Here is a 115,343-nt window from a genome sequence, read left to right as displayed (position 1 = left end):
AGAATGTTGTTGAATTCGTGCGCTATGCCTCCTGCAAGTGTCCCAACGGCTTCAAGCCGTTCCGCATGTTTCAAACGACGCTCAAGAATGTCTCGCTGGGTTTGCTTGCACCGAATGACCACATAATGGCTGACACAGCCAGCGGCAAGTTCCATAAGTTGAACTTCACTTGACGCTGGCTGCACGGGGTCTCGATCGAACCTAAGGCCGAAAACAGCAACTAGTCGATCGGACACCTTGAACGCAACCAACGCCCACCGGCCAGGGGCGTCTTCATTAAAGCAACTTGCCTTTCGGGCAGGATAGTCTCGAAAGATCGATCCGTGCTCGTCGGCCTGGACCAGAGAAACAATTTTCCGGATCCGCCGCTCGTTCCAGCTCGGCGGAGGCGCGCTTGCGGAAAACGTCTCGGCAATTTCGTTTTCAGTAACGTTCACTAACCCTAGCACACACTGGTTAGCTTCAAAAAAATTCTCAATAGTTCCCAGTGCGGCTTCCGCTGAGGATTTCAGTGACTGCTTTGTTTCTGTAGAATCTTCGAAGCAAACCCCAATTTTCTTGATAACTTCTTCAAAATCCAGGCGTCTCGCCAACCTGTCGGTTCGTCGACGCAATTTGTGAACCAGAATTACTATCCCAAAGCAGAAGAATACTGAAACAGCACCGAGAAATGTTCGTACCCGTTGCTCAACCACTCTGGCCAAGCTGTCAGCTTCCAGGTATGCCCGCTGCAACTTCTTCGTATTCTCGAACGTTCCAGAGGCCTGAACCAGCTTTACAGTTTCATTCAACCTCGGCAGTACGCCTAGGATAACCCTTCCATTACGGACGACCTCCTGAATAGCGACCTTATCCGCGTTCGTCGACATCTGAAGCTGGTCTAGACTTTGAGTGATCTGTAGTGCGAGCTCGGTGTTTGGTCGAAACGAAAACTGCAGCATTAAATAGCCCAGCTCAGGCACCTTCGCTGCGTTCAAATCTCGGCTATCCGAGGTTCTCAGAAGCGAGCTTATTGACTGATTAAAGGTCGCCAATGAATCCTCGAACACCACATTTTGCGCCCCGAACGATGCAACCGCCGCGTCGGTCGTGTTTATCGAGGACTTCAGTCGCGCAAGCAGTTCGGAGAGTTCCCCTACATCTTCAAGACGCGCCTTCTTAAAAAGCTGCTGTAGATTTGCGATGCTCGAGCGCACTCGCCCCAGAGGAACGATAAGAGGACGGTAATTCCGAAGAAGGCCGGCGTGAGCACGCAACACGTTCCGCTGGAGCAGCGCACAATCGACGTCGATTGACTGCAACTCAGTTAGAATCGCTTCACTGCTTTTTTCATTTTTCCAGGGTCCAATGGCCAGAACCGCAAAAGATATAGCCGCAACTACCAATGCTAAAACGTACCAGGAATTGATAGCGAGCAGAACCTTCCGGGAAGGTAACAAACGATCCCAAGTCATTTAGTTACCTCTCTTTGCAACAGCCGACCCGATTATGCGGATGTCGAGGGATTAGCGTCACCCGATGATCTCACCCCGGAATTACTTATCATTCTTACATCCGTGATACGAATTGCCGCACGGAAGAAAATTCCAGCCAAACAAGCAGAAACCAAGCTGTCCATGCGAGACTATAGGCGGCGGCGCTTAGATGCTGTCTTCCTCACCTCCACGACGATCGGCGCCACGAGGCCCCGGTTTCAATTCTCCCCCCTGATGCAAACTCTCATTTCCGCAATTCGACGCACCCCTCCATGACCATGTAACGTCGGCCACGCCCCTTCGATAGAGAGAGCGGGAGCATGTCTGAGTATTGTTGCAAGTCCCTCCTGCAACTCTAAACGAGCCAGCGCTTCGCCAAGACATCGATGTGCACCCGCACCAAAAACCATATGCCAGCGCATCTGCTTGCGGTGGATATCAAAAAGTTCAGGGTGTAGGTAGTGTTTCTCGTCTCGTAGCGCAGACATCGTGCAAAGCGCGAGAAGACTACCTTTTGGTAGCAGGAACCCATTAAGGTCAATATCTGCGAGTGCGATCCTTGGGTAAGATCCGACTGGTGGCTCGAAACGCAATCCCTCCTCGACGGCAGCGGGCACAAGAGTCTCATCCTTCAATAGGGCTTCCCATGCCTGTCGGTGTCGCAAAAGCAAGCCGATCAATGCAGTAATGCCGGTTTTGGTTGTGTCACTTCCAGCCAAGATAATCAGCATCAGTTGCACGACCCCTTCATCGGATGAGAGATCTTCTGCTTCTCGCGTGGCATTTATGAACGATGAAAGGAAATCATCGCGCGGATCGTTTCGACGATCATCAATCACCGCCTGCACATAGTTTTTAAACTCTGCTGCTGAAGCCTCCATGTCTGAAAAATCTGCGTCTCGCCATGAAGGGCTCAGGCAGCGGGAAACCCGATAGACAAGCTGTGTAAAATAAGGAACGTCGCCTGGCGGAAGACCTAGCACGCTTGCTATAGCAGCGGCTGGGAGCTTAGAAGCATATTCTTCGACGAAGTTGAAGGAACCAACCTCTTTCAAATCTTGAAAAAGGATCTCGGTCAGTTGCCTTATTTTCGGACGCAGGTTTTCAATCATGCGAAATGCGAAAGTCCGGGTAAAAGGAGAGCGACGCCTGCTGTGGGTTTTATCATTTGAGAAAAGCATGCTGAAGCGAACGAAGTCGAAAACTGCTCCTTCTTTGACGCCACGATTGAGCATCAACTCCGTCTCTATCTGACGGGTGCGCGGATCGCTGCTCAAGCCAAATACATCGTCAGCCCTCAAAACAAGATATACGCCGTCCTGCCTACGAAGGAAGGGGCGCTTTGGCCGCCACTCGGTGAAAATAGCGTGGCCACAGCGATCCAAGTCTGAGACACTAACATTGTCCGGGTCGAGGAAGGCAGCTCTGATTGATCCGGCTTCTTCCGACGCTTCTTGAGGGACTTCGACACTCATAGCAACCTCCAGATGATATAGTCTTTGGCAAAATTCGAGCAGAAGCGCTGGATGCGGCGACAGGCCTGCTCGAGAGGATCTTTAGTCGCAGAAGCCTTGGAGGCGCCGTTCATCGTCAGCGTGGAGTTGTAAAGCTTGGGCTCGTCTTCGACGGGCGTGATGAACTTGAAGTCGCCATAGGTTAGTGCTCGTACATGTCGTCGGTCAGAATCCAAACATGCCGGATGCCTGACGAGCACTTGGGTCAGTGCCTTCATCTCGTCATGAGCATAGGCGGCACCCGTCGTGTTGGAAGGCAAGTGAAAGATGAACCACTTGGTCTTCGGCGTGATCGCCTTTTCGAGATCGGCGGCTTGGATCTTGAAGTTGTTCTCGTGCGTGACCGAAACGAAAGCCAGCGTACCGGCGCAAAGCGTCACCATCTTCGGATAGGAAACCCAGTAAGACGCCGAGATGGCGACTTCCTCGCCGAGGTTCGGCGTCGCCATGAAGGCGTCGAACAGGAAGTGGTTGCCGCCGGTGACAACAATCACCTGCCTCCAGGAATATTCGAAGCCGTGCTCGCGCTTGAACTTGGCGGCGATCGCCTTGCGCAGCCCAGGACTGCTGGAAACCGGTGTATACTTCGTCTCGCCGAGGTTGATCGCGTCGATGGCTGCCTTTTTGATGTTGTCGGCTGTATCTAAATCTGGCCCGCCGATCTTAAGGCGGACGAAGTCCCTATGCTCAACTTTAAGCTCACGAAATCTCTGCGACATGACGTTGGTGGCAGAAGGCTTTACGCTGGAGAGAGCATCGGCTCGTACGAACATGGCGGTCAATCCAAGCATTTCAAAAGGAAGCCTTCAGCCGTCTTCTATCTTAAACGTACTGCGGACTTCAATTGACTGGTGGTCGCTTGTTACAAACGAAACCAAATTTCGCTCCCTCGGCAAAATGCATGATCTTTGTCGATCGAAGGCGTATTGGCTGGCGGGTCGAGCGTGCTGCTTTGTCTTCGATCAAGATTGTCAAATAAGGAATATCTGGCTATTGCCGAGAATCTGCCGCTTTAGGATTCCGAAGAGCCCCCTCAAGTCAGCAATTCGGCCGACACATCTGCTACTTCTTATGCATTACAGATGAAGTTCGATTCAACTTTCCTTGTATTTTGACTTTGTGAGATAAGGCCTCAACGAACGCTCGCATCAGCGAGGAAAACAGCGCCGCGTCAATGATCGCCCGCCTCTACGAACGCCTTTTTTGCGTTAGGCGATCTAAACAATGTGGGAAAAAGAGGCTGGCTCTAAGGAGCCTGTTGCAACTTCATGTCCGAAGAGAGCCATCTGAACGAACGCCACATGACGCCGCGAAAGCGGTTCTGTCTTGCGCTGGGTTCTGTCGGTGTCGTCTACGGCGATATCGGCACCAGCCCGCTCTATGCCTTTCGCGAAGCGCTGAAGCCGGTGGTCCATGACGGCGCCACCCGTTTCGAGATCATCAGCCTGATCTCGCTGATGATTTGGGCGCTGACGATCATCGTCACCATCAAATATGTGCTCTTCCTGCTGCGCGCGGACAACGACGGCGAGGGCGGCACGCTGTCGCTACTTGCCCTGCTGATGAAGACCGCCAACGGCCATACCGCCATCCTGATGCTGCTCGGCCTGATCGGTGCCTCCCTCTTCCTCGGGGATGCGATGATCACCCCGGCTCTATCCGTGTTGTCGGCCGTCGAGGGTCTGAAGCTCGTCGCACCCCGCCTCGCGGGCTATATCGTGCCGATCTCGGTGGTGATCCTGGCGCTGCTCTTCGTCGTGCAATCACGTGGCACCGGCGCCGTCGCGAAGTTCTTCGGCCCGATCACCGCCATCTGGTTCCTCGTCACGGCCGCTGCCGGCATTTCTCATATCTCGGACGACTACGGCATTCTGGCCGCCTTCAATCCCTATTATGCCGTCAGCTTCCTGCTGCATGAGGGCTTCGATGGCGTCGTCGTGCTCGGCGCCGTGTTCCTGACGGTGACGGGCGCGGAAGCGCTCTATGCCGATCTTGGCCATTTCGGCCGTCGTCCGATTCAGTGGGCCTGGTTCCTGCTGGTTTTCCCGTCGCTGACGCTGAATTATCTCGGGCAGGGCGCGCTCGTTCTCGGCAATCCGGGGACGATGTCCGACCCCTTCTATCTGATGTATCCGAAATGGGCGCTGCTGCCTGTCGTCATCCTGGCGACCGCCGCGACGATCATCGCCAGCCAGGCTGTCATCACCGGCGCCTTCTCGATGGTGCGCCAGGGCATCAACCTCGGCTTCCTGCCGCGCATGGAAATCCTGTTCACCTCGGAAACCAATGCCGGGCAGATCTTCGTGCCTTCGGTCAATGCCGTGCTGTTCATCGGCGTCATCTTCCTGGTTCTGAGTTTCAAGACATCGGACGCACTGGCGACCGCCTACGGCATCTCCGTCACCGGCGCCATGGTCGTCACCTCGATCATGGCCTTCGAATTCGTCCGCGCCCGCTGGAACTGGTCGCTCCCGGTTGCGGTGATCGCGCTCGTGCCACTGGTAGTGCTCGAAATGATCTTCCTCGGCGCCAACCTTTTGAAGATCCACGACGGCGGCTATATCCCGATCATGATCGCCACCGCCTTTACCGTCGTCATGTGGACCTGGCGTCGCGGCACGGCGATCCTGATGGAAAAGACCCGCCACGCCGATATTCCGCTTGCCTCCTTCCTTAGCTCGATCGAGCGCAAGGGTGAACATTCGCCGGCCCAGGTTACGGGCACCGCGATCTTCCTGACCGGCGATCCGGAGTCCGCCCCCGCCGCCTTGCTGCACAATCTCAAGCACAACCACGTGCTTCACGACCGCAACGTCATCCTGACGATCCGCACGATCAGCAAACCGCGTGTACCGAGCCACGCCCGTTACAAGATAGAACAGATTTCCGAGCGTTTCTCTCGCGTCGAACTGCTCTTCGGCTTCATGGAACCGCATAATGTGTCTCAAGCCCTGGCGACGTTGCGCAAGGCCGGATTGAAGTTCGACATCATGTCGACCTCCTTCTATCTCGGTCGCCGTAAGCTCCTGCCGGATGCCAAGTCGGGTATGCCCTACTGGCAGGACCGACTTTACATCGTACTTGCAAATGCTGCCGCAATGCCGTCAGATTATTTCAGCCTGCCAGCCAACCGCGTGGTCGAACTGGGATCGCAAGTCATTGTTTGAGATCTGCCCCAGTTATGCCGATGTGGACGCCAAGGAGAGTTGAGTATTTTTCGGCGTCCGCCCGCATGGCTTTTGAGGTGGGGCAAAGGCCAGAGGCGCGATGAGGACTTTGGAGCAGACATGCTTCGGAAGCAATTCGGCGTTCTGGCGGAGAGCCCGCGCCAAAACATTGATATAGACGGAAATTTTCATTCGTCCCCAGCCAGCCAGAGGCTTCACCTTGTTGATCACCAAAGATTTGGCAGTGGCGCCGTCCTTTGATGAGCCACCTGGCCGCGAGTTTAATCCATCGCTGGTAAGATTATCTGCCTCTGTTTCATCTGTAACAACTCACAACACAGCCGACATCAACTTGAAACAGCAGTTGGAAATTATCCATATCCGACACGCAGGTTAACAACTGACGCAGGGTCTCGACATGGTAATAAAGTTGTTATTGGTATTCGCGTTAACACTTATTCCCGGAGTAAATTCCGCATACGCAAACCAACGCGTCAACCATGTCATGTGGTCGAATAGAGGCGCAAATCGACTAGGGATTCCTCTTCGCGTGTTTAGCGCCAATCCAACCAAGAACACGGTCGCGATCTTTTACTCTGGCGATGCTGGATGGCAGAATATCGACGAAGAGATTGCTAACTATCTGCAGACGGAAGGGATTCCCGTCGTTGGCGTCAATTCACTCCGTTATTTTTGGTCCGAACGGTCTCCAAGCGGAACTGCGGCAGATCTTGGACATTTAATTGATGTCTACACCAAGCTTTTCGGCGTGCAGAATGTTTTACTTGTAGGATATTCCTTCGGCGCTGACGTCATGCCAGCAAGCTTCAATCGGCTTACCCACGAGCAAAGAATGCAGGTTAAGCAAATCTCCCTCCTGGCATTGTCACATCAGGTCGACTATGTCGTTTCACTCAGGGGCTGGCTTCAACTCGAAACCGAAGGTAAAGGCGGCAATCCTCTGAATGACCTCACATCGATTGACCCAACAATCGTCCAATGCATGTACGGGCGCGATGACCGCAATAATGCTTGCCCATCGCTCCGGCAGACCGGCGCCGAAGTTATTGGCTTTAGTGGCGGGCATCATTTTGATAATGATTTCAATGGATTGTCTAAGCGCATCGTCTCAGGCCTCGTGACACGCCTAAGACATTAATAACGTTTAGAGTGCTTAGCTTCGCCCTTATTTAATGGTTTTTCCAATTCGGCAGTATTTTGATTCACTCATGGCGGGAGAAATTGGCATGAATGATTTGTTTTGTTGACCCCTTCACACTTCAGCCAGATCCAGCTGTTTTTGCCGATTGCTCGCGGCGTCGAGCGCGTGGATGGTCTGAGGGTGAGAGGTTGCATGGGCACGTTCACATCGCCCCTCCCCCCAACAGAAATTTGAGCGGTTCCGAACGCCGCTCGATGTTCATTTGATGAAGGAGATCATCGCTCCAGGGAGCAGTCGAGGTCGCCACCGCGAAATGTGCAGAAGCGAGCTTTTCTGCTCATGGGTGTCCGCGCCGACGGAGGCAGCGCTGGTCATGCCATGGTGCGGGACCTACGCCATGAGTCCGCATCTGGCCGAGCGGTCGCGGGCATACTGGCATCGGAGAAGCCCGCGATCGATCTCGATCGTGAGATCGATGCAGTTGCAGTAGCGGCGACCATTGGACAGATCCATGCCCGTATTTCATCCCTTCGCACCACGCCCAGTGCGGAAGGTGCCGTATGGCTCGATCCGAAGGATAGCGACCTATCTGAGATGGATTGCCTTGGGCAAGACGATGGAAGAAATCGCTGACGTGGAAGGCGCCAAATACAACAGCGTCCGCGTCAAGCTTCGCGAAACCATGAAGCGCTTCGACGTCTGCCCAACGCGCATCTTACCGCGCTGGCAATCCGACGAAAACTCATTTGAGGGTTAAAGCAAATCCGGCAGTTAACGCATCAATCGTGCTGTGACGGGGCGAACCCAATACGCGTAGGTTGTCCAGTTACTTCTCGACAAGGTGCGTCCGCGGGACGTCACATAGAAGGAGGGGCCGTGGCCGCACTCGCGCGGCAGATGTTCAGAAAATGGTTTGCGTGATGGGCGTTTGCGCTCGAACGCTTTGAGGGCTGAGGATTTGGCTGCACTTTCAGCCGCAAGTTCGTCTTCATTCGGGTCTGCCGCGAGTTGCAGTTCCATCTGCTCAAGGGGCCGTAGAGTTCACGGCGAACGTTGTCGATCCCCAGCATCCCCTTAACCGCCTAACAGCACGGTTCCGATCGAAAACGAACAATTTGAGCACACTTTGGAAGGAAACGCCGCTCCGGTACTTTCAGCAAAACGTTTATATCGCATGAATTGCTCAGTGGGCTCTTAAGTCCAGTCTTAACAGCTCAAACTCACGGGATAAATGGAATGTCGCGACTACTCGCCTCGGAGAAATCCTGGAGCCCATGCCGCAAGTTCATCAATTCGATTGAACGCGTTTGCAGCAGCAGCCACTTCTGCAATGATGGTGGAATTGGCAAAAGGTGTGCTTCCGTCGCTGCGCTGCTCGTCCGAAACCTCGCGAAAACCTAGTTCACCGTAAATGCCTATCTCGACCCGCGGCTTTCTCTGCGGAACGAAGGGTGGTGCATCATGCCAGTCAGGCGGCCGGAACCGAGGGACTTTTCCTCACTGGGGCTAGCGGCTTTGATAACGAGCGATCCGGTTTGATATCCAACAGCGGTGTTTCATCCAGGCAGTCAAGGCCACGTACGGCAATCGAGTTTCCAGATACTCGTTCCACCTTCACGATCGACGTTCCGATCGGATTGGGCCTCACAGGTGATCGCAGAGAGAAAGCGCCGTGAATCTCTCCATCGTCAGCGGGACTTAGTAGGACAATATCGCGCGGTGACTCGTGCAGCCAATAAAGAACTTCAAGCTTCGCATACACCTCGACACCCTTCAGCGCCAAGGCCCAAGGTTCCGAAATCTCAAGCGTGCATAGTGGCCCCGATTCACTGCCCTGCCGAGGAGTGTCAGCTCGACTTTTCCAGGGGGTCCGGATCTTTCCAACAAAGAAAAGCGATGCGTCACCGTCTTCGGGTAGCGCGACCGCAACTTCATTTGTTCGCAATCTGGTTGAGTGCATAACAGCTCCTGCCAAGTTTAGTGAGCCAACAGATTTCGCTTCGCTCCCAAATCTTGTAAGAGGTGAGTTAACCGGTCATTTCAGGTTCGCCGTATTTCATTTCAATTGTAATATGCTTCTGCCGACGCAGGCTGCGCGGCTTTGCGGTACTCAAACCGCCCCGCTCACCAATGATGACCCCAGATAATCCCGTCTAGCGCAATCGAACGGATGCCGTGACTGCCGTTCCAAGGCGATCACTCCGTTGGCTTAAAAGATGCGCGGTACCGCCGATGAGGGGGACGTTGAACGACTGCTGGCAAATCTGACGACATCTGCTTTCAGCCCGAAGCCCCGACATGTGAAGTAATTTCAATGTAAATATAACAGCATTAGCACTGCAAGAGTTGTTCTTCTTCTCTATAGAGGTTTCAAGTCTATTAAATCCTCAATATCTTCGAGAATGTGAGTGGGATTGCTGCAGGCCAAAGCCTCTCTCTTGGCATAACCCCACGTAACTCCCGCGGAGGCAATGTTTTGACTCGTCGCTGCCTCAATATCACGAACCTCATCTCCGACAAGAAGGACTTCATTCCGGGACTTTTTGCACCGGCGAAGTATCTTATTGATCCTTTTGCCCTTCCCAAATACCGGCGAGCTACCCTCTATATAAGCAAAGTATCTCTCCAATGGCCCGAGCACGCGCTGAATATTTTCAATGCTGTTCGAACTTAAGATTGCAAGCTCCACCCCTTGATCTTGGAGGAGAAATAAGACCTTTTCTGTCCTAGGGAACATATCGAACGTTGCTTCGCGAGCCAGTTTACGCAAATCTCTCACGATCAGAGGAACGCGCCATACCGGTACTCTCAGCCATTTCAAAACCTGGCAAACTGAAAGGCCACGCAGATATTCAATCTGAGTGTCGCTGGGCGTTACAAATCGGTGTCGTTCGGACATTTCCCTCAGAGCGCTTATCATCCAGGCGCTGCTGTCGGCCAATGTACCATCAAAATCAAATATTATTAGCCTATAAGCGTCACTTTTAGCCATACATACTTTCCATATTTGTATATACGCACAATTGTCATTATATATATCATGTTAATACGATATCTATATTTAGATAATGCTGTATCAATACAGGTTTACAAAACACATCTCTTCAGTATACCGATTTTGTAACAATATATTCAGGGATATTCGAATTGTCCCTGTTGGCCGCGATCTCGCTTCAGGACTATCATTCCCTGAATGCTGGTTAAACAGAAACTGTGTTTCAGCAGTAACGCCCGCGATCGGTTTGCTGCTGGGGGATACTGGGGAGCGACGTCGTTCGTTATACAACGCTACCGAATTCAATCACATGGCTAAGAAGTATCTGGTGATCCACGCACACCACCTCGTGACGGCGAGCTAAGTTAAAGACAGAATTTGCAGCAGCTCGACCATGAAATCGAGCACGCCATCTTTCGCCCTCCCATGCGAACTCGAGGCGACACGGGAGATCGATACCTTCACGAACGTCTGGAACACCGGCGATCTATGTCGCCTTGCTTTTTGTTTCTGCCGGAACCTGCCACAAAAACTTCAGTGTTTCAGTTGAAACCCGGTTTTTTCCAACATGGATTGCTAGGACAGCTCAATGCACCAATATGCCGTCCCAGAAAGAGGGCCAAGCATTGATGTGTAGATTTCTTGAATCAGCAAAAAACATGTTGATGAGACCGTGGCGCGTGTCGGTTAGACGGGAAAAGCCGTCGAATTCATCTTCGTGCACAATTGTCTATATCTGTGAGTCAGAGCTGCAGGTAAGAGATTGCGTGCAATTATGCATTGATCGGAAAGTCGACTATTTGATAGTCGACGAATTTAGCCACCATCGTTTTGATAGACATTCTGTTGTTGTCCGCAAGTATCGCGAGCTTTGCCTTGAGGTCGAATTTGCTGACTGTCTTGTTATTGTCCGTGACTTTTATGACAATGGAGTTGGCGTCCGAGGCGGCTGATTAGATGCATCTACAGATTGCGTTCGGTACAGCAGAGATCGATCATCATATAGAGCGAAGTCTCCGCCGTCTCAGCTCTTGCGCTGGTACGATGGCCACGAGAACCGGCGGAAGTCAAATATGCCCGTCATCAGGTCCGCCACCGCCAGTGCGCATCTCGCACGGAATGTAGGGCAAAGTCGAACATATATGCGATCGATATAAGCCTCTCATCCTGTTTGATTCGCGCACCGCCGGCCATTTTCATCTCCAACATTACTCCATCATGACGGTGCTTCTCGCATGGAAATACCAGGCGAGCGCTTCAGATTGTTCGGATGGCTGGGATGTTCGGCCAACCTGTTGCTGCTGTCATGGGCACCGGAGACGGCAATGCAGTTCATGCAGGCCTCGTCTTCTACCAAGGCAGCGACAGGGTTAGCGTTGTGTTTTGACCCTCCTCGCCTAATTCGCCAGCGATTACGGACCTGGCAAATCGCCGGCGGGCATGGCGGTGAATTTCCTCTATCTCGTCGCTCCCTGGCAACGCTGTTTGGCTTCGCTTCTCTCAGCGATAGTCCATCCATCTACACCATCCTCGGCGGCGCGATGGCAGTGCTAGGGACAATCATCGTCGCCCATTGGGAAAGATTTCATAACGGGCTCCACAAAATTACACATTGCCTTGGCCACGCCGGAAGAGCGGGCGCCGCATTGTCTGTGGCTCCATCTCCCCGTGATTTACTCAGACGCACGAAAGGTCGCGAGCACCAAGTCGCAAAACCTGGCCCCCATCAGATCAGGCCGCGTGTACCCAACCCGCCAGTCTTAAGAAGAGTGCGAGCAGGTCCTTCTAGGCGCGCGTCGAAGAGCGCATATAGTCATAGACCGCGCGTTCCTCGAGGCCTTTCCACCGACATCAATTCCGCTCGCGCATCGTCGTGGGCCTCTTTGATCGATCTGGCGATAGGCCGAACTTTTGCCATCACCTCGGTAGCGGAGATCTCATTAAACATAATGGGTTCCGCAACATTGAAGACCAAATCAGGAATATTCTCAATTTTACGGTTCAGGTCGTTCCCTGACAAACTCTCTCCTGGTTGGCCGTCGTGATGGGTATACGCTACGCCTAAGACTGGGCGAATTGCGACTTCATTTTGCATTTGCAATAGTTGCGCTTCACTTAGTTGTTCTCCATCCGGCAGTGTTGCTGCCTGCCGCACGGCATGACACAACAGTTTCGCCTGTGGCGCCAGGATCTTAAGGCGTGACGAGAATTTTTCTAAAGGTTCCGTTCGAACCACGTCCCTTGTCGAGCGATGGGATTTGCTAAAATTAGCTATATTCTCCGCGGACTCAACTGGATTGTCAGTCGCTAGACGTTTGGCAACTTCCGTCAGCACAAGGTCTGGCAGATCAAGCAATTCTGTTTTGTGGGGTACCTGTGCATCGTCGTTCCCAGATGCATCATGCAAACTCGAATTTCTCATGATATCGCTCCTTTGTTCATCAAAGGATAATATGCTACTCGGGTGGAGACGATTAAGAATTTTTCTGTTTCATTTGTAGTTTTACGGCACAATTGATCAGCTTCGGCATCATCAAAGCGTTGGTCTGGCCATCTTCCGACGCAGCTAAGAAAAAGATTACTGTTTTTGAATACTGAAGAGAAAAACTTATAAATTTAAGAGCAATCTGCGGTAGTCTGTCCGCTCTCTTTCTCCTGCGGTCAGTACTGAACAAACTGTTTGAAGATTAAGACATCAAGTTGTCGTCAACTGTCGTTTCTGTCATTCGCGCTTAGAGCCTTCAACGTTTAAGCAGACCTCCCCGTCGTCCCAGTCAGCACCGATGACACCTAGCAAAATGCCTTGTTGGTAGCGGCCACCGATAGGCAAACCAGCGAGGAGCGCTGGAAGGGTCGCTGTCAATCGGCCCTTTGATTGCGACTTAGTCAAGTCTGTTCTGTCCGTGCCGGGGTCATGGCCCTTTACTTTTACGAGAGTTCGGATGCCGCCCGTGAGGCAGTTTACCGGTTTAAGCGCGAGGCGGCCGAGTATCCTGAACATGTGTGGAAACCGGTTATCTCGTGAAAATTCAGATCCGCGCAATTTCGCCGAACGTGGCGCTTGTGTTACTAAATGAAGACATCTCGACGCTCATCAAAAGCTTCGAAATCATTGAAATGATCGACGACACAGAATAAGCTTGCTCCCGCCGGGGAGCACAATGGGCAACGCCACCACTAGATCGCGCAGCTTAAGCACGGAAACCAAACTATACAGCCATATCCGCCATCACACGATGATGTCGGCGCCTGACTTTGACCGCTGTCAGTTAACGACGACCTTGGGAATGAAGCCAAGAATACTGATCAGCGTGTTCAGGGCGCTCATCTGCGCATGCATTTCGATGCTCGCTTCAATGTATCGAATATGCTGTGGGCCGCCAGCTTCTTTTCCGGTTTTGTAAGTCTCCGGGAGAGCCTGGAAGAGTTCATCGGCTTTTTCCACCAACTGCCGGTGTGTCCGGATAGCATCGATCGTGATTGCTTCCAGGTCCGCCGGAGGTAGTCCACGCGTCAGCCCGATCAATGGGCGGAGCTCGACCCTATTCGTCACGATTGCATCTTCCAGTTCCATTCCTGACCTAACCCTGGTTAGTCTGCGGTACGCCCCCGCAAACGTTGAACCCTTTGAACCCTTGCCCGGGGGTTAGAATCCGAGATGAATCGGCCCTGCGACCTTTAGCCGGAGCCTGGACATACGTCACAGGCCCCCGGACACAAGGTCAGAGGGTTCCTGGCGCCATTCCGGTCAGCGCCAACCGTTCATCTGCGGATTCTAAGCCGCAACGCAGCACGTACTGCGTGCCCTCTTATAAGAAACATTCCAGAATGACGCCAGTGTCGATCGAAATCACCGCGGTGCAAATCTTCACATCCTGTCCTCGGCCAAAGATATTCAACACCATACAACGCCATCATGGGACAAACTTGTTCCAGCTTTACGACAAGTGGTGGAAATTCCTTCTCATGTGAGGCTGGCATCGCCTGCAGTTTGGCGAAACACACTATGTGGCCGGACCCAGCCGTAATGTACGCACTTTTCCGCTGCATGCGCCTCCCGAGAACAGCCCAATTGGCCAGATGCCAACATTTGTGCTAATGTGGGTTTGTGACAATATCCGGAGCTTGTTGTATGAGCCGACTGACAATCGATATTACCGACCAGCAGCATCAAAATCTGAAGGCCACTGCCGCTTTACAGGGAAAGACGATCAAGCAATATGCGCTGGAACGCCTGTTTCCCGGGGACGCGGATGGTGAAGTGGCATGGCAGCAGTTGAAATCGCTGCTGAGCGATCGCATCGGTGAAAGTCTGGCGGGAAAAGTGTCCACCCGTAGCGTAAGCGAGGTTCTTGACGAGGAACTGGCCAAGGATAGCCGCGGTTGACCACAACCTATGTTCTGGCGAATGGCGCGGAAGCGGACCTGCGCGGAATCATTCGCTACACGCGCAAACAATGGAGCGATGCGCAGGTGCGCCGATACATTACCAGGCTAGAGCAAGGTTTTGCCCGGCTTGCCTCGGGGCAACCACCGTTCAGAGACTTGGGCGAGCTTTATCCGACGCTCCGCATGGTCCATTGCGAGCACCACTACGTCTTCTGCCTGCCGCGCGACAACGAGCCCGCGCTGATTGTCGGCATTTTCCATGAGCGCATGGACCTGATGACGAGGTTGAGCGAAAGGCTGGGGATGACCACCACGTAAAACCAGGGTCAATCCTATGGTTTTCGAGCGCCAATCCCCGACAGATCGATGCGAATGTCGGAAGTGTTTGGATCGGACGGAGCGTCGTCCTGTTTTGCGTTTTCGGAGCCGTCACCGGCCGGAGCCTCATTGGTGGCCGGTTCAGCTCCGTCCTTTTTCACAGGCCCAGGATCGGCGAGTTTCATCTTTCCTGGATCTTCCGCTCGAAACACCGCCGTTCCTTCGAAGTATCCCGTCTGCCAGGCAATGATCGCGTCGTCGAACACTTGCGGTAGGACTTGCCTCTCGGTCGGATTGCCATACCATTTCGTGACAATCCGATAGACCTTGGCGAAGAGTGCCGTGCCCATGCGGATGTTCTCGCAAGCATCGACCAGGTCCGGCTTCAGCTGGCCCGCCTCCAGGATGCCGAGGCCGGCCGGATATTGTGTGATCCCGACGCGAACGGTATTGCGACCGAGGTTGTCTCTGATCAGCGCCAACGCTTCCTCCGCCGTCTTCGGCCTGGGCACCAGCACGACGCGGTTTCCGGAGCGAACCGTGACCGCCAATGGATCCTGCGACCCTGCCTGCTCGATGAACTGTTCGACGATCGCCGGCTTCAGGCCGGGATCGCTGCATTCCTTGATTAGGGCGGCATCGACCATCGCAAACAATTCCTTATCTGTTGAAAGACGTGACGACGGGCAGTCCGAAGAGTTTTGCCCAGGCCATCACGCTCACGTTTTGAATGGCGACGATCGACGTTCCCGCGGTCCACCATCCGTTGCCCGGGGCGACGATTACGGTGGGGGAATGCAGCATCGACTGCAGGACCGGCCAGAGGACAAGCTGTTCGTAGCAGATCAGCACGGCGACCTTCTGGCCGTCGTTTTGCACAACTGGATTGCCGAAGAGGTTGGCGCGGGCTCCACCGCCCTGCCCGGTCCATGCCCGCCATGGCTGCCACATGGACACCGGGACCGGCATGCGTTCGCGATAGAGAATTCGTGCCTCGTCAGCCGAAATCGCCACCATTACATTGTCGTAGCCGCCCGGATCGATGACGGCCGCGCCGGCGATCACAGTGAGCTCCGAGCCTTGCAAGCCTTGGCTCCAGAGCCTCGCGACGGTCGGCGTCCAGAAGCCCAATGCACTTTCGGGAAGAACGATGAACCGGGTTTTCTCTCCCGCAACCGCGCGCACCGTTGCGATCAGGTCACGGTGATCGTCAAGCGAGCCGTCTCGTCCGAGTTTCTGACCTTGTTCGAGGTCGACGCCCTTCCATCCCTCGGGTAGTTTCGGTGATGTCCACGTGGCAGTGGACCAGAGCCAGAATCCTCCCATGACGATGGCGACAGCCCGCCAATATCGCGATGTCATCATCGCGAGGCCGGCTGTCATCGCGACCAGCCCCCACCATCCCCATCCCGGAAAGAGCACACCGGTAGCGGTGAGCGGATGCGCCCAGCCGGTTATGCCGAGGGGCGGCAGTCCCATGAGCATCGCCGCCGCCAGATAGCGCCCCGCCATTGCCATTCCCGTTCGACCTTCTCCCGGAGACTTGCCTTCCGGTTGCCCCTTCCAGAGCGCCGCATGCACGCCGGCGAAGGAGAGCGAAGCAACTGCCCAGAGCAGAAGCCCGGGCCAGAGATCGGCGGCATAGAAGTTGGCGACACCCTGCGGCAGCCCACGCGAGGCAGCCAGAAAATATCCGGCCGACACGAGCATCGCCGTTAGCCGCGACGGCGACATCGCCCAGAGCGCCGGAAACAACACAGCGACCGGAAGGGTCAGGACATGACCGCTCCAGGCAGTCCAGCCGCAAGCAACAGATACGGCGATAAGCAGGCAGGATCGCCGCCAATTACGGTTCGAAAGTGAGGACTGGCCGCGCCAGGCCGAGAAGGCCCGTGTCGGGAACCGGTCCAAAATACCGACTATCATAGGAGCTCGCAAAGGATGAGTGAAGAAACAGATTTCTCAGTGGCACGATGCCGGTTTTGAATGGTGTGATCGGCCTGCCCTCTCCATCGCTCGCGCGATTGATCGATGAGGCGAGAGGCCTGCCGTCGACAGTGACATTTACGCCGATTTCCACATGCTGTCCGGGAAGCGCCGCCACTGTCTTGATCAGCGGCGCAAAGCCACCGGGGCAGAGGCCACGCCTAACATAGCCGCGGCGCCGCGCCTCCTCGAAAGACGCGGTCGGCGGTGGGCAGATGAACACGAGATCGCCGACCTCGACCGGACGCTGCAGGGCCATGATACGCCAGAGCCCAAGCGGCTCGCTCGGCGTCAGGTTCAATCGAAAGCCGCCGAAGTATGCGATTGCCGCCAGAGCGGCGATCATCCCACCTAGGCCGGCCAGGAACAGGAGAACGCGCCGCCTCATTGCTTCATCACCAGCGTCTGGCGCTGGGCGAGACGCAAATCTTCGGCCTGACGCAGGGTCTGAACGGTGCGCTCATGAGCGGCGAGCTGCTGGGACGTGCGCATGATCGGCCAGGCCTCTGTCAGACGCTCCTTCTGCTCGGGCAGCATCCCTTCGGAGAGTTTGTCGAAGAGCTTTCCGGAGGGTTCGCGCGCGGCATTGGTGAGCATGGTACGCTCGCCGAAGCGTTCGGTGACGGCTTGGTTGAACCCGTCAATTTCCAACTTGGTTTCCCGGTTGCTTAGTGCATATGCCATGGCCGCCGGCAGATCGTTGCGGTCGATCGCATCACGCACGCGCTCCAGCACCACATGCGCTGCCGGCGACAATGCCGGGATGTCGATCGACACGCGCTGACGCAATGCCTGCTCGTCAGCCTGCAGCCGCTGCACGGCGGTCTCGTGCATCCCCAGATACTGCTCAAGATCGCGCTTCAGGGCCGGAACATTGAGGTCTGCAACGCGACGGTCCTCGCGCTCAGTCTTGCTGGCAAGAATGCCGGTCTTGCCCTTCAGCGGTCCGATCGACGCCGGGGCGGTCGTCAGCGTCTGAAGCGCCAGTTTGGCCGTTTCCTTATCCACTAGCACCGCATCGAAGTTCATCGCCCGGAAGGCGGTCTCGGGATCGGCGAAGACGTAAGCAAAACGGGTCGAGACCTCTTCCCATTGTTGTCTGAGGGCTGGATCGGCGTCGAGTTTTTCGCCTACCGTATCGGCAACGGAACCGGAAAATGTCTTGATGCCTGCGACCATGGGCGCGGCCTCCTTCATCGTTTGGGTTTTCGAGGGATGGTGCAGACCGAGACGCTCTGCAAAGCCGGCAAGGCGCTGGCTGAGATCGACCAGTTTCGTCTTCTGGCGCAGTGTCCACTCGAGTTGGTCGCGTAGCAGCGTACGCGCCACCTGGACGATGTTGAGGCCACGGTTTTCTGCGTACCGCAGCGCTTCGCGGTAAAGCTTTCCGCGCTCGTAATCGAGGGTGGTCTCCTTGGCATTCTTTCGGGAGAGTACCTTGGCCAGGCCGCCGTTGAAGGCGAAGGACCGGCGTCCGTAGTAAAGCTGCAAATCCTCGCGATGGCGGGTCATGGCCACATAGGTCAGATGCCGGTCCAGCGAGAGGCTTGCCAACACCTTCACGCGGTCGACAGTAGCGCCTTGCGATTTATGGATCGTGGTAGCGTAACCATGATCGAGATTGCTGTAGAAGCGTTGCTCGACGATGACCTGCCGGCGCTGATCACCCTCTCCGATGACAGCAACGATCCTGCTCGGTGCGGCCTCAATGACATGAGCGATCATGCCGTTCTTGACGCCGAGCGAGGTCTCGTTCTTCAGGAAGACGATCTGGTCGCCCACGTCGAACTGCCTGACACCGTCAGCCGTTTTGAAGACATGACCCTCACCGACAATGCCGCGTTCAACGAGTTTTTCGCGGGCCATAATGTTCAGCATGCGAACGTCGCGGCGCAGATGCGCGAGGATCAACGTTGTCTTCGTCTGATCGTAGTCGTGGTTCCAGTCACCGATCAGCCGCTCGACGGCTTCCGCCTTCAATCGCGTGCCCGTGATCCTGACATTGGCATCATAGGCGGTCAGCGCCTTTTCCACATTGCCTCGGGCCAGATCGAGTGACGCCTTGCGCATCCAGTCCTCGCGCTGGCGATAGATTGTCTCGAGTTCGGCATAACCTATGCGGTCGACGATGGCGCGGAAGGCAGCCCCCGCCTCGATCGGCTGGAGCTGTTCGGGATCGCCGACCAGCACGATCTTGGCACCTGCCCTGACCACGGTATCGACAAAGCCGGCCATCTGTTTTGAGGCGACCATACCTGCTTCGTCCAGGACAAAGACGGTTTTGTCATCGAGAACGTCACGACCACGGTTCCAGCGCAGTTCCCAGGACGCAAGCGTCCGGCTCTGGATCCCGGCTTCCTTCTCCAGACCCTCGGCTGCTTTGCCGGCAAGCGCTCCGCCGACAACCCGGTATCCGGCCCGTTCCCACGCCTCGCGGGCAGCCTTCATCATCGTGGTCTTGCCAGCACCGGCACGGCCGACCACCGCTGCGATCCGGGCGGGACCGGCGATGCGCTCGATTGCCGCTTTCTGCTCCTGCGACAACCGCTCATGCCGCCGGAACGTTGCGTCCAGAGCAGCTTCAGAGACAGCATGACCGTCCCGGTTCGACAGCCATAACGCCTGCCGCACCATCGTCGCCTCAACGCGGATCATCGCCCGGGTCGAATAACGGGCGGGCACCTTTTCTCCGGTCGCGAACGCGATCGTGTCACGCTGCAAACGCAAGACTTCCGGGTTCAGGATGATGCGTAACATCAGTTGCTGGAAGACAGCCGGGTCATCGACATAGCGATGCAGAACCTTGGCGACATCGCGTTCATCGAAAACGCTCTTCTCTCGCGTGATCACGTCGAGCACGATGGCTGGATTGTTTAGAATGCGGCGGGCATTCTCGCTGCGGCGCTGCTCGTTCAGCTCGATCCTCTCCAGCTCCGGCCGGACGCCCTGTTGCTGTGCCTTGCGCTCGATCGCCTTGGCGCCAACGCCGAGATGGATCGTCGGTTCGAGGTCGATGCCCTGCTTTTCGTAGGAACGGCCATCGATCTTGAGATCGATGCCGCCAAGCGCCAGGTGATAATTCAGCCGCTCGAACCATCCATCGCGCAGGACGTTGAAGTCACCCGTCGATCCGGCCCAGAGCTCATAGAGGATTTTGCCGGACTTCGTGCGGACCGGCTGGCCGTCCTTGGCCGTAACCGCAACCTTCTTCGATCCGAACCCCTCCTCGGTCAGCGGGCGCAATGTCGTCATCAGATGGATGTGCGGATTGCCTGGATTGTCGTGGTAGACCCAATCGGCAACCATGCCCTTGGCGTGGATGTGTTTTTCCACGAAGTCGCGAACTAACGCGATGTTCTGCTCCGGGGTGAGCTCCAGCGGAAGAGCGATTGTGAGGTCCCGGGCAAGCTGCGCATCGGCACGTTTTTCGAACGCCTCGACCTTGTTCCAGAAGGCTTCGACCGCTCCCGATACCGAGCGATCGGCGATCAGCGCCCGCACCCATTTCGGAGCATCCACAGGAAGTAAAAACTCCTCATGAAGCAGCCCCTGTTTGCGGGTGTAGTCGATGGTACGGGCCTCGCGCTCGTACTCCATCTTCGCGCAGTGCCGATAGGCCGCAGACAGCACCACGCTGCGGCCACCGCCGCGGCTGACGATACTGGCTGCAAAATGGGCGATGGCCACGGCGTAAAACACTCCTGGTTCGAACCTCGTTCGTCGGAAGCGACAACCCTACGACGGCCCCGCCAGGGCCGTGGGCAAGCACGTCGCATCAGCGACGTATAATTGCGCCCTTGGATCCGCTCCTTCGGAACGGCGCCCTTGGATCCGCTCCTTCGGAACGGCGGGATCATCCTCCAAAGTGTCGGCTTTGCCGACGTGCAGATCTGCACATTCCTTCGGACGTGCTTTTGGGGAAATCTTGCAACGGAACAGACGCCCAAGATTTCCAGGGAGATGCGACCGGAATGAAGAAACCATCATCGAAGATCAGGGAAGAAATCGCCAGATTGCAGGACCAGCTGAAACAGGCCGAAACACGCGAGGCCGAGCGCATCGGGCGGATTGCGCTAAAAGCTGGGCTTGGGGAAATCGACATCGAGGAGGCCGAGCTTCAGTCAGCCTTCGAGGAAGTCGCCAAACGGTTTCGTGGCGGCAAGGGCTCGGCGACCGGAAAGAGACAAGCCGGAGAGAGCCGGACCGGTACCGAGCCGTCCGCGGCGCTCGCGTCTGGCGCGGATGAAGGCGGGTCTGGCGAGGCTTGAACGGATGGCAAAGTCGATGACGTCAGAAGCACGCAAGAAGGACTCCCGCGAAAAAATCGAGCTCGGCGGGCTGATCGTCAAGGCAGGACTGCGTTACGAAAAGCGGGCGCTGCTGCTCGGGCTGTTGGTCGACGGCGGCCGCCGGTTCAAGGGCGACGAAGAAGAGCGGTCACGCTTGACCGCCATCGGCGCGGAGGCCTTTGGTCGTGACGGTGAATAGAATTCTCCTCGCCGTCATCCCGGCCACAATCATGATCGCCGCGATGATGCTCATGCCGGGGATCGAGCGATGGCTGGCGGCGTTCGGAAGGACAGCGCAGACAAAGCTGATGCTCGGGCGGATCGGTCTCGCCCTGCCCTACATCACAGCGGCTGCGATCGGCACGATCTTCCTGTTCGCGGCCAATGGCGCTGCGAACATCAGGGCGGCCGGGTGGGGCGTTGTCAGCGGCAGCGTGGCGGCGATCTTCATCGCGGCGATCCGCGAGGCGGTCCGGCTTGCCAGCATCGCCGGCAACGTTCCGGGCGGACAGTCGGTATTCGCCTACGCGGACCCGGCGACGATGCTTGGCGCGTCCGTCACATTCCTTGCCGGCGTCTTCGCGCTGCGCGTCGGTCTTCGCGGCAATGCGGCTTTTGCCAGTTCGGCGCCGCGCCGTATCCGCGGCAAACGCGCCGTGCATGGCGAGGCCGACTGGATGAAGGTGCAGGAGGCGGCAAAACTTTTCCCCGATCCCGGCGGCATCGTCGTCGGCGAACGGTACCGCGTCGATCGCGACAGCGTTGCGGCTGTGTCGTTCCGCGCCGACGATCCGTCGACCTGGGGCGCGGGAGGCAAGAGCCCGCTCCTATGCTTCGACGGCTCCTTTGGCTCCTCGCATGGCATCGTCTTCGCCGGATCCGGCGGTTTCAAGACGACGTCGGTCACGGTCCCGACCGCGCTCAAGTGGGGTGGCAGTCTCGTTGTCCTCGACCCGTCGAGCGAGGTCGCACCGATGGTATCGGAGCATCGCCGCAAGGCTGGCCGGAAGGTGATCATTCTCGATCCCTCGACGTCAGGCGTGGGCTTCAATGCGCTCGACTGGATCGGGCGACATGGCAGCACGAAAGAAGAGGACATCGTCGCCGTCGCAACGTGGATCATGACCGACAATCCCCGCTCGGCCTCTGCGCGCGACGACTTCTTTCGGGCGTCGGCCATGCAGCTTCTGACGGCTCTGATTGCCGACGTCTGGCTGTCCGGTCACACGGACGAGCAAGACCAGACGCTGCGCCGTGTGAGAGTCAATCTTTCCGAGCCGGAACCGAAGCTGCGGGCGCGTCTGACCAAGATCTACGAGCAGTCGGAATCGGACTTCGTGAAGGAGAATGTTTCGGTCTTCGTCAACATGACGCCTGAGACCTTTTCCGGGGTCTACGCCAATGCGGTGAAAGAAACCCACTGGCTATCTTATCCGAACTACGCCGCGCTCGTCTCAGGCGACAGTTTTTCGACCGACGATCTCGCCGAGGGCGGAACCGACATCTTCATAGCGCTCGATTTGAAGGTACTGGAAGCCCATCCCGGACTGGCGCGAGTGGTTATCGGATCGCTGCTCAATGCCATCTACAATCGAAATGGCGATGTGAAAGGTGGCGCGCTCTTCCTACTTGATGAGGTCGCCAGGCTCGGCTATCTGCGGATCTTAGAGACCGCCCGCGACGCCGGACGGAAATACGGCATCACGCTGACGATGATCTTCCAGTCCATCGGCCAGATGCGCGAGGCCTATGGCGGGCGGGACGCGACGAGCAAGTGGTTCGAATCCGCGTCGTGGATTTCGTTTGCCGCGATCAACGATCCTGATACTGCCGACTATATCTCGAAACGCTGCGGCGATACGACGGTCGAGGTGGACCAGACAAACCGCTCGTCAGGGATGAAGGGATCGTCGCGCTCACGTTCCCGGCAGCTCAGCCGCCGGCCGCTGATCCTGCCACATGAGGTGCTGCGCATGCGCGCTGACGAGCAGATCGTGTTCACATCGGGCAATCCGCCGCTCAGATGCGGACGCGCCATCTGGTTCCGTCGTGAGGATATGAGGACTTGTGTCGGTGAGAACAGGTTCCATCGTCCAGCCAAGGCGCAAACGATGCTGGAGTCTCGGCAAGCCGACCAAAAGTGACGACGAGAAGCTTCACAATAATCACACCGGCTCGCGACCAAGACGAATGGCCACTTCTATCGTGACCGAAAAATTGTATAGTTGACAGCGCTCAACAAAAGCTTCGTTGGAACTCTTGATCACACGGGGGAACGGCATGCGGTATTTTGAGGAAAACAACGGCCTGAAGGTTCGCGCCATCACCGGCACGCGTTCGATCCTTCTAGCATTCGATGCCGATCGGGACACGCGAAATAGCCTGAGAGGATTTTCGATCCGCCGCTCCGAATATCTCAAGAAACCCGACGGCGAAACGGTTACAAGCGTGAAGTGGCTCCAGTCGAGCAAGGTGTTCAGGACGGTCGAACCCAAGCCGAAGGAGAAGATCAACGGAAGATTCAAGATCTTCCGGACGGACAAACACCCGATCCAGAAATTCTTCTGGTCGGATTATGGAGCGGAGCCGAGCACCGATTATCAGTACGAGATATTTCCCGCCTATGGTCCGGTAGGCGATCTTCAGCTTGATAAACATCGTATGATCGCGCTGAAAATCCGGACAGAAGACGAAGACGACGGCAAGCACGGAATCTGGTTCAATCGAGGAGCAATTGCGAGCCAGCATTATGCACGCGAGTTCGGCAATATCCCTCCGACAGAAGAAGAAGTGCTTGACCTCAACAATATCAAGACGCGGTGGCTCTCGCGTGGGCTACTCGAAGCCTGCCTTGCCTATATCAAGGCACCCAAGAAAGGGGAGTGGCTTCACGCCTGCCTCTACGAGTTCAGCTATCAGCCCATCATCGATGCTTTCGACGATGCGCTGAAGAGAGGCGTCAACGTTCGAATTATCTATCACGCCACCGAGGCGAACAAGAAGGCGATCGGCACGAAACTATCCGGCAAAGATGTCCTGATAGAACGGACACGACCTACCATTCCGCACAACAAATTCATCGTCCACTCTTCGAAATCCGACAAGCCACTGGCCCTCTGGACGGGCTCGACGAACATTACCATGTCGGGTTTTTTGGGACAGTCCAATCTTGGTCACCTGTTCCGCGATCCAATGCTGGCTGATCGTTACAAGAAATACTGGGATCTGCTATCGAAAAACCCGACAGGCGCACCGGTTAGAAAAGAAACGAAAACCATCTCGCCCCAACCGCAGGAGGTTGTTGAGCCCGGCTCAATCTCCCCGATCTTTTGCGCGCGCGACGATCTCGCAATGCTATTCTGGTATGGTAACAGGATTCTCGACGCACGCGACCTTGCGATGTTCACCGTCGCGTTCACTGTCAGCCCACTTCTGATCTCCGCTCTGGCGCAAAAGCGTGATTGCCTGCGCATGCTGGTGATGGAATCGCGTCCACCGGCAGAATTGATTGCGGCCTTTCGTAAAGACGGTCGTGACCCGATGTTGACCACCTCCTATGGGGCGGTGCTGGGCAAGAAGAAAATCATGATCACGCTGCCGAACGGGAAAAAGACCACCAGAACCATCGACATCAAAAATTTTCCGCTCGGGGAATGGTTCTGGCGCGAGGAACACACCCGTGAGAGCGGCAACATCTTTTTCATTCATACCAAATACCTGATGATCGACCCGCTATCTGATGATCCCCTGATCTGCACCGGATCAGCGAACTTCTCCGCCAACAGCCTTCAGAACAACGACGAGAACATGGTCCTGATCAGAGGCAATACCCGCGTCGCCGATATTTATCTGACGGAGTTCCTCAGGCTCCACGAACATTTCTATTTTCGGGACGCGGCCAATAGTCAGGCAGGCAAGGGAAAGGACGCAGAGGGCGCGTTTCTCGAAGAGATCAAAGACTGGACAGCAGATGATTTTCTCCCCGGAACCTATCTCAACGCACGGCGCGAGATGTTCTTCCGGGACGCTCCAGGTTCGTGGGGCGAGCAGGCACAAGCCCGCGATCCGAATGAATCCGCCGTCATGGCCCAGCAACAGGCGCTCGAGGACAAGCGGAAGGCCGCCGAGAAGCGACGAGCCGCCAAGCAAAGCTGAGCGTTGCCGATCGATAATGAGAGCTGCATGCGCAGTTTTGCCGATTGACTTGGGTGAGCCAACCAGAGTTGGGTGACGAGAGGATCGTGACCCGCATGGGACGGAACTGCTGAGCGGGTTCGGTGCGCTCGCGCATAGAGCCAGTGCGGCGAAGTCGCCTCGCCCATTCCCGATCGAACTCATCACACAGATGAATCGATACTTCCTGATTGATTCAGAATCGTCATTGGACGCTCCCTCCAAAGGAAGCGAGAATCCAGCCATGGAAAAAGACGCAACTGGCCTGGTTCATCTTCACCGCATCGATACGACGCAGAACATGCGGCGCTTCTATATGCTTGCGATTCAGCCAACGCTCTTCGGCGGCGCCTCCGTCATTCGTAACTGGGGCCGGATTGGATCGAGCGGGCAGACAATGGTTGATACCTTCGATAGCGAAGAAGATGCGGATACGGCACTTGCACGCATCGAGCGCACAAAGAAGCGACGGGGCTATATCAGCGTTCAGCCCAGCGAATAGCCGGCGCCCGCGATCCAAACCCGAATTTTCCTGTGGTTTTCGCCATTCTTGCAGCAAATCCAGCTTTTACGCCCCTATCCCCGCCACATCTTCGTTGTCATACCAGAAGAACACCAATCGATAGAGGAGACTATTCTTCCATGACCACCACCAACGAAATCGCCGACAAGATCGCGTCCGAACAGAACCTGACCAAGGTTCAGGCGAAGGCCATCGTCGAAAGCGTCTTCAAACAGATTGCGGACGCAGCCCAGGCTGGCACGGAAACATCCATCCCGTCCTTCGGCAAATTCAAGGTCAAGGAAACCCCGGAACGAGACGGACGCAATCCGGCGACGGGTGCTACGATCAAGATTGCGGCGTCTAAGAAGCTGACATTCACGCCAGGCAAGGCGGTAAAGGACGCGCTCAACGGCTGACGTCCCTGTGCTGCTGGTTCGGTGGCGTTTCCTTGACGTTTTTGAAAGAAGACGCCGCAGGTCGGGAGGCGATGGCGGGGTCAAGGATCGCGAACGCGACTCACGGAGCCGGGAGTGGAGAGCCGAAATGCGCTGGCATTTTGGGGGTACCGCTCTCCTTGATGCCGGCATTGGCTCCCGGCACCATGGGTCGATCTGATGGCACCAGAAAAGTCGGGAACGGGCTCGATACCCGCGACCGGTTTATCTGTCGCAAAGAGAAAGAGCCCCGCCTTGTCTAGCGGAGCTCCTCGGTGGAAGCTCAGGCCTCCCGCTTCGGTCGGTTCCAGATAAGGGCGTAGTCGCCTTCCTTCTCGCTCGGCCACAGGGCTGCGGTGATCGGGGCGTTGAAGCTTGGATCGTCCAGCTTGACCGAGATGTATTCCTCGCCGTCGTTGGAGACCGCCTTCCAGCCTGCACCGGAGCCGTTGCGGGATGACGATCGAGACGAAGTCGTCCTTCGGTCACACCAGATCCATCGAGGTCCGCGCAAGTGCGCCCAGTCCGGGACCGGATGGGTACAGTTGCGAAAAAAACATCGGCGAATTCAAGACCGATCCGCCACGGTATCGTCTTTGGCCTCGGGGCTCTTACCATGTCACGGCTGTGATCCTACCAGTCCCGTCGATGAGCTGATCGCAAGTCGGGCCGGTTTCTTTATGAAACTCCCGTGGCGGCCTTGCGGAGAAGGACAATAGACACGACAAAGCATCGAATCGGAATTTCTTGCGTTCCCTTTCATGCACATGGTTTCGCGCCAGACCAAAGTGACAATAACTCTATTAGGGGTAAACAATCTATTCTCGATGGTCTATAGGACGTTTCAACTCCAAGTCTTCTCTGTTCCGAGATATTAATGATCCTCTTTCATCATACTTCCGTTTCCCTCGCTGAGGGGATTTTGGCTTCTCAGCTCAACCTAGGTCACGTCAAGAGACGATCTGGAGAGCCGTTGCGCGATGTCGTTTGGCTGACAACCGATGAAAGCCACGAAGGTCATGGGCTGACGACAGGAGAACAACTCGATCCGGTTCATCGTCCGTATGTCGAAAAGGTAGAGCAAACGAAGCTCCGCCAGGGTCGTGTCTGGACGGCTGATAAGACGCGCATCAGAATTAAGGTCAAAATTCCGACTCGGGATCGCAAGCTTTACAACTACTCCGCCTGGTCCCGAAAAAATGACGGTCCGAAATTCGCGAAGCTCATGGGCCTTTCCTGCGTTCAGACCGTCGCCGGTCTGAACGCCTCGGAGCTGGAAAGAATGATGTCGATGACAGCAACGAAGGAAGAGACATGGTTTCTTTCGTTTCGGCCCATTGTTCCCGAGGAATTTGAAGAAGTATTATACCGGACCGAAGACGGCTACGTGCCTTATGACTTCGAACAACACGGCCGTCGCGAGCTTGAGGCGGTTGGAATTTACGCCGCAGACGAAAAAGCTCTCTCCGAATTGCGCGATCTTCTCGGTTCTCGGCACAGATATGACCGCGCCAGCGCCGTTGTGACCTGCGCCAATCTTGCAATGCCAGCAAACGTTGTCGTTCGCGGCGGAGGAATCAACGTGGCATTCAACCTCGTGACCCTTAGAGTGCTCGAAGGTAGTTCCGGTCGATATGGGGAAGAGATTGTCGCCTGGATCGAGCGGCATCTCAATGACCTAAACGAGGCTTGGGAGAAGAGCAGGACGCAGCTCATCAGCAATTCGTGAAATCTGGTCAACAGCGACCCGTTGCCGGTTCGCTTGGCGTTCTCTGTTTAATCGCTAATCATGGTGAGCAGTTGCGTCATCCCACAATCGCCACAGTCGTCACTCCGCAGTCGAAGTCGGTCAACCAGTCCGACGCTTTCCTTGCCAGCAAACACAATCAGCTCAACCTGTTCAACTCGCTCGATCATCTGGTTACCGATGAGAAGAAACTCAGCGACAGCGAACGTGGCGCAATCGAGCACCATATCGTAAATATTCGCGCGGCGATGGCCCGATTGTTATGGTCCAGGGAGATCTATGTCGGAACGTCTCTCCTGGATGAGCACGTTTTCGCCTGCGCCAAGCAAGGTGGTGGTGGTGTTCCGGCAAAAATCCTGAGCGGTCTCGCGTCGGCCGGGATCGAGCGCCCGGGGTTCGTACTTTACCCGTTGACCAGCTTCGGCATGAAGATGGAAACGCTGCCGTGGATGAATTCGGGACTAAAAAGCCACATCGTGTTTCGAACTCCGGGTTTGCGGTCAGCGCCCAGACCAATTCCGTTGCCCGGGCTTATGATCGACTGGTCGAGATGGCGCGTGGTTTGGGCATATGCCAGTGCATAGAGCGCAGCGGCATCGAGCATTTTTTTCATGCTGCGCAGTGGCTCAAAACCAACCCCTCGATGTTGGTCAGACTGACATCGCACACAGGGGATATGTATGAGAACCAGTTCGTTTACAGGCTCAATATCCGATCTGCTGCGTCGGCACTGTTGATGCTTCACGCGTTGTCGGTTAAGCGCGATGGCACCATCGACAAGTTCAGTTCGTCGGCACACGTCAACAACTGGGAAACACTCGATATTCGTCACTATCTGATCGGGGAGGGTCGGCCTTTGCCAGATGCTTCTGCAGCCTCCTCGCTCGGCTCTCAATCACCCGGCTACCGACCAGCGATCCCGTCCGCAACTTGCTCGGCGACACCTGATCAATTGCGAGTGCTCCTTAAGAGGATTGGCCTTTTCGTCCTCGATAATGCTTGCTATATTAAACGAAAGATTGGAGCAGACATGGCAAAAGTCGTCGTCAAAAAGCTTGGTGGCCCAAAGTCCGGAGTGCGTGGCAAGGCGGTCACGGAGAAACGAGTTCGCGATTCGAGTAGCGGGCAGTTCGTCACCGTGCGCACGATCGACGCGAAAAGCCAAACATTCGGACAAGATCTTACCTATGTATTTAGCAAGAATGTGGCCAAGGCGCGCCGTGACAACAAGGCTGTGACTGGCGTCGTCGATCGTGCTCCTGCAAAAGCTTGAACAGCCCGTCTTTCTGATCGTCGCTGGACCGAACGGATCCGGCAAGAGTAGCGTCTACGCAAATGCGGATCTCGAATTGGAAGGGCGGTCCGTATGGATTGTCAATCCGGATCTTCTAGCCGCCCGGATCAGTGAAGTGGAGAAGGAGCCACTTCCCGAAGCCAACTTGGTTGCAGTTCAGCGCATCGAAGCGTGGATCCAGTCATCCATAGCCGTTCATAAAACAATCGGTGTCGAGACCGTATTATCGACGGATAAGTATCGGCGTCTGGTTGAGGCAGCTGAAGCTTTGGGATTTGCCGTATGGCTTTTCTACACCGTTTTGGACAGCCCGGAGCGGTCGATCGAGCGTATCAAACTTCGTGTTGCGAAGGGTGGGCATGACGTGCCTGCCGATAAGGTGCGTGCACGCTACGTAAGATCTCTCGCTCAACTCCCTTGGTTTCTCGAACGAGCTGACAGAGCCTGGATTTGGGACAACAGCGGTGCAACGCCAAAGCTGATCGGCGAAAAACAGGATGGTATCATTACTCTTGACGAGAATGCCCTTAGCGTCATCTCGTCTGCTGTGCAATCTATCGCGACTGAGTGAATAGCGCGCCGCAGCCACGCGACTTTGTTGCAGCTTCCTTTCACTGAAAAGAGCCCCGCCTTTCGGCGGAGCTCCTCGGCGTGGATCAGGCCTCCCGCTTCGGGCGGTTCCAGATGAGGGCGTAGTCGCCTTCCTTCTCGCCCGGCCAAAGGGCTGCGGTGATCGGGGCGTTGAAGCTCGGGTCGTCCAGCTTGACCGAGATGTATTCCTCGCCGTCGTTGGAGACCACCTTCCAGCCGGCGCCGACCTCGACGCCGTTGCCGGCGGTGATGCGGAAGTCCGGAGCGTCGCGCGAGACGCGCTCGATGGGGTTCAGGCGGGCCTTCATGCTGACGGTGAGCGTGCGCACGTTGCCGATGATCGAGTTGTTGCCGTTGGTGGTGAATTCGCCGATGACTGCCATTGTCGTAACCTTTCCGGTTTGCTCGGGTCGCGCCCATCGCGTCCTCGATGACGGTGTTAAGACCGACGGCGATCGACGCCGCACCGCTGGCGGCCGGAACGAAGTGGAGGACGGCCGGGAGCGGCTTTCTTGGCCCGCGAGGAATGCGAACCTGTTCGCAGGGGAAGAAAGTTGCGTATGGCCGTTGCGGCCAAGGCGATCGAGACGAAGGCGTCCTTCGGTCACACCAGATCAATCGAGGTCTGCGTGGGTGTGGCCTGTCCGAACCGGATCGACCACGACATGCCGCGAGACCAATCGTTGAACTCACCACCAGCACGCCGCTGGCACAATCGTTTCGGGACCATGCTCACACCACGTCACGGCTGCAGACCTGCAGTTCCCTTCGACGCCATCGCCGATGGGTGCGTCTGCACTACCGACTGTTCGACAGCAGAGCCATCTTCGACTGGATGGTGTCTCCTCCCAACCGGCAAGGCCTCGGCTATGCTGCAATCGCACTCGCCCTCAGCGCCCCACACCCCAACGGCTGGTCAGCATGGAACATGTCCCCCGCTTCAGGAACTGACTGGGCCGGCGTCTTTCACGGCAGAGTTCCACCATATGGCGGTGCCTCTTCCGCTCCAAATGGAGCGGATCCGTCACCGCAGCGCCAGAAGGCTGCCCTAGACGCCACACATGCCTTCGCATTCGATGGGCCAGAGATCGAGTTGGCCATGATCGGCGGCCGTCGACAGGTCGGCTTCGTCAAGAGGAACACATGAGCGATGAAGATAAACTTCGCCACGGATGCGTCGAATGCCGGTCCGCAGTGCTCGATCGACTATCACCGCTTCTGCCCAGGCTTCCGGATCATGATCACGCATGTGGCGCCAGCGTCCTTTATCGTGAAACGGGCATCCGATGCAGGCCGATTTTGGGGGCGTCGGATAATCATGACGGCGCAACCAGGCCAGGCAATCGCGCCTGCTCATGCGCTGTTCGATCAACGGCCAACGATTGATCTGCCAGTCCTCGAATGAGGGTTTGATCCGGCTGACCTCGTCTGTCGAAATGCCAATCCACTGCTCCGCGACCGCATGATCAGGTGATCGCTTGCGCCTGAGGCCCGAACAATTCCGGGACCTTCCTCCGGATCGGCACGATCTTGTAATCCGCAGTGCAGGCCCTGCGCATCATGCCGATCGATACGGTCTCGCGCGATGTCGCGCGGGAACCGATCTGGACGAGTTCGCCGTCGTCGTCCTCATCGAGAACCGGTCGTGCGCTCCCGGCTGGCGTCACGGTTTTTGCAAAAGCCGGAATCGAAGCCCACCGTTTGCCGGCGACGGCGTCCATGAGATTGTCGCGAATATTGCCGGCCGACACCACATGGATCGGGAACGGAACGACATTCGGCGACATCAACCATTCAAGATGATCGTAGACGGCTTTTGGCTCCCAACCGGTATCGGCAAAGATCGCGCAATCGGGCATCGGCCCGATCTTACCATGCGCTGCCATCAGCGCCATGGTGGTGGACTGGACGCCGGCGCCGAGCGAAAGCGCCCGCAGCCGGATCGGCGAGGACGCGCCCTCCCCGGTAAAGTTCGACACCTGGAGCATCAGGCCGCCTCCTGTCCGGAGGCTGCCTGCGGCTGAAGGTCGTGCAGATAGGCGACAGCGCGCTGCGCATGCGCCGCCGCATTGAAGATCGCCCGCTTGTCAGAGCCGAGGATCTCGGCCCAACTCTGGATATAGGCGGCATGATCCGGGCGCGGCTCCAGCTCCGGCACGATACCCAGATCGGCGCAGATCATCGCTGCCCCAAGCTCCACCAGCATCTCTTCGAAGGCCCTCTCGCGGCGATCCTTGTGATAGCGGCTCAGGTCCCTGTTCAGCCGGGCAGGACCGCCCGCCCAATGGACATTATGCCGATATCGGCATAATGTCCATTATGCCGTAAGTCCGATTATGCCGCATGGCCAATTTTCAGCGCGGAGACTTTCCCATTCAGCCATGCGGCGGTTCGGCATAATCAGAGCGATTCAAGGAACGCGAGCAGTTCGTCGTTGGGTCGATACCGCCCTAGATGGGCCTCCGGTCTCGCGACCTGAGAAAGCGCCTTCTCCTTCAACCGCATGTCGGCGTGGATGTAGATCTGGGTCGTTTCCACGGATTCATGACCAAGCCAGAGCGCGATCACGGATTGGTCGACGCCGTGATGGAGCAGTTCCATCGCGGTGCTATGCCGCAAGGTGTGCGGTGTAACCCGTTTGCTTGCCAGGCTCGGGCATGCTCGGGATGCCGTGAGGCAATGCTTGCGCACCAGATGTTCCAATGCATCACGACTGAGCCGTTCGCCCCGGATCGAGGGGAACAGGGGACTGTCGCTGTCACTACGCTCCCCAATCCAACCCCGGATCAGCTTTGCCGTATCGCGACGGAGAGGCGTACTACGCTCCTTTCTCCCCTTGCCGATACAACGGATGTGGGCGCCGTCTCCCAAAACCACGTCCTTACAGCGCAGACCGATCAGCTCGGATGCCCGCAATCCGGTCTGAAGCGCAAGCAACAGCAGGGCGTAATCGCGGCGCCCCACCCACGTCGTCCGATCCGGCGCGGCCATGAGGGCTGCTATTTCGTCTGCGTCGAGGAACGTCACGCTTCGCTTGACGTATCGTTTGCTTGGCATCGAGAGAATGCGCTGGCAATGGAGAAGCCAGGTCGGATCGGTCATCGCAACGTATCGGAAGAATGAGCGGATTGCGGCAAGGCGCGTATTGCGGGTTCGTGCCGTGTTACCGCGCGCCGTCTCGACGTGGGTCAGGAAGTCGGCGACAAGATCGGCGTCAAGATCTTCGATCGTCAGCTTCGTGGGCGGCTTTCCACGCCGTGAGCCAGCGTAGCGTATCAGCAACCGGAATGTATCCCGGTAACCGGCGATGGTGTGGGGACTTGCCTCCATCTGTGTGCAGAGCCGGTCAGTGAAGAAGCGTTGGATCAGCGCGGGGAAACTGCTCGCCTTCATCGAATCCCCTCCGCTGCGCTTGCTATGCGGGCGGAAGCCAATTCCAGCAATTCCGGAACCGCCTCCAGGTACCAATAGGTATTGGCGGGGCTCGCGTGACCGAGCCAAGTCGTGAGTTTGATCATCTCGCGCCCGACATCCTGGCCGGAACGATACCAGTTTAGCAGCGTCCGAACCGCGAAGGTGTGACGAAGGTCGTGAATGCGTGGCCCGCGCCCATGGCGCTTGTAAGCCTGCCTCGGCCTCAAACCAATCTGTTGGCAGACCAGCGCGAAGTTGTAGCGGGCGCCGCAATCGCCGAGACGATGGCCATCGCACGTGACGAACATAGGCTCTGATCTGTGACCTAATAGCCGGTCCCGTTCACGCCCGTAGGTCTCCAGTTGGTGCACGACGGTTTGATCTAGGGGCAACATTCGTTCCTTGCCGAGCTTTCCGAAGCGAACACGAAGGACGCCGGATTCAACATCGAGATCGGTCTGGTCGAGACGCAAGGCTTTGTTAATCCGAAGTCCGGTCACGGCGATCAGGCCGAAGAGCGTCGAACAGGTGAGACCGCGCATGCCGTAGACTGATGGCAACGTGCGGGCATGCTCGATAATCGCAATGATTTCGGCGTCGCTGTAAATGTGTGGATGTACACGTTGGACATGAGCAGGCACTAATCCCTGGGGCGGAACCTCGTGCCGAGGATCCATGCCGTGTAGCCAGAGGGCAAATTGACGAGCCACCCGGAAGCGAGTGCCTCGTGTTCCTGCACTGGCGGATGACAGGCTTTCGAGCCAACACATGATCAATCTGGTATCGACGTACTCGGCACCATTGCTGTCGGCGAAGGCGGAGAAGCGACGCAATATGCGTTCGTCTGTACTCAGGTCGGCACCCAGCCGCCTTCTCATACTGATGTAACGGTGCTGTTCAGCAATGAAGCTCATTGTGCTGCCTCCGTGATCGGCCAAGGCTGGGCGATGGAGCGCAATCCATCCGTGTCGAGCTTCGCATAGATCATCGTTGTTGCACGCGATCGATGCCGCAACAGATCGCCGATCTCCTCCAGCGAGGCACCGGAGCGAACCAAGTTTGTCGCAAGGCTGTGGCGCAGGACATGCGATCCGACATATGGTGTTGGCGGCTTCACCCCGGTTGCCGCGAACGCCTCCCGCAAAATCGAGTTGATGATCTGGCTATCCTTGAACGGGCGGTTCGGCGCCCGATGGCTCACGAACAGTGTGCGGGTTGTCGTCGAAGTCCGCTCCTCCCGCAGATACCGGCTGATTGCCTGACCGACGTCGGGCGGGATTGGCAGCCGGTCGTGACGTTGACCTTTTCCGCGAACGAGAAGCTCTCCAGCTCGCCAGTCGATATCATCGAGCTGGATCGCCATGACCTCCGGAGCGCGGATACCGAGCCTCGCCATCAACAACAACATGGCGTAGTCGCGGGCGCCTCGCCGCGGATTGGTCGCGACCGATGCCAGAACGGCCTCCACTTCATCGGGCGACAGATATCTCGGAAGCCTCTCGCCCCAGGGCTTGTGCACCCTGGGCACGCAGAGCGATAGGTTGGCGGTAGTGAGACCTTGGGCGAACAGATACTGGAAGAAGCCGCGCAGATGCGTGGACAACGTCTTGTCGCGGTAGGGCGTCTTGCGCGCGATAACATGCTCCATAAACGCAACGACGTCGCGGGCGCCGAGCACAGCAAGATCGAGCCCACCGTCTCCAAAGCGATGAACCAGGAAGCGGGCGGCAAACCCCCGCACGTGTTTGACGGACCGCGGACTGAGGCCGCGCTGCCGCAGAAGGTAAAGCTCAAGGTTGCAGAGAAGCTCTTGGCGTTCGGCTTGCGCAGCAGTGAGTGGCGGTCGCGTCGCCACGCCGATTTCGATCAGGTGCTCGACGAACAGCGTGGCAAGGTTGGGAACCTTGATCTGGGATTTGGGTGACGTTGGCAATCGCCGTCCCAATTCGACGGCAATATCCGCCGTCAGCTCCGATGGCGCGATGCCCTCGACCTCCAGAAGTCTGCCAAAGCGTCGGAGGTGGTGACGATAGTTTTCGAGGGTCGCAGGTTTGTAGTTCCTGGCAGCAAAAGTCTGCTCGAATGACGCCAGGTAAGCGTCAAGGCAGGTGGTATGGCCGGATATTGACATTTTAGCGCTCCTTGTTGTTGGAGCGGCAATCTTCACGCCAAAGACACATCTGTTAAGCAGATCTTCGACAGCTTCCGACCCCTTTCGGACCGTTGACCAAAATGATAACTGCGAACTGAGCAGACATCTCCGGCGGCACACTCAATGAAGTTTGATAAGTTATTCATACCCTCAGCTGAGTCTGAAGCTCGATTGGAGATCGTCGCCGCGAAGCCCACTGGCAAAGGCCCGTTTCCAACGATTGTGTTCAACCACGGCTCGACCGGCAGGGGGCAGAATAGATCCCTCTATTCCAGAACGGTGGCTCCCGCGATTGTGGCAAACTACTTTGTCGAGCGGGGATGGTTGGCACTGTTCCCTCAACGTCGAGGAAGGGGAAAATCTGGCGGAGCCTATGGTGAAGGTCTTGCCCTAGACGGTTCCGGCTATTCCTGCGACGCAGAAATAGCCATAGCCGGCTTCGAGCGGGCCGTTGAGGACGTCGATGCGGTAGTCGACCATCTGCGCGGTCGATCTGACGTAAATCAGGAAAAGCTTGTCATCGGGGGCGTCTCACGCGGGGGTATCTTGGCCATCGCTTATGCTGGCATGAGGCCAAAGACGTTTCGCGGTTCCATCAATTTCAATGGAGGCTGGCTGGGAACAGGGTGCCCGTCACATGCATTGGTCAACCCACTGCTTTTCCAGCGGGGCGCATCCGCAGAAGTTTCAACTCTTTGGCTGCATGGCAGCTCAGATCAATACTACAGCATAGCACACTGTAGGGGGAACTTTGACAAGTTTCAGGCCGCGGGCGGACAGGGAAAATTTGTGGCGGCACCCATGGGCCACGCATTGATGTTCAAGCCAGCGCTTTGGACCGAGCACGTCGACCAATATTTGCAAGACGTGATGGTTTAAGTCGCAGTACCGGGGCAGCTTAACACCGGACAAGCTAGAACGCGCACTGTCGTCTTGTCACGCGATAGTCGCCACTCTTGACGGCTCTGATTATGCCGACCAGCTGCATGGCCAATTGGAGGAGCTTCCGCCCTGAAAATTGGCCATGCGGCATAATCGGACTTACGGCATAATGCAAGGTTTCGTGCGCTCTCGTCGCAACGAAAGAGGCCATGTCCCGGAATTGTTCGGGCCGCGGCAGCTGGATGTGGTCGGAGGCAGGAGAATAATAGGCCTTGTCGCCGCCGTAACGGACGACAACACCCGTGTTATCGAAGAAGCGATCGGCATGCTCGATACGCTCGAGCGGTTTCGCGATCGGTTCGGGGCGACTGTAATAATGATCTGCAAGGCCATCGATTTGATCGCAATTGAAAACTGTATAGGCCTTCAGGAAGGGAATATCGCGCTCGACCTCTCCGCCGCCCGCATCGGGTTCGGTCTTGGTGAAGCGGCTGGCATAGACGACGGTCGCGCCGCTCTCGCCCTTGCGCACGTGAGCGCCGAGTTCGTTTGCCTGGCGCAGCGTCATCCATGTTGACGACATGAAACCACTGGCGACGCTCTCCGACCACAGAAGCAGAACATTGAGGCCGGTGTAAGCTTGTCCGTTGTGACGAAGCGGCCGGCTCACCCGGCCCGATAGATTGGCCGCACTCCACGGCTGCACCCACGGGCGCACGCCCTTTTCCAGATCGGCGACGATCCTATCGGTGATGCGTGCATAAATGTCGGTCCGCGTGTTTGCTGCTTTCCTGCTCATTTCCAAACCTCCGTTTCAGGAGGCCGCGCCCATCGCGGCCCCGTTGCGGAGGGCCGAAAGCAGGAGCGATCGGGGCGAAGGCGCACCGGAACGGCCGGAACGCCAGTGGAGGACGGCGCAGCCGTTGCGGCTTGCCGCCGGCTCCTGCAGGACCGACGAACGGGACGGGGCAGCGATGTCGCCCCGCGTCTCTTCGTCTTTCTTCTGTATCCCCATTGAGCTTTACTCCAACGGCGACACAAAAAATGGCCGCCTCGGAGTGAGGCGGCCTCGTCCCGACGAAGGCGGAGCTGGATGCTCCGCCGGAGACGTCTCAGCCAAGAGCGTCCATCTGTGCTGCGGCCGCCTTGCGGTCGAGCGCCTGGCCGGGGTTGTCGACCGGCCGATCGAATGGCTTCCACGCTTCGCCGACAATCTGTTCGTAGGCTGCGACGGCGCCTTCAGCTGCCAGGCGGAGCGCGTGGGCCTGAATACCCATGTCGGCTGCGAACTCGCGCTTGCGCTGGGCGGCGCTGTCGTAACCGACGGGGCCATCGAGATCCTCGTCGCGAGCGTCCGACGCACCCTTGGCGGTCGCATCGCGTGCTTCGGTGACGGCCTTGCTGTAGAACTGGCCAGCGCCATGGGCCGATCCCACATAGGCGCCGACGATGCGCTGGAGATGGATCTGCATCGCCCGTTCGCCGAGGCCATCGGAGAGGCCGGTCGCGGTTTCGACGATAAGGCGCTCGTGCATGTCGCGGATGCCGTCGCTGTCGAGGATGGCCGTTCCGAAGCTTTCGGCGATCCGGAGCGCCTGCGCTTCGTCGGGGCATGTCAGGCGGACCATTTCGATCGTGGCGCCCTTGCGGAGCTGCACGACACGGGCGGCAGGGCGAGAAGCTTGACGGGAAGGGGTTGCGGGCTTTGCCATGATGGTTTCCTTTTCGGTTTGCCCGAAGGGTTCGGCCCCTTGGCCGTTCTGTCCTTCGGTGCGGTCGAAAAGAACCGGCGCAAGCCGGGCGGTTCAGGGTCCGGGCAGGCCAGAACGAGCGAAGCAGGTGGGCGGGCAAGCGGAACCCACGGTTCTGCGAAGCCCGCGTGCCTGTTTTGTCGAGAGCGGCATGACCGGCCGCCCCGCGGCGCGACAGCGGCCTTGAACCGGACGGGCGCTGGTTCAGACCGCCACGAAACCGAAGGACAGAACGGCAAAGGGGCTGATCCCGGATGCCGAAGCCGGAAAGGAGGTCATGCAAAACGCGCGCCAGGCCCGCGCCTGCAAGCTGGTCCTTCCATGCTGACGTCACTGCTGCTCCGCGTCGCCAGAATGGATCGCCGATATGCCCGATGTGCCTGTCAGAACACCCTGATTTGCTTGCGCCGGCTTTCCACGATAGACGCGCCTCTGGCGTTACGACCGACCAACAGTATTCGCGAAAGGAACACCGCAGATGAGCGATCATAGCGGCGACGATTATGTCTATGACGAAGCAACCGGCGAATGGCGTCCGGCATCCGAGATTTCCGCCGAAAAAGCAAAAGCCGCAGAAGTGCGCGACGCCTCCGGCAACGTGCTGGCCGATGGCGACTCCGTCGTGCTGATCAAGGACCTGAAGGTCAAAGGCGCCGGCCAGACCTTGAAGCAGGGCACGGTGATCCGCTCGATCCGGCTGACAGACGATCCGGAAGAGATTGACTGCCGGCATGACGCAATCAAAGGCCTGGTCCTGCGCACCGAGTTCGTGCGCAAGCGTTGATCAGGGCTGTGCCGATTGCTCAAGGTTTCGGCAGCCGATAGCGGTCCAGCCAGGTCGGGCCGTGCGTGTTGCGCAGCTTGCGAAGGATCTGGTCGTCATCGCAGCGCCCTTCGCCCATCCAGACGGTGTTGAGGATGCGCTTCCATGATCGGCCGTGCCTCGCTGCGTAATGCTGAAGCGCCTTTACCTCCTGATCCGTGAGAGACGGAAGCGGTTCATGGCGCTTCATGGTATCGTCTCCTGCAATGCCGCAATCGCGGACTGCTGCCGCATAAGCTTGCGCGCCAGAGCATCGATCTCTGGCTGGCGCTGCGCGGTGATCGCCGCAAGATTTGAGCGGTAGCGGGTGAGGAAGGCTTCGGGTTCAGGAGGCCTGCCGCGGCGATATCCGTATTTGCGCCGTCCAAGCGATGGGATCAGCGCGGTCATCCTGCGAATGATCTGGTGCTCGATCATGTCGAGCTGATGCCGCGTCTGCCGGCACGCTTCTTCCATGCGCCGCAATTCCGCCTGTCGATCGATGGACCGGTTCATGCCGCCGTCCTCCCCTTCCATGAGGCAAGGCTTGATGGGCCGTCGTAGGCTGCATGGCGCGCTTCATCGATGACGTAGCCGAAACGGCCTGCTTCGTATTCGGGTGACGGCACGAGAAATCGCCGTTCCTCGCCGCCATGATCGCGCCTGCCTGCTCGCGTGGCGATCACCTCGGTCATGCCTGGATGATGATCCGATCGAAGTGCCGAAATCACAATCCAGTCGCTGGCGTGGTCCAGCTTGAACGCGCGGCGATCCTTCACATGAGATTCGCCGTGAGCAAGCACATTCGCGAAAATCGCCTCCCACGCATCGGGCTCCCAGTTCTTTAGCGTCTCGCTGGCGCAACGCTTCTCGAAGCTGGTGAACAGTTCAGGGAAGGTGAGCGCCATGGCAGCCCAGGCGCAATCCTCCTCGTAGAACCCGTCGTCCGCCCGGAGCAGCGGATGGACAATGCGGTTTCGGTCGGCCGAGAGCCTGAAGCCGCCGTGGCTTGCAGTGGAGTGGAATTCGATCCCCTCGGCATAGGTTGTCGAGTGCTGGGCCGAACCCCATGGCGTATGCACATGGGGGGCGGTATTCCGACGTCCGAGCGCCTGTATTTCGCGCTGATGTTCGGCCTGTTCAAGGACGTGTGCACTAAACGCCGCCTCATCGGCGAGTTCGCCGCAATGGCCGTAGAAGTCTCCCCGTCGCCACTCGGGAAGCGGACGCCCAATCTTCCAGCCGGTGGCCAGATAATGCCGTCCGGAATGACCTGACAGCATGGCAAAGGCGTGATCGCCGACGCGGGCGACGGGGAACCCTTCGCAGGACAGACCAAAGGAAACCTCCGGAAATCCGGGGGTGCAGTCGGGCGTGTTCGTGTTGGGAAGATCGATCATGCGGCAGCCCTCCCTTCCACGACATCGGCGGCTATCTCATCCGCCGTGACGTCCTCGAGGACGGCGGACGGATAGCCATGGGTGGTCAGCCATTCCTGCGCAGCCTGCCGGCTCGTCGCGAGATGGACGAGGTCGGCGCTGTCGCCAGGGCGGTCGAAGACACGGCAACTGCCGACCGCCGGACGTTCGACGATGGTGAACATCAGGCTGGTTTCCAGCGAAAATGTGCGGTGGACGCGGATCGCAATAACACCGCCGCTGCCATAGTCGCCTTCGTGGAGCGTGAAGCTGGGCGGCAGGCTGATGTTGCCGGTGCCGCGCTCGTCCTGCTTGCGTATCAGCCGGCCTCTGCTGTTGTTGGTCTTCCATTATGCCGAGGTCGTAATTATGCCGAGTAGGTTTTGTCTTGGGGCGCGTTTCCTACGCTTAGAAGGCTGTACGATCGGCATAATATCATCCTCCCACAACCAATGGAGGATATGCATGTCAAAAGTATCGTTGTTCGATTATGAGCCTCACGTTGCCGCAACTTCGCTGTTGCCAGACGAGCTTATTGCGGAGTTCGTGGCGCCTTACGTCATGAGTTCCAATCACCTTCACAGAAACGCCTCACGACATTTGATTTGCTGGCTTGATCTCCACAAGATCGCCCTGGCTGACGTTACCAATGCGACATTGGAACGGTTCGGAAAGCATCGATGCCGGTGCCCTGGGTTCAAAGCCACTCCCAACAACCCTCGGCAATATATGTCGGTGGCGCGGATGTTCATTCATCTGCTTGAACAGCGAGGTGTGATTCCGTCGAGGAACCGGAACGATATTTCACAGTATTTAGGCCATTATGCCGCTGCACTGGCGGCAAAAGGCTACACTCCCAAGACCGTCAGGCCTATGGTTTTCAATGCACGGCACTTTGCTTACTGGACCGGCAACAATGGCGGTTGGGATCATGTGAACCGTGATACGATTGAGTTGTTCGCTCGGCACGATTGCTCATGCCCACGTGCCAAGAGCGGCCCCCTAAAACATGGCACTGTGGCGACTCGCCGCCGTGATGCTACCACGTTCGTCGCCCATCTCGTTGGCCAAGACATTGTAGCGTCGCCACCGCAACCCTCCAAGTTAGATGACAGGCTGGCGGCTTATTGCCATTGGTTGGCCACGGCCAGGGCGCTTTCCCCCAGAGGCATCGAAGACAAATTAAGGGAGGTGAAGCGGTGGTACGCTAAGATCTGTGGCGAAGAAGTAACGTGCTCGACTGAGGTACTACGTTCGATCCTGTTCGACCAGGCACACCGCTCGACTGGATCAATCGGTCGAACGATGAGCACCTTACGATCATTTGTCCGGTTCTTGATCGCTAAAGGCGAGTGTCCACCCGATCGACTTGCCGCACTGAATGTTGGGCCAACGATTCGCGCCAAGCAAGTCCCAAAGTACATCGATCGCGAGTCGATCGAACGCATCATCGGATCATGCGATACCTCGACGCGCAGAGGCATTCGCGACCGGGCTTTGATCCTGTTGCTGGCCAGGCTCGGCTTGCGCGCCGGCGACATCGCCACATTGCAACTCGATGATATCGATTGGGGCCAGGGCACAATCCGCGTATCCGGCAAGTCCAGGCGTGCGACCCGACTCCCTCTTCCCCAGGACGCCGGGGAGGCGATCCTGGCCTATATCGAACACGTTCGCCCAACTGTCCCAGACAAGCATCTCTTCTTGCGCATGAACGCGCCACATCGGTCGTTCGCTCATTCGAGTATCGTTGGGTGGGTCGTCACGAAGGCGATCAAGCGGGCTGGTCTGACCGGTATCCCTTCCGGATCGCACGTTTTCCGTCACTCGCTTGCCACCGCGATGCTGCGCGAGGGCTCCACTCTCGAGGCGATCGGTACGGTGCTCAGGCACAGGAAGCCGGATACGACCGCGATCTATGCGAAGCTGGATTTCAACAAGTTAGGTGAGGTGGCGCAGCCCTGGATTGGAGGTACGGCATGCTGATCGAGCACTTGGAGCGTTATGTTGACTACCGCCGCAAGCTCGGCGCCAAGTTCGAGACAGGCGAACATGCCCTCACCAGATTTGCGCGCTATGCCGATAATTTCGGCGATACGCACGTCACCACCGATCGGGTCCATGAATGGTGCAATCTCGCCTGTTCGCCCGATCGCGGTAGGACCATATACAATCACCTGCGTCGCTTCTCCACTTTTCTGCAAGCGGAGGACTCCCGGCACGCTGCGCTACCTAAGGGCGCGTTCGGATCGCGGAGGAACCCGAGACCGGCGCCACATCTGCTCCAGCCTGACCAGATCGAGGCGATTTTGTCGGCTGCTCTGACCTTATCGAACCGGACGATCGCTCCCTACACGTATCACTTCCTGCTCGGCCTGCTGGCCGTCACCGGCATGCGTGTATCGGAGGCGCTCGCTCTACAACGGTCAGACCTCACCTGCGACGGACTGCTGATTCGCCGAAGCAAGGGTGGCGGAAGCCGACTATTGCCGATCCATTCAACGACGCGCGAGGCGATTACCACCTATCTCGTCACGCGCAACCGGGCCTTTTCCATAAGCGACGATCTGTTCATCTGTTGCACAGGACGGGCGCCGACCAAGCAATCCGTCGGCAGGACGTTCAACAGCTTAACCCGTCAGCTTGGCATTCGTGGCCCGGTTGGCACTCCAGGGCCGCGATTGCATGATCTTCGGCACAGCTTTGCTGTCCGTTCGCTCGAGGCGTGCGCACACGATATCAACGCAGTCCGCCGCCACATGGTCGCGCTTCGCGATTATCTTGGGCACAGCAGCATTCTTTGCACCTATTGGTATCTCGAAGCCACGCCGGTTTTAATGCGCGCCATTGCTGCGGTAAATGAGGATCGCTTCCAGGGAGGTGTCCGGTGACCCCGCTCGCTTCTCATCTTACCGTATTTCTCGTCGATCATTTGCCGCGGCATCGCAATGCCAGCCCCCACACGGTCGCGACCTACGCCCACAGCTTCACATTGCTGGCCCGGTTCGCTGCGGCGCGGCGGCGATGCCGGCCAATCGATCTCCAGATCGAAGATCTCGATCCGGATCTGATACTGGCTTTTCTGGATCATGTGGAGACCGGTCGTCAGAACAGCGCCTCTACCCGCAATGTCCGTCTTGCCGCGATAAGATCCTTCTTTCGCTATATCGAGTACAAGATTCCTTCTTGCCTTGATCAGGTGCTGCGCATTCACGCACTGCCCCAAAAGCGGACCGACATGCGGCTGGTCGATACCCTGACCATCGATGAGGTGAAGGCGCTGCTCGCCGCTCCCGACAGCCGTAGCTTTGGTGGGCTTCGCGATCGAGCGATGCTTCACATGGCCTATGCATGCGGACTGCGAGCATCGGAGCTTCTTTCCATAGAGATGACCGCGTTCCCTCCCGGCTCGCTGGCAACAGTCCGCATTCGTGGAAAGGGACGGCGCGAGCGTGTCCTGCCCTTGTGGCGTGAGACGCAGCAGGCAGTACGAGGCTGGATTGGCGCTCGCGGCAATACCAGCGAGCAGACCCTGCTCCTAAATCGGCTTGGCGAGCCGCTTAGCCGCGACGGTCTCGCATTGGTAGTAGAGAAGCATGCTCGTCAGGCGGCGATAGCGTGTCCATCACTCCTGTCAAAGCGGGTGACACCGCATGTCCTTCGCCACAGCTGTGCCGCTCATACATTGGCGGCTACCGGCGACATTCGGAAGGTCTCGCTATGGCTTGGGCACGCGTCGCTTCGGAGCACCGAAATCTATCTACGCTCCGATGCGGCCGAGAAGCTTGCCATTCTCGCCGCCCATGCACCGCCGGGTGTGAAGCCTGGCCGGTTCCAACCGCCTTCGGACAAGCTGCTCGCCATGCTCGCGACCGCCAGCAACGGCACCTGACGGCTGAACAGATCGATATTATGCCGAGCATTTTGGACCACAACCCATGCCCTGACGTCGCAGCTCATAAGATGCTCGGCATAATTACGACCTCGGCATAATGGGAATTATGCTGACGTCAGCATAACTTCCACGCGGAGAGCTTTTTGCGATGGCGCTCCGGCGGGCGCGGCTGGCCGTTGGACCACGCCAGAACGGTACCGATCGGCGCCAGGAATGCGAGATGTGCGGACATGTTGATCTCCTTGATCTTTAGGGCAGGAAACGAAGCCGCCGCCGGTGGAAATCACCGGCGGCGGACAACCATTCGGAAGGGGAAGGAGGGACGCGGCTACTCCGCGGCGATCCCGTAAGCATCCTGCTCTTCGTCAGGATCGACGGCTTCGGGAGCGTCGTCGGCGCTGCCCGGAAGATCGGCCTCGTCTTCGGGGGTGGCGAGGGCTTCTTCTCCATCAAGGGCGGGCTCATCGACGTCTGCTTCTTCCGCGCTGTCGTCGTCATCGAGAACCTCGCCACTCTTGATGAGATCCACGATGTCCTGCGGATCGGGCGCGAAGAGTGCGGCCGTGTGAACGAAGCGCTCTTGCCTGAAATGATCAACGAGAGCCGCACGGGTCTCCCGCACCTTCTGGCGCGGAAGTACGTTCGCATCCTTCGCCGCTGCTTCCATCGCCTGACGAGACAGGCACAGCAGAAAGTCCTCCGAGCCCATGTTCGGCAGGAAGTTGTCGGCGCCGATCGCGTCACCTGCGATCCGGGAGATCACGCCGCTGTTGGACATACCCCGCCGGCACGACAGCACATCGATCAGCATCGAACGCGCGGCCACGCGCAATGTCTCCCCGTCGAAGGCGAGCCTGCCGTCTTCGCCGATCAGCCGGGCGGCGTGGCGCTTGAAGCGCTTCGACCCGAACACGGTATCGGTCGCGCCGGAATCCACGCGGACGTTCAGGCCGGCGAACGCAAGCACGAGCAGGGCCATCAGCATGTCGTCCTCGATCGGGGCGCGTCCAAGCGCCTCATGCAGGGCGTCGGTGCGGAAGTCGCCGATCATGTCCTGCCCCTTCTGAGTCACATCGGGGCGCGGTTTCGGCGCGTCGACGATTGCATCATCGGCTTCGGCCAGAGCGCCCATCGTGGACGAACCGCCCTTCTTCGTTTTCTTGTCCTCCGGCATCCGGTACCCGACTGACTGCACCTTGCCGTCACGGTCGAGATACATCCCGACGTGATCGGACTTGGACGGCTTGCCGTAAACACGCTCCGCTTTCTTCGGCAGTTCCGGCTGGCCCCAGTTGTTGACCTCGATGATCGACCCCTTCTTGGGAAGGTTGTTCGTCATCCATTCCTGCTGGGCGCCGAGAAACGCTTCCGCGTTGGTGGTGTAGCGGCTGTCCTGGTCGGCCGGAGCGAACAGATCCTCGACCCATTCGATGCCATAGGCAGCGGCGAGATCATCCCCGAAGCTCGCATCCTTGGCGAACATGCGGGTCTTGGAGAGTGCTCGAGAGATGTTGTACCAGTCGGCCCGCTCGGACTTCTTCGGCTTGTGAGCTTTCCAGACTTGCCTCTGCTCGTCGAGCGAGGCTGCGGCAATGGTGCGGAGCTGCTGCTCGTTCGGCATGTCGCCGAGCGCCATATGGTCGAGCATGGCAGGCAGCACGTTGGCCAGGAGCCTGAGCTTCCTGATCTGGCGGACCGGCAATGCGAGCGCCACGCCGATCGCTTCCTCGGTCCAGCCGAGCGCAACCAGGCGTTCGATGCCGCGCCATTGGTCGACGGGGTTGAGCGGCTCGCGGGCGATGTTTTCCACCATCGAGCGCATCGCGCCATTGTCGTTGGCCGCTGCGACGACGAGGACGGTGATTTCCTCCAGTCCCGCTGCGATCGCCTGCTTCACGCGGCGGTGTCCGGCCTGGATGATGTAGCCATTGCCACCGTCGACTTCCGGCGAGATGACCGGCGGCTGGATGATGCCGACCGCTTTCACTGTCGCAAGCAACAGCGCGTCGGATTGTTGCGAGGATTTCGAGCGACGCGTGTCATCGGGATTGTCTTTCAGCGCACGGGGATCGAGTTTGAGGATTTGCATGAGATTGGCTCCTTCCGGGATTGATGGGCCAGCGCCTTGCCAGCCCTCTTCCGTCTTCAGTTCTTTCCAAAGACACTTCCCGGACCGCGGAGCGGACGGGCCGGTGCAACTGCGGCCGAGCATCCCTGCCCGGCTGGCCAAGCGGGGCTTACAGCCCTGCGCAGGACGACGGGCCGGGATCGCGAGTGGCGCGGTTGAGCGCAAGCGTCAGCGGCCTGCCCGATCTGCGAGCAAGCTTCCCCCCTTCCCTATTTTCTCATTTCAGAAGAGCGTCCGTGCGGGCGAATGTTGTCACGAGTGTCGCTTCTCAAGCCACGATCCGCTCACCGACATCAGCCGCCAGTGCCGCCTCGACCTCGGCAAGCTGCCGGTGTTTTTCGGCCAGTTCCCCGGTGAATGCGAATTCACTGCCTTCGCCGCGCGACTGGTACGACGCAAGCCTGCGGCGGGCGTCGCCGAGACGCTGGCGATAGCGCTCCCGCTCGCCTTCGAAATCGTCGAGTGCGTGTCCGAGGCGGGAAACGGCCCCGAGCGGCGTCACCGTAATCGGAAGCTCGACCTCGTAGTCCGCGCCGGTTCGCTTCATCTTGGTGGTGTAGCGATAGCCATCCTTGCCATAACGCCGGCCGTCAAATTCGAGCTCGAAACCGCCGATCGAGGCGATGACGGCCTTGCCCTCCTGGCTGAGCTGAACAAGGATCAGGATCTCCTTCATGAGGGCGCGACCCGCGTCCTTGCGTTCGGAGTAGTCTTTCCCCGCGACCGTCAGGGTGAAGGCCTCGCCAGCGGTCGGAATCAGGCGCGTGATGTCCTGATCGATCTCCGCAATCCGCCGTGTCGATACCTCGATGTCGCGCTCGGCATCGCGAAGCTGCCGGCGAACGGCGTGCTAGTCGTCTGTATGCGCTGCACGGAGCCGCTCCAGCCGGGCGATGTCCGCTTCGAGCCCGGCCTTCTGCATCAGCCGCTGATCGCCCGACGCGATGGCCTTGGCCATTGCGAACTGGTTGGCCTGCCCTTCGCCCATATCGTCCAGCCGCCGGATCGAGGTGTCACCGGAGAGCGCGGCCGCGATAAAGCGCGCCTTGCGCTCGTTGTTCTGCCACATCGTCGCGTCGAGCGAACCCTCGGTGGCATAGGCGAAGATATCGACCTCATCATGCTGGTTGCCCTGCCGCACGATGCGGCCTTCCCGTTGCTCGATCTGCGAGGGAAGCCACGGAACATCGAGATGATGAAGCGCCCTCAGGCGGAGCTGGGCATTGACCCCGGTCCCCATCGTTTCCGACGAGCCGATCAGGAAGCGGACCCTGCCGGCCCTGACGTCGCCGAACAGCCGCTGCTTGGCCTCCGACTTCTTGAAGTCCTGCATGAAGGCGATTTCCGATGCCGGGACACCCATGCGGATCAGCTCATCGCGGATCCAGCGATAGGCGGAAAAGCCCCTCGTCTTCTCGACGCTGATGGTGCCCAGGTCGGAAAAGATCATCTGCGCAGCACCTGGCAACTCGAACGGCTTGCCGTCATGGCGGAGATAGGTGCTACCCTCGGTCGCCTTCCAGATATTGAAGGCGTTCGAGATGAGGTTGTTGAGCTTGTTGTCCGCCTCATTGTCGTTGTCGGCATCCACGAGGCGCAGGTCGATCGCGGCATGCCGGCCATCGGTGATGACGGAAAGCAGGATGTCGTCGCCCAGCTGCGGCGGCCCCTCGCGCTCCTCGATCGCCTTGACGCGCTCGGCCAGCACCATCTGGTAGTGCTTGAACGCCTGCGTCGGCTTCGACGTGACGATCTGGCGCCTGCCGGTCGAGACCGCCGGCACCTTCACGTACTCGCGCAGGTCCGCCGGCATCACGACATCCGCGAAGCTGCGGAACATCGCGATCAGCTCGGGCACATTGACGAAGCTGGCGAAACGGGACACCGGCTTGTACTTGCCGGATGGCTGAAGCTCCAGCTCGGTGGTCGTGTCGCCGAAGGTCGACGCCCAGGCATCGAACTCGTGCAGGCCACGCTCCTCCAGTGCCGCGTGGCCCATCAGCCGCTGGACCGAGAACATTTCTCCGAGCGTATTTGTAATCGGAGTGCCCGAGGCGAGCACAAGCGCCCGACCGGGATTGACCGTCTCGATGAAGCGGGATTTCACATAGAGATCCCAGGCCCGCTGCGAGCCGTTCGGATCGACGCCCTTCAACGTCGACATATTGGTTGCGAAGCTGAGCTTCCTGAACTCCTGCGCCTCGTCGACGATGATCTGGTCGACGCCGATCTCGGCGATGGTGAGGAGATCGTCCTTGCGGGTGGAAAGCGCTTCGAGCCGCTCCTGCAGCCCTTCCTTCAGGCGCTCGAGACGCTTGCGAGAGACGCGGTCCTCATCCTCGACCTTCAGGAGCAGGGTTTCGTAGAGCTCCAGTTCGTCGTGGATCATCTGTTGTTCGAACGCCGCCGGCACACCGATGAACCTGAAGGCGGAATGCGTGATGATGATCGCATCCCAGGTTGCCGTCGCCGCGCGCGACAGGAACCGGGCGCGCTTGTCCTTCGAAAAATTTGTTTCGTCCGCAACGAGGATGCGAGCCGTGGGATAGAGCGCCAGGAACTCGCGCGCGGCCTGCGCAAGGCAATGCCCCGGCACGACCTGCATCGCCTTGGCGACCAGGCCGAGACGGCGCTGCTCCATGATGCTTGCTGCCATCGTCATGGTCTTGCCGGCGCCGACGGCATGGGCAAGATAAGTCGAGCCGGACGAGATGATCCTCCAGATCCCGCGCTTCTGATGTCCATAAAGAACAAAGGCGCCCGAGGCGCCGGGAAGTTTGAGATGATCGCCGTTGAACATTCGCGGCGCGATGTTGTTGAAGCGGTCATTATAGATGCGTGCCAGCCGGTCGGTGCGATCGGGATCGGACCATATCCAGCGCTGGAAGGCCTGCTTGATCTTGTGAAGCTTTTCCTTGGCCGCTTCAGTATCGACGACGTTGAGAACCCGCTTTTCGCTGTCGCCGTCCCTGATCGTATCGAAGATCTGCGGCACCCGGCTGTTCAGGGCGTCGGACAGCAGTTCGCCGGCATGGCGGCGGTCCGTTCCCCATTCGGATGTTCCGGCGGCGAGGTAGGAAAGCTGGCCGGCCTCGACGGTCCATGACGCCAGTTCGGGCATGTGATGGATCCGGATGTCCGTTCCCATCATCTCCTTGACGAAGGCGACGACGTCTCCAGCCGGTATCCACGGAGCGCCGAGGCGCGCGGTGATGTCCGAAGGTCGAAGATCGACCGGCTGGACGGCTGTGAGCGCCGAGACGTTGGGCTCATAGGCGGGATCGAGCGCGGCCGCGGCTTCCGCGACCTTGAGCTTGTCGCGGACATGACCGGACAGATAGGCGTCGGCCATCTGCCAGGATCCGTCGGCGGGATCGCGGAAGATCGCGCTGCCGAGCTCAGTGACGACGTCTTCGGGATCACGGTGCAGAAGCTCGGCGATATGATCGAGATCAACGCGCCCGCGTTCGTTGAGCACCACGGCGAGCGCATCTGCGGCACTGGTGATCACCGGCGGGGCGGGCGGCGAGATGACACGGTCGGTGAAGATCGGTCCGGGCCTCGCCGTATCGTTTTCGAGGTCATAGTCCTCAATCGAGGCGACCAGCCAGCAATCGGGATCGTCTGCGAACGGCTGGAGATTAGGCCGCCGATGGCTCTCGCGCGTCTCGCCTGTCTCCGGATCCTCGTTGATCGAGACCGTGGTGTGGTTGATCGGGCCGAAGTCGCGCACGAAGCTCGACCAGGCAATGCGCAGCTTGACCTGCAAATCCTTCCAGGGCTGGTCCAGTTCCTGGGCCTTCAGCACCACACGCACCGCGTCGCGGACCGAGATCAGCTTACGGATGATGCGGATGTGTTTCTCCGGGATACCGTCGGCGCTGCGACCCTTCCGGGCCTTCACCGCAACGGGTTCGCCGTCGATCACCTGCATGAGGCCTCGGGCGTTATCGACGAAGAAGCTACCTTCGCGGACATGCTGGCCGGACGGAAGATCGACAGGACTATCGTCGGTCGCGCCCTCAAGATCGAGATCGATCGCGGTGGGCTCGCCGTCATAGCGGCCTTCCGGAAGACGATGGACGGCGGCCGACAGCGCCGCGGCGAGATCCTCGCTGTCACCCGGAAGGCATGTATAGGCTTCGCCGAAGGGCCCGGAGGTCAGTGCGTGGGTGCCGAGCACGAATTCCGGACGCTGGGCGAACCACCTGTTGACGCGGATGGCGCCCTCATCCTCCGTGGCGGGCCGGATTTCGTCCGTGTCGAGCCAGGAAAGATTGCCCTCGGGCTCGGCGACCTTGCGCTTGCGGAAGAACAGAATGTCGACGACGACGTCGGTTCCCGCGTCGGCCCGGAAGCTGCCTTCCGGCAGGCGGATGGCGGCAATCAGGTCCGCCGTCCTTGCAATATGCTCGCGCGCGGAGGAATCCGCCTTGTCCATCGTGCCGGAGCTGGTGACGAAGGCGGCGAAAGCCCCCGGCTTTAACAGGTCGATCGACCGGGCAATGAAATAGTCGTGCAATCGCAGCCCGAGCGAGCGATAGGCGCGGTCGGAACGGACGGTCCGGTCCGAGAAAGGCGGATTGCCGATGGCAAGGTCAAAGCGCGCCGGCAACTCCGTGCGCGCAAAATCTCCGGTGAGGATCCGCGCTCGCGGCTGCAAAAGCCGTACGATGCGTGCCGTTACGGGATCGAGCTCGACGCCGGTGACGTGCGACAGATCACGAAGCGCTTCCGGCATCAGCGCCGGAAACAGGCCCGTGCCGATCCCCGGCTCCAGCACCCGGCCGCCGCGCCATCCGAGACGCTGAAGGCCAGACCAGATCGCCCGGACGATGAACTCCGGGGTGAAATGGGCATACTGGGTGCAGCGGGAGAGCGACGCATAGTCGGTCTCGTCGACCGCGTCCTCCAGATCGGAACCGATCTCGTCCCAGCCCTTGCGGAATTCGAGTTCGCCCGGACGGCGGAAGACGCCGTTGGCAAGATCGGACGCGCCGAAACCGGTGAAGCGGATCAGCGTCTCCTGTTCCGCGCGCGTCGCAGGACGTTCACCCGCCTCGATCTCGGCAGCGAGCCGGATCGCGGCGATATTGTTGCGCGCACGGTCCTTCCAGCTGCGGGCGAGACTACGGTCATCGGCGAGATGGAAGTTCAGACCACGGGCACGGCAGGCCGGGGACGATGGCCGCATGACCGCGGCGATCGGCAAGGCCGGCGCTGGAGTTGTAGGATCGGGATCGTCGTCGGGCTCGAAGTTGCTGCCGAAGGCCGTCACGCCAAGGCCGAGGCCGGACGAAAGCGCGGTGTTGCCGAAAAGATCGATGGTGAAGGGATCGTCATGTGACATGCTGGAATCTCCTGGGTGAAGGCGCGCGTCGCCGGCCCGCTGGAAGGTTCCAGTCGGCCGGCGACATGCGTGGGATGAGGGGGATTGGGTGCGCTTGACCGCCGCCAGATGGCGACCGTCGATGGATCGCTAATTTCGCTCGATCGCTAAAAGCTGCATCGAGTCCTGCAGGAACGCGATCTTCAGATGCGTGCAGCCGGGGCTTGCCGCGATCAGCTTCACGAGCATGGCACCGTCGAGAAACTCGATTCCGTCATCGCCGCCGAAATGGTGGCGCTTGTAATGCCAGTAATCGGGGTTGGTCTTCGGATCACACTCTTCGGCATAGACGACAAACGGACGTTGCCCCTCTGCGAGCTTGCCGTTGGACATGAGGTACACGCCCTCGTCCCCGACAAGCCAAAGACCGGCCTTCCCATCGCGGCCCGGAAACATGCCGTAGTGGGGATTGCGGAAGCCGCCGTTGAGGTGCGCGTCGAGGCGTCCGCGCATCATGACGACGTGGATGTCCGTCACGGAAAAGGTGAACATCGCCGCCTCCCTTACGCCGCTATCGCGTCAGGGAGGTAGCGCAGATGCACCGGCAGCTTCGATGCGATCTCCGCATCCGTGAGGTCGTCGAGCAGCTTCAGGACGGTACCCTGGCGTCCGCCGTAGAAGAGCACGGTCCGCTTGCCGTGGTCGTGTTCCGGCCAGCGCTCGCCGGCATAGCCGCGATAGTCATCATGGGTGCTCGACCAGATGTGGTCCAGGCGTTCCTCGCGCGTCATCGCCCGAACGGGCCGGGTTTCGCGCTTGACGATTGCGGCGCGCATCCGCTCGGGCGAGCAATTGTCGGACAAGTCGCAATAGGCATGGAAATACCGCATTCGGTCGTCGATCTTCAGCGTGAAAAAGATGCTGGTGATGCTGTCGGTAAGGAACTCGCGCATGGCGAACATATCGCCCCGCATGAACAGCGGCGGCAGGATCTCGAACATGTAATCGTGTTGCGTCTGGGCGACTTCAAACCATTCGCCTCGATAGAGCGCGCTGTCGTCACCCTCCCAACGGTTCGGGCGTTGCGCGTGGCGGTCGAACAAGCGGAACATCTGCCGGCGATCGGCAATGCCTTCAAAGACTTTTCGGATCGGAGAAACGGTCATGGGCGGGCTCCTTTCAGCCTCGTCGGGAAAGACACGCGGCTCATCCTCGCGATGTCGCCATCCTCTTCAGCCCTTCCTGACCCCTCCTTGGCGCCGCCTCTCCGTCCGGACGGGTCAAGGGCCGCGCAGCGGGCGAAGCTTTACCCTTGACGCGGCTGGCGGGCATGCGGCAGCCGGCCTTCCCCTTCCCCTTCCCCTTCCCCTTCCCCTCTTTCCTTCTCTTCCTTGCTATTTCATTCAGATGAAATCAGCTTACAGTCTGATTTGAACTCTTGTCTGATCATACTTTGGACTGATTATTTTGCATTGATGATCAGGGTGTAACCTGATAATGTGCACGCAACAATCAGCCTGTTGTCTGATGACAGCGGCGGAGGAAACATAAACGATGAAGGACGATGCAAGGAAACGAGCACGCAAGAGGCTTGACGAGCGTCTTCGCGGACTGCAGCCGGCGGAAGGCTTCAGGGCACCGCCGAAAGGATGGGTCCGGGCGTTGCGCGATGCGCTCGGCATGACGGGGTCGCAGCTCGGCTCGCGGATGGGAATTCGGCCGCAGACCGTCGAAGCGATCGAGAAGTCAGAGGCGTCCGGAACGATCCAGCTCAGTACGTTGCGGCGTGCGGCAGAGGCGCTCGACTGCACGCTGGTCTACGCATTGGTCCCGAATACGTCGCTCGAGGCCACCGTCGATGAGCGAGCACGCAAGATCGCAATGCGCGAACTCCAGCGGGTCGCGCATACGATGCGTCTGGAGGCACAGGGAACGGACGATGGCGATCTCGAGGCCCGCGTCCAGACCTATATTCGCGACCAGCTTTCCGAGCGCGATCTCTGGTCAGAAAAATGACCGACCTTTTCCAGGAACCAGAGGACGCAACACCACTCGAGCCGCAGGAGCGCGAGGGCCTGCTTCAAAGCTGGATCACCCACAGGCAGGATCTCAACGAGGCCGAACAGGAAAACATCGTCGAGGGCGCAGCCTGGGCTCGCGGACGACGCCGTATGCCGGTCGACAGGATGCTGACAGAAAACTTCATGCGTACATTGCACCGACGCATGTTCGGCGAGGTCTGGCAATGGGCAGGCAGCTTCCGAACGACGGAGCGCAATATCGGCATCCAGGCCTACCGAATTCCGGTCGAACTCACGGCGCTGCTCGATGACGTTCGTTATTGGGTCGAGCATGAGACATTCGCGCCTGACGAGATCGCAATACGTTTCCACCATCGCCTGGTCGCCATCCATCCGTTTCCGAACGGCAATGGACGTCACGCTCGGCTTGCCGCCGATCTGCTCGTGGAAAAACTGGGCGCCGAGCCCTTCAGCTGGGGTAGCGGAAGCCTGGGCGACGTGGGAGATCTGCGCACGCGATACGTCGCGGCACTGCAGGCGGCGGATAATCACGACATCGCGCCTCTCCTCGAATTTGCGCGCAGCTGAGCGCAAAGGTCCTCGTTCCAGTCCTCGTGGTGGGGGCGATGGCGCTCAAACGCGCAGTTCGCGTCCCGGGCAATTGCTTCCAATCGATCAGCATAGATATCGCCCTGCGCGTTATTATCCGTGGCGGCGACCACCGACACACCCTTCCGCGCCGCCAATAAACGGATCGCCGCATCGGTGGCAGGGGCCCAGCCGCCGCCGGTACTGACATAGAGGCTATCGCGCCGATTACTCTCCAGCGCGGCAAGGCTCATTGCGTCGATGGCAGCCTCCGTCACGCAAAGGCGCGGCGCATGGATCGCGCCGAACCTGAACAAGACTTTCGCCCCCCCGGTCGAAAAGCCGCGCCATTCCGGCCCGCGTTCCTCCCAGCCGGTGACGGCGCCCTCGCTGTCACGGTGCGCGGCCCACATACTGCCGCGCGGGCCTTGGCGCACGAGATCATGCCGGATCGCTGCGCGGATGGTTGCTTCAGGAACGCAGCGTTCTTCGCAGAGATAGCGCCAGGTCATCGAACCCGGCCACGGCTTGCGGCGCTTCGTCCATCGTTCTGAAACTCCGGCCGGCAGATCGATCGCGCGCGCAGCGTGGGTCCAGACCGGCTCCTTCGGGACGAAGCCGACCAGCGATGCGACATGGTCGAGGGCTTCGACAAAGGGCACTCGGTCGAGATGCTCGACAAGACCGAACACGTCACCCTTGGCATCGGACAGCGGATCGAACCAGCCCCTGCCCTCGTGAATCACGATGATTATGGCCCCGCCGCCGCGGAATTTGACCGCCCTGCGGGTGCTCTCCTTCAGGTCGATGGCAAACCCTGCCTGCTCCAGCACCGCGGCGCATTGCACGCGGTCCCGCAGTTCTTCCAGTTCCTTCTTTTCCATTTGAATTCCCGACGCACCCTTGCGTCCGCCTTTCCTTCTATTTCTTTTCCCCGCACCTTGCGGGCCCGCTCCGGACATCGCGAAGAGCAAAGGAGGCAAGGGCGCGGCTGGCAAGATGACAATCTGCACCTTGGGCCACCGCCCGGGTGCCAGCAGCGGCGAAGCTTCCCTTGCCGCCTGCGGCTCGCAAGCGGCACCAAAAAGGCGAGAAGGGTCTCAATGAGACCCGCCCGGAACGTATTCATGCACGATCTCCAGATCGTCTTCGTCGTCGAGTTCGTCGCTCGGCAGAACGCCGAACTCGTTACCGGACCTAAAGAGCGTGACCGGAACCATCAGGGTGCGGGAAAGCTGGAAGGCATGGTTCTGCGCAAGGGAATTATGCCGACATCGGCATAATTCCCTTAATGCCGCCATCGCGATTATGCCGCGCCGGGTGTGTCCTGCCCCGGCGCGGCGATACTTTGCGACCCAATGGTCGGCATAATCATAGGGCTTCGAGGAAAGCGAGAAGTTGGTCGTCGGGCCGGTATCGGCCAGATCTGATGTTTGACGCGGGCAACTTCGCCAGTGCTCGTTCTTTCATCTGCATATCGGCATGGATGTAGATCTGAGTGGTTGCGATGGCTTCGTGACCCAACCATAGCGCGATGACGGATTGATCGACGCCATGCCGCAGCAAATCCATAGCTGTGCTGTGCCGCAGAACATGGGGCGTAACCCGCTTGCTCGCGAGGGTCGAACAACTGCGTTTTGCACAACCCACATGCCGCTTGACGAGTTTTTCAAGCGCATCTCGGCTGAGCCTGCGACCACTGATTGTTGGAAAGAGGGGTTGATCGGGACTCCCCTCACGTTCCTTCAACCACACGGTCAGCACCTTGATTGTCGCACGGCGCAGTGGGGTACAGCGCTCCTTGCGCCCTTTGCCAATACATCGGACGTGAGCACCCACGCCGAACACGATATCGCGCACGTTAAGCCCGACGATCTCGGATGCCCTCAGACCCGTTTGCAGGACCAGAACAAGCAATGCGTGGTCGCGTCGACCCGTCCACGTCGATCGGTTCGGCGCGGATGAAAGAGCTTCCATTTCGGCATTGTCGAGGAATGCGACAGCGCGGCGGTCGAACCGTTTGCTCGGCATCGCCAGTATCTTCTGGCAGTGGAGCAAGAGCGGCGGTTCGTGCAATGCCGCATGCCGGAAGAATGATCGGATCGCGGCCAGACGCGTGTTGCGGCTTCTCGCACCGTTCGATCTGGCCGTCTCAATGTGGAGAAGGAAGCGCCCGATCAAATCGGCGTCAAGGTCTTCGACGGCAAGCGCGGTTGGCGGCTTATGAAGCTCGGTGCTCGCGTACCGCAACAGCAATCGGAACGTATCGCGGTAGCTGGCGATCGTATGCTGGCTTGCCTGCATTTGCGCACACAGGCGGGCTGTGAAGAAGTGCTGGACCAATGTCGCTAGTGTGGAAGCGGTCATGACGGGTCATCCTCGCTTGCACAAGCATCTGCACGCTTGCTGGCCAACTCGAGTAGTTCCGGCACTGCTTCAATGTACCAATATGTGCACGCCGGCGCCGTGTGCCCGAGATAGGTCGTCAGCTTGATCATCTCCCGGTCAGGATCCATGCCGCTTCTGTACCACCCGATCAGAGTGCGGACTGCGAAGGTGTGACGAAGGTCATGGATGCGCGGCCCGCGCCCATAACCATGGCGCCGTTGCGGTTCGCGCAATCCGATCTTCTGGCAGATATTTGCAAAGTTGTAGCGTGCCCCCGTGCTGGTAAGGGGCCCACCCTGGTCGTTCAGAAAGAACCGTTTTGACTGCTGGCCAAACAGCCTATCCCGTACCGCAGCGTATTCACCGAGCCGCTGCCTTGTGGTCTCCTCGATTGGAACGAGACGTTCGCCGCCGAACTTGCCGCGCAGAACGGTGATGATTCCGGCGTCGAGATCGACTTCATTTACGTTGAGCGACACGGCTTCGGTAACACGCAAACCGGTGACAGCGATCAATCCAAAAAGAACGGAATAGGAGGCTGCGCGCAGGCCATTTCTTGAATGCAGTGCGCCCGCTTCCCGTAGAATGCTGCGGATTTGTTCCTCGCTGTAAATATATGGCCTGCTGCGCCGTTGACGATAGGGCATCAGCCTTGCGGGTAGCACCTCGTGCGTTGGATCAAGTCCGTGCATCCAGCATGCAAACAGCCTGACGGCTGTGTACCGTTGTGCCCATGTCTCACGCGATGCGACGCCGAACGTTCCATGCCATTGCAGGAACAGTTGCGGGGTGATGCGATCAGCATCCTGGGTTGCAGCGAACCTGACAAACCGCCGCAGGATGCCTTCGGGCGCCTTCAACTTGTGACCAAGGCTGCGGCGGATAGTCAGATAACGATCAAGTTCAAACGAGAGGTCGGTCATCACACGTCTCCTCTCGCTGGCCAGGGCTGCGCGATCGAGCGCAGGCTCTCAATGTCAAGTTTGGCGTAGATCAGCGTCGAAGCCGGAGATCTGTGGCGCAGAAGGTCTCCGATCTCACCAAGCGATGCGCCCTGCCGCGCCATATGTGACGCAAGGCTATGTCGCAGCATATGGGTGCCGACAAAAGGAGCCGGCGGCGTTAGCCCGGTGAGCGCGAAGGCGCGTCTCAAAATGTTAACCAGAACATTTCGGCCCAGGAAGGAGCGATAGGGCGCTTTTGCCGTGATGAAGAGGATCCGCAACGATGCGGCAGGGCGCTCGAAGCGTAGATAATCAACCAGTGCTTCACCTACGTCTGGCGGCAGTGGCAAACGGTCATGAATTCCGCCCTTTCCGCGAATAGTAATCTCGCCCCTTCTCCAGTCGATGTCGTCGACCTGAATGGCGAGAACCTCCGGCGCCCGCAGACCCAGCCGTGCCTGCAGCAAGATCATCGCATAGTTCCTGCGTCTGACCTTTCGCGGCGAGCCGGCCCGGATTGCCGCCAACAACAGTTCCACCTGTTCGGGCAACAGGTACCGCCTAAGCCGTCCAGCAAATGATCGCCGCATATTGGGGATCGCTGCCGCGATGTCCGTTTGCGTCATGCCGGCCCGGTATAAATACCGAAAGAAGTTCTTGAGATGAGATGGCGGTCTGCATTCGCTCAGCGGTGATCTGCGGTTTGCGATGAGATGTTGGAGGAACTGGACCAAGTCCTCTGGTTTTATCGCCGACAGATCGCCCGCGTGGGCTTCGAAGCGAAAGTCTAGAAAACGGACAGCCCATCGCCACGATGAATTGATCGTCGCGTCCCTCAACCCACGCTCTTGTCGCAGATACGATTCAAAATCGTGCCGTAGCCGAATTCGCGCATCATCCATCTGGGCAGCAACGGGCGGCTTTGAAAGACCTTGCTCAACCAAGAAGGCCACGAAGCGTTCGGCTATGAACGCAGGCCTGATCTGCAGGCGTTTCAGGGCCGCAGATCGGTTTACCAGCTCTTGCGCGGTCCTCACATCAAGATCGTTAAGTGCGATGCATTCAGCGTCCAGTAAGCGGCAAAGCATTTTGAGGCATCGTTCGTGCCGCGCAATGGTTGTGCAGCTGAACAGCTCCTCGCGCATCGTATCGGCATAGCGTCGTACCAGGCCGGAGACAGCTTCGTCTTCGGGAACAGGAGATTTACTATTGGTGTTGGACATCGGTTCTTTCTCCGCTCGGGATTGAGCAGAGTTAACCCGCGTCCACCAGCCTCACGCTGGCAACTGGTCTGGCGAGATTATGCCGACCATTGGGTCGCAAAGTATCGCCGCGCCGGGGTAGGACACACCCGGCGCGGCATAATCGCGATGGCGGCATTAAGGGAAAGATCGGTGTTCATCTGAAGGCTCCATCTTTGGAGCGGGCCATTCCCGCTCGATGGCTCCCGTCAGTGTCCGGAACCGGTCGCGATCACCGCGAGGGCGAAGCCGAGCGGCGGCAGCTTGCTAGCCGACCCCGCAGCGGGTTGATCGTCGGAGATCCGGGGCCGGACCAGGAAGCCATCCATCAAGAGCGGAATGGGACGTCTCCTATGGACCTCGTTCAACCGACAATGATCATGCGGGAGCAAACCTTATAGCGAATGCGGATCTCGCCGAGATCTGCTCTCCTCAGAGGCCGGTTTTGGTATCAATTCAGAGGCGCGGTAAGATTGAGCTGGTGAGAACAGCGTGCGCGCGTTGGGGTGTTGGTAACAGGGCCATCGCACGCACTGGTGTTCTTGGTCCCAGGACAGAGGAAGAAATTGGAACGCGTGATGAAAAGCGAGGACATTGCCGTACTGCCTCAACAGCTAAAGCGGCAGGAGCGAAAGCATGGGTTCGAACGCTTGCGTCTAGAGGCCCGGGGCGAGGACCCGTATTAGTCATGCATCACTCGCGCAGATCGCCATGACCTTAGTCTGAAATAATCGTCAGCTTTACCGTTCAGCAGGTCAGCCTCGATATCAAAGGCTGACTGCACGATTGAGTCCATTTCCCTTTCGCGATCTACTGCGAAATAACGCTCCTCAAGTGTGCGCTGCTGTATTTCGATGGAATCCCGCCAGTAGCGGGTTCCCTTTATGTCAGTATGTGTCTCGACATATCTAGCCAGGGGACCGCCACGTTCCCGACCCATGTAGCCCGGGCAGGCGCAGCAAAACTCGTAGAGCTTATCGTCGCTCGATGCTATCCAGACATCATGCTCGATGATCCCGAAGTTGAACTGCTCGCGCGAATTGTTCACGATATCTGCAGCAGCAATCAGCTTCAGGTCATTGGCTCCATTCAAAGCGATGCGCTCCAGTACTTTGACGGGTGTCAAGCCTTTGCCGCCACCCTTTTTCAGTTTCACGAAGTTGTTTGTGATAGCTACTTTCCGCGTCCTGAGTTGGTCAGTTAATCCATTTTCGGGGGCGAAGACATATCGAGCGATCGTCAGTTCCTTGAGACTGATGAGATCCAGTACCTCGGCGCAATAATCGATGTAGAGGGCGAATTTTTCCAGGCCATTCAACGCCTCTAATCGATGTATGACGTTCATAGCGAGCAGCGAAGCATATGAGCACGAGATTGCCTTCTGACGCTCTAGCGACAGCGCGCTAAAATGCTCAGGGTCCATCTTTCCACCAGCATACGGAACCTTTATCGAGTTTGGGTCCTCACGGAAATTTGGCAGATAGTCTGCAAGAAACCTGTCGAACGCTGCTTCAACGTTGCCTCGACGCGCTGGGGGCAGTTCTTGGTAAGCCGCTGCGGGCGAGATGAATACGCCATACCTGGAAGTTTTCTCGATGAGTCTCGCCAGTTCCAGAACACCAGCATTCTTAAGTTCCTGGTGTCGCTGACCAGTCTTATAGGCGCTTTCGATTGCAATCAGGATATTGGTGTCGAACATAATATTGGTTTGTCGACCATTCCGATGGTTTTCTCGGATGGCATCCCTGTCGAGGTTGATAATTTCGGTTGAGTTCGACGACGATTTGAAAGCGCGTATCATGAGGTTCTCTGTTTTATGCTCTGCGTGAATTCTCGGTCCCGAAATCTGGGTCTTCTTGTCGATACCAAGCTTCCACTGGCCTCTCCTGTATAATAATCTGATGCTCTAGACTTAACCTCGGGTTCAGACAGCGATTTTGTTCTGGAAATTGCGCTCAAGCTTTATTTTGCTTTAAAATTGCTGCGAGCGGACTGACAACTCCCTGGGCGCCACCGCGCCTCAGGATGGGGAAAATCAATGGAAGTTCCGGCTTTTGATTTTCAGCGTATCAATGTGAAGATCGGGCGTGAAAATGTCGCGCGGGGCTACAACAGGCTTCGACTTGTCCCGCGTATCCGAACTTCCCGGCGATCCGTGGGCGAACTCATCACCCCTGCCGGCCGGCAGCTTGAACTCTTCATCGCGATCAGCCAGACCGGTCAGATCGCCTGACAGGTCGAACAGCTGCTGGGCGACAAGATGCACGACCTCCCCTTCCCGCTGGATCCGACCATTGATGGCCATCATCGAGGATCCGAGCACGACCCGCCGGCGTTTTTCAAACAGCGTCGGCCAGACAACGAGATTGGCCGGCCCGGTCTCGTCCTCAATGGTGATGAACATGACGCCCTTGGCCGATCCGGGCTTTTGCCGCACCAGGACAAGTCCGGCGGTATAGACCCAACGCCCGTCCCGCGAATTCATCGCCTCGGCACAGGTGATGATGTTACGCACTGATAAATCCTTGCGCAGGAAGGCGATTGGATGCTGCCGCAATGTCAGTCCGGTATGGCTGTAATCCTCGATGACGTTATGCCCGTCCGTCATCTGCCGAAGCGCGACCTCCGGCTCCTGCTGCTCGGCGATCGCAGCCATCTCCCGCTCGGCGGCGGCCGCAAATAGTGGCAAGGGTTGGTCGCGCAGCGCCTTGATCGCCCACAGCGCGTCGCGGCGCTCAAGCTTCAGGGACGGCAGAAAGGCATCGGCCTTGGCAAGCTGGACAAGCGCCTCCGATGGCACGCCGGATCGACGCCACATGTCGTCAACCGAGACAAAGGCATTGTTCATGCGTGCCGCGACGACGCGCGCCGCATCAGCGACCGCCAGTCCTTTCACCTGCCGGAAACCGAGCCGGACGGCGTCGCGCCCAGAATTGCCGATCCGCTCCAGCGTGCAGTCCCATCGGGACCGATTGGTGCAGACCGGCCGCACCTCGACGCCGTGGGCTCTCGCGTCGCCGACAATCTGCGCCGGCGCGTAAAAACCCATCGGCTGCGAATTGATGAGCGCCGCGCAAAAGGCTTCCGGATAATGGCATTTGATGTAGCTCGAGGCATAGGCGATCAGCGCGAACGAAGCCGCGTGGCTCTCCGGAAAACCATAGGAGCCAAAGCCTTCGAGCTGGGAGAAGGTCTTTTCGGCGAATTCCGACGCGTAGCCGTTCCTAACCATGCCGGACACGAGTTTGTCCTTGAACTGCGAGACGCCGCCGGCGAACTTGAAGGTCGCCATCGACTTGCGCAGCTGGTCGGCTTCGCCACCGGTAAAGCCGGCGCAGACCATCGCGACCCGCATCGCCGACTCCTGAAACAGCGGCACGCCGAGCGTCTTGCCGAGCACCGCTTCCAGCTCCGGCGTCGGATATTCGACTGCCTCCTTGCCTTCTCGCCGGCGCAGATAGGGATGCACCATGTCCCCCTGGATCGGACCGGGCCGGACAATTGCGACTTGTACCACAAGGTCGTAGAAGGTCCGGGGTTTCAACCGCGGCAGCATCGCCATCTGCGCGCGGCTTTCTATCTGGAACGTGCCGAGCGTATCGGCCTTGCGGATCATCGCATAGGTCGCAGAATCCTCCTGCTCGATTTTCGAGAGATCAAGATCGCGGTCCTTGTGCTCGCGGATCAGATCGAACGCCTTGGCCATGCAGGTCAGCATTCCAAGCGCCAGGATGTCCACCTTCATGAATTTCAGCGCTTCGACGTCGTCCTTGTCCCATTCGATGATCTGGCGGTCCTTCATCGTCGCCGGTTCGATCGGCACGAGATCGTCGAGCCGATCATGAGTGAGGACAAAACCGCCGGGGTGTTGGCCGAGATGGCGCGGGGCGCCCATCAGTTGCTGTGCGAGCTTCAAAGTCAGCACGAGACGTCGGTCGTCTGGATTGAGATTGAGTTCGCGGACATTGCGGTCGCAGACCTCCTCCGACCAAGCCCACATGCCCGACGACAGCGCCTTGATCACGTCCTCCGGCAGGCCGAGTACCTTTCCGACATCGCGGATCGCGCCGCGGGCGCGGTAGCGGGTCACGGTGGCGCAGAGTGCTGCCTTTTCTCTGGTGTAGGTGCGGTAAATCCACTGGATCACCTCTTCGCGCCGCTCGTGCTCGAAATCCACATCGATATCCGGGGGCTCGTCGCGCTCCTGGCTGACGAAGCGCTCGAACAAAAGATCGTTGGTCAAGGGATCGATGCTGGTAATGCCGAGAATGTAGCAGACGGCACTGTTGGCGGCGGAGCCCCTGCCCTGGCAAAGGATACCTTCAGACCGCGCATAGCGCACGATCGAGAAGACGGTCAGAAAATAGGGCGCGTATTTCATGGTGCGGATGAGATCGAGCTCGTGCCGCACGGTCTTTAGAACCTCAGGTGGCAGACCTTCGGGATAGCGGTTGGGGACGCATTCCCAGACATAGTGTTCGAGCGATGCCTGGGCGTCCTTGCCCGGCACGATCGCCTCCTCGGGATATTGATAGGTGAGTTCCTCCAGCGAGAATTTGCATCGCCCGACGATCTCCATCGTCCGCGCGAGGGCTTGCCGGTACCGCGGAAACAACCGCTCCATTTCTTCCGGCGGCTTCAGATAGCGGTCGGCGTGGCGCTCGCGCTCGAAACCGACCTCGTCGATCGTCGTGCGGGTGCGAATGCAGGTAACGATGTCCTGCAACTGCCGGCGGCCTGGCTCATGGAAGAGGACATCATTGGTGACGACCGTCCGTACCTTGAACCGCGTGGCGAGATTGGAAATCTCATGCAGGCGCAGCTGGTCGTTCTGCCGACGGCGCAGACAAAGCGACACATAGGCGCGATCACCAAACACCTCGGCCATCTTGCGCAGCTGGATCCCGCAGGTGTCATCCGGCAGGTCCGGCACAAGAACGCCGATCATGCCGTCATTGTATGCGACGACGTCGTCCCAGTGGAGGATACAGTTGTTCTTGCCGCCGCGCGACTTGCCAAGCGTGATGAGGCGGGTCAGCCGGGAATAGGCAGCCCGGTCGGTCGGGTAGGCCAGCACCGACATGCCGTCGGCCAGATCGAGCCGGCAACCGATAACGAGGCGTAATCCCGTGGCGCGCGCCGCCTCAAGCGCCCGGACGATTCCGGCAAGCGAATTGCGGTCGACAACTCCGAGGGCTTCGATGCCAAGAGCCTTGGCGGTCTCGAACAGTTCCTGCGCCGAGCTTGCGCCGCGCAGGAAGGAAAAATGGGTCGTGACCTGCAGCTCGGCATAGCTCATGCGAAGATCCCGTGCACGAACCAGCGGTGACTTCCGGTTTCAGGATCGATGCCATCACCGGAGCGAAACACCCAGAGACGCTCGCCGGCCTCGTCTTCGATGACGAAATAGTCCCGCACCGCCTCCATCTCCGCGTCGCGCTGCCACCACTCGCCAAAGATCCGCTCGGGCCCATCGGCCCGCTTGACCTTCCGCCGCTTGCCGCGCCAGGTGATCGAAACCGGCGGGCGGTCCGGTAGCAAGGCGATTGCCTCGATCAGCTCCGGACGGGCCAGCAGCCGGACCGGCCGGCGCCAATGGCTAACCCAGGTAACCTCGACCGGATCGGCAGCAGGACTGATGCGCTGGACGGAGCGCTCTGGAACATCGGTGGCAACCGGTGCCACCCGATAGACGCGCTGCCCGCGGTTGCCGTAGATATCGATCAGCGGCGTCACGTCCTTCACTTCCTCCTCGACCAGCGAGGAGGATTTCTGGCGCTCCTCCAGGGGCTCAGCCATCACCGCGACCAGAGTGAGCTTTTCGATCCCGAAGCCCGGCTCGATCTTCTCCGTCCGGTCGCGAAACAGCTTCGTCAGCCAGGCGACGTCGCGCACCGGCTTCACGGTGCCAGCGCGGATCGCCTGCCGTGTGCCATCGACCTTGTCGACGATCAGGTCGGCGCGCCGGACACCAAGGCTGCGCCTTTGCAGCTCCTCGATCAGTTGCACGACCAGCCGGCCGACATATTTGTTGATGGTTTCGGCAGCACCGATCGGTTCGGCGAAGGCGCGGCTCATCTCGACGAGCTCGGCGGTGCGGATCGGATCGATCGGTTCGCAGGCGCGGCCAAACATCTGGTCCAGCCGCCGGCCAATCTCCGGGCCGAAACGAAGGGTCAGCGGCGCGCGCGGCGTGTTGGCCAATTCGCCGACGGTCCGGAAGCCAAGCGTGCGCAGATCGCTGACGACTTTCCCGGGAAGGCGCAGCAACGATATCGGCAGCTTCTCGACGGCGCGGACGGTCTCACCTGAAGGCACGATGACCGTTTCGCGGCTGATGGCACGGGCGCAGGCGTGTGCTGCACCCCAGGTGTCGGCGATCGCGACCCGGGGAGTGAGTTTCTTTGCCAGGAATTGATTGGCGATCTTCGTCACCATCGCCAGCTCTCCGCCCTGCAGGTGATCGGCACCCTCTGTGTCCATGACGATCCCGTCGATCCCATCGACCGCGACGATCGGCGAATAGAGCGTCAGCGCCCAAAGGGTAATGCGTTCGAGTGCTGCGGCATCCTTTACAGGATCCGCATCGACCAGCATCAGGCCGCGAAACAGCGCCTGTGCTTTCGCAGCCGGCATGCCCACATGAACGCCGGCTTGTCTGGCGGCTGCGTCGGCCGCCGATACCCAGCGTTTCGAGCCGCTCCTGGCAATCACAGCGATCGCCTGTTCAGGCGGAATAGACGGATCGGCGCGACGAATGCGATCCGTCGGCAGATCCGGAAGATAGATCGAGACAACCCTTGTCATCGCACGCCCTCACGAGAAACTCAGCACATTCACCCGCTTTCACGCGCATCAATTCCAGCAACCATTGGGCCCTCCCCACACCCGGCACTGGCAAATCCTCCGATGGCATGACGCTCACCCGCCACCGCGTGGTCGACGCCGTCGGCTGCCCGAAATCATTGGCCTCTGTCTGCCGCCTCCAACGACGCACAGCCAATGCCATTGTCCCCGTGCGCTCGGCCGCCAGCTGCAGGCGGCGCGAGCTGACCATCGGCAGGCGAACGAGTTCACCGACGACGGCGCCGAGCCCACCAAAGGACAGCCCCTCCTCCATATTGGCGAGCACGTCTTCCTCCTTGTCGGACTCGACGAAGATTATCCGGTCGTGATGCAGTCCGACCTGCGCAAGCGCGGGGAAAAACAGATCTGGTCGCGTCAGACACCACACGATCGGCCCCTTCGTCCGTGCCGCTATGCCGGCTGCAAAAAGAGCAGCGGCCGCACCATCGACGGTGCCCGATCCACCACCGGCAAATTCGTGAAGCGCGCCATGAGCAAGGCCGCCGCCAGGCAGAACCGCATCCATATCCGGCACGCCAAATGGCAACCAACCGGCTTTTTTCGCCGTGCTGGTTTCGAGCGATGCAATACGCTCCCGCAGATCGCAGATTACCCTTTCGCGGGCAGCAGTCATTGTTCACGGCTCCCTTCAAGGTCGTGTTGGCAGGGCGACTTCATGTCGTGCAAATGTCAATGTTCTGTTTTTGTTCCCATATGAGAAAGGAGTCAAGGCGGCAAAAACGTACGAGTATTGTTCCGAACATTAGAAGTTCGAGATTCTTCATGAGAATCAGGTGAATAGCTGCGACCAAGAAATTTCGCTGGCTTCTACAGTCTTATGTCCTGATCGGTGAATAGCGGGGACAATATAGGGATAGTCACAGTATTATTAAGGTTTTTCTGATGAACTGGCCGGATGACGAGGCCTCCGAGATCAAAACCCCTCCTTCGCGACACCGAGCCGCCGATCCGCTCAAAGCCGCGCAGGAAGCGTAATCCAGCTCAACCACAGCTCCTCTTCGATCCCATACCTGATCGCGTCGAGCCGGCGCTGGCCCTATTGAAGGCTAAGCCTCCCACCGGAAACGAATGGAGTTGGGAGCTGAAATGGGATGGCTATCGCCTTGCGGTCCATATCGAGCCCCAGCGGATCCGGATCCTTACCCGCGGCGGCCACGACTGGACACATCGGTTTCCGGCCATAGAGCAGGCCGCCCGAGCGCTGGGGCCGGCGACGATGATCATCGATGGGGAAGCCGTCGTGCTCGACGATGAGGGGCGGCCGGATTTCGGGCTGCTGCAGCAATCGCTGGGTGCATCCGGCAAACAAGCTGGCAGGCGCGCCTCCCACGCCGTTCTTTACGCTTTCGATCTTGTTTATCTGGATGGGCACGATCTGCGCGGTGTTGAATACCGTTCGCGCCGACACCTTCTCGAGGACACGATAAACGGCCCAACGAATGAAGCCAGCGCCATTCGGATATCAGAAACACTCGATGCCGAGCCAGCTGTCCTGCTTGAGCATGTCTGCCGCCTCGGCCTGGAAGGCATCGTCGGCAAGCGCCTCGATCAGCCCTATCGTTCGGGCCGGACCGGGGATTGGGTAAAAGTCAAATGCATCCAGAGCGAGGCTTTCTTCATCGTCGGCTATGAGAGGTCCGCATCGTACCTAGCCGGCTTCGGCTCGTTAGCGCTTGCCGCCTACCGCGATGGCGATCTCGTCCACGTCGGAAGCGTCGGCACGGGCTTCAAGGGAGCCGAGATCATCCGGTTGCGGAAGATACTGGACACGCTGCGATGGAAGCGAAAGCAGCCGCCCCTGCCCCATTCCGGAACTGCCGACATTGTCTGGGTCCAGCCTACCCTGATCGCCGAGATCGAGTTTCGCGCCTGGACATCGGACGGGAAACTCCGTCATCCGTCGTACAAGGGCCTGCGGGAACGGCAAGACAATGCCGACGTTTACCAGCTCGACTAGCGAAACAAGCGACATGCGCTAGAGTAGCCGTATTTGGTCGAAGCGGAGGGGGTCGCATGTGTAATCTCTATCGGATGGAGGACAAGGACTGGGTTTCAAAATGGGCTCAGGACGCCGAGAGCCTCATCAACCTCATGCCAGCCTATCAAATGAACCCCGATCAGATGGGACCGATTGTCCGCAACACCGCTGATGGAAGGACACAATTGGCACGTGCGCGTTGGGGTCTTCCCTCGCCGCGGTTCACCTTGGAAAAGGCCGCCAAAGCCAAGGCCGAAAAACTGAAAGCCAAAGGGAAGCCCGCCGATCTTGAAGAGCTCATCCGCATGGAGGCGGACCGCGGCACGACCAACGTCCGCAAGCTCACCTTCCCACACTGGAAACGATGGTTTGGTGTCGAGCACCGATGCCTCGTCCCGGTCACCAGCTTCGCCGAACCCGATCCAGCCAGCCAGCAACCCGGCGGGAACGTGCCGAACGCCTGGTTTGCGCGCGACGAGGAAAAGTCGCTGATGTTCTTCGCCGGCATCCATGTCCCGCAATGGCAGAGCGTCCGGAAGGTGAAGGATGGGCCGACGACCGACGACCTCTATGGGTTTTTGACCACTGATCCCAACAATCTCGTGAAGCCGATCCATGAGAAGGCGATGCCTGTTCTTCTCCTGACCGAAGAGGAGACCGAGGTGTGGATGCAGGCGCCATGGGACGAAGCCAAAGATCTGGCACGGCCTTTGCCAGATGATGCGTTGATCATTTCGTCGCGCGAACCGTACGGATCCACGATCGTGTCCAAATCCGGAGAGCCCGTGGAACAGGGCAGTCTGCTTTGAGGCTAGAGCTCAGACGATCAGCATGGCGCCTCGCCAGACAGGACAGCGTTATCAGTTTTGCGACCAACCCGCCTACCCAGAACGCCATTTTAATGTTTAGGCTGGTTGGTCGCCTTCGCTTTCCACCCGGGATCAAAATTCAAGGCGATGGGGATCAGGCGCGTGTCGATCACTGAGTGCTCCGGCATCGAACGCATAGACATAGCAGCCTTCCGCCGCCGTCTTTCTCAGAACGGCGAGCAGCTTGCCGGATCGGGTCGCGCCTCGTCGACCGTGCCGGCATTGCGAACGCGCACCATCAGATGAGCCGCGCCGGTGTCGGCGCGACGGCGCTGAAGGGTGGGGTTGGCGCCGCACAGCGCACTTTACTCGGGGTCACGCTTATCACAATTCTGAGCAATGGCGTGTCAACGCACCGCAGTCGAACATGGGAGCAGACTGCCCGATGGAGCAATCGGCAGTTCGCTTTTGATCATCACCGGCCGGTTTACGGCCTACGAAACCTTCTCTGTCGACTTGTTCACGACCGTCAACACCGAAGCGTCGCTGGACGAGGTCCAGCGGGGTGAGCGGCGCATGGTGGGCCGCTTTCTCTCTGTCAATCCGGATGGCGGTGTATTGGATCAACCCAATAAACCTCTTCCGGCTTCTCTACAGGATCGACATCCGTGATGTTTACGACGACTGCCTCGTTGTCCGATCGCACCAGGACGCACTCGAGCACGTTGTCAGGATCGGCATTGATTTCCTGGTGCGGTACGTAAGGCGGCACGAAGATGAAGTCGCCTGGTCCCGCCTCCGCGACATATTCCAAATGATCCCCCCAGCGCATACGGGCCTTGCCACGGATCACGAAAATAACGCTTTCGAGCGCACCGTGGTGGTGGACCCCGGTCTTGGCGTTCGGCTCGATTGCGACGGTGCCTGCCCAGATTTTCTGTGCGCCGACGCGGGCATGATTGACGGCTGCCTGCCGGAACATGCCAGGCGTCTGGGCCGTGTTGGAATCGAGCTGGTCGCCCTTGATGACACGGATCCCGTTGTGCTTCCAATGGTCCGAGTGATGGTGGTCGTGGTGATGGTCGTCGCTCATGGTGCGGTCCTGCTCAGATGACGTTGAAGAAGTGCGTGCCGTCGCGATCGAGCTGCGCGACCAGTCCGTATTCCCAGTCGAGATAGGCCTGCATAGCCTCCACGGGGGCGTCCGTGCCTTCGTAGGGCCGACGATAGCGATCGATGCGGGGTGATGCGAGGTGGGACTCATCGGTTTCCAGGATTTGACCGGCAGCCTTCCAGGCAGCGTTGCCGCCCTCAAGAACGAGGACTGGAACATCGACCAGTTTCTTGAGGTCGACGGCGGCATAAATGGCGAGCGCGCTTGTGCCGCATGTGACGACGTAGGTTTTTGCGGGAGGCACGCGCTTGATCGCTTCCGGGAGCTGGGAGCGTAGCGCTAACCACGCACCCGGGATGTGCCCCTTTAGGTAGTTCGCGCTGGTCGTGAAATCGAGCACGACGATATCGGAATTCGGATTGGAGATCGCGGAAGAAAGATCGCGGACGCAGATCGTCGGGGTCGGCTCGACTTCGGGCGATATGCTCTTGAAGGATCCTTGTTCGCTGAAGGCATCACTCGGAGCCTGTTCTACGACATAGACTTCCCAACCCATCTGCGCGAGCCAAGACGCTGCCATATTGGCACGCGTTGTCTCGTCATCGCTTAGTACGATACGCGCACCACGGACAGGCGCGTAGTGATCAGTCTCCTGTACAAGCTGTCCCCCTGGCACGTGCATGAAGCCCGGCAGGTGGCCTTCGAGGTATTCTGGTTCGGTGCGGACGTCGATCAGATAAGTCGTTCGGTCCGGGGTTTGAAGGCTGCCGATGTCCGACAGAGCAATGCTCCGAACACCCGCGCGCGCGGCGACGGCTGCAGCGGATTTTTGCGCCTCCGAGCGGTCCCTGGTTTCGACCTCAGCGAAGCTCCTGCTCGCTCCCTGTTCCAGTGTCTGACCTGCCAAAGTCCATCCAATTGTTCCGTTGCGAAGACCGACGACCTTGTTCGGTATCCCGGCATTGATGAGAGACTGCGTCCCGATGATGCTGCGTGTGCGGCCAGCACAGTTGACGATCACAAGGGTCTCGGGATCGGGAGCAAGGTCCCGTGCGCGCAGGACGAGTTCACCACCGGGAACGTTGATACCCTTTGGAATGCTCATCGTTTGATATTCGTCAAAACGGCGCGCATCGAAAACGACCGCGTTGGCTCCTTCATCGAGAAGCGCCTTTACCTTGGTCGCGTCCCAGAGCGGCGTGTGCCTTTTCGCTTCGACCAGTTCACCGAATGACTTGCTCGGCACGTTGACGTCAATGAACAGTTCGCCGCCGTCGGCCTTCCACGCTTCCAATCCCCCTTCGAGGATATGGACATTCGTGTAGCCGAGCGATTTCAGTTTCTCGACGGCGATGGGAGCGAGGTCTCGTATGCCATCGTGACCATACAGAACGATCAGCATATCGCGTTGTGGGATCCTGCGCCATGCATCCAGTTCAAGCCGGGCAATGGGAAAGTTGGCTGCCCAGAGGGGATGCCCTTGCGCGAAAGGATCTTCTTCGCGGACGTCGGCGAGAAGGATTTCCGAGCGGGCCAGAAGATGCTGCCGCACTTCGTCGTACCTGAGGCTGTGCTTCGTTATCGGGGCTGACATATTTTCTCCTGCTATCGATCTCGTGTGCTATTCACGAGGTGATGGTCTGGCTGGCAGCTTCAAAGTCGACCAGCCTGCTGGGAGCTGCCGCGCCCTGAAACAGCGTTGCGGCTCTCGCTCCAAATGCGCTGATGGGTGGTTCGAGAGCACCGAGAGTCGGCGCGTGACAGAGCCAGAGTTCTGCGCGCAACGAAAAGTCGCTGACTGTGATGATCTCCAGTTTGGTACGGTGGGGGCTCATCTCCAGAAGGGGCACGGGAACGAGTCCAAGTCCGAGACCTGCGGCAACCATCTCCAACTGCGTCTCTCGAGCAAAGGTGTCGAGATTGACCTTGAACGGAAGATTGAGCACCGCATGCACGCGCTGGAGTTCTGCCCTGAAACCGCATCCGTCGGGGTTCAGAATCCATCCGGATTTGTGAAGGGTGACAAGGCGGTGGGCACGGTCTCCGCCCGATCCGAGCGGCCCCACGATCGCCATCTCGACCTGCGCCAGCGAAACGGCGGTCACTTTGTGCGGAAAGATTTTCCGTGTGGGCATCAATACGATCGCGGCATCGATCTGGCCGTCGACGAGCTTTTCAACAATCTGGTTCGCCCAGCCTGTGGTGGCACGTATAGACAGTTCCGGCCATCGCTCCTGTTGCAGATGGACTATGTCGGCAAGAATCACATCGCAGACTGCCTGGGTCAGTCCCAAGCGCGCACCACCCGTTAGGTTCGAGCGGGCACTCAACGTCAAGCGGAGCTTGTCGACCTCCCTGAGAATATTGAGGCACTGCTCGTGGACGCCGAGACCTACGGTGGTTGGAACGGGTGGCTTGACGCTTCTGTCGAGCAGGGTAACACCGAGGTCCTTCTCGAGGTTCTGGATGCGCTTCGAGATTGCCGACTGGGTCAACGAAAGAATTGCCGCCGCTTGGCTGAGCGACCTGGCTCCGACCACTGCGATGAAAGCTTCGATGTCGTCGAGGTTCATTTGCAGTCGTCTCCGCTTGGTGCATTTCTGGAGTTCAGTACCCTGGAAAGAACCTTCTCCTCGATTGACGTGAACGCCTGCGAACTGCGCACACGAGGATGCGCAAGCTCGATATCCAGCTCGAGAACGATCTCGCCTTGCTCCATCACGATGACGCGATCGCCAAGAGCAATGGCCTCCTCGACGTCGTGTGTGACGAGAAGGACCGTGAATCCGTGGCGCGCGCGGATGCTTTCGATGAGGTCCTGCATTTCCAGTCTCGTCAGTGCATCCAGTGCGCCGAGCGGTTCGTCAAGCAGCAGGAGACGCGGGCGGTGTATAAGGGCACGGGCAAGGGCAACGCGCTGCCTCTGTCCACCTGATAATTGGGACGGCCATTTGTCAGCGTGTTCGGAAAGACCAACCTCGGCAAGCGCCTTGCGTGCGCGGTTCTGCCATGGGTTGGGCAGGCCGATCCCGATGTTTTGGAGAACGGTTCTCCAGGGCAAGAGGCGCGCGTCCTGGAACATCATCCGCACCTCACCGGAGATTTCGGATAGGGGATTTCCGTCGATCTGGATCGTCCCGCCATCGATAGTTTCGAGGTCCGCGATCAGCCGCAAAAGCGTGGACTTCCCACAGCCCGAGCGGCCGACAATCGAAAGAAACTGCCCGGCGGGTACGTTGAGCGAAAGGTTCTTAAGGACCTCTGTCCCGTCGAAACCCTTCCATAAGCCGAAGATGTCCAGACCGGCTCCACCCACAAAAGCGCTGCTTAAGGAAACCTCTTTTGCCACGTTCGGCCGCGTCGATTTCAAGGAGACTACAGTCACCAGAGACCTCTCTTACTTCTGATAGGATGGATGCCAGCGTAGCCAACGGTTCTCCGCGAGCCGCGCCAGCCAGTCTGTCAGCTTGCCGAGAAGCGCGTACAGGATGATCGAGAGCACCACGACATCGGACTGAAGGAATTCACGCGCGTTGGTAGCGAGAAGGCCGATACCGGAACTCGCTGCGATCGTCTCGGCCACGATCAGCACGATCCAGGCCACCCCGAGCGCGTACCGCACACCAACGAGAATAGACGAGATGGCTCCAGGCAAGATGACATCGCGCACAAGACCGGTTCGTGTCAGTCCGTAGTTCCGCCCCATCTCGATCAGACCCTGATCGACTGATTTGATGCCGTGGAAGGTGTTGAGGTAGATCGGAAACATGGTAGCGAACGCCACGAGGAAAATCTTGGCTTCCTCGCCGATTCCGAACCACATGATGACGAGTGGCACCATGGCGAGCGACGGAATGTTACGGAGCATCTGAAGCGAACTGTCGAAGAGCGTTTCCCCGGTTCGCCACAGGCCGTTCACAAAACCGAAGAACAGCCCCAGAGCCGAACCTATACCGAAGCCGACGGCCGCGCGCCAAAAGCTGGCTGCCATGTGCTGCACAAGCTCGCCGCTTGCCGCCAGAGACCAGGCGGCCTCCAGGACGGCGAGCGGCGACGGAAGAATGCCTTGGGAGAGCAGTCCTCCCGATGAGGCGATCTGCCAGAGAATGACGACGATTACAGGAAACGCCCACGGAGCAAACGCCTGGGCCAGATACCGTCCTGCTGTGGTTGGAGTCTTCGCGCTGGTCGTGATCATCGTCAGCCTCTGCGTTCGTCAGTCTGTCTGCTTGGGAGAGAAGGAGTCATCCAGCAGGTCGCTGGCTTTCAGCTTCTTGTCGATGATCCCGGCTCCATAATAGAGATCGATCGTGCTTTGCTGGAGCTTCTCGACGTCTGCGTTGATCAGCTGGGGAGCGTGCCTTTCGCGGGTCTGCTTGCCGAGAGCCACGTCATCGGGAATTTTGACGAGCTGGGCGATAATCTTCGAGTATTCCTGCGGATGCTCGAGCCCCCAGGCGCGAGCCTTGGCGCTGCGGGCGACGAAGTCCTTGAGGATATCGCGCTTGCCTTCGATAGCAGCCTCGGAAGCGATGAAATAGGAAAGGCTGGGGTAGTTCTTGCCATCGACGATGATGCGAGCCCCGGACTTGAGCGTCGCGAAGGAGATGTAGGGTTCCCAGAGCGAGACGGCGTCGACCGATCCGTTCGTCAAGGCGAGCGTCGCCTCCGCGGGCGGCAGGAAGACCGGCGTGATGGCGTCTTCCTTGAGACCAGCCTCTTTGAGCGACTGGAGGATAAGGGCGTGGCCCGCCGAACCCTTCACGAAAGCGACCTTCTTGCGGACGAGATCCTTGATGCCCTGATAAGGTGCGTCGTTCTTTACGATGATGGCGTTGCCTTCGTACTTCGTGGCGAAGATGGCCTTTGCCTTGACACCACGTGCAGCGGCAAAGATCAGTGGCGCGTCGCCGACCGAACCAGCGTCAAGAGCTTCGGCAGCGAGAGCTTCGAGCAGAGGGGCGGCGTTGGCGAATTCGCTCCACTCGACTTGATAGGGGACGTCCTTGAGCACGCCGGAAGCGTCCATGACCGCGCGCGCGTTGCCGCGCTGGTCGCCAACGCGCAGGACGTCCTGGGCCGAGGCGACTGTTGCCGCGACGGACAGCGCTAACGACAGCGCCAGGCGAATGATTGACTTGGTCTTCATCACAATACTCCTTGATGCGAGGTCAGAGCGCAGCGCGCCTTTTCTCGGTTGTTTCGCGTGTTTCGAATTGATTGGCTGGCCGTTCGAGACCCAGGGTCTCGCGGAGGGTGGTTCCGGGATACTCCCGACGGAAAAGTCCGCGCTCCTGGAGAACAGGGACGACGCCTTCGAGGAACAGGTCCTCGTCGCGACGGATGTAGGGAGGCAGGATGACGAAGCCATCACACGCACGCTGGGCGTACCAATGGGCCAACTGACTGGCGACTTCCTCCGGCGTACCGACGGGCGCGAAGAAGGAGAGGCTTTCAGCGTACCATTTTCCGACCTCGGCAACCGTCATTTTCTGTTCAATGGCGCGCTTGATGACGTATTGGAAACGGCCGACGCTGCCCGTGATCTTGTCGGTGATATCGGGGAAGGGTGCATTCTGGGGGAACTGGGCGAGGTCGAAGTTCATGCTCGCCGACATGAAGCTGAGGCCTGCCTCGGGCAGAATGAGTTCCTTGAGCTCTCGTTCCTTGTCCAGTGCTTCCTTACGGGTGCGACCGACCACGGGGACGATGCCGGGGAGGACCTTTACGGCGTTCTCCGAGCGGCCGCCTTCGACCACCTTTTCCTTGAAGCTCTTGTAGAAGCTTCGTGCGCGCTCCAGTTCAGCATGGACGACGAAGATCACCTCGGCATTCTGCGCCGCGATCCCCTGGAACCGGTCCGAGACGCCAGCCTGAATGAGGACCGGACGACCCTGCGGCGGGCGGGGTACGTTGATAGGCCCGCGGATTTTGAAGAAGTCGCCTTCGTGGTCGATGTAATGGAATTTGGTGGAATCCGCGAAGACGCCGGACTTCTTGTCGAGGACGAGCGCATCGGCTTCCCAGCTATCCCATAGCTTGCCCATGACGTCCGCAAATTCGATGGCGCGGAGGTAGCGCTCCTCGTGTCCGAAATGTTGCTCCCGGCCGAAATTGCGCGCCTCGCCATCGCTTACGGAGGTGACGAGGTTCCAGGCAGCGCGACCGCCGCTGATATGGTCGATGTTCGCTAACATACGGGCGGCGGCATAAGGCGAGGCATATGATGATGAGATCGTGCCGCCTATGCCGATGTGATCGGTGACGGCTCCGAGCGCCGCCAGTGTGGTCAAGGGCTCGGGCCGGGTGACGAGACGATACTTCACCGTGTCGGCAAAGTGCTGGCCGTAGTTGTCGTCGATCGAAAGCTTGTCAGCGACGAAAAGCATGTCCAGCTTCGCAGCTTCTGCGCGGCGGGCGACGGTCTTGTAGAGCGCCCAGTCGACGCCGCCGGAGGTGGCCGACTCCGGGAGCCGCCAACCTCCGAGATGTGTGCCTGCCTCGAGATAAAGAGCGAGATGCATCCGTACGCCTTCCTGAGATAATCATTCTCAGGAATGACTATTTATATACAATCTATCGTCAATATAGAAATAATGGAATAATATCTGATCTCGAAAGAAAGCCTCAAGGGACTAATTATACGCGGGTTGAGGAAACAATTTCCTAGTGGACAACAATTCTCGCGAATGGCTGCCTACCACGATAGCGTCGAAATTGTCGCACGCGTGCATCCCTGATCAGTCGGGGGTAAAGCTAACTTCTGTCCTTCACGGCGGTGGGGCCGGAATCCGCCCGTATGAGCTATCGAGTCGGGTGACTGACGGGAAGGCAACATGTCTGGGATGTTCACCGATATCTCCAATGCGGGAGGGTCTAAGTCTCAATCAGAATTTCGGGCGCCACCTCTGGAAGGATGGGGGTGCTGATCGGGGTGTAGAGATCGACATCAGCCGCAGTTCGCAACGTTGCGACAAGTGCATAACGAACCGCTGTATTACCCCTTCTCTGACCGGTATTCTCCCGCCACCATCCGCCAGTCGGATAGATGGCGATAGCGTCACGCTGGGAGAGCTCGACGGCGTTTCCCTCCCAGATATCCCCATGCAGCGATCCCCGATTGCGAAGAACGGGACCAAGCGTCCAGCCTGCATCTCCCGCCGCCCTTGCCGGCGGCCTGGCCCCGGCCGCGGCATTGATGCGACGCAAGAAGACATCGGGGCGCTCGTCGCCCGGTTTCAACGCAAACCGCAATCCATGCGAAGCGTAGCTGTGACGGCGTGTTTGGCCACGCTCCCCAGGATTGGGCTCAATGAAATAGCTGAGCGTGATCCGCAACTGAACCTGGGTTTCACCAAGAGCCTCGAGTTCCTCTGTTGGCCAGGGAAGCGCGTGCAGGACCATGTCCTTGGTCTCGATCTTGCTGCCCACGGTCTTGAATGGTTGCATCTGGTTCTCGATGACCATGGTGACATCGTTATCGAGACTTCCAAGGGCGCGCACCAGTGATGGAACCCCGAAACCGTAACGCCGAATCAAGCCATTCTTGTTGATCCCGCCGAGATGGGCTTTCATCGTCGGTGTCCATTCCGCCGAATGGACGATCAGGGCTCTGACCGTCTCGGGCCACAGATCAGGACGCTGCCCCAGGATCTGCGCGCCCATCCTTGCCGCGAGCGCAGTTGCTGCACTGGTCTCGCCGGTTGTCGTGAACGCCCGGTGCTCGGGCGTCCGATAGGTCGTCAGCAGCGCGAGATCGTCAAGGTGATCACCAATGAGCGTCGCCGGATCTACGCCCAGATTGCCACCCTCGAAGACAACATCGGGTTTGAGGGGCCAATCGTGGTTCCAAGTGACGGAGGTACGGCTACGTGGCATGAGATCGCCGACCTGGGCCATGACACCCCATCCGTTGAAGACCGGGTCGGTGATCGCCGTCTTCTCGGTAAATGCTCCGACCGTCAGCACATTCCACGCCTGGGCCGGGCTTTCGATCGGCGTGATATCGTTGCGAACGAGATAATCGTTCTGATGAATGTCCTCACGAATATTGCCGGCAGAAACCGCAATCAGGCGCGGCGCATTGTCGGCGCCATAGGCAAGTGCGTCGAGAGCCGCAGACCATGACGACGGACGGCCGCGCCAGTGATCGCCGTCACTGGTCAGGGCAAGGCAGATCGCGCGAGGCCGGTCCGGTGCGACGATCTCGGCACGCGCTATCGATTGGGCGGTGATGGCGCCGAAGAGATCGGGGTCATTCGCGCCATGGTCAGGCAGGATCTTCACCGACTCCAGCCGGTGCGTCAGTATGATCTGCCCGGCTCCGGCGAGGACATCGGTCAGGTCACCGTATAGGGCGACGCCGGAAAGCTGGGTGCCATGTCCGCCGTGCCCCTGATTACTGGTGTCTTCGACGTTCCAGCCAGGATCGAATGCCTGCTGATCCACTGCTGCGAGCGCCGGGAGGATCAAAGGGTGACGTCGGGTAGAGCCTGAATCGAGAAGGCAGACGGCGGGACGGTCACCATCGGGGGCCACAATGCGGCCCGCCGTCTCCGCAGCCCAGGCGCGTTGCTCGGCGCCGTCCATCTCCATAAAGAAGGCCGGTGTATCGCGGGCGGTTCGTAGCTCTGCGATCGTGTCGGTGTGCGCAATGATCCGCCCGAGGGTTTCGGCGCTCGCGTGGACGATCAACACCTCGCGCTCCGGAAACTGAAGGGCATGTTCACGCACCGGAAGCTCCAGTCGCTCAGCCGCCGTCGCAAAGGTATCTCTGGTCCCGAGACGCAGCCAGACCTCCCACCAGATGGCCGTACCGGGCACCGGAAAGAACGCCTCGTCATCCGTATAGAGGGATCTGGCCACCGCAAGACGCGCGGTCTCAAGTGAGGCCACGAGCACTTCATTCTTGGGTCCGTTGTTTCTTTCGACGATCTCACCGTCCCCCTCGACCCGTTGGATCCGGTCCTGGTCGCGATATTCGGCCACCTTCTTGAGGTAATAGTCGCGCTGGCGCTCGGGGACGAAGACGGTGGCGGCAATCGCGTTCCCTCCCTCCCCTATCGGGCGAACGCTAACAAGTTCGATCGGAAACCTGCCCTGGCGGTTTTCGAGCTTATCGACGATCTCGCTCTGGGATGAAGGGAGTTCGAACTCAAGATAGAAACCTGGCGTTCCACCCGCAAGGTCGGGCTCGCGGGCTCTCAATTGCGCTTCCGCGTCTGCCACTGCGCGGGTAAGGGCTTCTGTCAGCTTTACAGCATGCTGAGCCCTATCGCGCACCGGCACGGTTGTGCCGCCACCTCCGCCTCTGGCAGTGTAGTCCTGGATGTTCCCGTGACCGGGCAAATAAACGTGTGGGAGTGGACGCGGTGTTTCTTCTGCCATCGATTATTGCGACGCCGCTCCTTTGCGTTCGGCTATCGCGAGGGACAGATCGTTCTGGGTGATGCGGTCCCGGTCGGACAGGACGACGAGTTTCGCGGCGTCGGCCGCAGCGCGGGCAATCTCGGCCTGGCTCAAACCGGCAGCATCTGCAACCGCTTTTTTCCAGTCGATATCCTGGGTGTCGAAGCCGGATAGGCGCGCTTGCAAAATGCCGGTCGCGACTTCAACGCTCGGCAATGCATACTCGATGACGTCATCGAACCGCCGAAAGAGCGCTGGATCGAGCAATTCCGGGTGATTAGTCGCCGCCACCACCAGACCGTCACTCTCATCCTCCTCGAGGAATTGAAGGAACGAATTGAGGACACGCCGGATCTCGCCCACGTCATTGCGTTCCGCGCGCTTCGCGCCGATCGCATCGAACTCGTCGAAGAAGTAGACGCCTTTGGTTTCAGCCATCGCCGAGAACACCAGCCGCAACTTTGAGGCGGTCTCCCCCATGAACTTCGTCATCAAGCCATCGAGCTGCACGGTGAACAACGGCGTATGGAGTTCACCGGCGAGCGCAGCCGCGGTCATTGTCTTTCCGGATCCGGGGGGACCGATGAGCAACAGTTTGCGCCGTGGGGCCAGCCCATGGCTGCGAAGCTTATGCTGTTGTCGCTGCTCGAGAATGACTCGTTTCAAACGAGCTTCGAGCTCCGCAGGAAGGATCATGCTCGACAACCGAACGTCAGTGTAGCGCACCGCAACCAGGTTCGCGAGATCACCGCGTGGCTGCGCAATAGGAACAGGGGCTTTCTTGCGCCCGGAGGTACGATCCTTGTTGGCGCGCGCTGCATCGACAAGCTCGCGGAGTTGCACAGCCACCTTTCCATGACCCCTGCGGGCCTCACTTGCTGCAGCCTGCAATGCAATCGTCAGGAACTGCTCGTCGTCGCCTTCGACGTGGCTCTTCAGCAGCGAGATCAACTGCTGCGCCGTGGTCATGACGACTGAGCTCGGTTCATAGATCGAGCTCCTTCTGATTGAATGGTCCACATTTGCGTCATCGTGTCCCTCTCGCGGTGACTTTTTGGCACTTTCGAGAGATAGACGCCTCTCCCAAAGAACTGGTTAAAATCCAGTTTAATGATCGCCATAGCGAAAAGCAATTTGAACGGAGCAACAGTTCCCAACATTTGAGACTGCAACGAGAGCAAATTCTTTCCTATCAGCTTGATGGATACATTCGCATGGTTATCCATCTATCTCACTCGGCATTGCGTTAGCGATCGAGACCAGCGTCGAACGCATCCAAGCGGGAGCCCGGACCGCATTGGATGCTAGCGTCTTCTTGTCGCTGGCCGACAGTCGACGCGAGGCGATCTGCGCAACGTCGGCGGCACGCACCGCCCCGACGTGACGAAGGGCCTGAACAACTGTGCCGGCAGCACTGCCCGGAGCAATAAGGTGCTTGGGCGAAGCGTGGCGCAGATCAACGACGCGCTTATCGAGCACAACACGGCGCGACGGGCCATCAGTCAGATAGATGCTATGTGCGGGGACCTGTGTTGACAGGCCAAGGGCATTCGCCGCGCGCGCACCGGCGATCTGCACCTGAGATCCGGTCTCCCGCGCCAACGCTTTCGCCACATCGTCAGGCGCCGAAGCTTTCCATTCCTGGCCAACCGAGAAAGCGCTTGGTCGACGGCCGCGCGCGCGGCCACGTCCAGGAAATCACTGGGCGTGAAGACACTGCCGCGCCCGCCGGCACGGGCACGCTTCATAATTAGGTCTGGAACTGATGTCGCGAGGGGTTTCATGCGTCAGAAATTAGGCTATATTTTTCTGACATTCAAGAGCGCGCTTCATGTTCGAACAATATGAGTAGATCCAAGGCGACCATTCACACGGTCGTCGTTCAGTCTACTGCCGGCACGGCTCTGCTTTCTTACATACGAAAGCAATGCCTTGAGTGCGGCGGAGATATTCCGGTTCTTTGGATAACACAGCATGAACCCCGGATGGGGGGCGACCCAGCCTTCCAGGAGTGAAATCAGACTGCCGTCGTCCAGAAAAGGCTTCGAAATTGGCTCTATGCCATAGCCTATGCCCTTGCCGCTGAGAGCGGCTGAAAGTGTGTAGGTCGAATCCGACACGATGAGCGAACCGCTGACAGCAACCTCGAAGCGTTCTTGACCGCGCTGAAACTCCCAGGGGTAGATTGCTCCGGTGTGGGGGCCTCGAAAGTTGATGCAATTATGATGAACGAGGTCTCCCGGTTCAGAGGGCGCCCCGAAACGGGCGAGATATCTTGGTGACGCGTAGACAATGCGCTTTAATTCCGGTCCTAACCGAATAGAGACCAGATCGTCCTGGATGCTCCGGTTAGGGATGACCGCAGCATCAAACCCGGACACCGCGATGTCGACGAGCACATCTCCAATCGTGAGATCGATGGTAATGTCCGTGTAAGCGGCTTCGAAGCCATTAAGAAGCGGTTCCATATAAAGCCGCATCGGCATACGCGGGACGCAAAGCTTCAGCGTCCCGGAGAGCTTTTCCCGAGGCTCCGTCAGGTCCTCCATCAAGGTGTCGAATTCGGACATCATTGGCCCGAGGCGCCGGGCCAATCGACTTCCAGCTTCGGTCAATCTGACCGTTCTCGTCGTACGCTGCAGCAGTTTCGTCCCAAGCCGCCCTTCCAGAACCTGGATTGTGTAGCTGAGAGTGGAAGGCGCGATTTTCAGGGCTGCTGCGGCCCGAACGAAACTGCCGGAATCCACGATCATCATAAAAGCACGCAGATTGCCAAAGTCGGTGCCCCGCATTCTTCGAACCTCTCGAATAGTGAAATCGAAAACAAACATATAATCGACAGGAATATGCACCAACGTCTATAGAATTAGTAGACTTTTGCTTCCTAAATAGGCCCGCCGCCCGCAATTTGAAACCGTCTGTCATGGGCGCGGCACCTCCTTATTCCTGAAGCAAAGAACGATATGCAACGAGAACTTCATTTCACCGCAAATTACAATCTTGGCCTCGGCTTGCACCCAGCGCGATGGCGCCTCATCGACAACCCCGCGCAGTTTCTCGATGTGAACGCTCACATCGAGGTCGCGCAGATCGCGGAGAAGGCAGGTTTCGACGCTGTTTTTCTATCGGACTTCCAAAGCCTTCCGATGGAGCCGCCAGTCGAACCGTGGCACGCACTCGATCCATTGCTGGCACTTTCGGCGATAGCGGCGAGAACTGAATCCGTGGGACTGATCGCCACTGTTTCCACGACATTTTCCGAGCCCTACGAACTCGCCCGCAAGCTCTCTTCGCTCGATCATATCAGCGGTGGCCGTGCTGCCTGGAATATTGTGACAAGCTATCTTCCGGAAGCAGGCTGGAATTTCGGCATGGACCTGCCGACGCATGACGAGCGTTACGACCGTGCGGAGGAGTTCGTGAGCGTTGCAAAGGCTCTCTGGGCAAGCTGGGGAGACGGTGCGCTATTACTCGACCAGGCTGGCGGCACGTTCGTCGACTGGAAGAAGGTCAGCCATCTCAACCATGTTGGAATGCATTTTAAAGTCCGTGGGCCCTTGCAGGTGCCGACCAGCCCGCAAGGAAAGCCCATCCTGGTACAAGCCGGATCCTCCGAGGTCGGCCTTAGCTTCGGCGCAAGGCACGCCGACCTGATCTATAGCCTCCAGACCAACCTCGAGGCGGCCCAGGCGGGTTACAGAAGGACGAAGGATGCGGTGCGCAAGGCGGGGCGCGATCCCGACCGGACGCTGTTCATGCCTGGAATCTATCCGGTCGTTGGCTCAACCGAAGAAGAGGCGCTCAGAAAAGTTGAACGACTCGACGCGCTTCGCGACCTCGCCGCCGATGCGCGCTGGTTCGGGATTCGTCTTGGTGTCCCTCTTGGTGGCGAGGACCTCGACAAACCGGCTCCGACCCGCGCTCAGGCTGACTTCACACCTGCGGTTTCAACCGGGATTTCGGAATCCACCTGGCAGATGATCGAGCGGCGGCCCGGCGCGACGCTGCGGGAAATCCTGCTCAGTTCGCAGGGACGCAACCGCTTTATTGCCGGGACGCCAGAGAAGGTCGCCGATGAGATTGAGTTGTGGTTCCGCAGCGGTGCGGCTGACGGCTTCAATGTCAGCGCCACGCATTTTCCCGATGGCTTCAGTTCGTTTACGGAAAGCGTCATCCCCATCCTGCAGCGACGTGGCATCTTCCGGTCGGAATATCGGCACAGCACATTGCGCGGAAACCTGGGGCTCGGTGAATGACGCGCGACCCTCACCACACGCTCACATCCACGGAACTAACGCAGAACGATCCGGTCCCGTCACCCGCTGATTTTGACGAAAGCCCAGTCGCGCGCATCTTCCGGCAGCCGACGATGCTCGGCCTCTTTCTGCCACTCAATGCCGGTGGCTGGAGTGCGTCGCATCTGCCACGCACGACGTCATGGGATTTCGGCTACAACCGCAACCTCGTACGAATCGCTGACGAACTCGGCTTCGACATCGTCTTTGGACTGTCGCAATGGCTTCCGAAAGGCGGGTTCGGCGAAGTACTGAACGGCACCTCTCTCGACCCCTTCGTCACCATGGCTGCGCTGGCGACAGAGACGAAGAATATCCTGCTCGCATCGACCGTGCATATCCTGTATGGACCTTGGCACCCGCTTCATCTGGCGCGCGCCGGCGCCACCCTCGATCACATCACAAATGGCCGCTGGGGCCTCAATGTCGTGACCGGTCATCGCCGGATTGAACACGAGATGTTCGGCGGCTCGCAGATCGAGCACGATCAGCGGTACAGGCTCGCCGACGAATTCGTCAATGCGCTGAAGGCATTGTGGCGCTCGGACGAGCCCGTCACCTTTTCCGGTAAATCGCCATGGCGGATCAAAGAGGGCTTCATCACGCCGAAGCCGCGTTTCGGCCGACCCCTTCTGATCAGCGCGACAGGCTCGCCCGCCGGCATAGACTTCGCTGCGCGGCAATCGGATATCGTCTTTGTCACTAGCCCCGGCGGGGGCAGTTTCGAGGCAGCGCGGGCGTCGCTCGGCGCCCATACCGCCACCGTCAAGGCAGCTGCGGCTCGAAACGGGCGCACAATCCGCGTCATCCTCAATCCAATCATCGTCTGTCGCGACACGGATCAGGAAGCTCAGGAATACTATGGCGCGATTGTTGCCGCCGTCGAGCAGAGGAATGTCGGCGGGCTGCATAACATTGCTGACACGAAGGATTTCGACAAACGGCTGGTCAGCGACGCGCAGGCGTGGGCGAAGAGCAACGATGTAAACTCGGTCGATGCGATCGCTGTCGGGGGGAATGTCCGGCTCGTCGGCTCGCCTCAACGGATCGTCGAACAGCTTGCCGCTTTGCATGCCGAAGGAGTGGACGGTTTCCACATCTCCTTCTTCGACTACCTGCCCGACCTCACCCATTTCGGACGAACCGTTCTCCCGCTGATGCGGGCAGCCGGTTTGCGGCTCTAGGGGTGATGAGATGACAGTTCAACAAAAAATCGCGTCGGGCCGATCAAGCGGGAGAACGGTGTCGCAAGAGCGTCTCAACCAGCTCAGTGAACAGACGCGTCGCGCAATCGCGCAGCTCGAACCGGTCACTCTGGATTGGGTTGCTCCGGTCGCCACAGATATGGACGTTGCCGTCATCGGCGGTGGTCAGAGTGGTGTTGCCATTGCGTTTGGACTGCGCCGTGCCGGCATCCGACGGGTGCAGGTTTTCGATGCCGCCACGCCGGAAACAGCGGGCGTCTGGAATACCATAGCCAGGATGCACACGCTTCGCGCGGGCAAGGGATTTACCGGTCTCGAACAGGGCATCCCTGAACTGACATTCGAGCACTGGTACGTTGCGCTTCATGGTGACGCCGCATTTGCCGCAATGGCGGAAATACCCCGCACCGTCTGGCTCGACTATCTCAACTGGTATCGCGAAACGGCGGGGATCGACGTGCGATGGCAGCATCGCCTGATTTCGATCGATCCGCGTTCGGACGCCGAAAACGCACCGCTCAATCTGCGCTTTGAACTGCAGGACAAGGGCGTGATAGATCTGTCAACACAGACGATCGTACTGGCAACTGGCCTGGACGGCTTGGGCGAACCCTATATACCGTCGGTTCTTTCCCACACTCTTCCTCCCGACCGCCTTGTCCACACGAACGACCTCATTAATTTCGCTAGCCTTCGCGGCTTGAGCGTGGGTGTGGTCGGAGCGGCCGCCTCCGCGTTCGACGCAGCGGCTGTCGCGCTGGAACATGGTGCAGCGAGTGTGCATCAATTCGTCCGACACGGCGATCTCGTAGAGGCCAACGATCAGGCTGCCGCCAGACCCTCGGCTGACAAGCTGTTCTTTCCGGAATTCGATGATGCAATGCGATGGCGTTTGATTTTGGAGCGCCGGCGACGCAGCTCCGCGCCGGATGCGGCCATCGCCCGGGCCTGCCAGCATCCGAACCACTATCTCCATTTCAACGTTGCGGCAGAACAGATTGTAGCTCTTGGCGACGATATCGTAGCGAGAACGACGACGGGCGATATAATGCTGGACACGGTCATTGCCGCGACCGGCTATAGGCAAAACGTTTATGCCCGGCCGGAACTGACCGCCGCGGCTCCCCACATTCTCCTCTGGCAAGACCGCGTTGCGGCGGCGGAGAGGGAAAGCGGCTGGTCTTCGCATCCCTATCTTGGGAAAGGTTTTGAATTGCAGGAGATAGAGCCTGGTTCGGCGCCATGGCTTAAGCGTATCCATGTCTATACCTTCGCGGCGATCATCAGTCACGGCATCCATGCTGGCGATATCGGCAGCGCCGCGATCGCACTGCCCCGCCTGATCGCGGCAGTCGCTCGCTCACTCTTTATCCATGCTCGCGCGGACTACGAGCGGCTTGCGAGCCTCGGGCCGTCCATCGCGGTCGACCGCGTCGCTCCCTCACCCGTCTCCGGACCTTGGGAGGCAGCTCCATGAAGAGGCTTACGCGGGTTGGCCGCAGTCTGCTACGCAACCTCATTCAGGCGGTCCCGACGATGTTCGTCATCGTCACGCTCGGTTTCTTCGTGCTGCAGCTCGCGCCTGGGGATGCCGCCGATTACATGGCGGCCGAATCCGGTGCCGCCACGCAGGAAACGGTGGCCGACATTCGCCGGGCTTTCGGGCTCGATCTGCCGCTGCTCGATCAGCTTGCGAACTACTATACAAGTCTGGCGCATTTCAGTCTCGGCATATCTCCCCGCTACGGTGTCCCCGTCGCCGATCTCATCATGGAGCGTCTGCCGGGTACCCTGACGCTCATGGTTCTTGCGATCGTCATCGCCCTGCTGGTGGGGATCGCAGCTGGCACGATCATGGCACTGAACGCAACGCGCGCGGCCGATCGCATTCTTTCGGTGGCATCGCTGCTGTTCTACTCAGTCCCGACATTCTGGATCGGATTGATCTTCATCATCGTCTTCTCGGTGAAGCTCGGCTGGCTACCGGCTGGCGGCATGAAAACCATCGGCGCTTCCTCGGGGGGCTTTGGCTGGCTTATCGACCGCGCCTCTTATGCATTGCTCCCCGCGACGTCACTGGCGCTCTATTACATGGCGATCTACGCACGTCTCACCCGATCTTCTATCCTTGAGGTCATCGGGCAGGATCATGTCCGCACCGCAAAGGCGAAGGGTCTGGCGCCACGACAGGTTGTCCTTCGCCACGTGCTGCGCAACGCGCTCATCCCGATCACCACGGTGGCCGGTATCCACGTGGCCGGCATTCTTGGCGGCGCCATCGTCATCGAAACGGTCTTCAGTTGGCCAGGCATGGGTCGGCTTGCCTTTGATGCCGTCATGGCGCGTGAATATACGCTGTTGCTCGGCATCATGCTGGTCTCGTCTGTCCTGGTGATTTGCGTCAACGCTATCGTCGACATCATCCAGGCTGCCCTCGATCCCAGAATCGAGGTGCGCTGATGAGCGGCTTCGATATCGAATCCTCAACCGCACGCATGGCAGCCGGTGAAGCCCCCTGGAGCAACATCGGCAATCCTGTCATTGCGCGCTCGGTCCTGCGCGACTTTCTCTCGAACCCGGGCGCGACAGCCGGTCTCATGACACTCAGCATTATAATGCTCCTGGCGCTGTTGGCCCCGTGGCTGGCTCCGGGCGATCCGCAGTCGATTGTCGGCCCTGAGCGTCTTTGGCCCGGAGAAAATCCGGACTTTCTACTCGGCACGGATTCACTCGGTCGAAGCGTCTGGGCGGGACTGGTACATGGCGCCCGTGTCTCGCTGCTGGTGGGGATTTCCGCAACAATTCTCGGTCTGGTGTTCGGTGGACTTATTGGAGCCATCGCCGGCTATTGCGGCGGCTGGATCGACGATCTCATCGTCCGGTTCATCGAGATATTCCAGACCATTCCTAGCTTCGTCCTGCTGGTCGTTCTCGTCGCCTTCGCGACACCGACAATCGGTACGGTCATCGTCGGCATCGCACTTGTGTCCTGGGCGATGATCGCGCGTCTCACCCGCGCCGAGTTCCGCTCGATCCGGGAGAAGGATTTCGTCATGGCTGCCAGGGCGTCTGGCATTTCGGCGCCACGGATCATTCTGCAGGAAATCCTGCCCAACGCCCTGCCCTCGCTCATCGTGGTCTCATCGATCATGGTTGCCTCGGCGATCCTGATGGAATCTGCGCTGTCCTTCATGGGGCTTAGCGATCCGAATACCGTCACCTGGGGATCAATGATCGGCGCCAGCCGCGAGGTGATCCGCAGCCACTGGTACCTCACGCTCATGCCCGGTGGGTGCATCGTCCTCACCGTGCTGGCGCTCAACCTCATCGGGGATGGCCTCAACGACGCGCTCAACCCGCGGATCAGGCGCAAAGTCCGCTCGCGGAAAGCAGTGGAATGATGGCGATACCTTTGCTTGGTGTCCGCGACCTCTCAGTCCGATATCACAGCCGGAGCGGTGAAGCGGTTGCCGTCGAGAACCTTTCCTTCGACATCGCCGCCGGCGAGGCTGTCGCTCTGGTCGGCGAATCCGGTTGCGGGAAAAGCACGACTGCCCTTGCGCTGTCCAACCTCCTGCCGGACGAAGCGTCCAGCAGCGGCGAGGTGACCTTCGATGGCCTGGATCTCTTCCGCCTCCCACCCAAGGCATGGCGGCCCATTCTCGGACCCCGGATCGGCATGATCTTCCAGGAGCCGATGAGCGCTCTCAATCCGGTCTATACGGTCGGAGACCAGATCGCCGAGGTACTGCACGCCCATGAACGGCTGTCCCGGAAGGCTGCACGTTCGCGGGTTCTGGAATTACTCGATCTGGTGTCAATGCCGGAACCACACCGTCGTATCGCGTCCTATCCACACGAACTGTCCGGGGGCCAGAGACAGCGTGCCATGATCGCCCAGGCGATCGCGCTCACGCCGCTCCTGCTGATCGCAGACGAACCGACCACGGCTCTCGACTCGACGATCCAGAGCCAGATCCTCGAATTGATCGATCGTCTTCGGCGCGATCTGTCCATGGGCCTGCTTCTCATCTCCCACGATCTGACACTGGTGTCGCGCTGGACCGACCGCGTGGTCGTCATGCACAACGGCAAAAGGATGGAAGAGCTCAAGGCAGAGCATCTGTTTCAGGAGAGCCAGCATCCCTACACGAAAGGGCTGATCGGCGCATCGATCCGTCTCGGCGATGGGCGCCACGCTTCATCGGAGCGGCTGAACGAGATCCGGACCCACAGGAACAGCAACGGCACAACCAGCTTCGAGATCCGTAGCCCGCCGGTTGCAGCGGAACCGCGCACCAATGCAACGGCAGATGCGCTTCTGGAAGTCGAGGATCTCACGGTTCGCTATGACCCCGCTAGCAAGACACCGCCTGCCGTCGATCGTGTGACCTTCGAACTCCTGCGCGGCGAAACGCTCGGGCTGGTCGGAGAATCCGGTAGCGGCAAGTCTTCGCTTTCAAAGGCGCTCAGCCGTCTGATACCCGTTGCCGGCGGACAGATCCTGTTCGAAGGTCAGGACATCACCCACGCAGGTGGAGCCGACCTGCGCGCCTTCCGCGGGCGCGTGCAGATGATCTTCCAGGATCCTTATTCTTCCCTAAACCCGCGCCGGACCGTTGGAGATATTCTCGATAGCGTGCTGCATGCACACAAGTATCGCAATTCCGCCGACAGGCAATCGCGCATAAGCGAAGCTCTCGACCAGGTCCGCCTGCCACGTTCGGCGGTGGAGCGCTTTCCCCATGAATTCTCCGGTGGGCAGCGTCAACGGATCGCGATTGCCAGAGCCCTGATCGTGCGGCCCTCGCTCGTCATCTGCGACGAACCGGTATCGGCACTCGACGTGTCCGTTCAGGCGCAAATTCTCAACTTGCTTGCCGATCTCAAGGAGGAAGCCGGTCTTTCCTATCTCTTCATCTCCCACGATCTGGCTGTCGTGAAATACATCTCGGACAGGATCATGGTCATGAAGGATGGACACATCATCGAGCGCGGCAACCACCAAAATCTATGGAGCAATCCCTCCCATGAATACACGAGGAAGCTGATCGCAGCAGCTTCGTAACGGCAACGGACTCCCTAAAACAACAGAACCCGAAACTTCACGAGCCAGGAGAATTTCATGATCAAACTGTCGCGCCGGACGTTCAACGCCGCCCTCGGAATCGGCGCATTGGGTACCGCCATACCCGGTATTTCGTTCGCTCAAACTACGCCGGTGCGTGGCGGTACCGCCCGCATCGTCGCCGCCAGCGAACCCGCCATGCTCATCGAATTGTTCCAGAACACCGGCAACGCCGGCGTCGGTTCCCGTGTCATCGAAGGGTTGTTGAAGGTCAGTTTCGACCGGACCTTCAAACCACATCTTGCGGAGAGCTGGGATATCAGCGCGGATGGAAAGACCTACACTTTTCACCTGCGCCCGGGCATCAAGTGGCATGACGGTCAACCGTTCACCTCCGCGGACGTTGCATTCTCGCTGCTGACGTTGAAGGAAACCCATCCGCGCCGGCGTGTGACGTTTGCATCGCTCGAAAAGATCGACACGCCCGATCCACTGACGGTCGTCGCCCAGTTCAAGACACCGGTTCCATTCCTGTTGCCGGCCCTTTCCGGCATCGCTTCGCCCATCATCCCGAAACACCTCTACGAAGAGACGGATATTCGGGCGAACCCCTATAACGCAAAACCGATAGGCACGGGCCCCTACGTGTTCAAGGAGTGGGAACGCGGCAGCCATATCCTGCTCGAACGCAATCCCGATTACTGGATCAAGGATCTGCCCCTGCTCGATGCTGTGGTGACACGGTTTATCGTTGATGTCAGCGCCCGCGGGGCGGCTTTCGAGGCGGGAGACGTCGATGTAGGCTATCACACACCCGTGCCGCTCGACGAGATCAAGCGCCTTGGCGACGATCCGCGCTTCGGCGTCGAGACTCGCGGTTACGAGCTTGAAGGCAGTCTGAACCAGTTGTTTTTCCGTCTGGATCATCCGATTCTCAGCGATCTGCGTGTTCGCCAGGCTTTCGCTCACGCCATCAATATCGACGACTACATCCGTCTCGTCTGGAAGGGATATGCTGTGCCGTCCCCGACCGCGATTGCACCGTCGATGGCAGAATATCACGATCCAAGTATCGGCTTCTATGCCTTCGACAAGGCCAAGGCGGAAGCGCTTCTTGATGAGGCCGGCCACAAGCGTGGTGGTGATGGGAAACGGTTCGCGCTGCGCCTTACCTACAATCCTGTCTACGGGCCAACCCGTGTCGGCGCAGAATTCCTCCGATCCGCCTTCGGCGACATCGGCGTCGACGTGGCGATCCAGAGCTACGACTACGCGACCTACATCAAGAGCGTCTATACCGACGCGGCCTTCGATATCGACCTCCAGCATCTTGCCAACGGTTATGATCCGACGGACGGCATCCAGCGCGGCTACTGGTCGAAGAACATCAAGAAGGGCGTGCCGTGGTCCAATCACTCCGGCTACAGCAATGCCGAGGTCGATGAGATCTTCGAGAAAGGATCGATCGAAATCGATCCGGCGAAGCGCAAAGAATACTTCGTCAGGTTCCAACACATCCTTCACCGCGATCTGCCGGCGGTAAACCTCGTTCAGTTCCAGAACCTGACGCTCTATCGCAAGACGCTGCACAACCACACCGAGGATTCGTCCGGGCATTCGGTCGACTTCGCCGCTGCGTGGCTGGGAAGCTGAGCTTTATCCGGCAGGCGGGCTCCACAGGCGCCGCCTGCCACGTAGCGCGACAACACCGTCATTATTTCCAAATTGTAAGTGAACGCCCTTGACCCATCATCCTCATACCTGGCCGACAATCGACACACCCGCATTCCGCACACTCGTGGCAATTTTCCGGCCGGTGTTCGCCGAAATCGCCGAAGGCTCGCGCCAAAGAGATGCGACACGCACACTCCCGCGCGATGAAGTCGCAAGGCTGAAAGCGCTCAAATTCGGTGCGCTGCTTCTCCCCAAAGATAAAGGCGGTTTGGGAGCGACACCGCTGGAACTCCTTGCATTGCTCGTCGAGCTTGCAGAGGCAGACTCGAATGTCGCGCAGATCTTCCGCGCCCATTTCGGATTGCTCGGACAGCTTCTCGACGAACCATCCAACGCCTGGACGAGGCGTTGCATCGACATCATCGGATCCGGGGAGATCATCTCCGCTGCAGCGACGGAGGTTGGAAATGCCACGCTTGGCAAATTTTCGACTTCCATCATAAAAACCAATGAGGGCCATCGTCTCAACGGCCAGAAATTCTATACGACCGGCGCTCTGTTCTCGGAATGGATGACTGTCAGCGGCTTGAACAATGCTGACGAGCTGATCATAGCGCTTATAAAAACGACGGCGCCAGGAACGTCCATTGTCGATGACTGGAACGGTTTCGGACAGAGACTGACCGCCAGTGGGACCGCCGTATTCGATCAGGTCCTTCTGCACGATGACGATATTGCGCCATCGGCATCGCGGTGGCCGTTCCTGACGGCCTTCGCTCAATTGGCCCATCTGGCAACGCTTGTCGGAATCGGGCGGGGGGCGTCCACTGCCGTTGCGGACTATGTGCGGTCACGCAAACGGACATATTCCCACGCGGCTGCCAGCACCGCGAGCGACGATCCGCAGGTGCTCCAGCTCGTCGGTAAGGTGTTTGCCAATGCGCACGGGGCAAACTCGATCGTACTTTCAGCCGCCGACGCCTATCACCGCGCTGTTGCTAAAGGCTGCAGGGAAAGAACGGAGATCGGCAAACTCGAGGTGCAGATTTACCAGGCACAGGTCGTCGTCCACCAACTCATCCTCGATGCGACGACCGTCCTCTTCGACGGACTGGGAGCGTCTGCGCTCAGCAACGAGTTGGGGCTGGATCGCTATTGGCGAAACGCCCGCGCCATCTCCTCCCACAATCCGGTCATCTACAAGGAGCGTCAGATCGGTGATTTCGCGGTTAACCGCAGCCTGCCGCCGGATCTTTGGACCACCGGCATTGGAAAGGCCTAGCGGATGTTTCGCGTCGAGGCTGGTCAACCTCACCTCAGCCGGCGCTGAACCAGATCGCGTGACTTAATTAGGAGATCTTATGGGAAATAAGCTGTTCGTTCTCGACCTGGGTGAAATTCGTGTCGACGAAAACTTCATCATCGCCAACTCCACTTTTGTCACGCCGCAGAAGCCGACGGTGAGTAGTCGTCTGATCGACATTCCGGTCTCCGCCTACCTCATCCAATGCACCGATGCCACGGTCCTCTACGACACAGGATGTCACCCGGAATGCATGGGAACGAATGGCCGGTGGCCCGCGCAATCGCAACTGAACGCGCCCTATATCGGGGCGTCGGAATGCAATCTGCCGGAACGGCTGAGGCAGCTCGGCCTTTCACCGGACGAAATTTCGACGGTGGTCCTGTCGCATCTTCACAATGATCACGCCGGTTGCGTCGAGTATTTCGGAAAGTCGAGGCTGATTGCACATGAAGATGAATTCGCAACCGCAGTCCGGTATTTCGCGACGGGGGATCATTCGTCGCCTTACATCGTCAAGGATATCGAGGCGTGGTTTGCGGCCCCACGAAACTGGGATCTTGTCAGTCGCGATGAGAGAGAAAGAGAACTCGCGCCTGGAGTGACCCTGCTCAACTTCGGAAGCGGCCATGCTGCCGGGATGTTGGGTATTGCCGTGGAGCTTGAGAAGCGGCCCGGGTTTCTGCTCGTTTCAGACGCTTGTTACACCGCCACAAATTATGGTCCTCCGGCCCGCCGAGCCGGCGTTCTCCACGATACGATCGGTTACGATCGGACGGTCAGCTATATCAGGAAATACGCCGAATCCCGTTCTCTCAAAGTCCTCTTCGGTCACGACCGGGAGCAGTTTGCGAGCCTGATCAAATCCACGGACGGATTTTATGAATAAGGAGCTCGCCAGGACTTCAACTGGCGGCGGCCGCGGCTGTGAAAACGCCAAGGCAACTACCCCAGTAGAACTGCCCAATTGCCTCTACCTCAAACCGCATAAGCCAATTCACCCTATGAAAGGATCCTTCAAATGACTTCATCTAAAGTAACTTCTTCACCCTTATCAAGCTCGCTTTCTCGCCGCCGTCTGCTCCAGGCAGGGGCGGGTCTTGCCGTGGCGGGAAGTGGATTTCTGCCCAGCTGGGAAGCACGCGCTCAGAGTTTTAAATCCGCTCCGCTGCATCAGCTTTTGCTGCTGAGCAATGAATGGAACACCATCATCAACGATGCGGCAAAGCGGGCCGCAGCTGTTCTCGGCCTTCCCTATAGTTCGACGACGTTCAACCTCAACGATGGCACGGCCGTTACGCAGGCGCAGTCCGCCGCTGCGGCAGGTGCAAAACTCTTCCTCATCGTCAGCGCCGACGGGAGCAGTCTGAAGCGGATTGCCCGGACAGCGCAAGAGGGCGGCGGCTATGTGGTCAATGTCGGCAACAACATTCCCTGGACATCTCCGATTGACGCCGGAACCGGCTTTGCGCAGGCAATCGTTGCGCGTGAGGACGGAAATCGCGGCGGTAATATGTATGAAGCCGTCAAATACACCATTGGCCTGGCGGTGAAGAAGTTCGGGCCGGACGCCAAATTCCTGCATATCACCGGTTCGAAGGGTTCATCCTACGACAATCTGCGCACGGCGGCCGTGAAGCGTGCGCTTGCCGAATTTCCCGGTGTAACGATCGCCGGAAGTCTGCCAGGCAATTGGAGCGCCGAGGAAGGGCAGAAAGCGACCGAGGACCTCATCGCCCGCCACGGCGTGCCCAACGGCATTATCGCCCAGAATGATGGATCGCTGACCGGGGTTCTGGCAGCGCTGCGCGGTCTCAAGATCGAGGCCGGTGAGGAAGTGCTCACGGTTGGAGCGGATGGCGCAACCGATATCTTCAGGGCAATCAAGGCCGGAAAAGTCGCGGCCACCGCGTTCCAGTCTCCGGCCTATTACGGTGTCCAGGCTGTCGCCCGGCTCTTCGATGCTCTGAACGGCTATGAGGCGTCCGCCCCGGAAAGGTTCGTGGGGTTCAATGGGCTTCTCGTCACCAAAGACAATGTTGATGGTGTTCTGGCGCGCTACGTGGACAATCCGAACCTGCCCTTCGATCCGAAGCTGCTGTCGCATGTCATCAGCGGCGACAAATGGGACCCTCAGGCGCCGCTCGCCCCGATCAGGTACGACGACTACTTCACTGCCACCGGCATCGAGAAGCCTGCAGATTACCGACCTCAGGCAGACTATGCCAAGTCTATCGAAACGGGCGAGTTCGACGCTGTCACGAAGCGCTACGAGAGCGCCTACAAACTCAAGCTGGACGACTTCAGCTTCAAGGGCATCAAGGCCTGAGAATGTCCATTCTGAGCGTCGAGAGCCTCACCCATTCCTTTGGTCCTTCGCCCGCCCTTCGCGATATAAACCTCGCGATCCGGTCGGGAGAGGTTGTCGGTATCGTTGGGGAAAATGGAGCTGGCAAGTCGACGCTTCTTAACGTGCTTTCCGGTACATTGAAACCATCCAGAGGAACCGTAGCGATCGGCGGCACGCCGGTCGCCCTGGAAAATTATTACGAGGCCAATCAGCGCGGGATCTGGCGGATCTTTCAGGATCCCGCGCTGATCGGGGCCCTGCCTGTCTATGAGAGCCTTTTCCTCGGCCATGAAAAGCGTTTCACGCGCTTTGGGGTGCTGAATAAGGCGAAGATGATTGATATTGCCCGCGACCTCGTGCGTTCCATGGGTATCGCGGTCGACGTCAAGCACCTGATGCTGAACTACGACTTCGCCACCCGGCAATCGCTGGAGGTCTGTCGGGCAATTCTGTTACCGAAAGTGCTGGGGTTGCCCTCCGGTTTCGTACTCTTCGACGAGCCGACAACCGGGCTTAGCCGTGCCGAGGTGGTCCGGCTTCTGGAAAGCATGGGCAGGCTTCGCAGGCAAGGCGCGGGCGTGGCCTTCGTTTCGCATCGCCTGCAGGAAGTTTTCGACGTCTGCGATCGGCTGATCGTCCTGAAGGATGGTGCGATCGTCGGAGAAGGGCCGATTTCTCAGTTCGATGAGGCCGGATTGCACCGGTTGATGGTCGGCCGGGCTTTCGAAAGCACGACGCCGGGCAAGAGGTCGACGCTCAATGAAGAGCCCTTTCTTGTCGTCAAGGGGCTTTCACGTTCCAGCCGACCGTCGGCAGGGCAACGCTTAACGCACCTCACCGACATTTCCTTCAACGTCGGAAAGGGCGAGATCGTCGGTATCGGCGGTCTTCTGGGATCGGGCAAGGGGCAACTTCTGCGCGTTCTGGCGGGCGTAACCTCCCATCGGGACGGCACGGTCGAGCTTGGGGGCATGCCGCTTGCAGGATCTATCGCCCAGCGGAAACAAAGGGGCATCGCATTCATTCCCGGTGATCGGTCGAACGAAGCGGTAGTCGTGACCGCGGATGTCGCATCGAACATTTCTCTGCCGAGCGGTCATGCCGGCGCTCGCGGTTTTTCCAACGCATTCGGCATCTGGCGTTCTGCTCGTGAGCAAAATGTCGCCAGACAGATGATCGTGTCCCTGCGGATCAAGGCCGTTTCAGGTCAACCCCTGCGTACACTGAGCGGTGGCAATCAGCAGAAGGTATCATTGGCGCGCTGGATCCATCGCGAGCCGGTGCTGCTTCTGATAGAGAATCCAACCGCTGGCGTGGATGTGGGAGCCAAGCGTGAAATCTACGCGCTTTTGCGAGATCTTACCGCTCATGGCACCTCGATCCTTTACGTTACAGATGATCTCCCGGAGCTGATCTCGCTCAGCGACCGGATACTGATCATGCGAGATGGTCGGATCGTCAGCGATATCGACAACCGCCAAACGCTCACGACCGAGCACGCCCTTGTCGCCGATATGATTGGTCCCGCCTCGAACGAGAAGACGCCGATTGTTGCGCCTTGAAGAGATTCCTATGATCCCGAAGCAGATTAGTGAAATTGAAGTTCCGCAGGCAACCGGCAAAATAGAAACCTGGAAGGCGCGTGTTGCAACGGCCATCGTTTCGCGCGAACACCGGGCGACCTGGCTGCCAGCATCGGCGCTTCTCATTCTTATTGGCTACTTCGCTTTCCAGCAGCCCGCATTCTTGTCGCCGCTCAACCTGACGGTCATGGGAGCCCAGGCCGGGCCACTGCTCTTGATCTCGCTCGGCGCGACCTTCATCGTGCTAATGGGCAGCATCGACCTCTCCGTTGCTGCTGTCGCAGCGCTCGCCTCCGCGATCAGCGCCGTTCTCCTGCAGAAATTTGGCACGGGTTACACAACGGCCCTCCTCGCCGTGCTCGGTTTCGGCATCGCTGCCGGCCTGCTCAATTCCGTTCTTTCGACAGTCCTGCGGCTGCCGTCGTTCATTGCAACTCTTGCGTCCAGTTCCATCTTTACGGGCATCATGCTGCACGTGCTTGATGGCACTGCCCTGTTCGTCAACGACGACGACTTTTCGATGCTCGCCAACGGGCAGATAATCCCGCGGGTGCCCAACGTCCTTCTCCTTTCGCTGCTGCTTTGGGTCGTGCTGAGCCTGACAACGTCCCATACCCGGTTCGGCCGGTACATCGTCGCGATAGGGGCTGGCGAGCGTGTCGCGAAACTGAGCGGCATCGCTATCAACCGCTACAAGACCTATGCGTTTGTGCTTTCAAGCACACTCGCTGCGATCGGTGGGTTCTTTCTGTTGTCGCGTTTGGGTTCCGCCACCCCCTCAATCGGGGACGGGTATCTTCTCGACACGGTCGCTGCAATCGTCGTTGGCGGCACGGCACTTACAGGCGGGGTCGGCGGCGCACAGCGCACCCTGCTCGGGGTCGCGCTTATCACTATCCTGAGCAACGGCCTGAACGTTTCTGGCGTCAGCACGTTCACCCAGGAAATCGTCAAGGGCGTTGTTATTGTGATTGCCGTGCTCACGACGATCGACCGCGTCAGCCTTCAAGACATCGTGAAATGACGACACAGTGCCCCAAGCAACGGCGATGAGAAAGTTTTTCTCCCCACGCGTGCGAAATTAGATTCGTCTAGTTCGTCTATATCTATGTATTAAGTCATGAAATGTTGTTCTCTTTTTGGGCACGAGGAAGCAAAGTGAGTTTCTAAGTTATTCAAATGCAGAATTTTTGCCGCGGGCCATCACGTACTGGCTTTGGGGAGCGGCAGGGCAAAAGTCTCGCGTCGGGGCCGCCGGTACAGTCGTTATGGAAAATGCCGCGATCCTAAAGAATTGGCATCACGTGTTCGAGGAAGAGAGCGCCGTTGGCTCGCATGAAGGGCGGCAGCACGATAAAGTCGTCGCCCCAGAACCAAGAGACGTCACAGCGCCGGCTTGCTGAAGTTTGAAGGATCGGTACGTGCGCAGGACCGGGTGCAAGCATTAAAGCCGGATCACGCCTCTCAACACAACAATGCCTGTCCCGGAGAGTTCCGGTTCGGGCTTCAGCCGGATATGCAGAATGCTGCGGCGGCCCATCTTGGTACCTTGTTCGATCACCAATTCGTTGTTCCTGAGGTTTCCCGTGGCTGCAAGATACGCCGCCAGCGGGCCAGCGGCGGTTCCGGTCGCCGAATCCTCCCACAGACCAACAGTTGGATTGAAGAACCGGGCGTAGGCAGTGTTCGATGCTCCGGCATCGAACGCATAGACATAACACCCTTCCGCCACCGTCTTTCTCAGAACGGCGAGCAGCTTGCCGACATCGGGTCGCGCCTCGTCAACCGTGCCGGCATTGCGAACGCGCACCATCAGATGAGCCGCACCGGTGTCGGCGGGACGTGGCGCCGGTTCTGACAGAATGTCGCCCAGACCGAGGCCAAGAGCGTCGGCGAGAGGCGCGACATCACTGAGCGCGTCCGACAAGCGCAGCGGCGCCTGGAGCATGCGGCCGTGGACGCGGCCGGCGATCAATTCGAGCTCGATCGGAAGAACATCCTGACCGATCTCCTGCTGAAGGGTTCGGGCGGTCGTCAGCGAACCGAGATTTCCATGTTCTCCTAGCCAAAGCCACGCACCGAGGGCGTTGTGGCCCGCACCGAATACTTCCGCGCCGCTGGCGGTGAACGACCGCAGTTTCCAATCGGCACGTGCGCTCCGAAGTATGAAGGTGGTCTCGGCCTGATTGAATTCACCGGCGATCCGCCGCATCGCATCATCGGCAAGGTCGTCGGCGTCCTGCACCACCGCGAGCGGATTGCCGGTCAATGGCGCATCTGCGAAGACATCAATGAGACCTGCGACCAGTTCGACCATTTTTCCTGCTGCCTTGAATGAGTTTATTTTGATAGGGTTTGACGATCAGCACTGTACAGCCGCTTATACAAATAGAAAAAGTCAAATTACTCAGCTTCAAGGTGAACTGGATTCAGCATGAGTCGCTCTCGCTTGCCGCCATTGTCCGCCCTTCGCGCTTTCGAAGCCGCTGCACGGCGGGCGAGTTTCAAGGCGGCGGCTGAAGAACTCTCGGTGACGCCGACGGCCATCAGCCATCAGATCAAGCAACTCGAAGCCCATATGGGCCTGCGCGTCCTGGACCGGTCGCCGAGAGCGGTGACGTTAACGCCGCAGGGCAAGACCCTGTACGAGGCGACGGCCTCTGGTTTCGGCGAAATCGAAAGAGCAGTCACGCGACTGCTGGCAGATACGACCCCGACGACAGTCACCCTCTCATCCACCACTGCTTTTCTCAGCCACTGGCTGGTGCCGCGGATGGACACGCTCCGCCAGGCTGTTCCGATGATCGATCTCCGGCTGCATACGTCGAACTCCGTCGAGGACTTGCGGGCGGGTGGTGTCGAGACTGCAATACGTTACGGGCGTGGTCCCTTCCCCGGCGTGGTCAGTACCTACCTTTGCCGTGACGTGATGACACCCGTTTGTAGCGCACGGCTCGGTCTGTCCCACCCTGATGATCTGCGGCGCGCTATACTGATTCATATCGACGGACGAAACCGGCCCTCGCCGGAACCAGACTGGTTGCGCTGGTGCGCGCAGGCCGGTGTGGCCGACGTCGACACCAGTGTCGGACCCCGCTTTCCCGATAGCATGCTAGCCGTCCAGGCGGCTATCGCGGGACAAGGCGTGGTCATAGCCAGCCGGGTTCTGGTAGCGGATGCGCTTGCTGCGGGCTTGCTGATAGCGCCTTTTTCCGGGGAGCTTGCCGGAGATGCCTATCACTTTGCCTGCGCTATTGGGTTAGAAACAAGAGCTGACATCGTCGCACTTAGGGAGTGGTTTCAGGCATCGCTCGGGCCAATGTGTCATTAACGGACCTCTTTCGGCAGACGTGTCCATGGTCGATATGATGATCGAACTTGGTCCGGATTCTTTTGCGCCAACTCAACGCAATCTGAACGCCGGCAGTGGCGGCAATCTCAATCCGCGGCGCGCCATCATGAGAAAACCGCATATGGAGCTCACGCCACAGGCCTATAAATGGATATTCGATCGGGCTCGAGAAGTCTCTGATGCGGTCTGGCGCGCTCGATCTCACCGATCCGCGCTTCGACCTACCGGCGGTGCAAGACAGCTCCCCGGGTGTGTTTGCGACCGTCCCACAGGTGCCAACGCAGTCTCCAGAGGAGTAGAAAATGGATATACCGCACGTCTCTCGTCAGCCACCTGAGATCGGCAGCCGAGTGAAAATCTACTTTGACCGCACGTCTGGTGATCTCATCATTGAGACCCCTAAAGGCCAGCGCAGCAGGGATTTCATGGGCGTTTGCATCAGCGACGCCGTCTTCGACACCGAGGCCACTGTAAGGGGCAGCACCCGTTGCATCGTGACGGGAACTTTTCTTGCTGTCCCGGGTTCACGTGAGAGCCGCGATATCGAGTCGGAAATCCGCGCGCAGGGCAGATCGCATCTGGAGTTTTACTGGTGGCGAGATAAGACGTGGCCACTCCGCAAAGCGCGCCTGGCGTTCATTACGAAGCCTCATGGTGGCTTCACGACTTCGATGGTCGTCGACGGAGAAGTCTGACAGGGGGCGCTTCGGCGCCGTCTGTAGTCTACAGATCAAAGATTTCGAGGCCTGGAATTATCATTTGCGCCGTTCCCAGCAATGGTCTGGGAAGTCTCGCTGCAAAGGCCTGCCTACCGCTATCGACAATTGCCATTATGCGATGTCGGCCGTCCATGACTGAGATCCATCCCTCCTCTTTTGAGGTCGATGTCAGCACCGGAAAACCTATTGGTTGGTTGGAACCGATCCGGCGCACCCAATAGTCATATTTCCCTTGCTTGAAATCCACGCCGCCGCCGCCTCTCCTATCGATCGACCAAAACCATGGTGCATGATTTCCGAGGTGCTGATCAAACCCAGCACTCGGCACGTGGACGGTTACATAGTCGTCCAGGTCCGCGAGCGGCACTTTTTCATTTGAGATATATGTGAGGCCGAGAAGGGTCGTCATGGAGCGAGCATCTCTGATGGAATTATGGGATTGTAGTAAATCACATGATTTGCTGGTCAGAAGGTGAAACCAACACACCGACATAAAGTCGGCCATTTAACCCTGCGTCCGGAAGCGTCGAAGGGCGCGCGGCGAACGGCGGTCAAGAAGCAGGACCCCGTCAAGGCCGGACGAAACACTTCTATCCTGCCGACCCGCATAGTTCTGCGACCGATCTTCAAGAGCAGAGAAGACCTGGGCGACACGCCTGCGACGCGTTGCTTCAGTCGGGGGCCGCTCTCGTACCAAGGCAAGGATTTCCTTGTCGATACCCAAGAACACACCATCATCGATCTCGCGTCCGACATAACCCGCACCAACCTGATCGGATAGATCAAGTACCGGCTGATCGAGGATAATGGAGTAGGCTCGTGTAATCGCTTCGAAGAGATCAAACGTCACGGTGATGTCGTCACCCTTTGCCGGCGGATCCAGCACTCTGCCCTCTGCACCACCGGCCTTGAACATGAAGAAGTTTGCACAGCGTGTGGTCGGCGCCCGTCCGTTGACCGTGTGAAGCGCCGAAACCTGCCCCAGTGCCTTCGCAACGGTGCTTGCGGCTGGCGCTCGGATGCGACCCTTGCTCTCGAACACATGGCGTTCCCTTCGCTTGATGCCGATAAAATCGGGACGCGATTTTGGAGGAGGAGGCGCTGCGCCAGCTTTCGGCGCGACCGGAGCCGTTGGGGATCCCCATCGACAGGAGGCAAGGCCGGCGACATGCACGAGATACTGCACGCTCATCTGACTCTGAGCATACCAGTGCGTGAACGCCTCGCCGAAAAGGAACGAAACCCCCACCTTCTCCGACTGCTCCAAACTCCGAAAATAGGCCGTCGTGTTCAAGGAGGCATCCAGATAGCCCGTCGCCATCGCGACCAGCATTTTCTCCCGCCAGGGGCCAACGGTGCGGACAGCGGCTCGACGGCTGGGATAGCCGACGGTCAGCAACGAGCGGATGATGTCGGCATGTGTCGCTGGCAACGTTTTCGTGCCATTCAACGCCGTAAATCGCCCAGAGAAGTTTGCGGAAGTGACTGTAACGGACATGCTTATCGCCCGGCCCGGATCGACACCCCGATAGACCGCAGGGCGGCTATCAAGTCGGCTTGACGAACCAGCTCGACCGCCGGAGAGGCGACAAGTTTCGCAGCGACAGCCCGATCGTAGACCGCCACGCAATCTGCCGCCGTGAGGCGTGAGGAATAGAGCAATCCATCGACAGCATAGGATCGAAAGATCGACTCGCTCAGTCTCTGCCCTTCCTGATGTTCCTTGCCCCGGGCTGCGTCCGTGCTGACGCCCAACCTCAGGAGGCCGGTCGTGCGCAGGTCGAGAAGAATGAGAGCATCCGTGGCCGTCACCTCAGTGACCGACCAGTCCTCGATTTCGCTCTCATCCAGCACTCGCTCCTGGGTCCCCTCGAAGCGGTCGCGCACAATCGTCTCCGCAATCGCGGTCGCGAGATCATATGCGGCATAAAGCAGTCGGAACATCTGGTTGGGGCTCGAGAATCGCGATTGGCCGAAACCCATGCCAAGCGGGGTCGACATGTGGGCTACAGGTATAATGCGGACATAAGATTGCGGGAGAAAGGCAAGCGCGAGCTCCCGAACCGTTTGGGGATCAAGTTTCACGATTCAGCTCAACCAAAATCGCGCTCGGCCGCATCCAGAACTTCGTCTAGATTGCCCATTTTGAGATTGTCGAGCGGCGTTCCGCCAATGCTCGGCTTCGGCTGGATCAACCATTGCCACGCCACACGCGGATTGCGGATGATTTTGGTGACCTGAGGCATGCCCTCGACCGGCCGGCCATCGACAAACTGAGCCAGGGGAAAGACATGCTTTCGCTCGCCCTTGAGCAGACCGACGACAGCTCCGCGCTTGTGCCAGTCGTGCAAGGTCGATCGCTTCGTGCCGAACTTCTTCTCGATATCGCCCGGACCAGCGACCGGACCGGCCCAGTCTTCGATGCGGGTTGGCGTCGCAAATTCGTCGAGCCTGCGGCGCCCTTCCTCCATGTCTACCGATTGCCCCAGACCAGCACCTCGGCTGACCTCCACAGGCTTTTCGACCGATACCTCCGCGAGTACATGACCTGGCTTCGCAGCCAGTTCGGCGACGGCGGCTTCCACAATATGGGCGAGTTCCGTTTCATCGTCGGCAATCCGATGCTGTTGCTCGACAGAAAGGCGCGCTGCCACCGCAGAGACCACGGCCATGACCTTGCCAGTCGCTGCAAGCGCCGGCTTTGAAAGGCCTGGATTGTGTCGGGCCAAAACCTTGAGAACATCGGCTACCGCAGCCGGATTGACTTCTAGCTTTGCGCGCATCTGCGATTTACGGGTGACAGCAACCATCTTCGTCTTCCTTCTTGACTACAGCCAAGATAATGCGGATTGTCCGATTTGTCCAGATTGTTGCCCTCAGATTCGGGAGCGGCCAGCACTGAGGCCCTTAGAGATTTGATGGCGAACTTACCCTCTTTTTATCGACCTGATTTACAGACGGGCAGTTAGGCTTATTCGCGTATTACTATCGGACTTTTTAGTTTGCGTATTTTTCTACTTGGCACGAGGGTTGTCGTTTCGCAATGGAAGAGCACGAAATACAGAAATGGCTGAAGGAATTTCCCGGGGCGCGCCGCGCCGCGAATGGTTTCATCATCGGCGATGAACGTGGCGAGTTCTACGTCACAGGGATCGAACCACTCGATCCAGATCTCAGCAATGAAGAACTGGTTTATGCGCCCTTCTGCTCTAAGAATGAGATTCTCCGGCTGAGGTCGTTGAGAAGCGCGCATGACTACTTGCTGCGAATTCGGGCTAACTCCGTTGCCGATTCTCCTCGAGTTACGAGGGTGCTTGCCCACCGGAAGCGTGCATTTCAGCAGAACGGTCGCCCTTGGACTCTGACATCCTACTACGAAACCGTCAATTTGGCTCCGAGACGCTATCTTGAGCGACTGCCGAAGGCCTTACGAAAATCCGCTCGCTCAATCCCCTATGGCTACGTCCCAACCCTGGAAGTGAACGCCGCTTGCTTAAAGTCCCTGGTAGGCGAGGTGATCATCGTCTCCGAAGCGTTGCGCTACTTCCTCTATTTCATGACTGTATGTTTTCATGGCGCACACTATGAATTTCCGATGGGCGACCGGATTGATGCAGCCTTAATCGCCCTGCGGACGATGATAGGGTCAGAAGCCCAGGACTTTGACATCGATCCGCGAGCTAAACTTCCAGCGAGTGTGGACGCTGCTATCAAGCGCGATGTAGACGACATGCTCGAATTCACATTCGGGCATGAGTTTAGTCATTTGCTTCTAGGTCATATGGAAGAAGCATCTTCGACCGAAAATCTGGAGGATCTAAAAACCTATAACCACGATCTAGAATTCAGTGCTGACCTCCACGCGATTACAGCCATCGGGTCGGATAAAGATGCAAAACTCCGCCTTTCCAACGGCGCCTATCACATATTTCTCTTCCTCCACTTAATTGAACTTTTGGGCTCCCGATTTCTCGACATACCTCGGTTTTCGGTATCCGAGACCCATCCAGCGCCGCTTGAACGGCTGTATGCGCTGAAGGCAGCGCTTGGAGATAGGAACCAACCAACAAAGCAACATCTGGACGCACTCGTAAAGCACGTCGGCGTGGTGGCCGAGGCGCTAACACAACGAATCGACGGTGCGCCGCGGAGCGATCTGTTGTCATTTTATGGCTCCATGTATTTATTTGGCCTTGGTGGTGAAATGCGAGAGGACAGAATTGATTTCTGACTTTCAACCTTGGACGTCTGTGAATTAGTGGATGCAGAAAACATGGTTTGTCATCCTGCTCCTGCCATATCGTTAGGCGTCAGTAACGCCCGCCGAAAAAATAACCTGCAACACGTCTTTCTAAGTAGTAGGTATTTTCAATGCCTCTCTCTTGGGCATACATCTGTTAAAGCAGAACTGTCGGTAAAATGGGGGGCAAGAGGTGGTCGATTTCAAAAAGCTTCGCGAGGACAAGGCAAAGCCGAAGCCCGTCGCCCCACGAGATATCTTTCATTCCCTGCCGAAAGCCGTCGGGATCAATGACCTTTATGTTAGCCAAGCCGAAGCTCTCGATGCTTGGTATCCATCCCGGAGAAACGACAAGGATGTCGTTGTAAAACTGCATACGGGGGGAGGAAAGACCCTGGTTGCGCTTCTCATGGCACAATCAACCATGAATGAACTCGGTGAACCCGTTCTTTATCTCGCACCAACTACCCAGCTCGTCGAACAGGTTATTGCCAAAGCGACTGAATATGGAATCCGCGCGGTGCCCTACACGAGGGGGCAGCCTTTAGCCTCCGAGTTTCTTGATGGTAACGCCGTTCTCGTGGGGGCCTACGAGAGCCTTTTCAGTGGTCGCAGCAAATTTGGTGTTCGAGGTTCCGCCAAACCGGCAGTGAAAGTCGGAGGCATCATCTTAGACGACGCGCACGTCGCGCTTTCCTCTGTTCGTAAAGCATTCAGCCTGACGATCACATCGAAAGACCACCTCGAGGTCTATCAGGAGATGGCGGATCGTTTCAGGGGCGCGTTCGACGAGGTCGGACGAGGCGGCGCCTTTGCTGACATCACGAGGGGGAAGGACTTCGGCGTGATCGAGGTCCCCAGCTGGGCTTGGCTGTCCAAGGTCCCCGAAGTTCGGGAATTTCTTTCACAGCATGTCGAGGGCGTCGATCCCTACATATGGCCTCTCCTACGTGACAATCTGGCCATGTGCCACTGCCTCTTCAGCCGCAAATCGGTGACGATCACCCCCACCTTTCCGCCGGTTGATCTTCTTCCGACGTTCGATGACGCTAAACGCCGGATCTACATGTCTGCTACGATTTCGGACGACAGCGAGATTGTTCGCACATTCGGTGCCTCCCCTGCTGCAGTTGGCAGACCGATTCAGTCTTCATCGCTCGCGGGTGTAGGCGAGCGCATGATCTTGGTGCCCGAGCTGATGCCGCTCGGCAATGTCGCTATCACACCGATGGTTAAACAGATCGCGAAATGGATTGCCGGTTACGCCGGCGTCGCGATTTTGGCGCCGTCCGGGACCGTTGCGAAAGGATGGTTGGATACTGCGGAATATCCAGAGACAAGTGAAGCGGTTAGCCACCGCATAAAAGATATGCAGGCCGGATCGTTCAAGGGTCCGATCGTTCTTGCTAACCGGTACGACGGCATTGATTTGGCTGGTCAGTCTTGCCGCCTGCTGATTATGGATGGCCTGCCACAGGGTACGACCGACTACGATATGTTTCGGACGAATGTCCTTGCAGATTCCGCGGTCAACTCGTTGTTGGCCCAGCGGATCGAGCAGGGCCTAGGGCGCGGCTCCAGGGGTGGCGGCGATTTCTGCGTGGTCGTCCTGACGGGAAGCGACTTGGTTGCATGGATCGGACGCAAGAAGAACCTTGAGCATCTGACCGCGAGCAGCCGCGTACAACTCAACGTGGGACAGGAAGTGAGTGAGGCTGTCGCCAGCTATCAGGAAATTGGCGAAACGATGCTCAAGTGTTTGAACAGGGATCCGGATTGGGTTGCCTACCATGCGTCAGAGTTGGCAGCCGCCACCCGGCCCCCGGGGATCGACGAACTGTCGCTGAAGGTCGCCGGTGCTGAGCGCAGGGCTTTCCGGCTGGAAAGAGTGGGACAGTATGAAAGCGCCATTCAAGAACTCGAACACCTGATTTCCTCACCAGACCTAGTCCAGGATGGTCAGAGAAGGGCATGGCTTTCCTCGTTGGCAGCTCGCATCGCTTTCCATATGAATGACGATCACAAGGGTCAGCGACTTCAGACGTCAGCTTTCGCAACCAACAACAACCATATCCCACCTCGCATCCGACCCGCCTATATTCCGCGACCAATGGCAGGTCCACAATCCATGGCGATTGTTAGCCGAATCCTCGAATATCAACGTCGTGGATCGCTCATTCCTGCTTATAACGAAGCGGTCTCGGCTCTAGTGCCCGACGCCTCCCCATTCCAATATGAGGAGGCGTTAAAGAACCTTGGAGCATATCTTGGTTTTGACGCCGAGCGGCCGGAAGCAGTGCACAAAACAGGGCCTGATGTATTGTGGCGAACGAGCGGTTTGTTCGATTTCGTCATAGAAGCCAAAAGCGACAAGGAGAAGGACAACCCGCTCTACAAGAACGACCATGCTCAACTCCTAGAAGCCGAGCAATGGTTCAGGCGATGCTATCCCGGAAGGCAGTCTTTACGGGTTTCGGCGCTTCCGGAGCCCATCGCCGATCGGAAAGCAAGCACCCAGGGAACGTACGCCCTTAAATTGGAGGAAGTGACAAAGCTCGTCGGAGCGGTCCGGAATCTCTATGTCTATCTAATTGGGCAACCCGGAGACAGGGAGGTTCTTCAAGAGCGCTGTGAGGCTGAACTGCGCCGTACTGGCCTAACGCCGGACGGCATCAAGACGATCTATTTAACTGAGTTCAAATGAACGTTGCCGCCCTCTCCCGCGGATTTTGACTGCGGCGAATGCGCTGTCGTTTGCGACATGCGTCGCCACGAACGAGCCGCGAAACAAAAGGAATTCTATGACCAGAAACATCTAAACGCGCGAGGACCCGACCGCCTCAATTCGTTCAATTCTCGCACCGACCATGTTTGCTGCCTTCACATCAAATCACACCCCATGCACGGAAGCTTCCTCTCCCCGTCACTTCCCGAACGCCAAGTTCGGCGACGAGATCGAGCGCCGCACGATGGCTAACCTTCAATTCCTTGACTATCATCGACGAGGACACGATCGGTCGCGCCATCAGCAAGTCCACAACGCGCGGCAAACTGCTGGACGAGCGCTTTCCCTTCAGTTTTCGCTCGAGGTGCTCCCTCGCCTGTCCCAGCCGAATGACTTCCTTCATGGCCAGTTCAGCGCTGCTCGCCATTGCATCCAGCCCGGCAAGCATTCGTGAAGCGCGATTGTGTGATCGCCGCCGTTCCCGCGGCACAGCTTTAAGACCGGAGCAGATGCCAAACAGGTGCGAGGACACCTTTCCGCGCACCCGGAAATATGAATTCACGAGTTGGGTACCAAGCCAATGCTGCCGCTGCAATGGCTCCATGCTTTCCCATGCGTCCCATATCACTGCGGCCGCCAAGGTAGTCGGCAAGGCGTCAGCCTGAGCCAGAACCGCTCTCCAAGCCGAAAGGCGCCCTTCCTCGTCCCATCCCGGATCCCGGACAACGAGCTCACCGACCATCAGAGGATCCGCCTTGCTGCCCTCCACCGTTACCACCGCTTCGAGTGCGCGGGTCGACCGATCAAGAACTGCATCGATTTCGGCCATCTCCGCGGCGAAACAGTTGTCCTCTTCGTTCAGCGTCAGTTCGGCGGGCAAGGGCGATCTCCCCTTCCCTACCGACTCTCGTTCCGCAGAGCCCTCTGACCGCCCCACCAGGTTTACGATCCCAGCCCTGCTCGTCGCCCAGTCAGGGTCAGCTTTTTCGATGCGCCGCCGCGCTCTCAGGATCGAATGTGCGATGGTGATTTCGTGGGTCGGGGTACGCACATCCCGATTTGCGTCGTGGAGAACGAGATCCTCGATGTGGACAAGCTCGCCTGCGATCCACATGCTTGCGGCCGCCTCGGTGAAGTGAGACCTTTCGGTAAAGCCCTGCCTGACGGGGCTGCGACGAACAATTTCGTCCAGACGCGCGATTTGATCTTCTGCCCTTGCGATAGCCGGAAGCAGCACTGTCAAAGGCAAATCGCCAATTTCATATCTCATTGTTTTAACGTATCTATTTAGACCATCTTGAAGCTATAATAGCATACACTTCAATCATAGCAGATACTTTTTCTCGCGCGCGTACTATTTAGAGCTGCCAAGGCGTTCGAACTGTACAGGATTAGCGCCGATGGACGTGACATCGATGAAAACCACTGTTTTCCAGCCACTTGCGACGTGTTTACTTTGACTCCAAAGGACCAAGAGACGTTTACAAACGATCGTTTGTTAGTATCTTCTGCATTTGTACAAGGCGCTTGCGAGACGCTTAATGTGTCGTTATATTTTGATTCTATCGACATGAATTAACGATATGTCGATACCGACGACATATCCACCCGACATGTCGATCGCATGAGGATTAATCGACATGCCGTTTCAGCCGAACCGCCCGTTTAACGACCTCCCCACCTTGCCGCCACGCGAGGACGTGGAAACGAAAGCCGTGCTGAAAGCCTGCATCTCGGCACGCGCGGCGCTGGCGGAACTGCGTGTGTCCGGCCAGCTCATTCCGAACCAGGCGGTCCTTATCAATTCTATTCCGCTGCTGGAGGCGCAGGCGAGCTCGGAGATAGAGAACATCGTCACCACGACCGATAGACTGTTCCGCTTCGCCAATGAGGCCAACAACCAGGCTGATCCGGCGACGAAGGAAGCGCTGCGGTATCGTACCGCCCTCAGTGAAGGCTTTCAAACGCTCAAACAACGTCCGGTGTCGACGTCGACAGCGATCGCCGTCTGCAGGACCATCAAGGGCGTCGAACTCGACATCCGCGCGACGCCGGGAACGGCGCTGATGAACGAGGCGACCGGCGCCGTCATTTATACTCCGCCAGAGGGGCAAGCACTGTTGCGGGACAAGCTCTCGAACTGGGAGCGGTACATTCACGAGGCAGAGGACATCGATCCGCTGATCCGCCTCGCTGTGATGCACTACCAGTTCGAAGCCATCCATCCATTCACCGATGGCAACGGTCGAACGGGCCGGGTGCTGAACCTGCTCTACCTCGTCGACAAGGGCCTGTTGGACATTCCGGTCCTCTATCTCAGCCGTTACATCATCGGCAACAAGCGCGCCTACTATGACCGCCTGCTCGCCGTGACGACAGACGCTGCCTGGGAGGACTGGATCCTCTACATGCTTGAGGCGATCCGTGAGACTGCAAACTGGTCGACCGCGCGCATTCGTTCGATCCGGGATTTGCTCGATCAGACCGCGGAGCGCATCAGGCGGGATCTGCCGAAGATTTATTCGCGCGAGCTGGCCGAAGTGATCTTCGTGAACCCTTATTGCCGTATCGGCGATCTGGTGGCCGCGGACATTGCGAAACGACAGGCCGCATCGGTCTACCTGAAATCCCTTGCTGAACTCGGCCTGCTGAAGGAAATCAAAGCCGGCCGGGAGAACCTCTACATCAATCCGGCGCTGCTTGCTCTTCTCAGCGATCTACCGTCGGCGAAGCTTGCCCAATGAAGCGTCCGAGCGCCAGTCATCGCCTGATCGGCTACGCCCGCGTCTCTACGGACGAGCAGGCGACAGAAGCCCAGGAAATCGAGCTGCGATCGGCCGGGTGCAATGTGATCGTCCAGGAACACGGATCCGGCGCGTCGCGTGCCCGGCCTGCCCTTTCCAAACTCGTTCGCGAGATCGGCGCCGGAGACACGCTCGTTGTGGTTCGGCTTGACCGTCTGGCGCGCTCGGTCAGCCATCTGCTCGAGGTGATCGAGAATCTGACGGCGAGGGGCGCGCATTTCCGATCGCTTCGCGATCCTATCGACACAACCACGCCGCAGGGCATGTTCTCGCTCCAGGTTCTCGGCGCCGTCGCGCAGCTCGAACGCGCGCTCATTTCCGAACGAACGAAGGCCGGCATCCGGGCAGCCAAGTCCAAAGGAAAACTTCCCGGCAACCCCGGCATACGAGAGAAACGCCCCGAGGCGTTGGCCAGGATGACGGCCGCCCAGAAAGCGGCATACGGCGATCGCATTCAGGCCTCCGCGAACCAATGGCTTCCGACCGTTCGGCGCATGCGGCCCGATCACACATGGGACGACATAACCCGAGTGCTCAAACAGCAGGGCCTCGACTGGACGCCGGAACGGCTTCGCCGGGCTGTGAAGTGGATGGTGACTGAACGCATGGCGGACGCAGCGCTGCTGAAAAAATCTCCGCCCCGGCTTCCCGAGGATCGCCTGATGACGCTTGTGGCCGGCATCCATTCTTCGAACGCAGACCTCACCCTGCGCGATATCGCCACCCAGCTCGAAAGGCTGCACGAGCGCACCCCGCGCGGCGGCTCCAAATGGTCGCCCTCGTCCGTGAAGAACCTCATCGATCGCGCCCGACGTTCGGGGTTGATCACCGACGTCGACATCGCCGCGGCCGAGTAACGAGGAGATCACCACGACCTCGGCTTCTGCAGGCTTTTCAGCAGCGAATCCGATACGTGGACGCGGCTATCGTCTTCTGCATCCTCATCCGTTCGTGGTTTTCCGACGCTGGCTGCATTCTTCTGCTCGTCCAGCTTCGTCCGTAGCAACGCCATGACCATCGGCCAGGTCGAAAACTTCCCGTCCCTGGCCCGATCGGTCAGGCTGCGCAGATAGCCGCCGGCGTTGTTGATCTGACCGGCCCGCTGATAGATCGCCGCCAGCGTGATCGCCGCGTGTTGCTCACCCATGGTTTCTCGGGCCTCCCGCCAGGCGCTGGGGCTAATCCCCAGCATCGGCCGGGCAAGGTCAGCCGCCGCCACCAAGTCGCGCCAGTGCCGGATTGTCCCTGCCTGGGCCAGTTCCTGCATTTCGGGGCAGGCATCCAGCACGATTCCCAAAGGCAGCTCGCGTTTCGGCAAGCTCCGCACGTTGTCGGTTTCCGCAACGCCGCCGCACGCTTCTTCTATTTCTCTAAAGCCGTGTTCAGATTCAGATTTAGAGTCTGGTTTTGAATTCTGTATGTGACGACCGGAATGGGACTCATTGGCGTCCGGATTCATTGTTTTCGTAAACGATTCCAATACGTCACGGATCTCAGCGCAGAGTTCCTGAAGTTTCTGGGCAATACTCTCTATAAGCTGACGGGGTGCAGAGCGCGGCAGGCGGCCGATGATCCCCTGATAGGTCTGTGTAACTCTTCCCCAGTTTCCCGGAACGCTCTCTTCAATGCCAGTTTCGATCATTTTGACGATGTCGCGGCGAAGAAGAGTCAATCGCTCCTTCGCCACCCGGAAAGCCTTCTTTTCAGCTTGCACCGCCTGGGCCAAATCTCGGAACTCTTCGGCCCGCGCTACGATTGGCGACAGATCGAAGCCGTAGGCCTGCTCGATCTCCCCTCCCCTTCCCTTGCGGGCGAACCGCTTGCCGTTGGGGCTGTCGCGGCGAATGATGAGCCCGCAGTCAACCAGTACGGCAAGATGCCGGCGCAGTGTCGTGGCAGGCATGCCGTTTGCGCGAGCCATCAGCTGCTCGTTAGAAGGCCATACGACCAGTTCGGCGCCACCAGTCAAGGCGGTCTCCGGGTAAAACGTCAACAGCGCGTTCAGGATCGAGAGTGAGCGGTCCGTGGCTCCGATCTGTTCCCGGGATTCACGGATGTGCTGGAAGACCTGCCATTTGTGGGCGACAGCGTCCAATGCGACCGCTTTTGCTGCCATCTGGCTTGCAATATGGCCGAGTGTCATCGGCCGCCGCCCAAAGGACGTCGTTGAAATATGCGTCTGCATTTCCTTTTACCTTTTGTTAGGCAATAGAAATCCGCCCGTCGAAATGACGCTTTCCCTCACGGGACCCTTGACTACGATTCCTGGAAATGCGATTCTCTTAGCTGCGAGACTACAGAGAAGGTCTTCCGGAACGCCGTTTCGGGGGCCTTTTTCTTTTGCGGTGAGAGCCAGTCCATCTCAATCGAGCGAAGCTTTGAATTGGATGAAATCCTGGCTATTGGTCGAGCTTGCCTCCTCCTGTTGTTTCAATGAATTGGGCGTACAGGCCATCCAACTGGTCAGCGACATATTCGCCGAAAGTTGGCACCAATCTCTCATCGAAAACCAGAGCCGTTCGTCCGGCTTCTTGTCGGATCGTCGCAGCCTTTTTCCCCTTTGGCGTGCTCCAGGCCCTTACCTTTTTTGGAGCCTTAGCGGGCGGCTTTGAAACGGCATTGAAAATGAGGGCAAAGCGGGTATCGCTATCTGAGTGCTTGAACTGCTCCGACTCAAGCACCGCGTCGATTGCGTCTGTTGCCTTGGGCTTCCCAAGCCCCTCGGCAAGTGCGACCCAACGCGATCGACCCGCTTTCGACGCTGGACCGATTTGTGTGGCGAGGTTCAGCGGTATGCCTCTGGCAACAGTTATGTAACGGCTGAGGTCGGCCTTGTCAGTGGAAAGCGCGGCAATGATGGTGGCCCGATCAAAACCCGCATCTTCGAGGCGCAGGGCGAAGAGAGCCTTTTCAATGAAGGAAAGGTCAGCACGGTCAAGATTTTCTCGGCCCTGGGCCACGACTAGTTCACGGTCCGTGAGATTTCGGACAATTGCAGAAACCTCTCTCCGCAGATTTACTGCCGCGCGCAGTCGCCGCCTTCCATATACGATTTGATATCGACCGGCAGCCTCAGGATGCGGCCTGACAAGAATCGGTACCTGCTGCCCCTCCTGCGAAATGCTCGCCTCAAGCTGCTCGAACTTCGGATCCACGTCCGCGGGCAGCCGATCCGCGATCGGAGACCCGTCGATCATTGATGGATCCAGGGACACGACGGCTTCGCCCGCAGCCAGTTGATCCTGCAGCCGAGCTGCAGCTTTTGCTCCCTCGGCCATCTCTTGCAAAGACGAACCCATGGCCGAAATCGCGCCTGTACGAACACGAACGGCTGACTTGTCGACTGCTGTTCTATCGGTTGCAGGCTGCTTCTTGAGGAACAAGGTATCGATTGCGTCTTTGCGGCTCATGTTATTGGCCTCTTGGGTTTGGCGTCGTGGCGTCGCATTTTTGATTGCAAATGCGCTTGGTTGGGAGCTCCCAACAAGAGAAGACAATTGCACCCTGGCCAATTAGCGATTGGCATGCATCGTTGTCTCAAATTTCTCCGGTTTCTCCAGTGCCCCATGTCCAAGGGGCGACTCAACACCTCTCGGTTGGGAGCTCCCAACAGACCTGTGAGGAACGCAAAGCCTTTCATCAGACCCGCCCCCACGCCATCTTGATCAAAGCCTCGATCTCCGAGTTCACCGCATCTAAAGATTCCATCGCCCGGTCGTATGTCGACCGCGTAAGGTTCTCTCGCCCTATCTCATAGAGCGTCTGCTTGGTTAAACCGGCATCAGACACCGCTGCCGACTTAACCATTGGATTTGTAAGGACGTGATCCTCGAACATGTTGCGCAGTAGTGCCGTCACTTTCGTCTGCGGCGCGTCCTGGGGCTCATAGCGCGTCAAGAGATAGCGTATGAAATCGTATTGAAGATTGCCACCCGCCTCTTTCACGACGCCCAGAAGGTCGCGTGTCATGAGGAGAAACTGGCTCATGGAAGCGATATCTAACATCTGAGGATGTACGGTGATTACCATTGATGTTGCAGCACACAACCCGCTGAGCGTCAGAAACCCAAGCTGAGGAGGGCAGTCAATGACCACGACATCGTAATCGTCGGCCACCTCGTCAAAGGCTTGGGCCACGCGAGTAAAGAATAATCCGTCGCGTGTACCACGATCAGTCAAGGCTTTCGGCGTGGTATGCTCGAACTCCATGAGCTCGAGATTTCCAGGAACCAGATGAAGACCGTCAAAATACGTCGGTCGGATCACATCTCGCAACGGACGACGTGTCTCGTCATACCGAATAGCCGCATAGAGCGTTTCGTTCGCACCGACATCAGTTTCTGGCAGAACGCCGAGGAGTGCTGAAAGACTGGCCTGCGGGTCGAGATCGACTGCGAGCACCCTGTAACCTTGCAACGCCAGATACTGTGCAAGATGAGCCGACGTCGTCGTCTTCCCGGAGCCGCCTTTGAAGTTGGTTACGGCAATGACTTGCAAATGCTCAGAACCGCGGCGATGAGGCACAAACTCGATGCTTTCGCGTCCACGAGCCGAACCTGCGAGCATATGCCGGATCTCGTTTATCTGACCGAGCGTGTAAAAGCGTCTTCCGTTGCTGGCAAGCTCAGGCTGGGGGCCTTCGCCTGCCAACGTCATCTTTCGAAGCGTTGAGTCAGATATTTTCATCAAGCGTGCGGCTTCACCCGAGGTGAATTTGCGAAGGCTCTTGTGCGACGTCGGAGGAAACAAAGCCTCGCTCATCGCTTGAAGCTGAGAGCTGAGCTGCTCAGCATGCTCACCAATGGTAACATCTACCGACGGGCGATCATTTCGGGATATGGCAGCGGCTTTGCTCAC

General features: G+C 58.6%; 91 protein-coding genes and 10 pseudogenes (1 of these 101 running past the window's edge). 41 read left to right on the top strand and 60 right to left on the bottom strand.

Annotation, left to right across the window (positions count from 1 at the left end; translation table 11 throughout):
- From FS819_RS27885 to FS819_RS27875, 3 genes are all read right to left on the bottom strand, one after another.
- A protein-coding gene (locus FS819_RS27885) for a two-component system VirA-like sensor kinase (protein WP_060716571.1) crosses the window boundary here: on the bottom strand, positions 1–1,454 show its 5' portion. It extends 1,057 nt beyond the left edge of the window; 1,454 of the gene's 2,511 nt are visible here — the first part of the coding sequence; it begins with the start codon at positions 1,452–1,454; the stop codon falls past the left edge of the window.
- 239 nt (positions 1,455–1,693) lie between these two features.
- Positions 1,694–2,950 carry a cytochrome P450 gene (locus tag FS819_RS27880; protein ID WP_060716570.1) on the bottom strand — a complete coding sequence of 419 codons (1,257 nt, stop codon included), beginning with the start codon at positions 2,948–2,950 and terminating at the stop codon, positions 1,694–1,696.
- Entirely contained in the window at positions 2,947–3,762 is an 816-nt protein-coding gene (locus FS819_RS27875) for an aminotransferase class I/II-fold pyridoxal phosphate-dependent enzyme (protein WP_158544235.1), read from the bottom strand. The genes FS819_RS27880 and FS819_RS27875 overlap by 4 nt, the downstream gene beginning before the upstream one ends.
- A gap of 495 nt (positions 3,763–4,257) precedes the next feature.
- Here FS819_RS27875 and FS819_RS27870 point away from each other — a divergent pair, with 495 nt between their 5' ends.
- From FS819_RS27870 to FS819_RS27860, 3 genes and pseudogenes are all read left to right on the top strand, one after another.
- Complete coding sequence (locus FS819_RS27870) at positions 4,258–6,156, top strand: potassium transporter Kup (RefSeq protein ID WP_060716569.1); 1,899 nt, start codon at positions 4,258–4,260, stop codon at positions 6,154–6,156.
- A gap of 550 nt (positions 6,157–6,706) precedes the next feature.
- Positions 6,707–7,315 carry an AcvB/VirJ family lysyl-phosphatidylglycerol hydrolase gene (locus FS819_RS27865; RefSeq protein ID WP_060716567.1) on the top strand — a complete coding sequence of 203 codons (609 nt, stop codon included), beginning with the start codon at positions 6,707–6,709 and terminating at the stop codon, positions 7,313–7,315.
- A 432-nt stretch (positions 7,316–7,747) separates the two neighbouring features.
- Positions 7,748–8,068, top strand: a pseudogene (locus FS819_RS27860) (transcriptional regulator TraR); the annotation flags it as partial.
- 135 nt (positions 8,069–8,203) lie between these two features.
- Here FS819_RS27860 and FS819_RS27855 read toward each other — a convergent pair.
- From FS819_RS27855 to FS819_RS27835, 5 genes and pseudogenes are all read right to left on the bottom strand, one after another.
- A pseudogene (locus FS819_RS27855) lies at positions 8,204–8,353 on the bottom strand (IS66 family transposase); the annotation flags it as partial.
- Between the two features lie 433 nt (positions 8,354–8,786).
- Positions 8,787–9,278 (bottom strand): tRNA (N6-threonylcarbamoyladenosine(37)-N6)-methyltransferase TrmO, encoded by a 492-nt coding sequence (gene tsaA, locus FS819_RS27850; RefSeq protein ID WP_081088910.1) that lies wholly within the window; start codon positions 9,276–9,278, stop codon positions 8,787–8,789.
- Between the two features lie 399 nt (positions 9,279–9,677).
- Positions 9,678–10,310 (bottom strand): HAD family hydrolase, encoded by a 633-nt coding sequence (locus FS819_RS27845; RefSeq protein WP_060716566.1) that lies wholly within the window; start codon positions 10,308–10,310, stop codon positions 9,678–9,680.
- 1,816 nt (positions 10,311–12,126) lie between these two features.
- A complete protein-coding gene (locus tag FS819_RS27840; protein WP_060716565.1) occupies positions 12,127–12,735 on the bottom strand; it encodes a hypothetical protein in 609 nt (202 codons plus the stop codon).
- 843 nt (positions 12,736–13,578) lie between these two features.
- Complete coding sequence (locus FS819_RS27835) at positions 13,579–13,887, bottom strand: transcriptional repressor TraM (protein ID WP_060716563.1); 309 nt, start codon at positions 13,885–13,887, stop codon at positions 13,579–13,581.
- Positions 13,888–14,445: 558 nt separating this feature from the next.
- On the opposite strand from FS819_RS27835, the gene FS819_RS27830 reads away from it, so the two are divergent.
- Both FS819_RS27830 and FS819_RS27825 read left to right on the top strand, forming a co-directional pair.
- On the top strand, positions 14,446–14,700 hold the full coding sequence (locus tag FS819_RS27830; RefSeq protein WP_060716562.1) for a type II TA system antitoxin, ParD family: 255 nt from the start codon (positions 14,446–14,448) through the stop codon (positions 14,698–14,700).
- Entirely contained in the window at positions 14,697–15,020 is a 324-nt protein-coding gene (locus FS819_RS27825) for a type II toxin-antitoxin system RelE/ParE family toxin (protein WP_060716561.1), read from the top strand. Before FS819_RS27830 ends, FS819_RS27825 begins: the two co-directional genes overlap by 4 nt.
- 14 nt (positions 15,021–15,034) lie before the next feature.
- Here the strand turns inward: FS819_RS27825 and FS819_RS27820 are convergent, their stop codons facing one another.
- Genes FS819_RS27820 through traA form a run of 4 tightly spaced genes read right to left on the bottom strand, consistent with a single transcriptional unit; the run spans position 15,035 to position 20,693 of the window.
- The gene (locus FS819_RS27820; protein ID WP_060716560.1) at positions 15,035–15,667 is read right to left on the bottom strand and encodes a TraH family protein; all 633 of its coding nucleotides are present in this window, start codon (positions 15,665–15,667) and stop codon (positions 15,035–15,037) included.
- Positions 15,668–15,680: 13 nt separating this feature from the next.
- A complete protein-coding gene (locus tag FS819_RS27815; RefSeq protein WP_156550904.1) occupies positions 15,681–16,850 on the bottom strand; it encodes a conjugal transfer protein TraB in 1,170 nt (389 codons plus the stop codon).
- A gap of 16 nt (positions 16,851–16,866) precedes the next feature.
- Complete coding sequence (traF, locus tag FS819_RS27810; RefSeq protein ID WP_070167486.1) at positions 16,867–17,394, bottom strand: conjugative transfer signal peptidase TraF; 528 nt, start codon at positions 17,392–17,394, stop codon at positions 16,867–16,869.
- Positions 17,391–20,693: a Ti-type conjugative transfer relaxase TraA gene (traA, locus tag FS819_RS27805; RefSeq protein ID WP_234624942.1), complete on the bottom strand. Its 3,303-nt coding sequence runs from the start codon at positions 20,691–20,693 to the stop codon at positions 17,391–17,393. Before traA ends, traF begins: the two co-directional genes overlap by 4 nt.
- 284 nt (positions 20,694–20,977) lie before the next feature.
- Between traA and traC the strand changes: the two genes are divergently transcribed.
- From traC to FS819_RS27775, 6 genes are all read left to right on the top strand, one after another.
- Positions 20,978–21,274 (top strand): conjugal transfer protein TraC, encoded by a 297-nt coding sequence (traC, locus tag FS819_RS27800; RefSeq protein WP_060716558.1) that lies wholly within the window; start codon positions 20,978–20,980, stop codon positions 21,272–21,274.
- A complete protein-coding gene (traD, locus tag FS819_RS27795; RefSeq protein WP_114386963.1) occupies positions 21,249–21,494 on the top strand; it encodes a type IV conjugative transfer system coupling protein TraD in 246 nt (81 codons plus the stop codon). Before traC ends, traD begins: the two co-directional genes overlap by 26 nt.
- Positions 21,481–23,439, top strand: coding sequence for a Ti-type conjugative transfer system protein TraG (traG, locus tag FS819_RS27790; RefSeq protein WP_060716556.1), 1,959 nt, complete (start codon positions 21,481–21,483; stop codon positions 23,437–23,439). The genes traD and traG overlap by 14 nt, the downstream gene beginning before the upstream one ends.
- 136 nt (positions 23,440–23,575) lie before the next feature.
- On the top strand, positions 23,576–25,450 hold the full coding sequence (locus FS819_RS27785) for a phospholipase D-like domain-containing protein (protein WP_060716555.1): 1,875 nt from the start codon (positions 23,576–23,578) through the stop codon (positions 25,448–25,450).
- A 262-nt stretch (positions 25,451–25,712) separates the two neighbouring features.
- Positions 25,713–25,970 (top strand): WGR domain-containing protein, encoded by a 258-nt coding sequence (locus FS819_RS27780; protein WP_060716554.1) that lies wholly within the window; start codon positions 25,713–25,715, stop codon positions 25,968–25,970.
- A 140-nt stretch (positions 25,971–26,110) separates the two neighbouring features.
- On the top strand, positions 26,111–26,389 hold the full coding sequence (locus FS819_RS27775; RefSeq protein WP_060716553.1) for an HU family DNA-binding protein: 279 nt from the start codon (positions 26,111–26,113) through the stop codon (positions 26,387–26,389).
- Between the two features lie 301 nt (positions 26,390–26,690).
- Here the strand turns inward: FS819_RS27775 and FS819_RS27770 are convergent.
- Positions 26,691–26,849: pseudogene (locus tag FS819_RS27770) on the bottom strand (DUF736 domain-containing protein); the annotation flags it as partial.
- A 531-nt stretch (positions 26,850–27,380) separates the two neighbouring features.
- Here FS819_RS27770 and FS819_RS27765 point away from each other — a divergent pair.
- The 3 genes and pseudogenes from FS819_RS27765 to FS819_RS27755 all read left to right on the top strand — a co-directional run bounded on the left by FS819_RS27765 (position 27,381) and on the right by FS819_RS27755 (position 30,019).
- Positions 27,381–28,136 (top strand): DUF4160 domain-containing protein, encoded by a 756-nt coding sequence (locus FS819_RS27765; RefSeq protein WP_234614006.1) that lies wholly within the window; start codon positions 27,381–27,383, stop codon positions 28,134–28,136.
- Positions 28,137–28,207: 71 nt separating this feature from the next.
- A pseudogene (locus FS819_RS27760) lies at positions 28,208–29,013 on the top strand (hypothetical protein); the annotation flags it as partial.
- 394 nt (positions 29,014–29,407) lie between these two features.
- Complete coding sequence (locus FS819_RS27755) at positions 29,408–30,019, top strand: ATPase (protein WP_060716550.1); 612 nt, start codon at positions 29,408–29,410, stop codon at positions 30,017–30,019.
- An 85-nt stretch (positions 30,020–30,104) separates the two neighbouring features.
- On the opposite strand, the gene FS819_RS27750 is transcribed toward FS819_RS27755, so the two are convergent.
- The 7 genes and pseudogenes from FS819_RS27750 to FS819_RS27720 form a co-directional block, all read right to left on the bottom strand.
- Positions 30,105–30,422: a DUF736 domain-containing protein gene (locus FS819_RS27750; RefSeq protein WP_060716549.1), complete on the bottom strand. Its 318-nt coding sequence runs from the start codon at positions 30,420–30,422 to the stop codon at positions 30,105–30,107.
- Between the two features lie 221 nt (positions 30,423–30,643).
- The gene (locus FS819_RS27745) at positions 30,644–30,769 is read right to left on the bottom strand and encodes a hypothetical protein (RefSeq protein WP_267967336.1); all 126 of its coding nucleotides are present in this window, start codon (positions 30,767–30,769) and stop codon (positions 30,644–30,646) included.
- Positions 30,770–31,087: 318 nt separating this feature from the next.
- A pseudogene (locus FS819_RS27740) lies at positions 31,088–32,027 on the bottom strand (hypothetical protein).
- Positions 32,027–32,329: pseudogene (locus tag FS819_RS27735) on the bottom strand (zincin-like metallopeptidase domain-containing protein); the annotation flags it as partial. The pseudogenes FS819_RS27740 and FS819_RS27735, both read right to left, overlap by 1 nt.
- A 110-nt stretch (positions 32,330–32,439) precedes the next feature.
- The gene (locus FS819_RS27730; protein ID WP_060716547.1) at positions 32,440–33,432 is read right to left on the bottom strand and encodes a tyrosine-type recombinase/integrase; all 993 of its coding nucleotides are present in this window, start codon (positions 33,430–33,432) and stop codon (positions 32,440–32,442) included.
- On the bottom strand, positions 33,429–34,367 hold the full coding sequence (locus FS819_RS27725) for a tyrosine-type recombinase/integrase (protein WP_156550899.1): 939 nt from the start codon (positions 34,365–34,367) through the stop codon (positions 33,429–33,431). The genes FS819_RS27730 and FS819_RS27725 overlap by 4 nt, the downstream gene beginning before the upstream one ends.
- Positions 34,364–35,584 carry a site-specific integrase gene (locus FS819_RS27720; protein ID WP_070167488.1) on the bottom strand — a complete coding sequence of 407 codons (1,221 nt, stop codon included), beginning with the start codon at positions 35,582–35,584 and terminating at the stop codon, positions 34,364–34,366. Before FS819_RS27720 ends, FS819_RS27725 begins: the two co-directional genes overlap by 4 nt.
- 144 nt (positions 35,585–35,728) lie before the next feature.
- Here FS819_RS27720 and FS819_RS27715 point away from each other — a divergent pair, with 144 nt between their 5' ends.
- Entirely contained in the window at positions 35,729–36,484 is a 756-nt protein-coding gene (locus FS819_RS27715) for a dienelactone hydrolase family protein (protein WP_070167489.1), read from the top strand.
- 34 nt (positions 36,485–36,518) lie between these two features.
- On the opposite strand, the gene FS819_RS27710 is transcribed toward FS819_RS27715, so the two are convergent.
- The gene (locus FS819_RS27710) at positions 36,519–37,286 is read right to left on the bottom strand and encodes an ArdC family protein (RefSeq protein WP_234624941.1); all 768 of its coding nucleotides are present in this window, start codon (positions 37,284–37,286) and stop codon (positions 36,519–36,521) included.
- A 313-nt stretch (positions 37,287–37,599) separates the two neighbouring features.
- Positions 37,600–38,199, bottom strand: a complete 600-nt coding sequence (locus tag FS819_RS27705; protein ID WP_071205634.1) for a hypothetical protein — start codon at positions 38,197–38,199, stop codon at positions 37,600–37,602.
- A gap of 517 nt (positions 38,200–38,716) precedes the next feature.
- Here FS819_RS27705 and FS819_RS27700 point away from each other — a divergent pair.
- Positions 38,717–39,022 carry an alkylphosphonate utilization protein gene (locus FS819_RS27700; RefSeq protein ID WP_070167492.1) on the top strand — a complete coding sequence of 102 codons (306 nt, stop codon included), beginning with the start codon at positions 38,717–38,719 and terminating at the stop codon, positions 39,020–39,022.
- A 19-nt stretch (positions 39,023–39,041) separates the two neighbouring features.
- Here FS819_RS27700 and FS819_RS27695 read toward each other — a convergent pair whose 3' ends face one another.
- From FS819_RS27695 to FS819_RS27680, 4 genes and pseudogenes are all read right to left on the bottom strand, one after another.
- Positions 39,042–39,251 (bottom strand): hypothetical protein, encoded by a 210-nt coding sequence (locus tag FS819_RS27695; RefSeq protein ID WP_070167493.1) that lies wholly within the window; start codon positions 39,249–39,251, stop codon positions 39,042–39,044.
- Entirely contained in the window at positions 39,248–39,556 is a 309-nt protein-coding gene (locus FS819_RS27690) for a hypothetical protein (RefSeq protein WP_070167551.1), read from the bottom strand. Before FS819_RS27690 ends, FS819_RS27695 begins: the two co-directional genes overlap by 4 nt.
- Positions 39,553–40,440 carry a DUF7007 domain-containing protein gene (locus tag FS819_RS27685; protein WP_156538734.1) on the bottom strand — a complete coding sequence of 296 codons (888 nt, stop codon included), beginning with the start codon at positions 40,438–40,440 and terminating at the stop codon, positions 39,553–39,555. Before FS819_RS27685 ends, FS819_RS27690 begins: the two co-directional genes overlap by 4 nt.
- A pseudogene (locus tag FS819_RS27680) lies at positions 40,437–40,808 on the bottom strand (UCP036055 family protein); the annotation flags it as partial. The pseudogene FS819_RS27680 and the gene FS819_RS27685, both read right to left, overlap by 4 nt.
- Positions 40,809–40,923: 115 nt before the next feature.
- On the opposite strand from FS819_RS27680, the gene FS819_RS27675 reads away from it, so the two are divergent.
- The 3 genes from FS819_RS27675 to FS819_RS27665 are packed head-to-tail and all read left to right on the top strand — an operon-like array spanning position 40,924 to position 44,350.
- Positions 40,924–42,444 (top strand): tyrosine-type recombinase/integrase, encoded by a 1,521-nt coding sequence (locus FS819_RS27675; protein ID WP_194415682.1) that lies wholly within the window; start codon positions 40,924–40,926, stop codon positions 42,442–42,444.
- A complete protein-coding gene (locus tag FS819_RS27670; RefSeq protein WP_156538732.1) occupies positions 42,438–43,349 on the top strand; it encodes a tyrosine-type recombinase/integrase in 912 nt (303 codons plus the stop codon). The genes FS819_RS27675 and FS819_RS27670 overlap by 7 nt, the downstream gene beginning before the upstream one ends.
- The gene (locus FS819_RS27665) at positions 43,346–44,350 is read left to right on the top strand and encodes a tyrosine-type recombinase/integrase (RefSeq protein ID WP_234624940.1); all 1,005 of its coding nucleotides are present in this window, start codon (positions 43,346–43,348) and stop codon (positions 44,348–44,350) included. Before FS819_RS27670 ends, FS819_RS27665 begins: the two co-directional genes overlap by 4 nt.
- A gap of 127 nt (positions 44,351–44,477) precedes the next feature.
- Here the strand turns inward: FS819_RS27665 and FS819_RS27660 are convergent.
- From FS819_RS27660 to FS819_RS27640, 5 genes and pseudogenes are all read right to left on the bottom strand, one after another.
- A pseudogene (locus tag FS819_RS27660) lies at positions 44,478–44,585 on the bottom strand (UCP036055 family protein); the annotation flags it as partial.
- Positions 44,586–44,681: 96 nt separating this feature from the next.
- Complete coding sequence (locus FS819_RS27655; protein ID WP_114386962.1) at positions 44,682–46,442, bottom strand: ParB N-terminal domain-containing protein; 1,761 nt, start codon at positions 46,440–46,442, stop codon at positions 44,682–44,684.
- A gap of 307 nt (positions 46,443–46,749) precedes the next feature.
- A pseudogene (locus FS819_RS27650) lies at positions 46,750–51,831 on the bottom strand (helicase-like domain-containing protein).
- Positions 51,832–51,960: 129 nt separating this feature from the next.
- A complete protein-coding gene (locus FS819_RS27645) occupies positions 51,961–52,362 on the bottom strand; it encodes a DUF3085 domain-containing protein (RefSeq protein ID WP_156538730.1) in 402 nt (133 codons plus the stop codon).
- An 11-nt stretch (positions 52,363–52,373) separates the two neighbouring features.
- Complete coding sequence (locus tag FS819_RS27640) at positions 52,374–52,976, bottom strand: DUF1419 domain-containing protein (RefSeq protein WP_156550898.1); 603 nt, start codon at positions 52,974–52,976, stop codon at positions 52,374–52,376.
- Between the two features lie 388 nt (positions 52,977–53,364).
- Here FS819_RS27640 and FS819_RS27635 point away from each other — a divergent pair, with 388 nt between their 5' ends.
- Positions 53,365–53,826 (top strand): mobile mystery protein A, encoded by a 462-nt coding sequence (locus tag FS819_RS27635; RefSeq protein WP_153517012.1) that lies wholly within the window; start codon positions 53,365–53,367, stop codon positions 53,824–53,826.
- Positions 53,823–54,419, top strand: coding sequence for a mobile mystery protein B (locus FS819_RS27630; RefSeq protein WP_156550897.1), 597 nt, complete (start codon positions 53,823–53,825; stop codon positions 54,417–54,419). The genes FS819_RS27635 and FS819_RS27630 overlap by 4 nt, the downstream gene beginning before the upstream one ends.
- Here the strand turns inward: FS819_RS27630 and FS819_RS27625 are convergent.
- From FS819_RS27625 to FS819_RS27585, 9 genes are all read right to left on the bottom strand, one after another.
- Positions 54,380–55,303 carry a DUF3991 and toprim domain-containing protein gene (locus FS819_RS27625; RefSeq protein ID WP_234624939.1) on the bottom strand — a complete coding sequence of 308 codons (924 nt, stop codon included), beginning with the start codon at positions 55,301–55,303 and terminating at the stop codon, positions 54,380–54,382. The two genes, FS819_RS27630 and FS819_RS27625, sit on opposite strands and share 40 nt — an antisense overlap.
- A 216-nt stretch (positions 55,304–55,519) precedes the next feature.
- Positions 55,520–55,720, bottom strand: a complete 201-nt coding sequence (locus tag FS819_RS27620; protein ID WP_234624938.1) for a hypothetical protein — start codon at positions 55,718–55,720, stop codon at positions 55,520–55,522.
- Between the two features lie 70 nt (positions 55,721–55,790).
- On the bottom strand, positions 55,791–56,786 hold the full coding sequence (locus FS819_RS27615) for a tyrosine-type recombinase/integrase (RefSeq protein WP_156550894.1): 996 nt from the start codon (positions 56,784–56,786) through the stop codon (positions 55,791–55,793).
- Positions 56,783–57,730, bottom strand: coding sequence for a tyrosine-type recombinase/integrase (locus FS819_RS27610; RefSeq protein ID WP_156550893.1), 948 nt, complete (start codon positions 57,728–57,730; stop codon positions 56,783–56,785). Before FS819_RS27610 ends, FS819_RS27615 begins: the two co-directional genes overlap by 4 nt.
- Positions 57,730–58,974: a tyrosine-type recombinase/integrase gene (locus tag FS819_RS27605; protein WP_156550892.1), complete on the bottom strand. Its 1,245-nt coding sequence runs from the start codon at positions 58,972–58,974 to the stop codon at positions 57,730–57,732. Before FS819_RS27605 ends, FS819_RS27610 begins: the two co-directional genes overlap by 1 nt.
- Before the next feature lie 700 nt (positions 58,975–59,674).
- Entirely contained in the window at positions 59,675–60,793 is a 1,119-nt protein-coding gene (locus tag FS819_RS27600) for a hypothetical protein (RefSeq protein WP_156550891.1), read from the bottom strand.
- Positions 60,794–61,027: 234 nt separating this feature from the next.
- Entirely contained in the window at positions 61,028–64,291 is a 3,264-nt protein-coding gene (locus FS819_RS27595; protein WP_156550890.1) for an error-prone DNA polymerase, read from the bottom strand.
- The gene (locus tag FS819_RS27590; protein ID WP_197434217.1) at positions 64,288–65,799 is read right to left on the bottom strand and encodes a Y-family DNA polymerase; all 1,512 of its coding nucleotides are present in this window, start codon (positions 65,797–65,799) and stop codon (positions 64,288–64,290) included. The genes FS819_RS27595 and FS819_RS27590 overlap by 4 nt, the downstream gene beginning before the upstream one ends.
- Positions 65,720–66,472 (bottom strand): ImuA family protein, encoded by a 753-nt coding sequence (locus tag FS819_RS27585; protein WP_156550889.1) that lies wholly within the window; start codon positions 66,470–66,472, stop codon positions 65,720–65,722. Before FS819_RS27585 ends, FS819_RS27590 begins: the two co-directional genes overlap by 80 nt.
- 282 nt (positions 66,473–66,754) lie before the next feature.
- Here FS819_RS27585 and ligD point away from each other — a divergent pair, with 282 nt between their 5' ends.
- Positions 66,755–67,816 (top strand): non-homologous end-joining DNA ligase, encoded by a 1,062-nt coding sequence (gene ligD / locus FS819_RS27580; protein WP_156550888.1) that lies wholly within the window; start codon positions 66,755–66,757, stop codon positions 67,814–67,816.
- A 56-nt stretch (positions 67,817–67,872) separates the two neighbouring features.
- The gene (locus FS819_RS27575; RefSeq protein ID WP_156550887.1) at positions 67,873–68,646 is read left to right on the top strand and encodes an SOS response-associated peptidase family protein; all 774 of its coding nucleotides are present in this window, start codon (positions 67,873–67,875) and stop codon (positions 68,644–68,646) included.
- A gap of 598 nt (positions 68,647–69,244) precedes the next feature.
- Here FS819_RS27575 and FS819_RS27570 read toward each other — a convergent pair.
- From FS819_RS27570 to FS819_RS27520, 11 genes and pseudogenes are all read right to left on the bottom strand, one after another.
- Positions 69,245–69,739, bottom strand: a complete 495-nt coding sequence (locus FS819_RS27570; RefSeq protein ID WP_012654853.1) for a cupin domain-containing protein — start codon at positions 69,737–69,739, stop codon at positions 69,245–69,247.
- A gap of 13 nt (positions 69,740–69,752) precedes the next feature.
- Positions 69,753–71,354, bottom strand: coding sequence for a rhodanese-related sulfurtransferase (locus FS819_RS27565; RefSeq protein ID WP_234624937.1), 1,602 nt, complete (start codon positions 71,352–71,354; stop codon positions 69,753–69,755).
- Positions 71,355–71,385: 31 nt separating this feature from the next.
- On the bottom strand, positions 71,386–72,333 hold the full coding sequence (locus FS819_RS27560) for a LysR family transcriptional regulator (RefSeq protein WP_010974870.1): 948 nt from the start codon (positions 72,331–72,333) through the stop codon (positions 71,386–71,388).
- Complete coding sequence (locus FS819_RS27555) at positions 72,330–73,109, bottom strand: ATP-binding cassette domain-containing protein (protein WP_409050127.1); 780 nt, start codon at positions 73,107–73,109, stop codon at positions 72,330–72,332. Before FS819_RS27555 ends, FS819_RS27560 begins: the two co-directional genes overlap by 4 nt.
- A 48-nt stretch (positions 73,110–73,157) precedes the next feature.
- Positions 73,158–73,958: an aliphatic sulfonate ABC transporter permease SsuC gene (ssuC, locus tag FS819_RS27550; protein WP_156550885.1), complete on the bottom strand. Its 801-nt coding sequence runs from the start codon at positions 73,956–73,958 to the stop codon at positions 73,158–73,160.
- Between the two features lie 18 nt (positions 73,959–73,976).
- A complete protein-coding gene (locus tag FS819_RS27545) occupies positions 73,977–74,909 on the bottom strand; it encodes an aliphatic sulfonate ABC transporter substrate-binding protein (RefSeq protein WP_156550884.1) in 933 nt (310 codons plus the stop codon).
- A gap of 22 nt (positions 74,910–74,931) precedes the next feature.
- Positions 74,932–76,284, bottom strand: coding sequence for an LLM class flavin-dependent oxidoreductase (locus FS819_RS27540; RefSeq protein ID WP_010974868.1), 1,353 nt, complete (start codon positions 76,282–76,284; stop codon positions 74,932–74,934).
- 352 nt (positions 76,285–76,636) lie between these two features.
- Complete coding sequence (locus FS819_RS27535) at positions 76,637–79,147, bottom strand: S8 family peptidase (RefSeq protein WP_156550883.1); 2,511 nt, start codon at positions 79,145–79,147, stop codon at positions 76,637–76,639.
- A 3-nt stretch (positions 79,148–79,150) separates the two neighbouring features.
- Entirely contained in the window at positions 79,151–80,137 is a 987-nt protein-coding gene (locus tag FS819_RS27530; RefSeq protein ID WP_156550882.1) for an AAA family ATPase, read from the bottom strand.
- Positions 80,138–80,386: 249 nt separating this feature from the next.
- Positions 80,387–80,916 (bottom strand): annotated as a pseudogene (locus FS819_RS27525) (DUF6088 family protein).
- Between the two features lie 81 nt (positions 80,917–80,997).
- A complete protein-coding gene (locus FS819_RS27520) occupies positions 80,998–81,960 on the bottom strand; it encodes a LysR family transcriptional regulator (protein ID WP_156550881.1) in 963 nt (320 codons plus the stop codon).
- Between the two features lie 171 nt (positions 81,961–82,131).
- Here FS819_RS27520 and FS819_RS27515 point away from each other — a divergent pair, with 171 nt between their 5' ends.
- The 12 genes from FS819_RS27515 (at position 82,132) to FS819_RS27460 (ending at position 97,670) form a co-directional block, all read left to right on the top strand.
- Entirely contained in the window at positions 82,132–83,424 is a 1,293-nt protein-coding gene (locus FS819_RS27515; RefSeq protein WP_010974866.1) for an NtaA/DmoA family FMN-dependent monooxygenase, read from the top strand.
- Entirely contained in the window at positions 83,421–84,647 is a 1,227-nt protein-coding gene (locus FS819_RS27510; RefSeq protein ID WP_010974865.1) for an LLM class flavin-dependent oxidoreductase, read from the top strand. The genes FS819_RS27515 and FS819_RS27510 overlap by 4 nt, the downstream gene beginning before the upstream one ends.
- Positions 84,648–84,657: 10 nt before the next feature.
- Positions 84,658–86,145, top strand: coding sequence for a SidA/IucD/PvdA family monooxygenase (locus FS819_RS27505; RefSeq protein ID WP_012655011.1), 1,488 nt, complete (start codon positions 84,658–84,660; stop codon positions 86,143–86,145).
- Positions 86,142–87,128: an ABC transporter permease gene (locus FS819_RS27500; RefSeq protein WP_045023439.1), complete on the top strand. Its 987-nt coding sequence runs from the start codon at positions 86,142–86,144 to the stop codon at positions 87,126–87,128. The genes FS819_RS27505 and FS819_RS27500 overlap by 4 nt, the downstream gene beginning before the upstream one ends.
- Positions 87,128–88,069, top strand: coding sequence for an ABC transporter permease (locus FS819_RS27495; protein ID WP_010974806.1), 942 nt, complete (start codon positions 87,128–87,130; stop codon positions 88,067–88,069). Before FS819_RS27500 ends, FS819_RS27495 begins: the two co-directional genes overlap by 1 nt.
- Positions 88,066–89,736, top strand: coding sequence for a dipeptide ABC transporter ATP-binding protein (locus tag FS819_RS27490; protein WP_045023436.1), 1,671 nt, complete (start codon positions 88,066–88,068; stop codon positions 89,734–89,736). Before FS819_RS27495 ends, FS819_RS27490 begins: the two co-directional genes overlap by 4 nt.
- A 57-nt stretch (positions 89,737–89,793) precedes the next feature.
- Complete coding sequence (locus tag FS819_RS27485; RefSeq protein WP_010974864.1) at positions 89,794–91,389, top strand: ABC transporter substrate-binding protein; 1,596 nt, start codon at positions 89,794–89,796, stop codon at positions 91,387–91,389.
- An 88-nt stretch (positions 91,390–91,477) separates the two neighbouring features.
- Positions 91,478–92,692, top strand: a complete 1,215-nt coding sequence (locus tag FS819_RS27480; protein ID WP_010974863.1) for an acyl-CoA dehydrogenase family protein — start codon at positions 91,478–91,480, stop codon at positions 92,690–92,692.
- A 79-nt stretch (positions 92,693–92,771) separates the two neighbouring features.
- A complete protein-coding gene (gene aiiB, locus FS819_RS27475; RefSeq protein ID WP_156550880.1) occupies positions 92,772–93,602 on the top strand; it encodes a quorum-quenching N-acyl homoserine lactonase AiiB in 831 nt (276 codons plus the stop codon).
- A 132-nt stretch (positions 93,603–93,734) separates the two neighbouring features.
- Positions 93,735–95,042, top strand: coding sequence for a sugar ABC transporter substrate-binding protein (locus FS819_RS27470; protein ID WP_045023428.1), 1,308 nt, complete (start codon positions 93,735–93,737; stop codon positions 95,040–95,042).
- A gap of 2 nt (positions 95,043–95,044) precedes the next feature.
- Positions 95,045–96,625 (top strand): sugar ABC transporter ATP-binding protein, encoded by a 1,581-nt coding sequence (locus FS819_RS27465; RefSeq protein WP_233278969.1) that lies wholly within the window; start codon positions 95,045–95,047, stop codon positions 96,623–96,625.
- A gap of 10 nt (positions 96,626–96,635) precedes the next feature.
- Positions 96,636–97,670 (top strand): ABC transporter permease, encoded by a 1,035-nt coding sequence (locus tag FS819_RS27460; RefSeq protein WP_052675589.1) that lies wholly within the window; start codon positions 96,636–96,638, stop codon positions 97,668–97,670.
- 420 nt (positions 97,671–98,090) lie between these two features.
- Here the strand turns inward: FS819_RS27460 and FS819_RS27455 are convergent, their stop codons facing one another.
- Entirely contained in the window at positions 98,091–98,963 is an 873-nt protein-coding gene (locus FS819_RS27455; RefSeq protein WP_156550879.1) for a PhzF family phenazine biosynthesis protein, read from the bottom strand.
- Positions 98,964–99,080: 117 nt separating this feature from the next.
- Between FS819_RS27455 and FS819_RS27450 the strand changes: the two genes are divergently transcribed.
- A complete protein-coding gene (locus FS819_RS27450) occupies positions 99,081–99,977 on the top strand; it encodes a LysR substrate-binding domain-containing protein (protein ID WP_045023424.1) in 897 nt (298 codons plus the stop codon).
- A gap of 323 nt (positions 99,978–100,300) precedes the next feature.
- Positions 100,301–100,693, top strand: a complete 393-nt coding sequence (locus tag FS819_RS27445) for a hypothetical protein (RefSeq protein WP_156550878.1) — start codon at positions 100,301–100,303, stop codon at positions 100,691–100,693.
- A 28-nt stretch (positions 100,694–100,721) separates the two neighbouring features.
- Here the strand turns inward: FS819_RS27445 and FS819_RS27440 are convergent, their stop codons facing one another.
- The 4 genes from FS819_RS27440 to FS819_RS27425 form a co-directional block, all read right to left on the bottom strand.
- Entirely contained in the window at positions 100,722–101,126 is a 405-nt protein-coding gene (locus FS819_RS27440; protein ID WP_045023498.1) for a hypothetical protein, read from the bottom strand.
- Positions 101,127–101,222: 96 nt separating this feature from the next.
- The gene (locus tag FS819_RS27435; RefSeq protein ID WP_060716510.1) at positions 101,223–102,215 is read right to left on the bottom strand and encodes a hypothetical protein; all 993 of its coding nucleotides are present in this window, start codon (positions 102,213–102,215) and stop codon (positions 101,223–101,225) included.
- Between the two features lie 2 nt (positions 102,216–102,217).
- Positions 102,218–102,802 carry an RES family NAD+ phosphorylase gene (locus FS819_RS27430; RefSeq protein ID WP_060716509.1) on the bottom strand — a complete coding sequence of 195 codons (585 nt, stop codon included), beginning with the start codon at positions 102,800–102,802 and terminating at the stop codon, positions 102,218–102,220.
- 8 nt (positions 102,803–102,810) lie between these two features.
- Positions 102,811–103,527, bottom strand: coding sequence for an antitoxin Xre/MbcA/ParS-like domain-containing protein (locus FS819_RS27425; RefSeq protein WP_010974844.1), 717 nt, complete (start codon positions 103,525–103,527; stop codon positions 102,811–102,813).
- Between the two features lie 233 nt (positions 103,528–103,760).
- On the opposite strand from FS819_RS27425, the gene FS819_RS27420 reads away from it, so the two are divergent.
- Together FS819_RS27420 and FS819_RS27415 are read left to right on the top strand one after the other, a co-directional pair.
- Entirely contained in the window at positions 103,761–104,948 is a 1,188-nt protein-coding gene (locus FS819_RS27420; protein ID WP_156550877.1) for a phage exclusion protein Lit family protein, read from the top strand.
- Between the two features lie 202 nt (positions 104,949–105,150).
- Complete coding sequence (locus tag FS819_RS27415) at positions 105,151–107,661, top strand: DEAD/DEAH box helicase (protein ID WP_060716507.1); 2,511 nt, start codon at positions 105,151–105,153, stop codon at positions 107,659–107,661.
- A 181-nt stretch (positions 107,662–107,842) separates the two neighbouring features.
- Here FS819_RS27415 and FS819_RS27410 read toward each other — a convergent pair whose 3' ends face one another.
- Positions 107,843–108,952 carry an RHE_PE00001 family protein gene (locus FS819_RS27410; RefSeq protein ID WP_060716506.1) on the bottom strand — a complete coding sequence of 370 codons (1,110 nt, stop codon included), beginning with the start codon at positions 108,950–108,952 and terminating at the stop codon, positions 107,843–107,845.
- Positions 108,953–109,322: 370 nt separating this feature from the next.
- On the opposite strand from FS819_RS27410, the gene fic reads away from it, so the two are divergent.
- The gene (gene fic / locus FS819_RS27405) at positions 109,323–110,426 is read left to right on the top strand and encodes a protein adenylyltransferase Fic (RefSeq protein WP_060716505.1); all 1,104 of its coding nucleotides are present in this window, start codon (positions 109,323–109,325) and stop codon (positions 110,424–110,426) included.
- The gene (locus tag FS819_RS27400; protein ID WP_060716504.1) at positions 110,423–111,343 is read left to right on the top strand and encodes a recombinase family protein; all 921 of its coding nucleotides are present in this window, start codon (positions 110,423–110,425) and stop codon (positions 111,341–111,343) included. Before fic ends, FS819_RS27400 begins: the two co-directional genes overlap by 4 nt.
- An 8-nt stretch (positions 111,344–111,351) precedes the next feature.
- Here FS819_RS27400 and repC read toward each other — a convergent pair whose 3' ends face one another.
- The 3 genes from repC to repA all read right to left on the bottom strand — a co-directional run bounded on the left by repC (position 111,352) and on the right by repA (position 115,343).
- A complete protein-coding gene (gene repC, locus FS819_RS27395) occupies positions 111,352–112,671 on the bottom strand; it encodes a plasmid replication protein RepC (RefSeq protein WP_060716503.1) in 1,320 nt (439 codons plus the stop codon).
- A 214-nt stretch (positions 112,672–112,885) separates the two neighbouring features.
- Positions 112,886–113,896: a plasmid partitioning protein RepB gene (repB, locus tag FS819_RS27390; RefSeq protein WP_060716502.1), complete on the bottom strand. Its 1,011-nt coding sequence runs from the start codon at positions 113,894–113,896 to the stop codon at positions 112,886–112,888.
- Between the two features lie 229 nt (positions 113,897–114,125).
- On the bottom strand, positions 114,126–115,343 hold the full coding sequence (gene repA / locus FS819_RS27385; protein ID WP_060716600.1) for a plasmid partitioning protein RepA: 1,218 nt from the start codon (positions 115,341–115,343) through the stop codon (positions 114,126–114,128).

The sequence above is a fragment of the Allorhizobium sp. Av2 genome (assembly GCF_021462805.2).
Taxonomy (GTDB): domain Bacteria; phylum Pseudomonadota; class Alphaproteobacteria; order Rhizobiales; family Rhizobiaceae; genus Allorhizobium; species Allorhizobium vitis_G.
This window is presented reverse-complemented; position numbering and strand designations above follow the sequence as displayed.

Excerpts from the sequence above, each read along its gene's own strand:
- FS819_RS27880 (WP_060716570.1), bottom strand. The coding sequence starts at position 2,950 with ATGAGTGTCGAAGTCCCTCAAGAAGCGTCGGAAGAAGCCGGATCAATC.
- FS819_RS27875 (WP_158544235.1), bottom strand. The coding sequence starts at position 3,762 with ATGTTCGTACGAGCCGATGCTCTCTCCAGCGTAAAGCCTTCTGCCACC.
- FS819_RS27870 (WP_060716569.1), top strand. The coding sequence starts at position 4,258 with ATGTCCGAAGAGAGCCATCTGAACGAACGCCACATGACGCCGCGAAAG.
- tsaA (WP_081088910.1), bottom strand. The coding sequence starts at position 9,278 with ATGCACTCAACCAGATTGCGAACAAATGAAGTTGCGGTCGCGCTACCC.
- FS819_RS27845 (WP_060716566.1), bottom strand. The coding sequence starts at position 10,310 with ATGGCTAAAAGTGACGCTTATAGGCTAATAATATTTGATTTTGATGGT.
- FS819_RS27840 (WP_060716565.1), bottom strand. The coding sequence starts at position 12,735 with ATGAGAAATTCGAGTTTGCATGATGCATCTGGGAACGACGATGCACAG.
- FS819_RS27835 (WP_060716563.1), bottom strand. The coding sequence starts at position 13,887 with ATGGAACTGGAAGATGCAATCGTGACGAATAGGGTCGAGCTCCGCCCA.
- FS819_RS27830 (WP_060716562.1), top strand. The coding sequence starts at position 14,446 with ATGAGCCGACTGACAATCGATATTACCGACCAGCAGCATCAAAATCTG.
- FS819_RS27820 (WP_060716560.1), bottom strand. The coding sequence starts at position 15,667 with ATGGTCGATGCCGCCCTAATCAAGGAATGCAGCGATCCCGGCCTGAAG.
- traF (WP_070167486.1), bottom strand. The coding sequence starts at position 17,394 with ATGAGGCGGCGCGTTCTCCTGTTCCTGGCCGGCCTAGGTGGGATGATC.
- traC (WP_060716558.1), top strand. The coding sequence starts at position 20,978 with ATGAAGAAACCATCATCGAAGATCAGGGAAGAAATCGCCAGATTGCAG.
- traD (WP_114386963.1), top strand. The coding sequence starts at position 21,249 with ATGAAGGCGGGTCTGGCGAGGCTTGAACGGATGGCAAAGTCGATGACG.
- FS819_RS27785 (WP_060716555.1), top strand. The coding sequence starts at position 23,576 with ATGCGGTATTTTGAGGAAAACAACGGCCTGAAGGTTCGCGCCATCACC.
- FS819_RS27780 (WP_060716554.1), top strand. The coding sequence starts at position 25,713 with ATGGAAAAAGACGCAACTGGCCTGGTTCATCTTCACCGCATCGATACG.
- FS819_RS27775 (WP_060716553.1), top strand. The coding sequence starts at position 26,111 with ATGACCACCACCAACGAAATCGCCGACAAGATCGCGTCCGAACAGAAC.
- FS819_RS27750 (WP_060716549.1), bottom strand. The coding sequence starts at position 30,422 with ATGGCAGTCATCGGCGAATTCACCACCAACGGCAACAACTCGATCATC.
- FS819_RS27745 (WP_267967336.1), bottom strand. The coding sequence starts at position 30,769 with ATGGTCCCGAAACGATTGTGCCAGCGGCGTGCTGGTGGTGAGTTCAAC.
- FS819_RS27730 (WP_060716547.1), bottom strand. The coding sequence starts at position 33,432 with ATGAAGGCGAGCAGTTTCCCCGCGCTGATCCAACGCTTCTTCACTGAC.
- FS819_RS27725 (WP_156550899.1), bottom strand. The coding sequence starts at position 34,367 with ATGAGCTTCATTGCTGAACAGCACCGTTACATCAGTATGAGAAGGCGG.
- FS819_RS27720 (WP_070167488.1), bottom strand. The coding sequence starts at position 35,584 with ATGTCAATATCCGGCCATACCACCTGCCTTGACGCTTACCTGGCGTCA.
- FS819_RS27715 (WP_070167489.1), top strand. The coding sequence starts at position 35,729 with ATGAAGTTTGATAAGTTATTCATACCCTCAGCTGAGTCTGAAGCTCGA.
- FS819_RS27710 (WP_234624941.1), bottom strand. The coding sequence starts at position 37,286 with ATGAGCAGGAAAGCAGCAAACACGCGGACCGACATTTATGCACGCATC.
- FS819_RS27705 (WP_071205634.1), bottom strand. The coding sequence starts at position 38,199 with ATGGCAAAGCCCGCAACCCCTTCCCGTCAAGCTTCTCGCCCTGCCGCC.
- FS819_RS27700 (WP_070167492.1), top strand. The coding sequence starts at position 38,717 with ATGAGCGATCATAGCGGCGACGATTATGTCTATGACGAAGCAACCGGC.
- FS819_RS27695 (WP_070167493.1), bottom strand. The coding sequence starts at position 39,251 with ATGAAGCGCCATGAACCGCTTCCGTCTCTCACGGATCAGGAGGTAAAG.
- FS819_RS27690 (WP_070167551.1), bottom strand. The coding sequence starts at position 39,556 with ATGAACCGGTCCATCGATCGACAGGCGGAATTGCGGCGCATGGAAGAA.
- FS819_RS27685 (WP_156538734.1), bottom strand. The coding sequence starts at position 40,440 with ATGATCGATCTTCCCAACACGAACACGCCCGACTGCACCCCCGGATTT.
- FS819_RS27675 (WP_194415682.1), top strand. The coding sequence starts at position 40,924 with ATGTCAAAAGTATCGTTGTTCGATTATGAGCCTCACGTTGCCGCAACT.
- FS819_RS27670 (WP_156538732.1), top strand. The coding sequence starts at position 42,438 with ATGCTGATCGAGCACTTGGAGCGTTATGTTGACTACCGCCGCAAGCTC.
- FS819_RS27655 (WP_114386962.1), bottom strand. The coding sequence starts at position 46,442 with ATGCAAATCCTCAAACTCGATCCCCGTGCGCTGAAAGACAATCCCGAT.
- FS819_RS27645 (WP_156538730.1), bottom strand. The coding sequence starts at position 52,362 with ATGTTCACCTTTTCCGTGACGGACATCCACGTCGTCATGATGCGCGGA.
- FS819_RS27640 (WP_156550898.1), bottom strand. The coding sequence starts at position 52,976 with ATGACCGTTTCTCCGATCCGAAAAGTCTTTGAAGGCATTGCCGATCGC.
- FS819_RS27635 (WP_153517012.1), top strand. The coding sequence starts at position 53,365 with ATGAAGGACGATGCAAGGAAACGAGCACGCAAGAGGCTTGACGAGCGT.
- FS819_RS27630 (WP_156550897.1), top strand. The coding sequence starts at position 53,823 with ATGACCGACCTTTTCCAGGAACCAGAGGACGCAACACCACTCGAGCCG.
- FS819_RS27625 (WP_234624939.1), bottom strand. The coding sequence starts at position 55,303 with ATGGAAAAGAAGGAACTGGAAGAACTGCGGGACCGCGTGCAATGCGCC.
- FS819_RS27620 (WP_234624938.1), bottom strand. The coding sequence starts at position 55,720 with ATGGCGGCATTAAGGGAATTATGCCGATGTCGGCATAATTCCCTTGCG.
- FS819_RS27615 (WP_156550894.1), bottom strand. The coding sequence starts at position 56,786 with ATGACCGCTTCCACACTAGCGACATTGGTCCAGCACTTCTTCACAGCC.
- FS819_RS27610 (WP_156550893.1), bottom strand. The coding sequence starts at position 57,730 with ATGACCGACCTCTCGTTTGAACTTGATCGTTATCTGACTATCCGCCGC.
- FS819_RS27605 (WP_156550892.1), bottom strand. The coding sequence starts at position 58,974 with ATGTCCAACACCAATAGTAAATCTCCTGTTCCCGAAGACGAAGCTGTC.
- FS819_RS27600 (WP_156550891.1), bottom strand. The coding sequence starts at position 60,793 with ATGATACGCGCTTTCAAATCGTCGTCGAACTCAACCGAAATTATCAAC.
- FS819_RS27595 (WP_156550890.1), bottom strand. The coding sequence starts at position 64,291 with ATGAGCTATGCCGAGCTGCAGGTCACGACCCATTTTTCCTTCCTGCGC.
- FS819_RS27590 (WP_197434217.1), bottom strand. The coding sequence starts at position 65,799 with ATGACAAGGGTTGTCTCGATCTATCTTCCGGATCTGCCGACGGATCGC.
- FS819_RS27585 (WP_156550889.1), bottom strand. The coding sequence starts at position 66,472 with ATGACTGCTGCCCGCGAAAGGGTAATCTGCGATCTGCGGGAGCGTATT.
- ligD (WP_156550888.1), top strand. The coding sequence starts at position 66,755 with ATGACGAGGCCTCCGAGATCAAAACCCCTCCTTCGCGACACCGAGCCG.
- FS819_RS27575 (WP_156550887.1), top strand. The coding sequence starts at position 67,873 with ATGTGTAATCTCTATCGGATGGAGGACAAGGACTGGGTTTCAAAATGG.
- FS819_RS27570 (WP_012654853.1), bottom strand. The coding sequence starts at position 69,739 with ATGAGCGACGACCATCACCACGACCACCATCACTCGGACCATTGGAAG.
- FS819_RS27565 (WP_234624937.1), bottom strand. The coding sequence starts at position 71,354 with ATGTCAGCCCCGATAACGAAGCACAGCCTCAGGTACGACGAAGTGCGG.
- FS819_RS27560 (WP_010974870.1), bottom strand. The coding sequence starts at position 72,333 with ATGAACCTCGACGACATCGAAGCTTTCATCGCAGTGGTCGGAGCCAGG.
- ssuC (WP_156550885.1), bottom strand. The coding sequence starts at position 73,958 with ATGATCACGACCAGCGCGAAGACTCCAACCACAGCAGGACGGTATCTG.
- FS819_RS27545 (WP_156550884.1), bottom strand. The coding sequence starts at position 74,909 with ATGAAGACCAAGTCAATCATTCGCCTGGCGCTGTCGTTAGCGCTGTCC.
- FS819_RS27540 (WP_010974868.1), bottom strand. The coding sequence starts at position 76,284 with ATGCATCTCGCTCTTTATCTCGAGGCAGGCACACATCTCGGAGGTTGG.
- FS819_RS27535 (WP_156550883.1), bottom strand. The coding sequence starts at position 79,147 with ATGGCAGAAGAAACACCGCGTCCACTCCCACACGTTTATTTGCCCGGT.
- FS819_RS27530 (WP_156550882.1), bottom strand. The coding sequence starts at position 80,137 with ATGACCACGGCGCAGCAGTTGATCTCGCTGCTGAAGAGCCACGTCGAA.
- FS819_RS27520 (WP_156550881.1), bottom strand. The coding sequence starts at position 81,960 with ATGCGGGGCACCGACTTTGGCAATCTGCGTGCTTTTATGATGATCGTG.
- FS819_RS27515 (WP_010974866.1), top strand. The coding sequence starts at position 82,132 with ATGCAACGAGAACTTCATTTCACCGCAAATTACAATCTTGGCCTCGGC.
- FS819_RS27510 (WP_010974865.1), top strand. The coding sequence starts at position 83,421 with ATGACGCGCGACCCTCACCACACGCTCACATCCACGGAACTAACGCAG.
- FS819_RS27505 (WP_012655011.1), top strand. The coding sequence starts at position 84,658 with ATGACAGTTCAACAAAAAATCGCGTCGGGCCGATCAAGCGGGAGAACG.
- FS819_RS27500 (WP_045023439.1), top strand. The coding sequence starts at position 86,142 with ATGAAGAGGCTTACGCGGGTTGGCCGCAGTCTGCTACGCAACCTCATT.
- FS819_RS27495 (WP_010974806.1), top strand. The coding sequence starts at position 87,128 with ATGAGCGGCTTCGATATCGAATCCTCAACCGCACGCATGGCAGCCGGT.
- FS819_RS27490 (WP_045023436.1), top strand. The coding sequence starts at position 88,066 with ATGATGGCGATACCTTTGCTTGGTGTCCGCGACCTCTCAGTCCGATAT.
- FS819_RS27485 (WP_010974864.1), top strand. The coding sequence starts at position 89,794 with ATGATCAAACTGTCGCGCCGGACGTTCAACGCCGCCCTCGGAATCGGC.
- aiiB (WP_156550880.1), top strand. The coding sequence starts at position 92,772 with ATGGGAAATAAGCTGTTCGTTCTCGACCTGGGTGAAATTCGTGTCGAC.
- FS819_RS27470 (WP_045023428.1), top strand. The coding sequence starts at position 93,735 with ATGACTTCATCTAAAGTAACTTCTTCACCCTTATCAAGCTCGCTTTCT.
- FS819_RS27465 (WP_233278969.1), top strand. The coding sequence starts at position 95,045 with ATGTCCATTCTGAGCGTCGAGAGCCTCACCCATTCCTTTGGTCCTTCG.
- FS819_RS27460 (WP_052675589.1), top strand. The coding sequence starts at position 96,636 with ATGATCCCGAAGCAGATTAGTGAAATTGAAGTTCCGCAGGCAACCGGC.
- FS819_RS27455 (WP_156550879.1), bottom strand. The coding sequence starts at position 98,963 with ATGGTCGAACTGGTCGCAGGTCTCATTGATGTCTTCGCAGATGCGCCA.
- FS819_RS27450 (WP_045023424.1), top strand. The coding sequence starts at position 99,081 with ATGAGTCGCTCTCGCTTGCCGCCATTGTCCGCCCTTCGCGCTTTCGAA.
- FS819_RS27445 (WP_156550878.1), top strand. The coding sequence starts at position 100,301 with ATGGATATACCGCACGTCTCTCGTCAGCCACCTGAGATCGGCAGCCGA.
- FS819_RS27440 (WP_045023498.1), bottom strand. The coding sequence starts at position 101,126 with ATGACGACCCTTCTCGGCCTCACATATATCTCAAATGAAAAAGTGCCG.
- FS819_RS27435 (WP_060716510.1), bottom strand. The coding sequence starts at position 102,215 with ATGTCCGTTACAGTCACTTCCGCAAACTTCTCTGGGCGATTTACGGCG.
- FS819_RS27425 (WP_010974844.1), bottom strand. The coding sequence starts at position 103,527 with ATGGTTGCTGTCACCCGTAAATCGCAGATGCGCGCAAAGCTAGAAGTC.
- FS819_RS27420 (WP_156550877.1), top strand. The coding sequence starts at position 103,761 with ATGGAAGAGCACGAAATACAGAAATGGCTGAAGGAATTTCCCGGGGCG.
- FS819_RS27410 (WP_060716506.1), bottom strand. The coding sequence starts at position 108,952 with ATGAGATATGAAATTGGCGATTTGCCTTTGACAGTGCTGCTTCCGGCT.
- fic (WP_060716505.1), top strand. The coding sequence starts at position 109,323 with ATGCCGTTTCAGCCGAACCGCCCGTTTAACGACCTCCCCACCTTGCCG.
- FS819_RS27400 (WP_060716504.1), top strand. The coding sequence starts at position 110,423 with ATGAAGCGTCCGAGCGCCAGTCATCGCCTGATCGGCTACGCCCGCGTC.
- repC (WP_060716503.1), bottom strand. The coding sequence starts at position 112,671 with ATGCAGACGCATATTTCAACGACGTCCTTTGGGCGGCGGCCGATGACA.
- repB (WP_060716502.1), bottom strand. The coding sequence starts at position 113,896 with ATGAGCCGCAAAGACGCAATCGATACCTTGTTCCTCAAGAAGCAGCCT.